We start from the raw sequence: 115343 nt of genomic DNA on the forward strand, positions 1-115343 counted from the left end.
CGGGTCGCGCACCTCGATCGTGTCGGCCTCGTCGGGCGAGTTCACGATCGTGACGTGGTCGGGCGCCTCGCCCGCGGTGCCCTCTACCTCCTCGTGGCCGACGTGGCCGATGAGGAGGATCTCGAAGTCGTCGCGTGCGAAGCGCACCGCCTCGCGGTGCACCTTCGTCACGAGCGGGCAGGTCGCGTCGATCGCTCGCAGGCCTCGATCGGATGCCGCGTTCACGACGGCGGGCGACACCCCGTGGGCGCTGAACACCACGTGCGCCCCTTCGGGGACTTCGTCGACCTCCTCGACGAAGATCGCGCCCTTCGCCTCGAGCTCGGTCACGACGTGGATGTTGTGCACGATCTGCTTGCGCACGTACACCGGCGCACCGAAGCGCTCCAGCGCCTTCTCGACGGCGATGACCGCCCGGTCGACACCCGCGCAGTATCCGCGCGGAGACGCCAGCAGCACCTTCTTCTGTCCGGGTACGGCGATATCCTGGAGCGGTTCGCGCCGCCTCGGGATGCGCGGGACGGGCATGCTCACAGGGGCATGGCTCACACGGGTCGATCCCACGGTGCTGGTGCTCACCCCACGATTCTACGGGCGGCCTCCTGAGCGGGGCCTCGGCGCGGAGCCCGTGCCGCCGCGGTCCCATCCGCGGGCACCCACGGCCGGGCACGAAAGGACCGCATGACCTCCTTCCAGCCCGCCGTCGTCCCCGGCGAGCCGCCGCCGGCCGACTCGGTGCGACCCCGGGACTCCACCGCGCAGGCGCCGACCTCGGTGGCCCGCCTCAACGACACGATCCGCGGATTCGTGCAGACCTGGGGCTCGGTGTGGGTCGAGGGCGAGATCACCGCGTGGAACCAGCGCGGCGGCAACGTGTTCGGTCGCCTCAAGGACCTCGTCACCGATGCGACGATCTCGTTCCGCGTCTGGTCGTCCACGCGGGACCGGCTGCCCGGCGACCTCAAGGTCGGCGACCACGTCATCACGTGCGTCAAGGCCGACTACTTCGTCAAGAACGGCGACTTCGGCTTCAGCGTCTCGGCGATGCGCCACGTCGGACTGGGCGACCAGCTCGAGCGGCTCGAGCGGCTCCGCGTGCAGCTGCGCGGCGAGGGGCTGTTCGACCCGTCGCGCAAGAAGGCGCTGCCCTTCCTGCCCCACCTCATCGGCCTCATCACCGGCGAGAACTCCGACGCCGAGAAGGACGTCCACCGCAACGCCGAGCTGCGCTGGCCGCAGGTGCGGTTCCGCACGAAGTACGCCGCGGTGCAGGGCGACCGATGCGTCCCCGAGACGATCGCCGCGCTGAAGGCGCTGGATGCCGCACCCGACGTCGACGTCATCATCATCGCGCGCGGCGGCGGCGATCCGCAGACCCTCCTCGGGTTCAGCGACGAGCGCCTCCTCCGCGCCGTGGCTGCCGCGTCCACCCCCGTCGTGAGCGCGATCGGCCACGAGAACGACCACCCCCTCCTCGACGACGTCGCGGACCTGAGGGCGTCGACCCCGACCGACGCCGCCAAACGGGTGGTTCCGGACGTCGCCGAGCAGCGCGCCCTCGTCGCCCAGCTGCGCGCACGGCTGACGACGCGCCTGACGCAGCGCATCGGCCACGACATCGCGCAGCTGGAGCAGCTGCGCTCCCGGCCCGCGCTGCGCTCGCCGGAGTCGCTGCTCACCTCGCGCGCGCACGAGGTGGAGCTGCTCGCCGCGCGCGGCCGGGAGCGGGTCGACCGGGCGGTGCAGGTCCACGAGCGGCGCACGGCCGAGCTGCGTGCGACGCTGCGCGCGCTCTCCCCCGCCTCCACCCTCGCTCGCGGGTACGCCATCGCACACCTCGCCGACGGTGTCATCGTGCGCGATGCCACGCAGGCTCCGGCATCCACTCCCGTCGTGGTCACCGTCGGACGAGGGTCGTTCGCAGCCCGCTCGGAGGGCGAGGTGGCCGAGGGCGCCTCCCCGGCGGGCGGCGAGCCGGGCGGGGCGTCCGCCGGCGACCCCCAGGGGTCCGGGGCCGTCCCCGCGCCGAACTAGACTGGGGGCCATGACCGAGTCGAGCGGCGCCCCCAGCGACGTCGCGACCCTCTCGTTCGAGCAGGCGCGCGACGAGCTCGTCCGCGTCGTCGCCGAACTCGAGCAGGGCGCACCGACCCTCGAGCACTCGCTCGCTCTGTGGGAGCGCGGCGAGGCCCTCGCGGCCCGCTGCGAGGAGTGGCTCCTCGGCGCCAAGCGCCGGCTGGAGGCCGCCCGTGCCACGGCCGACCCCGGCGTCCGCCGCACCGACGAGAACGGCGGCGCGTGATGGCACGCGAACCGCGGATCGTGGCGGAGCTCGGCCGTCCGGAGACCCCCGACGAGACGGCGGCGCGCAAGGCCGAGTCCTCCCGGGTCTACCGTTCGAGCCAGAACGTCCGCAACCTGGTCGCCGCGCTCCTGGTGACGCTGGGCGTCGTGGTGGTGATCATGTTCGCCGTCCCCCGGGGCACGCCGCCCGCGCGCGAGCCCATCGACGTCGCGGCGGTCGCCGAGCGCGTCTCGAGCTCCGAGAGTCGCGTGGTCATCGCGCCCGAGCTGGCGGACGGATGGACGGTCAACAAGGCCGGCATCGAGGGCAGCGGCTCGGTGCGCGCGTTCACCGTGGTCTACGCCCCCTCGGGCGTCGACGACCGCGGGTTCCTGCGCGTCGCCCAGGGCTTCGATGCCGATGAGTCGTGGCCGGCGCGCGTGCTCTCCGGCGCTGCCCCCCAGGACACCGTCACCATCGACGGAATCACGTGGGACCGCTACGAGCTCGACCCCGATCGCACCGGGAACATCTCGGTCGCGATCGCCACGGACGCAGGACCCGACACGGTGCTCATCTACGGCACCGCCCCCGACGACGCGCTCGAAGAGACGGCGCGCTCCGTGACCGATCAGATCACCGCACTGCGCGAGGAGGCCGAGTGACCGACCAGCTCACACCCGCGAAGGTCTGGCACGAGATGGAGAGGGGCAACGCGCGGTTCGTCGCCGGTGAGCCCCGGCATCCGCGCCAAGACGTCGACACCCGTCACACGCTCGCCGACGGCCAGCGTCCCCGGGCGGCGCTGTTCGGATGCTCCGACTCCCGGCTGGCCGCCGAGATCATCTTCGACAAGGGCCTGGGCGATCTCTTCGTGGTGCGCAACGCCGGACAGGTCATCTCCGACTCCGTCGTGGGCAGCCTCGAGTACGCGGTCGCCGTGCTCGAGGTGCCGCTGATCGTGGTGCTCGGACACGACGCGTGCGGCGCCGTGCGGGCCGCGATCGACAGCATCGACATGGATGCCGCCCCCCTGCCGCCTCACATCTGGCGGCTCATCTCGCCGATCGTCCCCGCGGTGCGGCGCGTGCAGCGCCAGACGGCCGTCGACGGCGTCGTTCCCGACACCATCGACGCCGAAGAGGTCGGACGCGAGCACCTGCGCGACACCGTCGCCGACCTGCTCCACTCCTCGGAGCTCATCAGCGAGGCCGTCGCAGAGGGCAGGCTCGCGATCGTCGGCGCCAACTACCGGCTCGCCGAGGGCACCGCGATCCCCGACGTCATGGTCGGCATCACGCAGCCGTCCTGAGCCCCCAGATCTCCCCACCCCCAGTACCGACACGTGAGGAACGACGACGTGACCGACACCGAGTACCGCATCGAGCACGACACCATGGGCGAGGTGCGCGTCCCCAAGAACGCGCTCTACGCTGCGCAGACGCAGCGCGCCGTCGAGAACTTCCCGATCTCGGGCGACCCGCTCGAGGCGGCGCAGATCGTCGCCCTCGCGCGCATCAAGAAGGCCGCCGCGCAGGCGAACAAGGAGCTGGGCACGCTGGACGGCGCGATCGCCGACGCGATCGCCGGCGCCGCCGACCGCATCATCGCCGGCGAGTTCGCCGATCAGTTCCCGATCGACGTCTACCAGACCGGCAGCGGCACGTCGTCGAACATGAACATGAACGAGGTCCTCGCGACCCTCGCGACGCAGTCGCTCGGGGCCACGGTGCACCCCAACGACCACGTCAACGCCTCGCAGTCGTCGAACGACGTCTTCCCCACGTCCGTGCACATCGCCGTGACGCAGGAGCTCATCGACGATCTCATCCCCGCGCTCGACCATCTCGCGGTCGCGCTGGAGGCGAAGGCCGAGGAGTGGAAGACCGTCGTGAAGTCGGGACGCACGCACCTCATGGATGCCACGCCCGTCACGCTGGGCCAGGAGTTCGGGGGCTACGCGCGCCAGATGCGTCTCGGCATCGAGCGTGTGCAGGCCGTCCTCCCCCGCGTCGCGGAGGTGCCGCTGGGCGGCACCGCGGTCGGCACCGGCATCAACACCCCGCTGGGCTTCCCGCAGCGGGTCATCGAACTGATCGTCGCCGACACCGAGCTTCCCATCACCGAGGCCAAGGACCACTTCGAGGCCCAGGCCAACCGTGACGGCCTGGTCGAGGCATCCGGCGCCCTGCGCACCATCGCCGTATCGCTCACCAAGATCAACAACGACCTGCGCTGGATGGGCTCCGGGCCGAACACGGGCCTCGGCGAGCTGCACATCCCCGACCTGCAGCCCGGCTCGTCGATCATGCCGGGCAAGGTCAACCCCGTCGTGCCCGAGGCGACGCTCATGGTCTGCGCGCGCGTCATCGGCAACGACGCCACCGTCGCCTGGGCGGGCGCGTCCGGTTCCTTCGAGCTCAACGTGGCGATCCCCGTCATGGGCACCGCGGTGCTCGAGTCGATCGAGCTGCTCGCCAACGCTTCGCGACTGCTCGCCGACCGGACGATCTCCGGACTCCGGGCTGATGTCGAGCGCGCCGCGGCCTATGCCGGCATGTCGCCCTCGATCGTCACGCCGCTGAACAAGCTCATCGGATACGAAGCCGCCGCGAAGATCGCCAAGCACTCCGTCGCCAAGGGGATCACCGTGCGCGAGGCGGTCATCGACCTCGGCTACGTGGAGCGCGGCGAGCTCACCATCGAGCAGCTCGACGAGAAGCTGGACCTGCTGTCGATGACGCACCCGGGCTGAGCCGGCCTCCCGTGCCGGATGACGTGCCAGGGCGGGATAATCAGGGCATGGCCCGCACGCCTCGCCCGATCCCCGCGCGCGTCAGGATCCTCGCAGCGATCCTCGCGGTCGCGTGCGTGGGCCTGGCGATCGTGGGCAGCGTGACGTTCCTGGTGCAACGGGAGCAGGCGATCTCCGGCGTGAACGAACGGCTGCGGACGCAGGTGGCCGCCCTGACCACGCTGGCCGAGGACTCCGGCGCCTCCGGGGCGTCCGGCGGCGCCTCGGCGGCCGCGGAACAGCTCGACCCCGACGACTACGAGACCGTCGACGACTACCTCTACGCCGTCGTGGCCCGGCTCGTGCCGGCGCGCAACGAGGCGTCGCTGGCACTCCTGGACGGCGCCCCGCGCTGGGTTCCGTCGACGTTCTCGGGCTTCCGCATCGCGGACGATCAGGAGTTCATCGATCGCGTCGTCGCCGAGACCAGCGGCGGCGAGACGAAGCGCGGCACGGCGGTCACCGACGAGCGCTCGATCCGGTACATCGCGATCCCCGTCTCGATGCCCGGAGACCCCCGGCAGGGCCTCTACGTGCGCGCGGTCGACCTCGGGGCGGAGCTGCAGCCGGTGACCACGGCCATGGCGACCTACGTGATCGCGGCGGTCGCGGTGCTCGGCGCGATCGGCATCGTGGGGTGGTTCGTGACGGGGCGCCTGCTGTCGCCGATCCGCCACCTGCGTGACACCGCCGACGCGATCTCGATCAGCGACCTGTCACTGCGGCTGGAGCCCCAGGGCAACGACGACATCGCCGACCTCTCCCGCACCGTCAACTCCATGCTCGACCGGCTCGAGGGCTCGGTGGACGGACAGCGTCAGCTTCTGGACGACGTGCGGCATGAGCTCAAGACGCCGATCACGATCGTCCGCGGGCACCTGGAGCTCATGGATCCCACGGACGCCGGCGACGTCGCGGCCGCGCGGGAGATCGGCATCGCCGAGCTCGATCGGCTGGCCCGCCTGGTGGAGGACATCGACGTGCTGGCGGCGGCCGAGGCCGAGTCCTACACGCTCGCCGAGGTCGACCTCGGTGCGTTGACGGCTCGCGTCGGTGAGCTGGTGGCGGTGATCCCCGGCCACACCTGGCGCGTCGAGGCGATCGCCGAGGGCATCACCGTCGGCGATCAGGACCGCCTGCTCCAGGCCTGGCTGCAGCTCGCCGACAACGCCGCGAAGTACACGCCCGCCGGCAGCCCCATCGAGATCGGCAGCGCGCACGACGCCACCGGCGCCAGCCTGTGGGTGCGCGATCACGGGCCCGGCATCCCCGCAGCCTCGCGGACGCGGATCTTCCAGCGGTTCAACCGCGCGCACGTCAAGCGCTCCGTGGGAGGATCGGGGCTCGGACTCGCGATCGTCGACGCGATCGCCAAGGGCCACGGCGGGCACTGCTCGGTGACCGACACCCGCGGGGGCGGCGCCACCTTCACGATCCACCTGCCTCCGACGGAGGTCGATCTTCCGGCGCCCGTGCGCGCGGGGGATGTCGTTCTGCAACGGGAGGCATCGGGATGACGAAGATCCTCATCATCGAGGACGAGCCGCGGATCGCCGCGTTCGTCAGTCGCGGCCTGGAATCCGCGGGGTACGAGACGCTCGTGGTCGAGGACGGCCCGGAGGGTCTTGAGGCGGCGCTCCGCGGCGACGGCGACCTCGTGCTGCTGGATGTCGGCCTGCCGACGATGGACGGGTTCGAGGTGCTGCGAGAGCTTCGCGCCCGCGGCTCGGCGGTCCCCGTGATCATGCTCACCGCGCGGTCGAGCACGCGCGACACGGTGGCCGGTCTGGATGCCGGCGCGAACGACTACGTGCCCAAGCCGTTCACGTTCGAAGAGCTCCTCGCCCGCGTCCGCTCGCGCCTGCGCGAGAGCGTCCCGCAGCCCGGCGTGTCGATCTCGCGCGGCGACGTCACGCTGGACATCCTGGCGCGACGCGCCACGGTGGCAGGGCGCGAGGTGGACCTCTCGGCCCGCGAGTTCGCCCTGGCCGAGCAGTTCCTGCGCAACCCGGGCCGAGTGCTCAGTCGCGAGCAGCTGCTCAGCCGGGTGTGGGGGCTGGACTTCGACCCGGGCTCGAACGTCGTCGACGTGTACGTGCGCTACCTGCGCGGAAAGCTCGGCTCGGACCACATCGTCACGGTCCGAGGCGCGGGCTACCGCTGGGAGTGAATCGCACACGCGGGCACGAAGAAGCCCCCGGTGCTGGGGGACACCGGGGGCTGTGAAAGGCCGGACTGGGGGATCCGGCCATCATCAGTCGCGCTTGTCTGGGGGATTGCGCGACTGGCCCTTCTTCGCGTCGGGATCGGCGTCACCGCCGTGCCCGACGTTCGAGCCCGCGTGTGCGGGACGCTGTGCGTGGGAGGGGTTCTCAGCCTCTCCGACGTCATGGGTTGCGCTCGACGGCTGCGGAGCCGGTGCCATGCGTCGCTCGGCCTCCGAACCGACGAGCTGCTGCTGGTCGCTGCCGGAGTCGCCCGGTGCGGGCGCGTCGGGGCCCTGACCCTTCTCTGCGGTCTGCTCGCGTTCCAGGCGCGCCACCAGCGCGTCGATGCGCCCGGCGGACCAGCCCTGGGCTGTCGCCCACGCGCGGACGGCGTCCCACGAGCCCGAGGTCTTCCCGGCCGCGACGACCGACTCGAGGTCGTCCGCGGGCGCCGGGACGGCGGCATCCGGAATCGAGACGGTCGCCGCAGGATCGGCATCCGCGCGGTCCGCGACCACCGGGGCCGGGGCCTCGACGATCTCGGCCCGCGGCGGGGCGGTCGCGTCCGGCGCCGCCGTGGGTGCGGTGTCAGGCGTGGGCCGGGGTGCCTGCGGCGTGGCCGTGGTCGGCGATGCGGCGGCGGGCACGAGGATGCGGCCGGCCGTGACGGTGGCACCCGGGGAATCCTGCAGCGCAGCGGTGTTGGTCAGCGCAACGGCGGTCACCACGGCGACGCTCGCTGCGACAGCGGTCAGACCGCCGATCACGAGCCCCGTGCGTCCGTCCACGTCGATGTCCTGCCTTCCGTGCGCGAGCGGCGTCGATGTCCGCCTTCCATCGTCGCAGACGGGCCGACGCGGGAGCGCTGAGCGGCATGAGACTCTTCTCATCCTCACCGCGGATGACGGCGCGGACCGTCGGCCGGCCACCGGGGGCGGGATGCGCATCCCGCCCCCGGTGTTCCGACGGCTCGATCTTGCGCCCGCTCAGGCGAGCTCGCCGGCCTCCAGCAGGTCCGTGACCAGCGCCGCGATCGCCGAGCGCTCCGAGCGGACGAGCGTCACGTGGCCGAAGAGCGCGTGCCCCTTGAGCGTCTCGATGACCGACGCGACGCCGTCGTGACGGCCCACGCGCAGATTGTCACGCTGCCCGACGTCGTGCGTGAGCACGACGCGCGAGTTCTGCCCGATGCGGCTCAGGACCGTCAGCAGCACGTTGCGCTCGAGCGACTGCGCCTCGTCCACGATCACGAACGCGTCGTGGAGGGAGCGCCCGCGGATGTGGGTCAGCGGCAGCACCTCCAGAAGCCCGCGCTCGATGACCTCGTCGAGCACATTGGCCGACACGACGGATCCGAGGGTGTCGAACACCGCCTGGCCCCAGGGGTTCATCTTCTCCTGCTGATCCCCCGGAAGGTAGCCGAGCTCCTGGCCGCCGACGGCGAACAGCGGCCGGAAGACGATGATCTTCCGCTGCTGCTGGCGCTCGAGCACCGCCTCGAGGGCGGCGCACAGCGCGATCGCGGACTTGCCGGTTCCTGCCCGTCCGCCCAGCGACACGATGCCGACCTCGGGGTCGAGCAGAAGGTCGATGGCGATGCGCTGCTCCGCCGAGCGACCGTGGAGCCCGAAGACCTCGCGGTCGCCGCGGACCAGCCGGTACTCGCCGTCACCGACGACCCGGCCCAGGGCGGACCCGCGCTCGGAGTGGATGATGAGTCCCGTGTTCACCGGCAGACCGCGCACCTCTTCGCTGGCGGCCACCTCGCTCTCGTACAGGTCGGAGATGTCATCGCCCGACACGTCGAGGTCGCAGATGCCCGTCCACCCGGAGTCGACCGCCTGCTCGGCGAGGTACTCCTCGGCGGTGATGCCGAGCGACGCCGCTTTGACGCGCATCGGGAGGTCCTTCGAGACGACGGTGACCTCCTGCCCGTCCTGGGCGAGGTTCATCGCGACGGCGAGGATGCGGCTGTCGTTGTCGCCGAGGCGCATTCCGGACGGCAGCACCGAGGCGTCGGTGTTGTTCAGCTCGACGCGGAGGGTGCCGCCGGTGCCCACCGGGACCGGGAAGTCGAGGCGTCCGTGCTCGACGCGCAGCTCGTCGAGATGGCGCAGGGCCTGCCGGGCGAAGTATCCGATCTCGGGGTCGTGCCGCTTCCCCTCGAGCTCCGTGACCACCACGACGGGGATCACGACGCTGTGTTCGGCGAACCGGAAGAACGCCCGAGGATCGCTCAGCAGCACGGAGGTGTCCAGAACGTAGGTGCGCAGATCCTGATCGGATCCGGCGACCTGCCCGAGGTCCTGACGGCGCTGCTCGTGTGGTGCTCGTGTGGTCACAACCCACTCCCGCCCCGGGTGGTTCACCCGGCAGTTACGAGTCGACCAGGGGTCACGAGTCGCGATCCGTGAGGCCGACTCGACCGGGCTCCTTGCCCGATGCGATCACGCTACGACTCCCCTGCGACACCGGCCCGCCCCGACACGCCCGAATCTCGTGACGTCTCGGTGAACGGATGCCGCAGCGTCCGCACCGGGCAGGCGGTCACCAGACGCGTGCCGACGAGAACGCGGCCAGTGCGTCGCCGAACAGCCGCAGTGTGTCGGCGCCGGTGCCGACGTGGGGCGACACGCGGATCCGCCCGCCGCGGGCCGTCACGGTGAGGCCGTGGTTGGCGAGGGATGCCGCCAGCGCCGCGGCGTCCCGCGGCTCCGGCTCCAGCGTCACGATGCCGGCCCGGCGCCCGGGATCGCGGGGGGTGACCACGGGGATCCCGTAGCGGTCGGCGAAGAACATGACGTCGGCGGCTCGATCCGCCAGCACCGACTCGATGCTGCGGACTCCGGCATCGGCGATCTCGCGCAGCGCCGTCGCGAGTCGGGCGGCGGCCAGCGTGTCGGGGCCGGAGACCGAGAAGGCCTGGGCTGAGGCCGACGGCGCGGGCACCGTGTCGAGCGGGAGGTCGCCGTCGACGCCGCGGAAGCCGGAGAGCACCGGCGCGATGCGCGCCAGCGCTCGCTCGCCGAACCAGGCGAACCCGGTGCCGCGGCCGGCGCGGAGCCACTTGTAGCCGTGGCCGCACACGACGTCGGCCGCGGCGTAGTCGGCCTCGATCATGCCGAAGCCCTGGACAGCGTCGACGATGAGGAGGCGATCGCCGATCACCTCGCGCAGCGCCGTCAGGTCGGTGCGGTAGCCGGTGCGGAAGTCGACCAGGCTCACCGCGACGGCGCGCGTCTCGTCGGTGACCGCCGACCGGACGGCATCGGGCGACATGAACCCTCCGACGGGATCGACCCACTGCAGCTGCAGCGAGCCCAGCGCGTCGGACGCCCGGGCCGCCGCCACCGTGAGGCTCGGGAACTCCGCCCGGCTGAGCAGGAGTCCCCCTGCCAGACCGTAGACGGCGTGCATGAGGCCGTACGTGGTGGACGGCTGCAGCACCACCTGGTCGGCCTGGGCGCCGAGGAGCTCTGCGACCAGCTCGCGGGCCTCCCGGACGTGGTCCGCGACGAGCTGGATGCTCGTGCGGCGGCCGGTGCCCAGCAGCTCGGTGTCGCCCTGCGCCTCGCTGCGCACCGCCGGCGACAGCGGGCCGAACGCCGCCCAGTCCAGGTAGCCGGGCTCGGCGTCGAACGACGCCAGGTAGGGGTCCAGATCCGTCACGCGGATCATTCTGGCAGAGCACCGGCGCACAGCCCCCCGCACCCGCCTGTGCGCGAAACGGCGCCGCGGACCCGCTTCGGGTCAGCCGCCGTAGCGGCGGTCCCGCGAGCCGAAGTCACGGATCGCGCGGAGGAAGTCGACCTCGCGCAGATCGGGCCCCAGTGCCTCGACGAAGTAGAACTCCGAATGGGCGGACTGCCACAGCAGGAAGTCGCTCAGGCGCTGCTCCCCCGAGGTGCGGATCACGAGGTCGGGGTCGGGCTGGCCGCCGGTGTACAGGTGCTCCCCGATCTGCTCGGGGGTGAGGCTCGCGGCCAGCTGCTCGAGCGAGCCGCCCTCCTGGTCGTGCTTGGCGATGATGCTGCGGACCGCGTCGACGATCTCGCCCCGCCCGCCGTAGCCGACCGCGAGGTTCACGTGCATGCCTGCCTTGCCGCGCGTGCGCGCCTCCACATCGGCCAGCACGCGCGCGAGGTCCTCGGGGAGCGCGTCGGCGCGACCGACGTGCTTCACCCGCCAGTCGCGTTCGTGCGAGAGCTCGTCGGCGAGTTCGGCGATGATCTCGATGAGGTCGGACAGCTCGCGCGAGTCGCGCTTGCGGAGATTGTCGTTGGAGAGCAGGTAGAGCGAGACGACGCGGATGCCGACGTCGTCGCACCAGCGCAGGAACTCCTTCATCTTCGCCGCACCGGCACGGTGGCCGTGCGCGGCGGAGTCGTAGCCGAGCTGCTTGGCCCACCGGCGGTTCCCGTCGATCATCATCGCGAGGTGATGCGGCACGGACGCGGGGTCCAGCCGCCGGCGCAGGCGGTTGATGTAGAGGCGGTAGAGAGGTCCTCTGCCTTCGTTCGTCGAACCGCGCGCCACACGCCTACGCTACCCCGCGGGCGGGCCCGGCCCTAGCGCGCGGCCGGGTGCCGGCATCCGCGTCCCGGCGTGTGCCGTCGACGGCATGCGTCGCCGTCTACCCTGGGAGGATGAGCCGTCGCCGCCGCCTCACCGAGGCCCCTGACGTCCCGTCGCTGCCGCTCATGGACGCCGCGTCCGTCGATGCCGCCGCACCCGAGATCCGGCCCACGTGGCGGGGCTGGGTCCACGCCGGCACGTTCCCCGTCGCGATCGTCGCCGGCATCGTGCTGATCACCGTCGCACAGGGCGCCCCCGCCAAGTGGGCCTCGGCGGTGTTCATGGCCACGTCGCTGCTGCTGTTCGGCAACTCGGCCCTCTATCACCGCTTCGACTGGAAGCCCCGGACGAAGGCGATCCTCAAGCGGATCGACCACGCCAACATCCTGCTGCTGATCGCGGGCACCTACACCCCGATCGCCACGCTCGCCCTGCCGCCCGAGAAGGGCGTTCTCCTGCTCACCCTGGTGTGGGCCGGAGCGCTCCTGGGCATCCTGTTCCGCGTCTTCTGGCTCCACGCCCCGCGATGGCTGTACGTCGCGCTCTACCTGGTGCTCGGGTGGGCGGCCGTCATGTACCTCGTGGACCTCTTCGAGGCCAATGCCGCCATGATGATCCTCGTGGCGGTGGGCGGCGTGCTGTACACCGTCGGCGCCGTCGTGTACGCCATGAAGCGGCCGAACCCGTGGCCCGGCCACTTCGGCTTCCACGAGATCTTCCACGTCTGCACGGTTCTGGCGTTCCTGTGCCACTGGACCGCGGCGCTGCTCATCGCCCTGGATCCGCTGTCGCCCTCGCTGGGCGTCCCGGCCTGACGGCGATGACGGATGCCGCGGCTCGCGGCATCCGATAGCTCCCCCCGTCGCGCGGGTCAGGCCTTCGGCGGGGCGCTGCCGTCGGGCTCGTCACCGGTGCGGTCGTCTCCGGCCGCGTCAGCGTCCTCGTCGTCCGTCCTCGTCGCGGCGGCGGCGCGCTGCGCCTGCTCCTCCGCGTCGAGCTCCTCCTGGATGTCGGCACGCACGCGCCCACGGCGGATGCGGCGCATCATGTCCCAGACCAGGAAGATGACCGCCACGGCGACCAGCGCCGTGATGACGAATCCCCAGACCCCGGGGGTGACGAGGTCGGGGTCGACGTCCGCCGTCGGGGTCGGCGCGGGGGTCGTCGCAGCGCTGACGAGGGCGGCGAGCGCGTGATGCATGGGTGTCCTCGCTTGCCCGCGAGGCGGGCGGTGTCGTCGGGGATGCGCGCGAGCGCATAGCCTGGAGTTCCCAGCCTAATCTTCGCAGGGCGACCCCCGAGACCTCAGGAGCGGCGTGACCACGCAGGACATGCTCGACGAGCGCTACGGCCGGCGGCGTTCTCCCGCCCGACGCTGGATCATCGGCGCCGGCGTCGCGCTCGCGGTGGCTGCCGTCGCGCTCTTCGGCTGGACGACGGTGCAGGGGACGCTCGCGGCCGTCGACGCCGACACAACGTCGTTCGAGATCGCCGACGGACACTCCGTCACCCTCGGGTTCCAGATCTCCGCTCCCGTGGGGGCGGCGGTGGCCTGCGCCCTCGAGGCGCAGGACGAGGAGCACGGCGTCGTGGGCTGGCGGGTCGTGGAGCTGCCGGCATCCGACCTCCCCGCCCGCGCGTTCCGCGAGGTGATCCCCACCACCGCACCCGCGACCACGGGTTTCGTGAACTCGTGCTGGGTTTTGTCCTGATCGGCAACGTGTCGTAGTCTGACGGGAGATCATCCATTCGCGCCCTGGCCCGTGAGCCGGGGCGTTCGGTTTATGTCCCGTCGCGCTTCGCGCCGACGGGCGCTACGAAGGAGTCAGCCGTGTCCGATGCACCCGTGACCTTCCTCACCCAGGACGCGTACGACCGCCTGGCGGCCGAGCTCGAGCACCTCTCGACGACCGGCCGCGAGGAGATCGCCAAGCGCATCGAGGCCGCGCGCGAAGAGGGCGACCTCAAGGAGAACGGCGGCTATCACGCCGCGAAGGACGAGCAGGGCAAGCAGGAGGCGCGCATCCGCACGCTGCAGCAGCTGCTGAAGACGGCCAAGGTCGGCGAGGCCCCCGAGAGCAGCGGCGTCGTCGAGCCCGGCACCGTCGTGACGGCCGTCATCGCCGGCGGCGAAGAGGTCTTCCTCCTCGGCAACCGCGAGATCGCCGTGGGCTCCGAGCTCGACGTCTACAGCGAGGCGTCTCCCCTCGGCACCGCGATCCTCGGGCGCAGGGAAGGCGAGAAGACCTCGTACACCGCGCCCAACGGTCGCGAGATCGCCGTCGAGATCGTCAAGGTCGAGACCTACAACGGGCAGTGACTCCGCGGGCCGGCCGGCGGACCCGGCCGGTCAGTCGTGCACGACGGTCGGCATGTAGCCGGCGTCCTCCAGCACAGAGATGACGTGCGCGCGGTGCTCCTCCCCGCGCGTCTCGACGCTCAGCTGCAGGATCACCTCGCTGATCTGCAGCCCCTGGCCGTGACGGGTGTGGAGCACCTCGATGACGTTCGCCCCGGCGATCGCCAGCAGCTCCGACACGCGCGCGAGCTGGCCGGGCCGGTCGGGCAGCGGGATCCGCAGGGTCATGTAGCGGCCGGATGCCGAGAGACCGTGCGCGACGACGCGCTGCAGCAGCAGCGGGTCGATGTTTCCGCCGGAGAGCACGGTCACCGTGGGGCCGTGCGCCACCACCTTCCCCGCGAGGATCGCGGCCACGCCGACGGCGCCCGCGGGCTCCACCACCTGCTTCGCCCGCTCCAGCAGCACCAGCAGGGCACGGGCGATGTCGTCCTCCGAGACGGTCACGATCTCGTCGACGTACTCGCGGATGATCTCGAACGGCAGGTCGCCGGGGCGCGCCACGGCGATGCCGTCGGCGATCGTCGGAGACGTCGGGACCTCGAGCGGATGCCCCGCCGCCAGCGACGCCGGGTAGGCGGCCGAGTTCTCCGCCTGCACGCCGATGACGCGCACGGCGCGGCCTTCGGCGGCGGCTCGCGCCTTGACGGCCGCGGCAACGCCGGCGATCAGCCCTCCCCCGCCGATGCCGAGCACGACGGTGTCGAGGTCGGGAAGCTCGTCCATCAGCTCGAGCCCGAGCGTGCCCTGCCCCGCGATCACGTCGGGGTGGTCGAACGGGTGGATGAACACGGCGCCGGTGCGCTGCGCGAACTCGGCGGCCAGGCGCAGCGGCGTCTCGACCGTCGCGCCCTCCAGCACCACATCGGCGCCGTACCCGCGGGTGGCCAGGAGCTTGGGCACCGGGACGCCGAGCGGCATGAAGATCGTCGCGTGGATGCCGAGCGCTTTCGCCGCCAGCGCCACGCCCTGCGCGTGGTTGCCCGCCGAGGCGGCGACGACGCCGCGCGCGCGCTCCTCGGCGGTCAGCCGCGACAGGCGGTAGGTCGCGCCGCGGATCTTGAACGACCCGGTGCGCTGCAGGTTCTCGAGCTTCAGGTGCACGGGCACGCCGAGGACATCGGAGAGGTGCTGCGACTCGTCGAGCGGCGTGTGGGCGATGACCCCCTCGAGGGTGGCCGCGGCATCCGCGAAGTCCTTCAGGGTGGGCGCCGGCGATCGCAGCGCCGCCGCGGCGGGCGGCAGCCCGTCGGCGCGCTCGGTGTGGTCGGCGGATGGCATGGCAGTGGTCACTTGCGGACTCTCCTCGGCCGGGGGACGGTGCTCCAGATGAGGTCTCCGGTGGGCTTGGCGCCGGTCTCCCACGCGCGTTCGCCGAGATACACGGCGACGACGTTGACGAAAGCTGCGAGCGGGACGGCGAACAACGCCCCCGGGATGCCGGCGATCATGGCACCGCCGGCGACGACCAGCACGACGGCGAGCGGGTGCACCTTCACGGCCGAGCCCATGAGCAGCGGCTGCAGGACGTGACCCTCGAGCTGCTGGACGCCGAGGACGACGACGAGCATCCACAGCGCGATCCACGGCCCGTTGTACACCAGTGCGAGGAAGACCGCGACGGCGCCCGTGACGACGGCACCCACGATGGGCACGAACGCGCCGAGGAAGACCAGCACGGCGACGGGGATCGCGAGCGGCACTCCGAGCAGCGCGGCGCCGAGGCCGATGCCCACGGCGTCGATGGTCGCGACCAGCAGCTGCGTGCGCGCGTAGTTGACCACCGTGATCCAGCCCGCCCGGCCTGCGCCGTCCGCGGCGGGACGGGCCTTCTTGGGGAAGAGCTTGAGCGTCCACCGCCAGATCCCGGCGCCATCCGCGAGCAGCGTCAGCAGGATGAACAGCGCGAGGATCCCACCCGTGGCCACGTGGCCGATGGTGGTGCCGAGGGCGAGGGCACCCGACCACAGCACCCCCGCCTGCTCCTGCGCCAGCGCCGACCCCTGGGTCAGCAGATCGTCGATCTGCTCGGCGCTGAGGTGCAGCGGCCCGTCGATGAGGTACTGCCGGAACTGGGCCATCGCCGCGACGGTGCTCTCCTGCACCGAGCCCCACTGCCGCACGACCTGCCATCCCACCAGCCACAGCAGCCCCGCCACGATGGCGAGGGTGCCCAGGACCGAGAGGACGATCGCGAGCCAACGCGGCACGCGGTGCCGCAGCATCCAGGTGAAGGCGGGCCACAGCAGCGCGGTGACGAGGATCGCCACCAGCAGCGGGATGACGAGGAGCTTCAGCTGGATGACCAGCCACACGGCGACGCCGATCGCCGCGGCAACGACGATCAGTCGCCACGAATATGCGGTCGCGATGCGCAGACCGCGCGGGACGGCGGCGGACGTGTCGGTGGTGACGATCCGGCTGCGATCGCGCACGGCGTCGAACAGAGAGCCGCGTGGCTTGTCGTCGGAGCCGCTCATCCGCCCAGTCTAGGCGCGTCGCATTCCGTGCCGGTGATGAAGCGGACCGGGCGATGTCGGCGGCTCTGGCTAGGCTGACGCGCGTGAAGTCGTCGCTGAGCGCCACCGAGGCGCGCCGGGTCTCGCTCGCCGCCCAGGGCTTCGACCGCGCGCGCCCCGCCGCGGCCGGCACCCGCCAGCTCAACCTCGCGCTCGCGAGGATGTCGACGCTGCAGATCGACTCGGTGAACGTCTTCGCCCGATCCCACTACATGCCGCTGTTCTCGCGGGTGGGCAGCTACGACACCGCCGCCCTCGACCGGCTCCTCTTCGCCCGGCGCTCCCCCTACGTGGAGTACTGGGCGCACGTCGCCGCTTTCGTGCCCGCCGCCGACTGGGGCCTGTTCCACTTCCGCATGCAGGATCTGCGGGCCAAGTACGGCTCGAAGCCCGGCGGGTGGTTCGACACGCATCGCGACCTGGTGGACTGGGTCCGCGCCGAGCTCGCCGATCGCGGCCCGCTGCGGCCGGCGCAGATCGAGCACGACGCCAAGAAGGGCGCGCGCGGGCCGTGGTGGGACTGGGACGTCGTCAAGCACGCGCTGGAGTACCTGTGGCTGTTCGGCGAGGTCGCGATCGCCGGTCGCCGGGGGTTCGAGCGCCGGTACGCCCTCGCGGAGGATGTGATCCCTCGGGAGGCGCTCGAGGCTCCCGTGCCGCGTGACGAGGCCGTCCGCGAGCTCGTCCGGCGCGCCGCGCGCGCCTGTGGGGTCTCCACGGCTGCCGATGTCGCCGATTACTGGCGCATCGCCGACCGCAAGGCGGTGACCGCCGCGCTGCACGAGCTCACCGACGCCGGTGAGCTGCATCCCGTGACGGTCGAGGGCTGGACGACGGCGGGACGGCCCTCGCGCGCCTGGCTCCACCGCGATGCGACGGTGCCGCGGCGCATCGATGCCGCGGCGATCCTGACGCCGTTCGACCCCGTGGTGTGGTTCCGCGACCGCGCGGAGCGCCTCTTCGACTTCGAGTACCGCATCGAGATCTACACACCCGCACCCCAGCGCCGCTACGGCTACTACTCTCTGCCCGTCCTGATCGGCGACGACATCGTCGGGCGCGTCGACCTCAAGGCCGATCGCCCGGCCTCCCGCCTCCTGGTGCAGTCCGCATGGTGGGAGCACGGACGCCCGGCAGAGGCGGCGGCGCGGCTGGCCGACGAGCTCCGGCTCGCCGCCGCCTGGCAGGAGCTCGAGACCATCTCGATCTCGCACTGGGGCGACGCGACCGACGATCTCGCCCGCGCCCTGCCCGAGGCGACCCGTCACGAGTCCGGCTCCCGAGAGGCTGTGGCGCTCGCCGCCGACGAGCCCGACGGCCTCGACGCCGCGGGTGGGGACGGCCTCGCGAGCTGACATCGGATGCGGACGCCCGGCGTCGCCGTCGGGTCGGCGTCCGGGCTCACGGCCGCGCAGGCCCGGACACCTCCAGTCCCAGCCAGCGTGCGAGCTCGCTGACCTGCGCGTCCACGGCGTCGCGCACGGCGTCGGTGAACGGCTCGTCCTCATGCACCGCCTGCACGCGGAAGACACCGGCCTTGCGATCGGCCTTCGCGTCGAGCTTCCCCACGAACCGGTCCCCGTGCAGGATCGGCACCGCGAAGTACCCCCAGCGCCGCTTCGCCGCGGGCTTGTACATCTCGAGGAAGTACTCGTAGCCGAAGATCTCGTCCAGCCGCCGCCGGTCGAACACCAGCCGGTCGAACGGCGACAGCAGAGCCGTCCGCGGCGAGAACCCCTCGAGTGCGTCGAGCGCTGCAGGGTCGACACGCCATGTGCCGGCGACGCCGTCGACGACCGCCTCCTCGCCGACCGCACCCACGTCGATCGGCTCGAAGGGCTGTGCGACGCCCTTCGCCCGGGCGATGCCGAGCGACCTCAGCCGGCGCTCGGCGCGCTCACGCGCCGCCTCGTGCTCGTCGAGCACCGGAACGTCGGGCGGATACACCCGGTCGGCGACGTCGAAGAGCCGGCCGCCGGAGTCGCGGGAGTGCACCGCCACGTCGCCGCAGAGCACCAGCATCTCGAGCAGCTGCATCGAGTTGCGGTTGTCCGTCCACCCCGACGAGCGCCACGACACCTGCGCCGTGTCGGGGATCTCGGCCGCCCGCAGCGGCCCCTCGCTGCGGAGCCGCGCGAGCACCTCACGCCGGAACCGGTCGTTCGCGGCGAGCCACTGTCGGGCCTGGGCCGACTCGGGCCGCCGCCGCATCTCGGGCAGCAGCAGGGCGAGGTCGGTCATGGCGCGGTAGAACCCGCCCCACTCGAAGATCGCCCGGTCCTCCTCGACGAGCCTGACGAGGTCCGCCGGCTGGTACGGCCACCCCAGCCTGCTCCACAGGATGAGGTCCGCGCTCGGCGCGACCGCCGCCATCGGCTCGATGTTCACGACCGTGAGCGCGTCGACGGTCTCGACGATGCCCGACGGCCGGTCCGCGCTCAGCAGCTGCGCCTGGACCGCGATGCGGCGCGCCTCGCCGCGGGTGAGCTGGAGTGTCACACGCCCGACGCTACCGGCGGGCGCGGACAGTGAGATCTGGATACGCGGGAGATCTCGATACGCTCGTTCCTCGCGACCCGCCTCGACTCAGAACTGCACGCGCGGGGGCTCGGAGATCGCGGCGCCGTCGATGACCTCGAAGAACTCCCGCTCGTGGAAGCCCAGGTTGCGGGCGAACATGTTGTTCGGGAAGACCTTGATCTTGGTGTTCAGCTCGCGCACGCCGCCGTTGTAGAAGCGGCGCGAGGCCTGGATCTTGTCTTCCGTGTCGACGATCGACTGCTGCAGCTGCAGGAAGTTCTGGCTAGCCTGCAGCTGCGGGTAGGCCTCGGCGACGGCGAACAGCGACTTCAGCGCCTGCTGCATGCGGCCCTCCGCGGCCCCCGCCTCGGCGGGCCCGGAGGCCGAGAGCGTGTCGGCGCGGGCCTGCGTCACCCGCTCGAACACCGCCTTCTCGTGGGTCGCATAACCCTTCACCGACTCGATCAGGTTGGGCAGCAGGTCGGCTCGCCGCTTGAGCTGCACCGTGATGTCGCTCCAGGCCTCGTCGACGCGCACGTTCAGCTGCACCAGCGAGTTGTACGTCGCCCACAGATAGATGCCGACGATGACGGCGAGCGCCACCACGATGAGGACTGGGATCAGCCATTCCATTGCCGGGGCTCCGTTCGGTAGTGCACTCATACTATCGACGCGGGTCCACCGCATAACGGGCCCGGCCTGGGACTCTCAGCCGTTACCCACCGAGAACCCGTTCGAGATATCGGTTGCGGAAGACCCGCTCCGGGTCGAGGCGGTCGCGCAGTGCCACGAAGGCGTCGAAGCGCGGGTATCGCGACCGCAGCGCGTCGGCATCCAGGGTGTGCATCTTGCCCCAGTGCGGCCGCCCGTCGAAGCGGAGCAAGATCTCCTCCACCGCCTCGAAGTAGTCGGCCGGGTCCTCACGCCAGTACCGGTGCACCGCGATGTACGCGGACGCGCGGTCGTGCGCGGTGGACAGCCAGCGGTCGTCGGGCGCCGCGAAGCGGACCTCCACCGGGAACCCGACCCGCCAGCCGCGTGCGTCGATGAGCTCGCGCACCGCCTCGAACGCGGGGCGGACGTTCGCGACCGGCAGCGCGTACTCCATCTCGCGGAAGCGCACCGTCCGACGCGTGGCGAAGACGCGGGCCGAGGCATCCGTGAACTCGCGATTCCCCCAGATCCGCGCGGACACCCGGTTGATCGGGGGCACCAGCGGCGGCACCGCGGCGCCCGCCGCGCACGCGACGCGATGGAGGCCGCCGCCGACGAGGACGTCGTCGACCCACTTGCCGACCCGCGGGAGCGGATGCCGCGGCGCGCTCTCGGGCAGGCGGATGTTGGTCTTGGTCATCGCCCGGTCGGTGTGGGGGAACCAGTAGAACTCGAAGTGATCGACGCCGGCGACGCGGTCCTCCAAGCCCGCGATCACCTCATCGAGGGGCTCGGGCTGATCCACCGCATGGAGCACGAAGGCGGGAACGCACTGCAGCGTGACCTCGACGAGGATGCCCAGCGCACCCAGCCCGAGCGCCACGGCCGGGACGAGCTCGGGGTTCTCGTCCTCGTCCACGCGCAGGAGATCCCCCGTCGCCGTCACGAGAGTCGCCCCGACCACCTGGGCGGCGATGCCCCCGAACCGCGCGCCGGTGCCGTGCGTGCCGGTCGAGACGGCGCCGGCGATCGACTGCCGGTCGATGTCGCCGAGGTTCTCCATCGCGAGGCCGTAGCGCGCGAGGAGGCCCGGAATGCGGTGCAGCCGGGTGCCGGCGAGGAGCGTCACCCGCGCGCGCTCGACGTCGACGGCGACGAGGCCGCTGAGGTCCGCGAGCTCCAGCAGCACCCCGGGGGCGACGGCGATGCCGCTGAAGCTGTGACCGGCGCCCACTGCCTTGACCGGCAGTCGCTGGGCCGCGGCGGCGGCGACGGCGCGCTGCACCGCCGCGACCGTGCGCGGATACTCCACGCGCTGGGGCCTCACCGCCTCGGTGCGCGCCCAGTTGCGCCATGTCCCGCCCGGACGCGTCACAGGAACACCTTCCCCTCACCGCGGTACGTCGGCAGGTCGGCGACGACGGCCCCGCCGTCGACGACGTGGTAGCGGTCGACGTGCTCGGCCGGCTCACCGCTCTTGGCGTGGCGGAACCACACGCGGTCCCCGACGCGCAGGTCTCGTGCCGCGTCGCCGCGCAGCGGCGTCTGCACCTCGCCGGCGCCCTCGCGCGGGGCCATGCGCAGCCCCTCCGGCCACACCGCTCGCGGCTGTCGTGACGCCAGCGCCGGGCCTGAGGCGATCCAGCCCCCGCCGAGCACCGTCGCGACGTCGGGCGCGGGCTTGCGCACCACGTCGAGGGCGAACGCGGCCGCCGGCGCCGGATGGAAGGCGCGGTATCCGTCGAACAGGTGGCCCGCGAGCAGCCCGCTGCCGGCGGTCACCTCGGTGACGGACTGATCGGATGCCGTGCGCTCCAGCGAGCCGGTGCCTCCGCCGTTGACGAACTCGAGCGGGGCGATGTCGCGCAGCCCTGCGACGATCGAGGCGCGGCGGTCGAGCAGCTCGGCCGCCGAGCGCCGCTGCATCCACCGGATCACGGCGTCGCCGGCGCCGGTGGCGTCGCCCTGCCCGGCGATCTGCGCCTCGTACATCATCAGCCCGACGAGCCGGAACCCCGGACGCGCCGCGATCGAACGCGCGAGCGCCGCCACCTCCGACGCCTCGTGCACGGGCGAGCGGAGGACGCCGATGTGACCCACCCCCGACGCTCGCCACGACGCATCGGCGTCTATCGCGACGCGCAGCTCGGGGCGCGCGCCGGGAGCGGCCACGGCGTCGACGAGGTCGAGCTGCGCGAGGTCGTCCACCATGAGCGTGACCCGGGCCGCCGCGCGCTCGTCGGCGGCGAGCGCCGCGATCGCCGCGCGGTCGGCGGTCGGGTACCCGAGCACGATGTCGTCATGCGTGTCTGCCAGCCACAGGGCCTCCGGCAGCGTGTACGCGAGGATGCCGCGGTACCCGGGGAGGGCGAGGACGGCGTCCAGCACCTCGCGCACGCGCACGGACTTGGTGGCGACACGGATCGGCACGCCGCCCGCGCGCACGACGAGGTCCAGCGCGTTGTACCGGAGTGCGCCGGCGTGGACGGCGGCGACCGGGCCGCTGACGTCGGCCACCGCGCCGGTCATCTCGCCCCAGTACGCGGCGGGACGACTCCACGGCTTCGCCGCCGGGGACGTGGACAGCAGGTCGAGACTCAACGGGCTCGGCTCCGGTGCGCGCGCATCGCCCCAGCCTACGACGAGCCGCGGTGAGCGCGCAGACCGGGTCGGTACCCCCGGTGGGATTCGAACCCACACTTGGGCGAGTTTAAGTCGCCTGCCTCTGCCGGTTGGGCTACGGGGGCGATCGCGGGAACGCGGATGCCGCAGGCTCATCCTCTCAGACGAGCCTGCGGCATCCGTTCCACATCAGTTCGCGGCGACCTTGCCGGCGTCGGCGGCAGCCTTGGCCGGAGTCTTGCGGGCCGGCGCCTTGCGAGCGGGCGCGGCGGCCGGCGTCTCGGCGGGGGCCGCCTCGACCGGCTGCGGCGGACGCGGACGCGCGGCGAACTCCTCGAAGACATAGCGGGGGTTCTGGACGGTCGACAGGTTCACCAGGTCGCGGCCCAGCCAGAAGTTGTTCCACCAGCCCCACAGCACGCGCCACTTGCGCTCCCACGAGGGCATCGCCAGGCCGTGGTAGCCGCGGTGGGCGAGCCACGCGATCGGGCCCTTCAGGGCGAGGTTGCCCGACTGGAAGACGCCCACCCACAGGCCCAGGCCTGCGACGGCGCCGAGGTTCTTGTGGTGGTACTCGCGCGGGAGCTCGCCTCGCAGCACCGCGACGAGGTTCTTCGCGAGGAGCTTCGCCTGACGCACCGCATGCTGGGCGTTGGGCACGCAGTAGCCGCCCACGCCGCCGCCGCTGAGGTCGGGAACGGCCGAGACGTCACCGGCCGCCCAGGCGCCCTCGACGATCTCCTCCTCGGTGCCCACGCGCAGGTCGGCGCGGGTGCGGATGCGTCCGCGCTCCTCGACCGGCAGGTCGCCGCCGCGCACCACCGTCGGGTTGGCCATGACGCCCGCCGTCCAGATGATGAGGTCGCTGGGGATCGTCTCGCCGGTGGAGAGCTCGATGTTGCCGCCCACGGCGCCGGTGACCTGCGTGTCGAGGTGCACCGAGGCGCCGCGCTGGGCGAGGTTCTTCAGCACCCACTCGCTGGTCTTGAGCGAGACCTCGGGCATGATGCGCCCCATGGCCTCGATGAGGTGGAAGTGGGTGTCGCTGAACGTCAGCTGCGGGTAGCTCTTGACCAGCGCGGAGGCGAGCGAGCGCAGCTCGGCGAACACCTCGATGCCCGCGAAGCCGCCGCCGACCACGACGACCGTCAGCAGCCGGTCGCGCTCGGGGCCGGGGGGCAGTGTCGAGGCCTTGTCGAAGTTCGACATCAGGCGGTCGCGGATGGCGACGGCCTCCTCGATGGTCTTCAGGCCGATCGCGTTGTCGGCGATGCCGGGGATCGGGAAGGTGCGCGAGACGGCGCCGGCGGTGACGACGATCTGGTCGTACTCGAACTCGTACGGCTCGCCCGCGATGGGGGTGATCGTGGCGACTTTGTTCGCGTGGTTGATGCCGGTGACCTTGGCGGCCACGACGGTCGTCTTCTTGAGGTGGCGACGCAGCGCCACGACGGAGTGACGCGCTTCGATGGAGCCGGCCGCGACCTCCGGGAGGAAGGGCTGGTAGGTCATGTAGGGCAGCGGGTCGACGATCGTCACGTCCGCTTCGCCCTTGCGCAGATGCTTCTCGAGCTTCCAGGCCGTGTAGAAGCCTGCGTATCCGCCACCGACGATGAGGATCTTGGGCACGGTGTTGGTCACGGTTTGGAGTACTCCTCCTGTGTCAGCGGCTCGGCGCGCGGGACGCCAATCGGATGCGTCGGACAGCAGCGGTGACGCCGAGCGCCACCAGTATAGCCGCCGCCGTGAGCATGGTGAGCGGAAGGGTGCCGTACAGCACGGTGTTCCGGTCGGGCAGGAGCGGCGACGACAGCCTGGTGGGCGCGTCCGGTTCGGGCAGGGCCGGCACGGGGGCGCTGGCCTGCGGCTCCTCCGTGACCGGCTCCGCCGGGGCCCGCCGGTACAGCCTCACCCAGTCCGCGAGGCTTCCCATCGGGTTGGCGGTGACGGCCGCCACGTCGGCGGCGACGGCGGCCGCGGCATCCACCAGTCCGAAGCCGTAGAGCAGGCGCGACTCATCGGTGTCGCCCACGGGCTCGGCCGTCTTGACGATGCGGTTGATGACGTTCGCCGCGTCGAGGTCGGGATGGGCGGCCCTGACGAGCGCCGCGATGCCGGCGACGATCGGCGCGGCGCCGCTCGTGCCGTTCCACGAGACCAGTGTCGAGTCCGCCGACACGCCGATGAGCTCTTCGCTGGGCGCGGACACCCCGATCGTGATGCCCTGCGTCGAGGCATCGACGCTCGCCCTGCCGGAGCGGTCGACGCCGCCGACGGTCAGCACGCCCGGGATCGTCGCGGGCGCTCCCACCTTGGTCGTGCCGCTTCCGCGGTTGCCGGCGGCGACGACGATGACGACGTCGTTCTCGAAGGCGTAGAGGAAGGCGTCGTCCCAGCTCTCGGGCCAGTCCGGGACGTTCGTGGTCAGCGACATGTTGATGACGTCGGCGCCGTTGTCGACCGACCACCGGATCGCGTCGGCGATCTGGTCCGAGAACGGCCGGGTTGCCGACGAGCCGAAGGCGACCGACACCGAGAGCAGCTGCGCCTCGGGCGCCACGCCGACCATGCCGGTGTCCGGTCCCGTTCCGCGGCCGGCTGCGAGCGAGGCGACCCAGCTGCCGTGGTCGGCGTCGACGGCGCCCACGGGCGTGCGCCCGTCAGGCGAGCCGGCGCCGGAGACATCCGTGCCGCCGGCCACCGCACCGGTGAACTCGATCGGTCCGCGGCCGATGCCGGTGTCGATCACGGCGATCTTCACGCCGGCGCCGCGGGTCGTCTCCCACGCCTTCTCGATGCCGTAGTCGTCGAGCCAGTACTCGGCGGCCCGGACCGGATCCTCGTCGGCCGGCGCGGCGATCGCGGCCGCGGGGGCGGCCGTGACGAGCGTGAGCGTCATCGCGGTGGAGGCGATGGCACCGACGAGGCGACGCATCATCCGCCGGATCCCGGCTGGGTGCACACGCAACGCTGCGGAGACCAGGACGACATCGCGAGGGCCCGGTCCCCGATCGGATTGACCCCGGGACCGGCGGCGAGCGCGTGGCCGGCGAGAGCGTGCAGGCACTTCACGCGCGTCGGCATGCCGCCCGCGGAGATGCCCTCGATCTCCTCGACGGCGCCGTACGCCGCGCGGTCGCCGAGATACGCCTCGTGCGCCAGGCGATACGTCTCGGCCACCTCGTCGTCGCCGGCGAGCACATCCGAGAGCTCCCGCATCACGTGGTCGGCCTCGAGCATCGACATCGCCGCCGTCGCCGCCGGGTGGGTGAGGTAGTAGAACGTCGGGAAGGGCGTCCCGTCCGGCAGTCGCGGCGACGTCGCGACGACGGTCGGGTTGCCGCACACGCAGCGCGCCGCGATCCCCACCACACCGCGGGCGGGTCGTCCGAGCTGCTCGCGGAGCACGGCGAGATCGGCGTCGCTGACTGGGGGGAACGGCGGGGTCGTCACGATTCCAGGCTAGCGGCGCCGCCTGGCAGGGCGCTGGACCGCGCCCGCCCGCGGGCGGATGCCGCAGCCGGCCGCGCTCACGGCGACGGCGTCGTCGCGGGCTCCGGGTCGGGGACGCCCACCGTCAGGGGCGCCACGGTCTGGGCGAGCCCGGCTTCGGCGACCGATCGCACGAGCTGCGACATCCAGTCCGAGCGTGCGGCCTCGAGCTCCTCGCTCACCGGCTCCTGCTCCTGCGGCTCGAGCTCGGGCGGCAGGTCGTCGTCGACGAGGTAGACCACTTCCCCCGGCTTGACGTAGTACAGCCGCTCGCGAGCCTGCGTGGTGATGTAGGCGGGATCCTGCCACCGCTCGCGCTGGGACTCCAGTTCCTCCACCTCGTCGCGGCTGACCTGGACCGCCTCCTCGAGCGCGGCGATCCGCTGGCGCTGATCGACGTACGTGCCGATCGTGGGCACCAGCACGAAGGCGGCGAGCACCACGAGGCCCATCATGATCACCATGAAGCCCGAGAGCCGGATGCCGCCCAGCCACGCGCGCACGTCGACCGGGGCCCGGCCGCCCACCGGACGACGGCGCGCGGCCGGCGCCTGCCGGGTACGGGAAGGGGGAGCCGTCGTCTTTCCCACGGCTCCCCCTCTCGTCAGAACGCTGTCAGCGCATCAGCCCTGGAAACGGGGGAACGCTCCGCGGCCCGCGAACACCGCGGCCTCGCCGAGCTCCTCTTCGATGCGCAGAAGCTGATTGTATTTCGCGACGCGCTCGCTGCGGGCGGGCGCGCCGGTCTTGATCTGACCCGCGTTCACCGCGACCGCGAGATCGGCGATCGTGGTGTCCTCGGTCTCGCCCGAGCGGTGCGACAGCATCGAGCGGTAGCCGTTCTGCGTGGCCAGCGAGATCGCATCGAGGGTCTCGGACAGCGTGCCGATCTGGTTCACCTTGACCAGCAGCGCATTGGCGACACCGAGGTCGATGCCGCGCTGCAGGCGCTCGGGGTTGGTGACGAACAGGTCGTCGCCGACGAGCTGCACCTTCGTGCCGATCTTGTCGGAGAGGGCCTTCCACGCGTCCCAGTCGTCCTCGGCGAGGGCGTCCTCGATCGTGACGATCGGGTAGTTCGCGACGAGGTCGGCGAAGTAGTCGGTCAGCTGCTCGGCCGACCACGGCTTGCCCTCGACGGTGTAGACGCCGTCCTTGAAGAACTCGGTGGCGGCGACGTCCAGGCCCACGGCGATGTCGCGGCCGGGGGTGAAGCCGGCCTTCTCGATCGCCTGGATGAGGAAGTCCAGGCCTTCGCGGTTGCTGGGGAGATCGGGGGCGAAGCCGCCCTCGTCGCCGAGGCCCGTCGCGAAGCCGGCGGCCTTCAGCTCGCCCTTGAGGACGTGGTAGACCTCGGTGCCCCAGCGCAGCGACTCGGCGTACGTGTCGGCGCCGATCGGGGCGAGGAAGAACTCCTGGAAGTCGATGCCGTTGTCGGCGTGCTCGCCGCCGTTGATGACGTTGAACAGCGGCACGGGCAGCACATGGGCGTTGGGTCCGCCGAGGTAGCGGAACAGCGGCAGGTCGGCCGAGTCCGCGGCCGCCTTGGCGACCGCCAGCGACACGCCGAGGATGGCGTTGGCGCCGGTGCGGGACTTGTTCTCGGTGCCGTCGGTGGCGATGAGGATCTCGTCGATGACGCGCTGCTCGCTCGCCTCGACCCCCTCGATGGCCGGGCCGAGCTCGTCGATGACGGCCGCGACCGCCTTCAGCACGCCCTTGCCGCTGTAGCGGCTCTTGTCGCCGTCGCGCAGCTCGTACGCCTCGAAGGCGCCGGTCGACGCACCCGAGGGAACGGCCGCGCGCTGGACGATGCCGTCGTCCAGCAGCACCTCCACCTCGACGGTCGGGTTTCCGCGCGAGTCGAGGATCTCGCGCGCGCCTACAGCCTCGATCTGTGCCACAGGGGTTTCTCCTTGCTTAGGGTGATTCGCCGGAGCGTCGTCGGTCCGCCCTTCAGCGTAGCGACCGGCACGGTCCGGTGGTGACGGATGCCGCGGCCACAGGCTCGCGTCACACCACGAGTGCGATCGCGATGCCGTCGTATCCCTTCGCGTCGAGCGTCTGGATGGCCGTGGCGTCGAAGCGCGGGTCGCGGCTGAGCATCTCGAGGCCCCGCTGGACGCCGATGACCTGCGGATTCTCGGTCGCCGGATTGGCCACCTCCCCGCCGCGCACCGTGTTGTCGACCAGGACGACGGTGCCCGGCCGGCCGAGACGCGCCGCCCAGTCGAGGTAGATCGTGTTGGATTCCTTGTCGGCGTCGATGAAGACGAGGTCGAACGCCCCCTCGCCCTCGAGCGTCGGCAGCACGTCGGCGCCCCGCCCGAGCCGGATGTCGACCCTCTCCCCCACGCCCGCACGGTCGAGGTTGACGCGCGCGATCTCGGCGTTGCGGGGTTCGGCCTCGATCGTCACGACGAGCCCGTCCGGAGGGAGGGCGCGTGCCAGCCAGATCGTCGAGTACGCGCCCAGCGTGCCGATCTCGAGCACACGCCGGGCGCCCGACATGCGCGCGATGAGATGGAGCAGCTTGCCGTTGACCGGCGCGACCTCGATCGCCGGCAGTCCGGCCTCGTTCTGGTCGGCCACCGCGCGTTCGAGCCCGGGGTCGTGCCCGACGAGCAGCTCCGTCAGGTACGCGTCGACGCGGGACCACTTCTCGGGGGTGGGCCAGGTGTCGGGTGCGGGTGCCGCCATGCCTTCAGCCAATCCGGCCGCGGGCCGGGCGTCAAGGCCTGGCGGCCGCCCGGCTCACCAGGGCCTCGAGAAGCGCGGCGCCCGTCGCCGCGTCGTCCACGGTGACCACGAAGCGCGTGCCGCTGCGGCGGAGCACTTCGATCGCCTCGCCGGCGCGCAGCACCACGCCGAAGCGCCCCCCGGTCGACAGGCGCAGGCCCCAGCCGCCGAACTCGCCCATCGGGTTCACGTCGACGCGCGCGGCCGACTCGATGTCGCCCAGCGGCACGTGGTATCGCGGGATGCCGAGCACCGACTCGACGTGCATCCCGCTGTCGTCGACGCGGACGTGGAAGGCGAGGGTGGTCGCGGCGATCGCCAGGAGCAGCACCGCGACTCCGACCAGGAACCACACCAGCAGCGGTTCCGCGCCGGTCACGCCCGCCACCGCGGCCGACAGGGCGATGACGAGCACTCCCGCGAAGATCGCGATCGCCGCGCCCCGGGCGATGCTGGTCGTCCGCATCCAGAGCGCCTGCTCGTGCGCCGACAGGGCGAGCGGGATCGCCGGCGGGGTCACGGCACCCGTCGACTCGCCACGAGGCTGGACGAACCACGCCGCGACGCCGGCGACGGACGCCGCGACGAGCGACGTGACGAGGGCGGGCCACACCGCGGGCGCGTCGGCGGCACTGTCGAGGCCCGCCTGCATCGCGAGCGTCCACGTCAGCGCCACGCTCACCATCGCCGACACCGCGGCGGCCGTGGCGCCCATCAGGCGGTAGGTGGGCCCGTGGTCGCCCCGACGGAGACCGGGGAGGGACGTGAGGGCGATGAGCACCGGCACGCCGAGGCCGAAGACGACGGTAGCGATCGGCTGCGTCCACGCGGGTGCGAACCGGTCCGCCTCGCCCGAGGCGTTCCAATGGACGGCGATCGTGGCGGGCGCCTGGGGCAGCAGCAGCAGCAGCTGCACGGCGACGCCGAGCGCGACGAGCGCGACGGGGAGCCACACGGCGACCAGCATGAATCGTCGCAGGGCGGGGCGGGACGGGGCTGTGCCATCAACGGTCACGGGCGATCTCCTTCACAAGGGCGGCGAGGGCGTCGGGTGAGAGTCCCGCCGCGCGCGCCCGCGCGACGAGGTCGTGGATGTCGTGACGGAGGTCCTCGAGCGTGCTCGCCTGGGAGGTCAGGACGGCGCCCCGACCGCGGCGGAGCTCGACGAGGCCTTCGTCGCGCAGGTCCTGATAGGCGTGCAGCACGGTGTGCACGTTGACCCCGAGGGCGGCGGCGATGTCGCGTGCCGCCGGAAGCCGGTCGCCGGGTCGCACGCGCCCGGCGGCGGCATCCGCCCGCACCGACGCGGCGATCTGCGCGAACAGCGGGGCGTCACTCTCGGGATCGATACGGAGCAGCATGCTGTTAATTCTAGTACCACTAGAACAAGTCGCGATGACATTCGTGGGGTCGGTCCTAGCGCGCGCCGACCGACTCGAGCTCCGCGAGGAGAGCCGGCAGCAGCGCCTCGGCGGTGCGCCGGTACCCCAGTGCGCTCGGATGGAATCTGTCGAGACTGAACATCTCGTCGGGGTGGGTGACGAAGAACGGACCCACCGCGCGCCTCAGCGACACCGGTCGCGCACCGCACCGGGAGGCGGCGTCGGCCTGGGCGTCGGCGAGCTGGCGCGACAGGCGCGAGCCGAGCGCGCGCAGCGGCTGCGGCACCGGTCGCAGCGCCCCCAAGTCGGGGCAGGTCCCGACCACCACCACCGCACCCCGAGCGCGCAGGCGCAGGATCGCGTGTTCCAGGTGCGCGATCGAGGTGGGCACGGGCACGCGGTGGGTGATGTCGTTGCCGCCGACGACGATGACCGCCGCGTCGGGCGCGTAGTCGGCGGGGAGCCCGTCGACCTGCTGGGCGAGCACCGACGACTCCGCGCCGACGATCGCGGCGGTCCGCAGCCGCACCGGACGGCCGAGCTTGCGCGCGGCTCCCTTCGCGAGTCGGGCGCCCAAGGTGTCCTTTCGGCGCTCGGCGCCCAGTCCCGCGGCGATCGAGTCGCCGAGCACGACGAGGTCGACCGGCTCGCCGTCGAAGCGCCGCGCCCAGATGCGGTCGGCGTCGAGCGCCTCCTCCCCGAGCGGCTTGCCGATGCGACGGCGGGCGACTGCCGCCTGCCGTGACAGCACCGCGCGGCCTCCGAGCAGCACGAGCCCCGCCCCGATGGCGGCGCCGGCGAACGCGGCGGCGACGGCGCCCGGACCGGCCTGGTGGGTGCGCGGCATGGCGTCATGGCACAGCACCCGCATGAACGGATGCCGTCGCCCCGGTGACGCGGAGATGCCACGCGGACGCGCTAGGGTTCGGCCGTGGCATCCCCCTCCCTGCAGCGTCGGCTCGGCCTCGGCGACGCCGTGTTCATCGGTCTCGGCTCCATGGTCGGCGCGGGGGTCTTCGCCGTCTGGGGCCCCGCGGCGGATGCCGCGGGCACGGGACTGCTCATCGGGCTCGCGATCGCGGCGCTCGTGGCCTTCGGCAATGCGACGTCGTCGGCGCAGCTCGCCGCGGCGCACCCGACGTCGGGAGGGACCTACGCCTACGGGCGCGCCGAGCTCGGGCCGTGGTGGGGATTCGTCGCCGGCTGGGGCTTCATCATCGGCAAGACCGCCAGCTGCGCGGCGATGGCGCTCACGTTCGCCGCCTATGCCGCGCCGAGCGGCTGGGAGCGACCCGTGGCCATCGGCGCGGTCGTCGTCCTCACCGCCGTGAACTGGTTCGGGGTGACGCGCACCGCGTCCGCCGCCCGCGTGATCGTCGTGATCTCGCTGGGGGCGCTCGCCGCCGCCGTCACCGCCGCCTTCTCCGCGGGCGCCGCTCTCGGGTGGCTCTCGGCCGAGACCCTCTGGACGGGCGGCGCGTACGGCATCCTGCAGTCGGCCGGCCTGCTGTTCTTCGCGTTCGCCGGCTACGCGCGCATCGCGACGATGGGCGAGGAGGTCCGCGACCCGCGCCGGGTCATCCCGCGGGCCATCGTGATCGCCTTCGCCATCGCGTTCGCCGTGTACGCCGTGGTCGCGGTGGCGGTGCTCGGCTCCCTCGGTCCGGCCGCCGTCGCGGCGTCGACCGAGCCGGTGGCCGATGCCGCGGCGCGCTCCGGCTGGGCCTGGATCGACACCGCGGTGCGCGTCGGCGCGGCGGCCGCCTCGCTCGGGGCGCTGCTCGCCCTCATCGCCGGCGTCAGCCGGACGACGTTCGCGATGGCCCGGGAGCGGGACCTGCCGCGGTTCTTCGACGGCGTGCACCCCCGCTGGCATGTTCCCCACCATGCCGAGCTCGTCGTGGCCGCGGTCGTGGTGGTGCTGGTCGCGATGGTCGACCTGCGCGGCGCGATCGGGTTCTCGTCGTTCGGCGTGCTGCTGTACTACTTCGTGGCGAACGTCGCGGCCTTGCGTCAGCGCGGCGACGCACGGCGGTATCCGGCAGCCCTGCAGATCCTGGGCGGCGTCGGATGCCTCGTCCTCGCGGTGACGCTCCCCTGGCCGTCCGTGGCGGCGGGAGCGGTCGTCGTCGCCGTCGGCGTCGCCTACCGCGCGCTGCGTCTGCGCTTCGGGCGGGCCTGACCGGCCGGCGTCAGCCCAGCGGCTTCACCTCGAGCGCAGCCGTCGCGGCGCCGGCGCCGACGGTGGCGAACGCCGTGTAGCCGTCCGCCGCCGCGCGCTCCAGCAGCGCCTTGAGGTTCTTCGTGCGCTGCTCGAGGCGCACACGCGATCCCTGGCGCACGAGGGCCGCTTTGTGCGCCAGGAGCTCCCCCTCGGGCACGTCGCGGTCATGGACGAGGACGACAGCTGGGGCCGCGGCATCCGTCTGCTCCGCGATGAGGTCCACGATGCGCTCGAAGCCGATCGAGAACCCGACCGCCGGGGCGTCCTGCCCGAGGAAGCGGCCGATCATGCCGTCGTAGCGGCCACCGCCGCCGAGCGAGTACTCCACGGACGGGTGGGCGAGCTCGAAGATCGTTCCGGTGTAGTAGCCCATGCCGCGCACGAGGAAGGGGTCGAACACGACCGGGATGTCCGCGAGACCCTCGTCGCCTGCCGTCGCGCCCGGCGTCGCCGCGCGGGCCGCGGCCACCGCGTGCCCGATGCCGACGAGATCCGCGACGACGTCGTCGGGCGCGCCCTCGGGCAGCGCCTTGCGGATCTGGCGTTCACCGTACGGGTTGTACTCGAGCGTCATCGGGCGGCGCAGGAACGCCTCGAAGGCGTCGACCGCGGCCGGGGACGCCCCGCGGTCGCGCAACTCGGCCACGATCCCCTCCGGGCCCAGCTTGTCGAGCTTGTCGACGGTGATCAGCACGCCCGGACGCTCCTCGACGCCGAATCCGAAGCTGTCCAGCATCCAGTCCAGCACCCGGCGGTCGTTGATGCGCACGCTCCCGCCGTCCAGGCCCATCGCGTCGAGCGTGTCGAGGGTGGCCACGATGAGCTCGGCCTCGGCGCGGGGCGACGGGTCGCCGATGATGTCGATGTCGCACTGCACGAACTGGCGGTAGCGGCCCTTCTGCGGACGCTCCGCCCGCCAGACCGGTGCGATCTGGATGGAGCGGAAGACGGCGGGGAGCCGCCCGCGGTTGGTCGCGTAGAACCGTGCGAGCGGGACCGTGAGGTCATAGCGCAGGCCGAGATCGGTCAGGCTCGCCGGGTCGTCGGCGGCCGCGCGGATCGCCTCGGCGTCGAGCCCCCGCTTGAGCACGTTGTACGCGAGCTTCTCGTTGTCGCCGCCGATCCCGGCGTGGAGCCGGGAGTACTCCTCCATCACGGGCGTCTCGATCTCGTCGAAGCCGTGCACGCGATAGCGCTCACGGATGACGGCGAGCACACGCTCGCGCCGGGCCTTCTCAGCGGGGAGGAAGTCGCGCATGCCGCGCGGCGGATTGACGGATGCCACGCCCCTATCCTTCCAGGTCGCCCGGGGTGCCCTCGGCGGCGCGGATGTCGTGCTCGAGCCCGCGCAGACGCTCGCGCAGCGCGCGCTCGGCGTCCCACCCGTTGGCGCGCGCCGTCGCCACGAGGGCCAGCAGCGCGTCGCCGAGCTCGGCCTCGGAATCCGGCTCGGACGACCCGGTCGCTGCGGAGACCCCGACCTGCGACCCCTTGGACAGCAGCTTCTGGGCGAGCGCGAGGCTCGGCATCCGCTCGCTCACGCCCTCCAGCACCGAGCGCCGGTGGTGCTTCTCCGCTGCCTTGGCGGCGTTCCAGTGCACGAGCACCTCTTCGGGCGTGGTCGCCACGGCGTCGCCGAAGACGTGCGGGTGGCGTCGCACCATCTTCTCGGTCAGCCCGCGGGCGACGTCGTCGATGTCGAACGGCGCCTCGGGGTCGCGCGAGGCGATCTCGGCGTGGAACAGCACCTGCCACAGCAGGTCGCCCAGCTCTTCGCGCAGCTCGTCGCGGGTGCCGTCCTCCACGGCGTCGATGAGCTCCGCGCTCTCCTCGACGAGGTACGGGACCAGTGCGCGGTGGTCGATCTGCTGCGTCCACACGCAGCGGTCCCGCACCGCGCGCATGACGTCGGCCGCCGCGCGCAGCGGGTCGGACGCGGGACCGGATCCGGCGGTCATGCGATCTGGCCCTCCGTCGCGGCCGGCGGGGGCATCTCATCGCTCGGCGACGCGGACTCCGAGCGGCGGTAGTGCCGCGCCCTCTGGGCAACGAGGACCGCCGCGAGCAGGATCGAGATCATCGATCCGCCCAGCACGCCCAGGGTCGCCTCGTCGCGCAGGAGCGGATCGCCGGAGAAGGCGAGCTCGGACAGCAGCAGCGAGACGGTGAAGCCGATCCCGCCCAGGGCTCCTGCCGCGAGCAGGTCGGCGAAGGACAGATGCGGCGTCGCGCCGCGGTTGCCCACGCGCAGCGAGATCCAGCCCGCGAGGGAGATGCCGATGACCTTGCCGACCGGGAGCGCGACGAGGATGCCCCAGAACGCCGGCGACAGCTGCGACGGAGAGACGGACGGGATGACGACGAGCGCCGCCGAGAACGCGAACAGGGGAAGCACGATGCCGTTCACCCACGGCTCCAGCTCGTGCCGGGTGCGCAGGGCGGGACGCTGCGCCATCGCGAGACCGAGTGCGACGCCGGCGATGGTGGCGTGGACACCCGACAGGTAGACCAGCACCCACGTGGCGATCGCCAGCACGCCGAGCACGATCGCGATCGGCACCTGCGCGCGGGTGTCGAGCCGGCGGCTCAAGAAGCCGAACACGATCACGACCACCGCGGCGAGCGCGAGCAGCCCGACGTTGACGTCCTCGGTGAACAGCACCGCGATGAAGACGATGCCGACGATGTCGTCGAGGATCGCCAGAGCGAGGAGGAAGATGCGGATCCCGGAGGGAAGGCCCCTGCCGAAGACGGCCAGCACGCCGAGGGCGAAGGCGATGTCGGTCGCGGTGGGGATCGGCCACCCGTCGACCGCGTCGGAGCGTGCCGCGAACAGCAGGAACACGCCGATCGGCACGATGACGCCGCCCGCGGCCGCGATCGCCGGCTGCAGCGCCTTGCGCGCCGAATTCAGCTCGCCGTTGGTGAGCTCGTACTGCAGCTCGACGGCCACGATGAAGAAGAAGACGGCCAGGAGACCGTCCTGCACCCAGTGCCCCACCGACATCTCGAACACGCCCGGAATGCCGACGTAGGCATCCTTGACGGACGCGATCGCGGGTCCGAGCGGCGAGTTGGCGAGCACGACCGCGAGGATCGCCGCCGCGAGGAGGACGATCGCCGGAAAGCGGGCAGAGCGGAGCAGGGACACACGGGTCCTTTCGTCGATCATCGGGTTCCGGCGCCGAAGCACCGCGCCGACCAGACTTCCCGGCACACCAGGGGCCCAGTCTATCCGGACGGCGCCCGGCGGCCTTCGTCACACAGCGTCCCGCGTGACGTCGCCGAAACGACGCGCCGTTAGCCTGGAGGGATGCGCGAACTCACCCACACCGAAGCGATCGACCTCGTCGGACGATTCGAGGCGGAGCAGGCGATTCCCGAGAAGATGCGCGGCGACGTGCGCATGCTCGGCACGCTGCTGGGGCAGGTCCTGCGCGAGAGCGGCTCACCCGGGCTGTACGAGGACGTGGAGCGACTGCGCACCGCGACCATCCAGGCCTACACCGATGAGACGCCGGAGGCCTTCGCCCGCGCCGCCGAGATCGCCGAGTCCTTCACGATCGCCCGCGCCGACGAGGTCGCCCGGGCGTTCACGGCGTACTTCCACCTCGTGAACCTGGCCGAGGAGCACCAGCGCGTGCGTGTCCTCCGCGAGCGCGACGGGCGCCCCGACCGCGAGCAGGCCACCGACTCCGTCGCCGCGGCCTTCGTGCGCCTGGCCGCCGAGGTCGGCGACGACACCGCGCTGCAGCGCCTCCAGGCCATGCGCTTCCACCCGGTCTTCACGGCTCACCCCACCGAGGCGCGCCGTCGGGCGGTGTCGTCGAGCATCCGGCGGCTCGCCGCCCTGCTCGAGGAGCACGACGCGTCCCTGCGCAACGGCGCGGACGAGCGGCGGGCGGAGCGGCGCATGCTGGAGGAGATCGACACGCTCTGGCGCACCGCTCCGCTGCGCCCCGAGAAGCCCTCGCCGACCGACGAGGTGCGCGCGGTGATGGCCGTCTTCGACGAGACGCTCTACACCGCCGTGCCCCACGTGTACCGCCGCGTCGACGACGCGCTGCAGGGTCCCGCCGCCGGAGGCCGCGCCCCCGTCGTGCGCTCCTTCGTGCGCGTCGGCTCGTGGGTCGGCGGCGACCGCGACGGCAACCCGTTCGTGACGGCATCCGTCACCCGCAAGGCATCCGCGATCGCCAGCGAGCACGTGCTGCTCGGTCTGGAGCGCACAGCGAGCCGCATCGGGCGGACGCTGACGCTGGATGCCTCCACCACGCCGCCGAGCGACGCGCTGGTCGCCCTGTGGCAGCGCATGAAGGCCGCCGACGAGGACGCGGCGAAGGAGATCGCCAAGCGATCGCCCGACGAGCCGCACCGCCGCATCCTCCTGCTCATCGCCCGGAAGATCGAGGCGACGCGTCAGCGCGACGCCGACCTCGCCTACCGGGATCCGGAGCACCTCCTCGCCGATCTGCGGGTGGTCCAGGACTCGCTCGTGCAGGCGGGCGCGCCCCGTCAGGCGTACGGGCACCTGCAGCAGCTGCTGTGGCAGGTCGAGACGTACGGGTTCCACCTGACCGAGCTCGAGGTGCGTCAGCACTCGGCCGTGCACGCCAAGGTGCTGGCGGAACTCGAAGCGGGCGGCCCGCTCAGCGAGCAGGCCGAGGAGGTGCTCGACGTGATCCGGAGCGTCGGGTTCCTGCAGGAGCGCTACGGCCCGCGAGCGGCCGGACGGTACATCGTGTCGTTCACGCAGTCGGCGGACGACCTCGCGGCGGTTCACAAGCTCGCCCGCTTCGCCGTCGGACCCGACGGCACGCCGCCGGTGCTCGACGTGATCCCGCTGTTCGAGACCTTCGCCGACCTGCAGGCGGCGCCCGCGATCCTCGCCGAGATCGTGCAGCACCCCGAGTTCGCCGCGCGTCTGGATGCCACCGGCCGGCGCCTGGAGGTCATGCTCGGCTACTCGGACTCGTCGAAGGACGTCGGACCGGTCGCCGCGAACCTCGCGCTGTACGAGGCGCAGGCGAAGATCGCCGCGTGGGCGGACGAGAACGGCATCGAGCTGACCCTGTTCCACGGCCGAGGCGGAGCCCTCGGACGCGGCGGCGGGCCTGCGAACTCCGCGATCCTCGCGCAGCCGCCCCACTCGGTGGACGGCCGATTCAAGCTCACCGAGCAGGGCGAGGTCATCTTCGCCCGCTACGGCGATCCCGCCATCGCGATGCGCCACATCGACCAGGTGGCCGCGGCCATCCTGCTGGCATCCGCGCCGTCCAACGAGCAGCGCAACAGGGCGGCGGCGGACGAGTTCGCCGCCGTCGCGGCGACGATGGACGAGGCATCCCGCGAGCGCTTCTTCTCGCTCGTGAAGGCACCCGGCTTCGCGCCCTGGTTCGCCCGCGTCACCCCGATGGAGGAGATCGGCCACCTCGCGCTCGGCTCGCGTCCCGCGCGGCGCGGGCTCTCCGTCGAGTCCCTCGAGGACCTGCGCGCGATCCCGTGGGTGTTCGCGTGGACCCAGGCCCGCATCAACCTCGCCGGCTGGTTCGGGCTGGGCACGGCCCTCGAGCGCGTCGGCGACGAGGAGCTGCTGCAGCGGGCCTACCGGGAGTGGCCGCTCTTCCGCACCCTGATCGACAACGTCGCCATGAGCCTGGCCAAGACCGACGACCGCATCGCCCGCCACTACCTCGAGCTCGGCGACCGCGACGACCTCGCCGCCCTCGTGCGCGACGAGATGAGGCTCACGCGGGACTGGGTGATCAGGGTCACCGGCGGCACCGAGCTGCTCGGCAACAAGCCCGTCCTCCAGCGCGCGGTCAAGATGCGCAGCCCCTACGTGGACGCGCTGTCGCTGCTGCAGCTGCGCGCCCTGCGGGCGCTGCGCGCCGCACCCGAGGGGGCACCCGTCGATCCCGAGCTCCAGCGCCTCCTGCTGCTGTCTGTCTCGGGCGTGGCCGCAGGCCTCCAGAACACCGGCTGAGCACGCGCTCGCGCGTCAGGGCTGCCCGTCCTCGGCGGCCGGCGCCTCGCCCGCCGTGCCCTTCGGTGCGTAGCGGCCGAGCCGGACGTCGACCGCCGCGGCGGCGGTGCGGGCGCTGGGACCGTATCCGACGACGACGGCGATGAAGCGGTCCGCCGCGAGCCCCTTGAGCGCGAGGGCCGTGCGCGCCACGACGGTCGCCGTGCGCCGGGTGCGTCGCAGGAGTGCGATCTCGCCGAACCCCTCCCCCTCCCCCAGCGTCGCCACCACGCGATCGTCGCCGATCACGTCCGCCTCACCGGACGCGATGACGTAATAGCGGTCGCCGACGTCCCCGGCCACGAACACCGCCCGCCCGGCGGGCACGTCGACCGGCTCGAGCCCCCGCGCCAGCTGCTCGATCGCCGGAAGCGGCAGGGGCTGGAGCATCGGCACCCGCTGCAGCAGGGCGACGTCGGCATCCAGCGCGCCGACCGCGCCGTCCAGCCGGCGCAGGCGCCACCACGAGAGCATCGCCAGCACCGGGCAGATGAGGCCGATGCCGATGAGGGCGGGCTCCAGGCCGAGCCAGGCGATGAGTGCCGAGGCCAGGATCGATCCCACGCCGATCGAGATGACGACCAGGCTCTCGAGCACGCCGAAGATGCGGGCCATGACCTCGTCGGGGGCGAGTCGGCCGATGAGCGTGAACCCCGCCAGATCGATCAGCGCGTTCCCGACGCCGACGAACGAGAGCAGCAGCAGCGCGGCCGCCTGCCCGGGGAACACGCCGACCAGCGCGATCGGCAGACCCCACAGCGCGACCCCCACCGCGAACCACGCGCCGAGTCGTCCGGTGCCGACCAGCAGCGAGGCGCACAGCGACCCCACGACTGCGCCCACGCCCACAGCGGCCATCAATGCGCCGGCGCCCGACTCGCCCATGCCCAGCAGCTCGATCGCGACGACGACCGAGAACACCGTGAGCGCGCCGCGCGTCAGCGCCTGAGCGGCCGCGAGGCCGAGGATGAGCAGGAGGTCGCGGCTGCGCACGACGGCGCGAAGGCCGTCGATCGCCTCCCGCATCAGGTCGGGTCGCGGCGCCGGTGGCCGCGGGGGCGCGTCGTAGCGGACACGAAGCAGCAGGACTGCCGCCCAGAAGGAGGCCGCCGCCGCGACCGCGAACACGATCGACACGTCGGCGACCGCCAGCAGGACCGCCGCGATCAGCGGTCCGATGAGCGTCGCGACGGAGTCGAGCAGACCCCGAACCACGTTCGCGCTCGCGAGTTCGTGCCCGGTGCGCGACAGCGTCGGCAGCAGCGCGGAGTGGGCCGGGCGGAAGAGGGTCGCCGCGATCGTGGACAGCACGGCCAGCGCGTAGACGACGAGGACCGGGCCGGCGAGGACGACCACCGCCGCGGCGACAGCGGTCGCCGCCCCGCGCAGGAGCGAGACCGTCACGAGCACCCGCTCCCGCCGTCCGCGGTCGGCGAAGGGCGACAGGATCGGCGCCAGGAGGGCCGACGGAAGCATGCGCAGGAGGCCGACCAATCCCAGCGCAAGCGCGCCGCCGTCGTTGTAGGCCACGATTCCCAGCGCGACGGTGAAGGCCCACTCCGCCGTCCAGGCGCCGAGGAAGCTCAGCTGGGCGCGGCGCAGATTGGGGTTGCGCCAGTTGCTCGAGAAGGCCCCCGCAGCCTGTTCGAGCTTCGATCGGGTCCCCAGAAGGCCCATGGACCGACCCTAGATGCTCCCGCGAGCGCCCACCAGGGTCCCGAGGTCGCTTCGCGCAACGCCGGCGGGGCCAGCCCGGCCGGAGAAGGCGACGGGCTCGCGTCAGTCCAGCCGGCGGTCGTCGGCGTGGCGGGCGAGGCTGCGTCCGTAGCGCTCGGTGAGCTGCACCATGAGGTCGGGCGTCTCGCGGTCGAGGCCGAAGACGTAGCCCGGGAAGTCGAGCTCCCGCTGCGCGGCCCAGATCTCCTCGTGCCGGTCCGGCGAGAGGATCTGCACCGGATGTCCGACCGCGACCCATCCGATCGGCACGGTGGAGTCGGGCGGCAGCGTCGTCCGCAGGTGCACCACGGCGTTGATGCGCACCTCGCTGCGCGCTCCCACATACGCGCCGTTGAACACCCGCGTGCCGGTGGCGAGGAAGACCTCCTCCTCCACCACCGCTCCAGAGATGCTCGCCATCGGCCCGACGAGGACGTGGTCGGCGATGTGCACGGGGTTGGTGGCGGTCGCCCGGATGAGCGCGTTCTCCATCACGATGACGTTCGACCCGAGCGTGATCGCGCCGCCCTCCGCGGTGACGACCGCGCCGTGCAGGATCTGGCAGTCGGGTCCGATCACGACGTCGCCGCTGATCACCGCCGTCGGGGCAACCACCGCGTCGGGGTGGATCCGGGGCGTGACCCCGAGGTGCTCGAATCGCATCATGCCTCCTCGCCTCCGCTGCCGTGCGTCATCGGCGCCGGCGCGGCTCGGTTCACAGCGTAGTGCGATGCCGCGGCCCCGCGCCCGGCGCCGGGCGCCGGGGACCGCCGTCACACGGGCCGAGTGCCGTTCGGCCGTGGGTAGGGTGAAAAGGTGCCGCATCCCGGCCCATCGCTCCACCCCCCGAAAGCCTGCACCATGACTTCTGCGCCGCCCGTCGCCTCGCCCCCCGCCGCGATCGCCGCCTCCGACTCCATCCGCCTCGTCCTTGACACCGTCGAGGCGCGCAACCCGCACGAACCGGAGTTCCTGCAGGCGGTGCACGAGGTGCTCGAGTCCATCGCGCCGGTGCTGGAAGCCCACCCGGAGTTCGTCGACGGCGGCATCCTCGAGCGGCTCGTCGAACCCGAGCGCCAGATCCTCTTCCGCGTGCCGTGGGTCGATGACACCGGACGCCTGCAGGTCAATCGCGGCTACCGGGTGCAGTTCTCGTCGGTCCTCGGCCCTTACAAGGGCGGCCTGCGGTTCCACCCGTCGGTGAACCTCTCGATCATCAAGTTCCTCGGCTTCGAGCAGATCTTCAAGAACGCCCTCACCGGCCAGGGCATCGGCGGCGCCAAGGGCGGCAGCGACTTCGATCCCCACGGCAGGTCGGACGCCGAGATCATGCGCTTCTGCCAGTCCTTCATGAACGAGCTCTACCGCCACCTCGGCGAGCACACCGACGTGCCGGCCGGCGACATCGGCGTCGGCGCCCGTGAGATCGGATACCTGTTCGGCCAGTACCGCAAGGTGACCAACCGCCACGAGTCGGGCATGTTCACCGGCAAGGGCGTGCAGTGGGGCGGCGCCGAGGTGCGCACCGAGGCCACCGGCTACGGCGCGGTCTTCTTCGTCGACGAGATGCTCGGCGTCCACGGCGAGACCCTCGAGGGCAAGCGGGTCGGCGTCTCGGGCTCGGGCAACGTGGCGATCTACGCCATCGACAAGGCACGCCAGCTCGGCGCGACGCCGGTGACGGCATCCGACTCCTCCGGCTATGTCGTCGACGACGCCGGGATCGACGTCGACCTCCTCCGGCAGATCAAGGAGATCGAGCGCGCGCGCATCTCGGAGTACGCGGCGCGCCGCTCCGGCGCGCGCTATGTCGAGGGCGCGCGTCCCTGGGAGGTGCCGGTCGACGTGGCGATCCCGAGCGCGACGCAGAACGAGCTGGAGGCCGAGGACGCGCGCGCGCTGGTCGCGAACGGGGTGCGCGCGGTCGCCGAGGGCGCCAACATGCCCTCGACGCCCGAGGCGATCGAGCTGTTCCAGTCGGCGGGTGTGCTCTTCGGCCCCGGCAAGGCCGCGAACGCCGGCGGCGTCGCGACGTCCGCCCTGGAGATGAGCCAGAACGCGGCCCGACAGCGCTGGAGCTTCGACGACAGCGAGGCGAAGCTGCGTGCCATCATGGCCGACGTGCACGACTCCGCGTTCGCCGCCGCCGAGAAGTTCGGTCACCCGGGCGACTACGTCGTCGGCGCCAACTGCGCCGGCTTCGAGCGCGTCGCGCACGCGATGCTGGCTCAGGGCGTCATCTGAGCCGACCGCGGCTTCGCGAGCCTCCGGGCCGATGTGTCAGGATCGGCGTCGTGAGCATCCACGTGAGCGCCGACAACTTCACCCGCGCCGAGACGGACCGCATGTTCCGCGACCTCCAGCACAAGGCGGGCGGCGTGAACCGGTTCGTGCACAATCGGACGCCTGCGGCGATCGACGACCAGACCGTCATCCGGCTCAACCGCGACACCCTGTACAGCTTCGCCGTGGTGGATGCGACCGCCGGCGCGACGCTGACGCTCCCGGAGCACGGAGACCGCTACCTGTCCGCGATGGTGCTCGACCAGGATCACCACGTCGTGGCGGTCTACCACGATGCCGGTGCGTACCAGCTGAGCGCAGCCCGACCGGGCAGCCGCCACGTCGTGGTGGCCGTGCGGACGCTCGTCGATCCCGGCGACGCCGACGACCTGGCTGCCGTGCACGAGATCCAGGACGCCATGGGTCTGACAGCAGCCTCCGCTGCCGCCTTCGACTATCCGGACTACGACACCGGCTCGCTCGACGAGACCCGCGACGCCCTCCTGGCACTCGCCCGCAACCTGACGTCGTTCGACCGCACCTTCGGCACGCGGGACGAGGTCGACCCGATCCGTCACCTCATCGGCACCGCCGCGGGCTGGGGCGGGCTGCCCACCAGCGAGGCGGTCTACGTCAGCGAGGATCCCCGCCTCCCCGTCGGCCGGTACGAGCTCACCGTCGGCGAGGTGCCGGTCGACGGATTCTGGTCCATCTCGGTCTACAACGCTGCCGGCTACTTCGAACCGAACGACCGCGACGCGTACACCGTGAACAGCATCACCGGCGTGCGCAATCCGGACGGGTCGACCACCGTGCGCTTCGGCGACTTCCCGCCCGGGACGGCCAACGCGATCCCCGTCACCGAGGGCTGGAACTACCTGGTGCGCCTCTACCGGCCGCACCCCGAGGTGCTCGACGGCTCGTGGACCTTCCCGCGCCTGGAGGCGTCCGGCTCCTGAGTCCGGCGCACCGCCGCCCGATCAGGCCGTCGCCGCCTCGGCCGCCGCCGGCTCCGCCTTCTTCTCGGGCCAAAGCTGCTCGATGAGCTGCGCCACCCACGCGACGAGCTCGTCGTCGCCGAGCTGCTCGCCGCCTGCGGTCGGCAGGGGCACGACCAGCGCCTCGCCGCCGGCGACGACCTTCGCCTTCGGGTGCAGGCGCTGCAGCCGCACCCGCATCGAATCGGGCAGGTTCGCCGGCGCGATGCGCAGGTTCGGGCCCATCGCGACGACATCGGCGAGGCCGGCCTGACCGGCGCGGCGCCGCAGCCGCGCCACCGCGAGCAGCCCCTCGACCTCCGCCGGCGGCTCCCCGTAGCGGTCGGTCAGCTCCTCGATCACCAGGTCGATCGCGTCGGGCGCCGCGGTGACGGATGCGGCCGCCGACAGCTTCTGGTAGGCCTCGAGACGCAGTCGCTCGCTGTCGATGTACGAATCGGGTATGCGCGCCTGCACCGGCAGCTCGAGCCGGAGCTCCGTCGGGCCCTCGGTGTCCTCGCCCCGGAAGGTCGCCACGGCCTCGCCGATCATGCGGAGGTACAGGTCGAACCCGACGCCGGCGATGTGCCCGGCCTGCTCGGCGCCGAGGAGGTTGCCCGCGCCGCGGATCTCGAGGTCCTTGAGCGCCACCTGCATGCCCGAGCCCAGGTCGTTGTTCACGGCGATCGTCTCGAGGCGGTCGGCCGCCGTCTCGCTCAGCGGCTTCTGGTCGTCGTACAGGAAGTACGCGTACGCCCGCTCGCGCGCACGGCCGACGCGGCCGCGCAGCTGGTGGAGCTGGCTCAGCCCGTACTTGTCGGCGCGGTCGATGATGATCGTGTTGGCGTTGGCGATGTCGAGGCCGGTCTCGATGATGGTCGTGGAGACCAGCACGTCGGCCTTGCGCTCCCAGAAGTCGTCGACGACCTGCTCGAGCTGGTGCTCCCCCATCTGCCCGTGCGCGACGACGATCCGCGCCTCCGGCACGAGCTCGGCCAGCTGCGATGCGACGCGCTGGATCGACTGCACGCGGTTGTGGACGTAGAAGATCTGCCCCTCCCGCAGCAGCTCGCGGCGGATCGCCGCGGCGATCTGCTTGTCGTTGCGTGGGCCGACGTAGGACAGGATCGGGTGCCGGTCCTCCGGCGGCGTCTGCAGCGTCGACATCTCGCGGATGCCGGTCACAGCCATCTCGAGGGTGCGCGGAATCGGCGTCGCGCTCATCGCGAGGATGTCGACGTTGGTCTTGAGCTTCTTCAGCTGGTCCTTGTGCTCGACGCCGAAGCGCTGCTCCTCGTCGATGATCATGAGGCCGAGGTCCTTGAACAGCACCTTCTCGGTGAGGATGCGGTGCGTTCCGATGACCATGTCGACGGTGCCGTCCGCGAGGCCTGCGACCACGTCGCGCGCCTGCTTGTCGGTCTGGAACCGCGACAGCGCCCGCACCTTGACCGGGAACCCGGCGAACCGCTCGGTGAAGGTCTCGAGGTGCTGCTTGACCAGGAGTGTCGTGGGCACCAGCATCGCCACCTGCTTGCCGTCCTGGATGGCCTTGAAGGCCGCGCGCACGGCGACCTCGGTCTTGCCGAATCCGACGTCGCCGGACAGCAGCCGGTCCATCGGGATCGGCTTCTCCATGTCGGCCTTGATCTCGTCGATCGTCTGCAGCTGATCGGGGGTCTCGGCGAAGGGGAAGGCCTCCTCCAGCTCCCGCTGCCACGGGGTGTCGGGGCCGAACGCGTGCCCCTTGGACGCCATGCGCGCCGAGTACAGCTTGACGAGCTCGACGGCGATGTCGCGCACCGCGCGACGGGCCTTGCTCTTGGCCTGCGCCCAGTCGCTGCCGCCCATCTTCGACAGCGACGGCGCTTCGCCGCCGACGTAGCGCGAGAGCAGGTCGAGCTGGTCGGTGGGCACGAACAGCTTGTCGCCCGGGTAGCCGCGCTTGGACGGCGCGTACTCCAGCACGAGGTACTCGCGCACGCTCTTCACGGCGTTGCGCCCGCCGCTGGAGACCTCGCGCTGGGTGAGCTCGACGAACCTGCCGATGCCGTGCGTGGCGTGAACGACGTAGTCGCCGGCCTTGAGCTGCAGCGGGTCGACGACGGTCTTGCGTCGCGACGCGAGCTTCTTCACGACACGGCTGTCGCCGCCGATGGTCCTGCCGTAGAACTCCGACTCGGTGAGCACCGCGAGCTTGGCGTCGGGGAACTGGAAGCCGCGCTCGAGGACGCTCACAACGACGTGGGCGATGCCGGGTTCGGGGGCGTGGTGCACCTCGTCGACCTTGCGCGCGGCGATGCCGCGCTCGGCGAGGACATCGCGCGCCCGCTCCACGAGGCCGGCGCCCGACGCGGCGACCACGACGCGCCACCCTTCGGCCAGGAGCGCGCCGACATGCTCGGTGGCGCCGTCGACGTTGCCATGGAATGAGGGCACGGGGGCGCCGGGGACCCGGATCGCCGCAGCGGCCTCGAGCGCGACGTCGACGTCGTCGTCGATCGCGGCGTCGAGGAGGCCTTCGGCCACGGCATCGGCCTGCCCGGAGTCGAACGAGCTCATCCGCCACCAGACGCTCCCCCGCTCGCGCGCCGCCTCGCGGAGCTCGGGAAGGGTGAGGAAGTCGCCGGCACCGAGGTCGACCGGAGTCCGAGCGCCCGCTGTGGCCGCGCTCCAGGCCGCGTCCAGGAACTCGCGGTTGGTCTCGCCCAGCGTGATCGCGCGCGTGACGGCGCGCTCGGGATCGACCAGCGCGACGGCGGATCCTTCGGGGAGGTAGTCCGCAAGGGTCACGAGGTCGTCGACCACGGCCGGAAGCAGCGACTCCATCCCCTCGACCGGGATGCCCTCGGCCATCTTCTCGAGCATCGCGGCGAGTCCGGGGAACTCGTCCTTGAGCTGTCGCGCGCGTCCGCGCACGGCCTCGGTGAGAAGGAGCTCCCGGCTCGGCAGCAGCGTGACCTCGCGCACATCCCCGGCGAGGGAGCGCTGGTCGGCCACCGAGAAGGCGCGGATCTGGTCCACCTCGTCGCCGAAGAACTCGACGCGGTACGGGTGGGCGGCCGTCGGCGGGAACACGTCGAGGATGCCGCCGCGTACGGCGAACTCGCCGCGTCGCGACACCATGTCGACCCGGTGGTAGGCGAGCTCCACCAGTCGCGCCGACACCTCGCCGAGGTCGTGCCCGCGGCCGCCGACGACGATCTCGATCGGCTCGACGTCGTCCAGTCCCGCCGCCAGCGGCTGGATCGCGCCGCGCACCGATGCGGTCACCACGAGCGGCGTCGAGGCGTCCCATCGTGCGATCCGGCGGAGGATGTCGAGGCGGGCGCCCACCGTCTCTGCGCTCGGGCTCAGCCGCTCGTGCGGCAGCGTCTCCCACGCCGGGAAGTGGAGCACCTCGGCTCCGGGCAGCAGCGCTCCCAGCGCAGGCCCGAGGGATTCGGCACGGCGCCCCGTCGGGGCGATCACGAGCACGGCAGGCGGACGCCCGGCGGCGCGCCGGCGTTCCACCAGCGCCGCCAGGAGGGGGGCGTCGAGGCCCTCGACGAGCGAGAAGTCGGCGTCGACGGATGCCGCGGCCACAGCGTCCCGGAACGGTTCAGCCTGTTCGAGGGCGCGCACGATCCCGGGAACTGTCACCGCACGAGTCTACGACGCGCCGCCGACACCGGGCGCCGCGAGCCAGGGGCGGGGCGGCCGCGAACGTCGTCGGCGCTCCTAGGATGAGTCGCGTGAGCGATCCCTCGCAGCCCTCGGCCACGCCGGCCCCGCCCCCGCCCGCACCCCCGCAGACGTGGGCGCCGCCCGGAGCGGCACCGTTCGGTCCTCCGCCCGCCTCCGCGTACGCGCCCCCGCCGGGCTATGCGCCGCCCGCCGGGTTCGGCGGCACTCCCGGCGCCGCGCCGGCCATATCGCCCTCCGCGGCACCCGAACCCGCGCGGCGCCGCGGCACGCTCGGACTCGTCGCCCTCGGCCTGGCTCTCATCGCGACGGTCGGCGCGAGCCTGCTCGCGGCGGTCGCCGCGTTCAACATCGGGCTCGGAGCGGGTCGCGAGATCAGCGCGCGCACCGCCACCGGCGATTTCGACTGGTCGATCCTCTCGCCCGTGCGGGATTGGGTGCTCATGGGCGAGATCGCCTTCTGGGCCGGCACCGCGCTCGGCCTGTGGGCGCTCATCCAGGGCGTGGTGGCCATCGTGACCTCCCGCGGACGGGGAGCCGGCATCGCGGCGGTGATCATCGCCGCTCTCGGCCCCATCGCCTACGGCGCGGTGGCGCAGGGCTTCCTGACGGCCGGCCTCGCCGCGGGCTGAGCCCGGAGTCACTCGCGGGGCGCGTGGTGCTTCTGCTGCGCGGCGAGGAGTCCCTCGTCGACCAGCTGCTCCACGGCGTCGGCGGCGTCGCCCAGGAGGATCGGGAGGTTCTTGCGCTCGGTGGCGCCGAACGGGTCGAGCACCCAGTCCGCCGGGTCCTGCCGGCCGTGCGGGCGGCCGATCCCGACGCGCACGCGCGGGAACGCCGGGGTGTCCAGCGCTTTGGCGACGTCGCGGACGCCGTTGTGACCGCCGTGGCCGCCGCCGACCTTCAGCTTGATGGTGTCGAACGGGATGTCCAGCTCGTCGTGGATCACCACGACGTGCGCGGGGTCGATCCCGTAGAACTTCGCCAGCCCCGCGACGGGACCGCCCGACACGTTCATGAACGTGTTCGGCTTGGCCAGCACCAGCTTCGCGCCGCCCGGCCGCAGCCACGTCTCGACCACGCGGGCGTTCGCCTTGTGCGTCTTGAAGGACTCGCCGCGCCGTCCCGCCAGCTCGTCGACCACGAGCTGGCCGACGTTGTGGCGGGTCAGCTCGTATCGGGGCCCCGGGTTGCCCAGGCCTACGATCAGCCACGCCTCTGCCATGACTTCCATCCTGCCCGACCGGGCGTCCGGCCCGGATCGAGCTCGTCGTGGAACGGGACGAGGGGGTGCGGCATCCGCACCCCCTCGCCTGAAAAGCGCTCCGAGGCTTACTCGGACTCGTTCTCCTCGGCCGGGGTCTCGGAAGCCTCCGACTGCTCGGCGGCGACCTCGGCGTCGGCCTCGGCGATCTCGTCCTCGGCGGCCAGCGTGGCAGCGGGGACCGAGATGGCGACGACGAGCATCTCCGGGTCGGCGGCGAGGGTCGCGCCACGGGGCAGCGTGAGCTCGCCGGCGGTGATGTGCGTGCCCTCCTCGAGGCCCTCGACGTCGACCTCGATGTGCTCGGGGATGTGGGTCGCCTCGACCTCGAGCGCCACGGTCTGCGCGTCCAGGTTGACGATCGTGCCGGCGAAGGGCTCGCCGTTGACGATGACCGGGACGTCGACCTGGATCTTCTCGCCCTTCTTCACGACGAGGAGGTCGATGTGCTCGATGATCTGGTGCACCGGGTCCTTCTGGACGTCCTTCACCAGCGTCAGCTGCGCCTTGCCGTCGAGATCGAGCTCGAGCACCGCGTTGGCGCGGCGGATGAGCAGCGACACCTGGTGGCCCGGAAGGGCCACGTGGACGGGATCGGTGCCGTGGCCGTAGATGACGGCGGGGATCTTGCCGGCGGCGCGCAGGCGGCGGGCGAAGCCCTTGCCGAAGTTCTCGCGCAGCTCGGCCTGGACCTTGGTGTCGACCTCAGTGGACATGGGTTCTCCTTGCGGGCCTGGGGCCCGTTGTCGCTCGGCCCGCGAGGTGGCGGACCGTGGGTATCGGGGGTGTCTTCGACTCGAACGCGCGCGCGTGAGGAAAGCCGGGGGCCCGCATCACCGCGTCGATCACGGATGCCGCAGCCCGCCGGTGGCCGACAGGCGCGAGGCATCCCTCGCCGAAGTTCGACACGAGTCTACCAGCGCCCCCACTACGATGAGGAACGCACCGACTTCCCGCTCACACGGAGGACCCCATGGAATACGGCTTCTGGTCTCACGCCCTGCTCTGGCTGATCGGCGCGATGGCCGCGGTCGGCGCCCTCGGGACGGCGCTGGCCTTCTGGGGCCTCGGGCGTCAGGCGTACCGCAACAAGGACTGAACGGGGCTATCGGAGCGCCGGATACCGCCGGATCGCGTGAACCGCGGCGTCGACGACGTCCGCCAGCGGCGGGTCCCCCGCCACCACCACGCCCGGCTCCTCAGGCTCCAGGTGCTCCAGCGTCTGCAGCTGGGAGGCCAGCAGCGACGACGGCATGAAGTGCTCGCGCGTCGCCATGCGCCGGGCCAGCTCGCGGGTGGACGTCCGCAGCTCGACGAAGACCGTCGCCGGTGCGCCGGAGAGGATGCGCTCCCGATAGCGTCGTGCCAGCGCCGAGCACGCGACCACGACTCCACCGGGCGCGTCGTGGAGCTCGGCGGCCACCACGTCCAGCCACGGCATCCGATCCGCGTCGTCCAGCGGCACCCCGGCGGCCATCTTCGCCACGTTCGCCTCCGGGTGCAGGTCATCGGCGTCGACGAACGGGAGAGCGAGGCGTGCGGCCACGGCGCTCCCCACCGCGGACTTCCCCGAGCCGCTCGGACCCATGACGACGATCCGGGGGCCTTGCGCAGCGGGACTGCCGGCGGTCGCGCCGGAGTGAGACGGGATCACCCCGCCACGGTAGCCGACGGCCGCCCGCGCGTCACAACCCGGCTGCGTGCCGTGTGAGCTTCCGGCCGCTGCGGCGTAACACGGAGCCGTCAGACTCTAGGCTGAAAGCGACGACTCAACCCCAGGAGCACGCGTGTCTTCCAACGATCCTTCGCTGACCGGCGAGCAGGCCCAGACCACCATTTCGACGGATCAGGACCAGGCGCCTGATGAGGCGACGACGGCGCACGAGGCCGCGCCCGCGCCCGAGGACGTCGAGCGCCCCACCCCGGAGCCGGAGGGCCCGGAGCTCGCCGTCGCCGCGACGGCGAACATCGGCGTGGTGGGCCTGGCGGTGATGGGCTCGAACCTCGCCCGCAACCTCGCCTCCCGCGAAGGCAACACCGTGGCCGTGTACAACCGCAGCCGGTCCAAGACCGACGAGCTGACCGAGACGCACCCGGAGGCGGGCTTCGTTCCCGCGTTCTCATACGAGGAGTTCGCCGCGTCGCTGCAGAAGCCGCGCGCGGCGATCATCATGGTGAAGGCCGGCCGCCCCACCGACGCGGTCATCGACTCGCTGGTCGAGGTGTTCGAGCCCGGCGACATCATCGTCGACGGCGGCAATGCCCTCTTCACCGACACCATCCGCCGCGAGAAGGCCGTCCGCGAGACCGGCATCAACTTCGTCGGCGCCGGGATCTCCGGCGGCGAGGAGGGCGCGCTCAACGGCCCGTCGATCATGCCCGGCGGCTCGGACGAGTCGTGGGTGACCCTCGGACCGATCCTCAAGTCCATCGCGGCGGTCGCGGAGGGCGAGCCGTGCGTCACGCACGTGGGTCACGACGGCGCCGGCCACTTCGTGAAGATGGTGCACAACGGCATCGAGTACGCCGACATGCAGCTCATCGCCGAGGCCTACGACCTGATCCGCCGCGGCACCGGAAAGACGCCGGCAGAGATCGCCGAGGTGTTCGCCGAGTGGAACCGCGGCGAGCTGGAGTCGTACCTGATCGAGATCACCGCCGAGGTCCTGCGCCAGGTGGACGCCGCGACCGGAGAGCCCCTGGTCGACGTCATCCTCGACCAGGCCGGCGCCAAGGGCACCGGCGCGTGGACCGTGCAGACCGCGCTGTCGCTCGGCGTCCCGGTCTCGGGCATCGCCGAGGCCACCTTCGCACGGTCGCTGTCCAGCCACCCCGAGCAGCGCGCGGTCTCCCGCGGCCTGCCCGGCCCCGCCGAGGGCCTCCAGGTCGACGACCCCGACGCGTTCATCGAGGACGTCCGCCTCGCGCTGTACGCGTCGAAGATCGTCGCCTACAGCCAGGGCTTCGACGAGATCCGCGCCGGTGCCGCCGAGTACGGCTGGACCATCGACCTCGGCGCCGTGTCGAAGATCTGGCGCGCGGGCTGCATCATCCGGGCCCAGTTCCTCAACCGCATCGCCGAGGCCTACGACCAGACCCCCGACCTGGCGGTGCTGCTGACCGCCCCGTACTTCGCCGACGCGCTCGGCCGCGCCCAGGGCGCATGGCGCCGCATCGTCTCGGCGTCTGCGAACTCCGGCATCCCGGCTCCCGCGTTCTCGTCGTCGCTGGCCTACTACGACGGGCTGCGCGCCGAGCGCCTGCCCGCCGCGCTGATCCAGGGCCAGCGCGACTTCTTCGGCGCCCACACCTACAAGCGCATCGACAAGGAAGGCACCTTCCACACGCTGTGGTCGGGCGACCGCACCGAGATCGAGGCGGAAGACACGCACTGACGCACCGCCTGAGCGGACAGAGGGCGGATCCCCGGCCGGGGATCCTCCCTCGGCGTCTCAGGCGGCCTGTCCGTCCGAACCCGGCCGGCCGTCGCCCTCGGGCTGCACGTTGTGGTTGCGGCAGAAGACATTGCCCGGGTCCCACGTGCGCTTGACCGCCGCCAGTCGCGCCATCGTCGCCGGCGGGTAGATTCGCGCGGCGTAGGAGGGGTCGGTCGACACCGTGAAGTTGCCGTACACGCCCGAGCCGCTCGCCTCGATGGCGTCCCACGCGGCCAGCGCCCGCGCCCGGGCGTCGTCGTCGACCATGCCCGGGATGTCGAACGCCCCTGCCATGGCGAACCACGTCGCGTTGCGCGCCGGGAACGCGGAGTCGTCCTGGGCGACGTCCCCGTACGCCCCGCCGAGCGACCGCAGCAGCACGACCGATGCCGGGTTCGCCTCTCGGAACGAGACGATCCGATCGATCGCGTCGTCGTCGAGGTCCGCCACGAGCGTGTTCCCCCCGAGGAACCCCGGCATGGGCTGGTCGGGGTCGAACTCGGGCGCCTCGAGCAGCACATCGGGGTAGCTCTGCACGCCGAACTCGCGCTCGGACACCCCGGGGGCTTCGGCGAGCGGCGCGAGCGCGCGGCGCGCCGCCTCCTCGTCGGTGCCGATCCACACCGCGGTCACCGTGGCGCCGGCAGGAGCGTTCGGGTCCATCGGCGGGACGTCCATGTAGGTGACGGTCAGCTCGCGCGGAGCGTCTGCGAGGATGTCGCGCAGCACCCGCAGCGCGGGCCGTGCGTCGGCATCGATGCCGTAGACGGCGTGCACCACGCCGTTCAGCCGGTGCGCCTCGAAGTCGAAGCGCGTGACGACGCCGAAGTTGCCGCCGCCGCCGCGGAGCGCCCACAGGAGCTCGGGATGCGAGGCATCCGTCACCTCCACCACCTCGCCACGGGCGGTCACGAGCTGCGCGCCCACCAGCTGGTCGCACGCGAGCCCCCACGCGCGCACCATCCAGCCGATGCCGCCCCCGAGGGTGAGGCCGCCGACGCCGACGGACGCGGTGTCGCCGGAGCTGAGTCCGAGGTCGTGCTCGGCGAGCGCGTGCGCGACGGCACCCCACCGCGCACCGCCCCCGACACGCACCCGCGTGCCCTCGACGGAGATGGCGTCCAGCGCCGAGATGTCGAGGGTGAGACCGCCCGGGACCTCGCCCCACGCGCTGTGGCCGCCGCCGCGGATCATGACCTCGAGGCGCTCCGCCGAGGCGTAGCGGATGGCCCCTCTCACGTCGTCGACGGTGGAGGCCCGGATGACGGCGGCGGGCGAGCCCATGCCGGAGTGGAAGCGACGTGCGGACTCCCACTCGGGGTCGCCCGGACGGATGACGGTGCCGACGGAGGCGGCGCTGAGATCGTCGTTGCTCATGCGCGCCAGACTAGGGGGCGGGACCGACATCGCGCACGGGGTCCGTCCGCGGCGGGCGTCGGCGTCGAGGCGCGTCGCCCCTGGTCGGGCGTAGGCTCGCGAGGGTGACGAGCATCCTCTACATCGGCGGTACCGGAACCATCAGCGCGGCGTGCGTCCGCCGCTCCGTCGCCCTCGGGCACGACGTCGCGGTCCTCAACCGCGGCAGCGCCCGGCGGCCCATCCCGCCCGAGGCGGAGCTGATCGAGGCCGACATCCGCGATGCCGCAGCGGTGCGCGCCGCACTGGGCAGTCGGCGCTTCGACGTGGTCGCGGAGTTCCTGGCCTTCACGCCCGACCACATCGCTTCCGATCTCGAGCTCTTCGAGGGGCGCACCGGGCAGTACATGTTCATCAGCTCGGCCTCGGCGTACGAGAAGCCCCCGCGGCGGGTGCCGGTCACCGAGTCGACGCCGCTGCGCAATCCCTATTGGCAGTACTCGCGCGACAAGATCGCGTGCGAGGACGTCCTGGTCGCCGCCCACCGGGAGCGGGGGCTTCCTGTCACCATCGTCCGCCCCTCGCACACGTACGACGAGCGTCTGCTCCCCACCCTCGGCGGCTGGACCGACATCGCCCGCATGCGCGCGGGGCGTCCCGTCATCGTGCACGGCGACGGCACGAGCCTGTGGACGATCACGCACAGCGACGACTTCGCAGTCGCGTTCACGGGGCTCGTCGCGAACCCCGCGGCGATCGGAGAGGCGTTCACCATCACCGGAACGCACGCACCGACCTGGAACCAGATCTACGGCTGGCTGGCCGAGGCCGCGGGCGTGGCCGACGCCGACATCGTCCACGTCGCCTCCGACACGATCGCGGCGTTCGCCCCCGACCTCGGTCCCGGCCTGATCGGAGACAAGGCGCACTCGATGCTGTTCGACGTCTCGAAGGTGACTGAGCTCGTGCCGGAGTTCCGCACGACGATCACGTTCGACGAGGGGGCGCGGCGGATCCTGGCGTACTACGACGCCGACCCCGGCGCCCGCCGGGTCGACGAGGACCGCGACGCGCTGTTCGATCGCATCGCGGCCCACGCGCGTTCGGCCGGCTGACGCCGGATCCGATCCCCGCGCCGCGGACTGGATTTCACAGCCCGCGCATAGCCGACTCCATAGGAAGCGCATAGGAAGCCATCCACAATGGACGCATGACCAACCCGGCACCGGCCCTCCTCCGTCCCGACGGCTCCAGCCTGCGCGTCCTCGTGGTGGACGACGAGCAGATGCTCACCGATCTGCTGTCGATGGCGCTGCGCATGGAGGGGTGGGAGGTGCGCACCGCGGGCTCCGGCTTCGAGGCGCTGCAGTCGGCACGCGAGTTCGAGCCCGACGCCATGGTGCTGGACATCATGATGCCCGACCTCGACGGCATGGCCGTGCTGCAGCGGCTGCGCCAGGCCGGCGACGACGTCCCCGTGCTCTTCCTGACCGCCAAGGATGCCGTCACCGACCGGGTGGCAGGCCTCACCGCCGGCGGCGACGACTACGTCACCAAGCCGTTCAGCCTCGAGGAGGTGGTCGCGCGGCTTCGCGGCCTCATGCGCCGCGCCGGCACCGCGCACGCGGCGGGCGCCGAGCCGATCCTGCGCGTCGGGGACCTGACGCTCAACGAGGACAGTCACGAGGTCGAGCGCGCCGGCGAGCAGATCGAGCTCACCGCGACGGAGTTCGAGCTGCTGCGCTACCTCATGCGCAACCAGCGACGCGTCGTGTCGAAGGCGCAGATCCTGGACCGCGTGTGGAACTACGACTTCGGCGGCCGCTCCAGCGTCGTCGAGCTCTACATCTCCTACCTCCGCAAGAAGATCGACGCCGGCCGCGAACCCCTCATCCACACCGTGCGTGGTGTCGGCTACATGATCAAGGCGCCCCAGTGACGGACCGGAGCCGTACGACGACGGAGCCGGATGCCGCGACCGGCGCCGGCATCGAGCCCCCGCGCGACGAAGAGGCGCCCGGGACGGGTGCTCCTGCCTCGGACGAGCTTCCCCGGCGCGCCGCGTGGACGCTGCAGCGGAAGCTCATCGTCACCGTCGTCGGCATCACGTCGTTCATCATGGTGCTGGTCGGCGTGGCGACCAGCGCGATCCTGGGGACGGTGCTCGAGGAGGGACTGAGCGGCGAGCTGCGCTCGACCGCCGACCGCATGTCGGCGCTCACCCGGCAGCCCGTGGGTGCGGGGCTCACCGCTCAGGAGATCCTGGAGCAGCAGCCCCAGCAGGCCGGATTCCTGCTGGCCATCGAGACTCCCCCCTCATCGCCCACCGCGGCGGTGACCGAGCCGGACGGCACCGTGACCGCGCTCGACGACGAGCAGATCGAGCAGCTCGCGGCGGGACTGCGCGCAGAGGGCCCGCTGGTGGTGACCATCGACGGCGTCGGCACGTTCCGCGTCGAAGGGCGCAGCGTCGACGGTCAGTCGATCGTCGTCGTGGGGCTGTCCCGCGACGAGGTGGCCGCCACGATCGCGCGCATGCTCACCACCATCGGCCTGCTGACCGCCGGCGGCCTCATCCTCCTCGCGGTCGCGACGGCATGGACGATCCGCGCCGGCCTCGCGCCGCTGCGCGCGGTCGCCGCCACGGCCGAGCGGGTCTCCCGGCAGCAGCTGGACCAGGGCGAGGTGTCCATCAGCGAACGGGTCCCCGCGCGCCAGGCCGACCCCCGCACCGAGGTCGGCCGGGTCGGCGAGGCGCTGAACACGCTCCTGGACCACGTCGACGAGTCGCTCACCGCCCGCCAGCGCAACGAACAGCGCATGCGCGCGTTCGTCGCCGATGCCAGTCACGAGCTGCGCACGCCGCTCGCCTCGATCCGCGGCTACTCCGAGCTGTCGCTGAAGGCGCTCGGTCTGGCACCGCGGCCGGAGCCCGGGCCCGCCGCCGCGACCCTCGAGACGACCGAGGCGTCGCTGGAGCGCATCCAGGCGCAGTCGCTGCGGATGACGTCCCTCGTGGAGGATCTCCTCCTCCTCGCCCGGCTCGACGAGGGCCAGGAGCTGGTGTACGGCACGGTCGATCTCACGCGGCTCGCCATCGACGCGGTGGGCGATGCCCGCCCGACCGGTCCCGACCACGAGTGGGTGCTCGAGGTCGGCGACGAGCCCGTGCTCGTCGCGGGCGACGCGAGCCGCCTCCAGCAGGTCGTCACCAACCTGCTCGCGAACGCGCGCACGCACACACCTGCCGGCACCACGGTGACGGTGACGGTGGCGCGGGACGGCGGCACGGCCGTGCTCCGCGTCCATGACGACGGCCCCGGCGTCGACCCGCGCATCGCCGACGAGCTGTTCGAGCGCTTCGCCCGCGGCGACCGCTCACGCGCGCGTCAGACCGGGGGCACGGGCCTCGGCCTCTCGATCGCGCGCGCCATCGTCGACGCGCACGGGGGCTCCATCTCGGTGGACAGCCGGCCCGGCGACACCACCTTCGAGGTGCGCCTGCCCGCCCGTCCCCTCGATCCGGCCCCAGGGATCGGCGTCGGCACGGCTCAGTAGCCGCTGAAGGCGTCGGTGGTGATCGAACGGGCGCGCTCGAGGGCGGGAGCGAGATCGGCGATCAGACCGGCCGGCCCCGAGATGTAGGCGTGGCGGGAGGCGATGTCGGGTACCACCCGCATCAGGCCCTCGGCGTCCAGGCGCACGCCCTGCGCCCACTGCCAGTGACTCGGCAGGTCGACCGGACGGTCGCGCGTGAAGACCACGACGCGAGCGGCGGATGCCTCGATCTCGCCGCGGAACGCCAGCTCCGAGGCATCCGACGCGACATAGACCAGCACGATGTCGCGCTCGAGGCCCGCCGCGGTCAGATGCCGCAGCTGCGACACGAAGGGCGTCACGCCGATGCCGGCGGCGACCATGAGGATCGGCGCGGCATCGCGCTTGGGGAGCAGGAAGTCGCCCCACACCCCGGTGATCGCGAGGTCGTCGCCCGGCCGCACCTGCGCGAGGGCCTTCTTGTAGGAGCTCAGCGGCTTCGTGCCCGTGCCGTCCTTGAACGCGACCTTGAGCAGCGGCAGGTCCTCGGGCGCGGACGCGATGCTGAACTCGCGCCGCGTGCCGCGCGCGTCGGGGTGACGGTGCGGCACCTCCAGCTCCAGGTACTGCCCGGGCAGGAAGGCCAACCGGTCGTGCACCCGGAATGTGAGCTCTTCGACGGTCGGTGTGGGCTCGGCCCGCGAGACCAGGGTCAGCCGCACCGCCGTGCGCAGCGCGAACGCGAACGCGACCAGGTTGCCGATGAGCAGCGCCCGCTCCTGTCCGAGGGTGATGTCGCCGATCGGAATCGGCCAGCCCGCGAGCACTCCGACGACCGCGGCGACGGTGAACTGCTGCCAGCGCCGGGGCGGCAGGGTGAGCGGCTCGGACAGCATGAAGGCGCCGAGGAACAGGAAGGGCGAGGACCACAGCACAGGCCACAGCACGTCGAGGATCTCCACCTCGACCCCGGCGGCCTGATACTGCGCGGCCGTGCGGATGACGGCGACCGCGGCGGCGACGACGAGGAACACCGCCACGACCCGGAGCTTCTCGGTGCGCACCAGAACCGCCAGGCCCAGCACGATGACCGGCGCGGCGAGGGCGGGCGTGCCCACCCACCACGCCGACGAGCCGAGCGCCGGCCACGCGAGGCTCAGCAGCGTGAGCACGGTGGCACCCACGGCGGCGGGGTTGAAGATGTGGCGCCCGCGCCAGGCGAGCAGGTACTTCGAGAGGGACGCGACCGCGGCGGCGATCGCGATCCCCGCCAGCCCGGCGAGCTCCAGCGTCGGGCGCAGCACGAAGAGCAGGATGTGCGCCGTGATGAGCGATGACTCCAGGCGCCACGGCAGGGTCAGCACCCGCTGGGCGGCGGCATCCACCCCCACGCAGACGGCGGCGAGCACGAGCAGCGTCGCGATGAGCTCGACCGGGTCGGGTCCGACGAGGTCGAAGAGCGAGAGCACCAGGGCGACGACCGCGAGCGCCGCGAGCGCGAGGTAGACCAGGCGGTACATCGACACGCGGCCGAGCACCGCGAAGACGCGGTTCCAGAAGGCGGTGAGCGTTCCCACGTCACACCGCCACGATCGGCTCGTGAATCACCGTTCCACGTTATCCGTTCGCAGGAACAGCTCGGCGCTGCAGCCGGGCGACCACTCCGCACGCCCGTCGGTCGTCATGCGCACCCATTCGACACCCCGCTCGTGCGCGAGGCGCGGGCCACCGTCGAAGAACAGCGCGGTCGCGACCGCGTCGGCCGTCATCGCGTCCCGCGCGACGGCCCACGTCGCGGCGATCGTGCGCACCGGCTGCCCCGTCCGCGCGTCGAGCACGTGATGCAGCGTCGTGCCGGTGGCCGACGGCCAGGCGCGCCGGGTGACCGCCGACGCGCACAGCGCGGCATCCGTCACCTCCCACACGCCGATCGCGCGACGCGGATCGAACGGATGCTCCAGCCCGATGCGCTGCGGCGTCCCCCGCACCGCCAGATCGCCGCCCGCGTCGACCGTGACGTCCCCCGCCGTCTCGTCGCATACGACGTCGAGCACGATGTCGACCAGGCGTCCCTTGCCGAGGGCGCCGACGTCGATCGTCGCGGCGCTGGAGAGCATGAGCCGCTCGTCGTCCCACGCGAGCAGCCTGCGCCAGTCGGGGGGCGCCGCCACCGCCCCGCGATCGACCAGCGAGTACCGCGCGTCGTAGCCGAGCGCTTCGAGGGATCGCCCGACGAGCGGGTTCACGGCGCCGTCCGTCGCCTCCCACACCGCCGCCAGCGCGTCGAGCATCGGCCCGGCGTCGTCGGGGAGCGGGACTTCCCCGCCGGCCCGCGCGAGCCGGGTCACCACGGAGTCCTTCCGGAACCGCGACCAGCTGCGGTCGAATGCCTCGATGCGGCCCCGTACGCGGTCGCGGGCAGGCTCGGGCAGCGGCTCGACGGTGACGACCTCCCAGACGGTGCCGATGGCGTCGAATCGCCAGGAGGACGCCGACTCGCCCATGGCTCAGGCGGCCGCCTCGGACTTGATCGCCTCGATCGCCTCGTTGAAGCCTCCGCTGGTCAGCGACGAGCCCGCGACGCGGCTGACCTGGATGTCGTCGATGTCCTGCCCGACCACGACGTCCGCGATGCCGCCGATGAACCGCCCCTGGTACTCCTCGGACTCGCTCTTCTGCGGGTCGCCGGCCACCTCCACATCGGTGATGACGTCGCCCTCCAGGGTGACGGTGACGGTGATGGTCTCGACGGACTCGGGGGTCGCGTAGGCGCCGTCGGCGGTGTACGTGCCGTCGGCATACGAGCCCGAGGCACTGCCGGAGCCCGTCGACCCGGAGCCGGTCGCTTCCTGATCGGCTCCGGTGGCCGGCTCCTCCGCATCGGAGGCCGTCGCCGCGCAGCCGGCGAGGAGCGCGATCCCGGCGGCGGCGCTCAGTGCGGCGCCGGCTCGGACGGTGCGGGATGCGGGGGCGGTGCGGATCATTGCGGTCCTCCAGCTCGTGTCGTCGACGCGTCGGGCGTCGCGGCGATCCTCGCAACCGGTCCTATGAGGAAGCTTTGAGCGCGGGTGCCGGTGCGGACGCGGGCGGCCGGGCGCGCAGCAGCGCCTTGAGCACCTCGACGGCGACGAAGATCACGACCGAGAGCACGATGGGGAGGATCCACGCCGACGGGTCGAGCGGACGCGAGTCGAACAGCACGTTCATGAACGGCACATACGTGTAGATCAGCTGGAGGACGACGAGAGCAAGCGCCGACCACCACACCGCGCGGTTGCCGCGCAGCACGTCGAGGGTGAAGCTGGAGCGGGTCAGGAGCCGGCAGTTGAAGAGGTAGGCGAGCTGCCCCAGCGCGAGCATGAGCACCGCCTCGGTGCGTGCCACCTCGATGTCGACGCCGGTCGCCACGACGCCGTAGAACACGCCCATCGCCGCCCCGCCGATGAGGAACGACACGGCGAGCACGAAGCCGAGCTCGCGGCGGTCGATGATCGGCCCGCCGGTGGCGCGCGGGGGGCGTCGCATGATCCCGCGCTCGGCGGGCTCGTAGGCCAGCGCGAGCGAGAGGGTGACGGCGGTGACCATGTTGACCCACAGCACCTGCACCGACGTGAGGGGAAGGGCGAGCCCGAAGACGACCGCGACCAGGATGACGAGCGACTGCGCGCCGTTGGTGGGCAGCAGGAACACGATGGACTTGCGCAGGTTGTCGTAGATGCGCCTGCCCTCGGCGACGGCGCTGCGGATCGTGGCGAAGTTGTCGTCGGCGAGCACGAACTCCGCGGCCTCCTTGGTCGCCTCCGTGCCCTTGATCCCCATCGCGATGCCCACGTCCGCCCGCGTCAGGGCGGGGGCGTCGTTCACGCCGTCGCCGGTCATGGCGACCACCTCGCCGTGGGACTGCAGCGCGCGCACGATGCGGATCTTGTGCTCGGGGCTCGTGCGGGCGTAGACGTCGACGTCGCGCACCACCTCCCGCAGCTGCTCCTGGCTGAGCGCCTCGAGTTCGGTGCCGGTGAGAACCTCGGCGTCGGCGCCGGCGAGGCCCATCTCGCGGGCGATCGCCAGGGCGGTGCCGGCGTGGTCGCCGGTGATCATCTTCACGCCGATGCCGGCGGTGTGGCAGTCGGCGATCGCGTCGATCGCCTCCGGGCGCGGCGGATCGACGATCCCCCAGAGCCCGATGAACTCGAGGTCGACGAGGTCGTCCAGCGCGAACTCCTCGGTCGTCGCGCGCACGGGCTTGCGGGCGGCGGCGAGCACGCGCAGCCCGCGGGAGCTCAGCGCGGCGACCTGCTCCTCCCAGTGCGTGCGGTCCAGGGGCTGGGAGCCGTCCTCGCTCCGCTGCGTGAGCGAGCGCTCCAGCAGGCGGTCGGGCGCGCCCTTCACGAGGATCGCGCGCGACACCTCCCCCGCCGCCCCACCCGAGCGCGGGCCCTCGTTGAGCGTCGCCATCAGCTTGTTGGCCGAGTCGAACGGGATGACGGCGACGCGCCTTCCCCCCGCGCCCCCGACACCGCCCTTCATCGCGACGACCTTCAGTGCGCCCTCGGTGGGCTCGCCCACGAGGCTCCATCCGCCGTCGTCGTCGCGCACGATGTGGGCGTCGTTGCAGAGCGTGCCGATCGCCAGGATCGCGGAGAGGTCTCCGGGCAGCCCGTCCCCGGGCAGCCCGGCTCCGCCCGCCGGGGCGATGCGCCCCTCCGGCCGGTAGCCCAGACCGGTCACCTCGTAGTGCGCGAGGGGCGTGACGATGTGCCGGACCGTCATCTCGTTCCTGGTGAGCGTGCCGGTCTTGTCGGAGCAGACGGTGGTCACCGAGCCCAGCGCCTCGACAGCGGGGAGCTTGCGGGTGATGGCGTTGTGGCGGGCCATCTGCTGCACGCCGATCGCCAGCGTGATGGTCACGAGCGCTGGGAGGCCCTCGGGGATCGCCGCGACCGCGAAGCCGATGGCCGCCGAGATGAGCTCGGGGTACGGCATCCCGTGCAGGAAGCGCCCGATCATCATCATCACGGCCGCCATGCCCAGGATCACGAGCGTGAGGATCCGGCCGAACCCGTCGAGCTGGCGTGTGAGCGGCGTGGCGAGCGTCTCGGCCTCTTCGGCGAGGCTCTGGATCCGGCCGAGCTCGGTGGTCGCCCCGGTCGCGGTGACGACGCCCCGGCCCTGGCCGGCGCTCACGATGGTGCCCGAGAACGCCATCGACCGGCGGTCGCCGACGCCGGCATCGGGGTCGACCGGGTCGTCGACCTTCGACGACGGGACCGACTCACCGGTGAGCGCCGCCTCGTCGATCCGCAGCTGGAAGGCCTCGAGCAGCCGGAGGTCGGCGGGGACCTTGTCGCCCGGCATCAGCCGCACCACGTCGCCGGGGACGAGATCGGCCGCCGCCACCGTGACCCACCCGCCGTCGCGGCGGGCGCTGGCCTCGGCCGACAGCATCCCGCGAATCCCCGCGAGCGCCCGCTCGGCGCGCCCCTCCTGGATGTAGCCGATGACGGCGTTGATGATCGCGACGACCATGATGACCCAGAAGTCCAGCCAGTCCCCCATCAGCGCCTTGATGACGGCGGCGCCGAGGAGGATGTAGATCAGGGTGTCGTTGAAGTGCGAGAGGAACCGCAGCACGGCGGGGCGGCGCGCGGGCTCGGGAAGGCGGTTCGGTCCGGCGATCTCGAGGCGTCGGCCGGCGTCGTCGGAGGTCAGCCCCGACGCGTCGGCCTCGAGGTGCGCGAGCACCGCGTCCACGGGGAGCGCCCAGGGTCGCGCGACCGTCAGGCGGGCTTCGGTCAGCGGCTGCGACATCCTCACTCCGTCCTTGCGGTGCCGCCGCCCCGGCCGGGCCCGGGGGTCCGGGCCGCCTCGTCCGGCGTCGGCGTCAGGCGGCCCCGTCGAACATGCTGGTCACGGAGCCGTCCTCGAACACTTCGTGGATCGCCCGTGCGAGCAGCGGCGCGATAGGCAGAATCGTAAGGCTCGGGAAGCGCTTCTCGTCGGGGATCGGCACCGTGTCGGTGACGACGACCTGGTCGATGGCGGGGCTCTGCAGGCGCTGCGCCGCGGGGTCGCTGAAGATCGCGTGGGTCGCGGCGACGATGACCTTGACCGCGCCGTTGGCCTTGAGGGCCTCTGCGGCCTTCACGATGGTGCCGCCGGTGTCGATCATGTCGTCGACGAGGAGGCACACGCGGCCGTCGACGGCGCCGACGATCTCGTTGACGGTGACCTGGTTGGCGACGTTCGGGTCGCGGCGCTTGTGGATGATGGCCAGCGGCGCGCCGAGGCTGTCGGACCACGTGTCGGCGACGCGGACGCGGCCGGTGTCGGGCGAGACCACCGTGAGCCGGTCACGGTCCTCCGCGCTCAGGGTGTTCTCGAAGTACTCCAGCAGCACCGGCTTGGCGAAGAGGTGGTCGACGGGGCCGTCGAAGAAGCCCTGGATCTGCGCCGCGTGCAGGTCGACGCTCATGATGCGATCGGCGCCGGCGGTCTTGAACAGGTCGGCGACCAGGCGGGCGCTGATCGGCTCGCGACCTCTGCCCTTCTTGTCCTGACGCGAGTACGGGAAGTACGGGGCGACGACGGTGATGCGCTTCGCCGACGCGCGCTTGGCGGCGTCGAGCATGATGAGGGTCTCCATCATCCACTCGTTGACCGGGGGCCCGAAGCTCTGGATGAGGAAGAGGTCGCAGCCGCGGATCGACACCTCGAAGCGCGTCAGGATCTCCCCCGACGCGAACGTGCGGTACTCGGTGGGGACGAGCTCGGTGCTCAGCTGCTCGGCGACCTCGCCGGCCAGCTCGGGGTGCGAGCTGCCGCGTGCGACGACGAGGCGCTTCTTGGTCTTCGCGACGAGACCGGGGGCGATGTCGTTCGCCCGGTCGAGTTCAACGGTCTTCTTCTTGCGCGCCATCGTCCGCCTTCTGTGCGCCACGGGCCTTGGCGGCGACGTCCGCCGCACCTGTTCCCGGTCTGTTCTTCTCGACCCACCCCTCGACGTTCCGCTGAGGGGCGACGCTCAGTGCGAGGGCGCCGGCGGGGACATCCTTTCGGATGACCGCCCCGGCTCCGGTCTTCGCGCCGTCTCCGATCCTAACGGGCGCCACGAAGACGTTGTGCGAGCCGGCGTGCACCTCGTCGCCGATCTCGGTGCGGTGCTTGGTGAGGTCGTCGTAGTTGGCCGTGATGGCGCCCGCGCCCAGGTTGACGCCCCTGCCGATCGTCGTGTCGCCGATGTACGACAGGTGGGGCACCTTGCTGCGCTCGCCGATGGTCGAGTTCTTCGTCTCGACGAACGTGCCGATCTTGCCCTTGTCGCCGAGGTACGTGCCCGGACGGAGGTAGGCGAACGGGCCGACCGTCGCCCCGGCGCCGATGACCGCCAGCGTGGCGTCGGTGCGGGTCACGACCGCGTTCTCGCCGACCTCGCAGTCCACGAGGCTGGTGTCGGGGCCGACGGTGGCGCCGGCGGCGATCACCGTCGCGCGCAGGATGTGCGTGTTGGGCAGCACCGTCACGTCGGGCGCGAGCTTCGCCTCGACGTCGATCCAGGTCGTGGCCGGGTCGAGGATCGTCGCGCCCTCCAGCTGCCACCGCCGCACGGTGCGCGCGTTGAGCACGCGGGCGGCCTCGGCCAGCTGCACCCGGTCGTTCACGCCCAGGGCGGCGGCGGCATCCGGCGCGGGCTGGGCCGCCACGGCGAACCCGTCGCCGCGCAGCAGCGCCACGACGTCGGTGAGGTACTTCTCGCCCTGTGCGTTGGCGGTGCCGACGAGCGCGAGCTCGGTGCGCAGCGCCGTCGCCTGGAAGACGTAGACGCCCGCGTTGATCTCGGTGACGGATGCCTCCTCCGCGGTGGCGTCCTTCTGCTCGACGATCCGCGACACGGTGCCGTCGGCGTCGCGGATGACGCGCCCGTAGCCGGTGGCGTCGCCCACCGTGGCGCTCAGGACCGTCGCGGCGACGGCGCGATCGCGGTGCGTGCGCACGAGCGCGGCGAGCGTGTCGGTCTCGAGCAGCGGCACGTCGCCGCTGAGGACAAGCACGTCCCCGGCGAAGTCGGCCAGCGCGTCCAGGGCCACCTCGACCGCGCGGCCGGTGCCGGGGATCTCGTCCTGGTCGACCACCACGACGTCGGGCGCGGCGCCGGCGACGGCCTCCGCCACGAGATCGCGCTCGTGGCGGACGACCACGACCACGCGCTGCGGATGGAGGGAGAGCGCGGTGTCGAGCACGTGCCCGACCAGCGGACGGCCGCCGATGCGGTGCAGCACCTTCGGCAGCGAGGACTTCATGCGCGTGCCCTGCCCGGCGGCGAGCACGATGACGGCCAGGGGGGTGTCACGGGGGGTGTCGGTCATGCTCCGCCGCCAGGACTCGAACCTGGACCTCACAGCTCCAAAGGCTGTCGTGCTGCCACTACACCACGGCGGACCGCCGCTCGCGCGGCCTCGTCAAGTCTGCCAGACCGCCCACCGGTCACTGAGCCTGTCGATGGCGGTACCTGCCGCGGCGCCCCGCGATAATGAAGGCATGACGGCGCAGAGCGACGAGGTGGACCGCATCGTCGAAGCGTGGATCACCCAGCGACCCGACCTCGACTTCTCGCCGCTGGGCGTGCTGTCGCGCGTCGACCGGCTGTCACGTCATCTCGACCGCGCACGCCGCGACGCCTTCCGGCGCAGCGAGCTCGAGCCGTGGGAATGGGACGTTCTGTCGGCCCTGCGCCGCGCCGGCGAGCCGTTCCAGCTCAGCCCGAAGCAGCTGCTGCAGCAGACCCTCGTCTCCAGCGGCACCATGACCAATCGCATCGACCGGCTGGTCGGCCGCCGCCTCGTGCGGCGCGAGGCCGACCCCGACGACGGCCGCAGCGTGCTGGTGACGCTGACCGACGAGGGCAGGATCCGGGTGGATGCCGCGATCACACGGCTCGTCGACGCCGAGGCGCTCCTGCTGGAGAGCCTCTCCCGCCCCGACAGGGACCGCCTGGCCGCGCTGCTGCGAAAGCTGAGCCTCGGGTTCGACAGCGCGGACTGAGCGGACGGCGCTCAGCCGATCTGCTCCGTGAGCTCGAACCAGCGCTCCTCGACGCCGTCCCGCTCCTTCTCGAGCTCGCCGATGCGCGTCATCTCCGCGCCGAGGCCGACGTAGTCCGACTGGTCGTGGTCGGCGAGCGCCGTGCGTGCCGCATCGATCTGCGACTCGAGCTTCTCCAGCCGCCGCTCCAGCGCGGCGACCTCCTTCTGCGCCGCCCGCAGCCCCTGCCCCGACAGCGAGGGGGACGCCGCGGGCGCGGCATCCGTCGCCTTCTCGGTCGCCGGCGACGCCCCGCGCTCCCGCTCGCGCAGCCGCAGGTACTCCTCGACGCCGCCGGGAAGGTGACGCAGGCGACCGCCGAGGATCGCGTACTGCTGGTCGGTGACGCGCTCGAGGAAGTAGCGGTCGTGCGAGACGACCAGGAGCGTCCCCGGCCACGAGTCGAGGAGGTCCTCGATAGCGGCCAGCATGTCGGTGTCGAGGTCGTTCGTGGGCTCGTCGAGGATGAGGACGTTGGGCTGCTCGAGGAGGATGAGCAGCAGCTGCAGCCGCCGCTTCTGCCCGCCGGAGAGGTCCTTCACCGGCGTCGAGAGCTGCGCGTTCAGGAAGCCCATGCGCTCGAGGAGCTGTCCGGGCGTCAGCTCCTGCGCCTTGGATCCACTGCCGAACGTGTAGGTGGTGCGCAGGCCCGCGATGACGACCCGCACGGGATCGTCGAGGTGCTCCTCGAGCTCGTCGAGACGCTGGGTCAGCGTCGCGACCTTGACGGTCTTCCCCCGCTTGACGCGGCCCGTCGTCGGCTGGACGTCGCCGGACACCAGGCCGAGGAGCGTCGACTTGCCGGCGCCGTTGACGCCGAGGATGCCGGTGCGCTCGCCCGGTGCGATGCGCCACTCGACGGGCCGCAGCACCTCACGCCCGGCGTAGGAGACGCCCGCGTCGAGAAGGTCGACGACGTCCTTCCCCAGCCGCGAGACGGCGAGGGAGCGCAGCTCGGTGGCGTCGCGGATCTCGGGGACGTCGGCGATGAGCACGTTCGCGGCGTCGATGCGGAACTTCGGCTTCGACGTGCGCGCGGGCGCACCGCGGCGCAGCCACGCCAGCTCCTTGCGTGCGAGGTTCTGGCGCCGCTGCTCGATGACGGCAGCCTGGCGGTCCCGCTCGACCCGCTGCAGGATGTATGCCGCGTAGCCGCCCTCGAACGGCTCGACGATGCGGTCGTGCACCTCCCAGGTCGTCGTGCACACCTCGTCGAGGAACCACCGGTCGTGCGTCACGACGAGCAGTCCGCCCTGGTTGGCGGGCCAGCGCCGCTTGACGTGGTCGGCGAGCCACGCGATCGCCTCGACGTCGAGGTGGTTCGTCGGCTCGTCGAGGAAGAGCACGTCGTGGTCGCCCACGAGGAGGGCGGCGAGTGAGACGCGCCTCCGCTGGCCGCCGGAGAGCCCGGCGACGGGCCCGTCCCAGGCGAGGTCGCCGAGGAGTCCGGCGATGACGTCGCGCGCGCGTGCGTCGCCGGCCCACTCATGATCCGGCCGGTCGCCGACGACCGCCTGACGCACCGTGAGCGCCTCGTCGAGGACGTCGGCCTGGTCGAGAACCCCGACCCGCACGCCCCCGCGCACGGTGACGCGTCCGCCGTCGGGCTCGAGGCGGCCGGCGAGCATCGCCAGCAGGCTCGACTTGCCGTCGCCGTTGCGTCCGACGACGCCGATGCGGTCGCCCTCGTCGATGCCCAGCGACACGCGATCGAAGACGACCTTGGTCGGGAACTCCAGGTGCAGGGCCTCGGCCCCCAGAAGATGTGCCATCCCTTACAGGCTAGGCGAGGGAGAGGAACAGCTTCTCCAGCTCGTCGGGCTGCGGGCCGTCGGCGTCGGGGTCCGACAGACACCCCTTCAGCGCTGTCGAGATGACGAGGAAGCCCGCCCGGTCGATGGCTTTGGAGACGGCCGAGAGCTGCTGGACGACGTCGCGGCAGTGCGCGTCGCCCTCCACCGCCGCGATGACGGCGGCGAGCTGGCCGTGCGCCCGTCGCAGCCGGTTGGCGATCTTGCGCTGAGCCTCGGGGTCGTAGGCCGAGATGGCCCCAGTGGCGTCCGTCATGGCGGGTCCTTCCGATCGGATTTGACATCGATAATACCCCGTGGGGTATAGTTGGAGATACCCCCCAGGGTATTCATCCAATCAACGGAAGCGAGTGGGATCCATGTGCCGAGCAACGACATGCCGCATCTGCGGGAAGACGACGTGGGCCGGATGCGGACAGCATGTGCAGTCCGTGAAGCGGACCGTGCCGGCGTCGCAGTGGTGCGACGGCAACCACACCGCAGCACAGCGCGACGCCGCCACCGCGACGAGCGGCGGATTCTTCGCACGCCTCTTCAGCCGATAGGACCGGACCCCATGACCACGACAGCACTCACCGCCGCCGACTTCGAGACCACCGTGACCGGCGAGGGCATCGTCCTCGTCGACTTCTGGGCCGCGTGGTGCGGCCCCTGCCGGGCGTTCGCGCCGGTGTTCGAGCAGGCCGCCGCCCGGCACCCCGACATCGTGTTCGCGAAGGTCGACACCGAGGCCGAGCAGCAGCTCGCCGCGGCGATGCGGATCACCTCCATCCCCACCCTGATGGTCTTCCGCGACGGCATCCTCGTCTTCTCGCAGCCGGGCGCCCTCGCCGCGCCTCAGCTCGAGCAGCTCGTCGCGGGCGCCCGCGCCCTCGACATGGACGACGTCCGGCGACAGATCGCCGCACACGAAGCCCGCGGCGCGGACGCCGCCTGAGCCAGACGACGGAGACGCGACATGCTGCTCGAGCACATCTACGACGAGGACCTCGCGCAGGCGAGCTACGTGATCGGATGCCAGGCCCAGGGCGTGGCGATCGTCGTCGACCCGCGCCGCGACGTCGAGGTCTATCTCGAGATCGCCCGCAAGAACGGGATGAAGATCACCGCGGTGACCGAGACCCACATCCACGCGGACTACCTGTCCGGCACGCGCGAGCTCGCCGCCAGGACCGGCGCGACGATGCACGTCTCCGACGAGGGCGGGCCCGACTGGACGTACGGCAGCGGGTTCGCCGGCGCGGTGAGGATGAAGGACGGTCACGAGATCCGGATCGGCAACATCACCGTCACGGCGGTGCACACCCCGGGCCACACCCCCGAGCACCTGTCATTCCTCGTCACCGACGGCGCCTATGCCGACGCCCCCGGTTTCATGCTCACCGGCGACTTCGTGTTCGTCGGCGACATCGGGCGTCCCGATCTGCTGGACGAAGCGGCGGGCGGCGTCGACACGCGCTTTTCCGGAGCCCGGGACCTCTTCGCGAGTCTGCGCGACAAGTTCCTCACACTGCCCGACTACGTGCAGGTGCTCCCCGCGCACGGCTCGGGAAGCGCGTGCGGCAAGGCGCTCGGCGCGGTGCCGACGTCGACCGTGGGCTACGAGCGCGCCTTCGCGTGGTGGAGCCGCTATCTCCGCGACGACGACGAGCAGGGCTTCGTCGACGAGCTGCTCAGCGGCCAGCCCGACGCCCACGCGTACTTCGCACGGATGAAGGCGCAGAACAAGAGCGGCCCCGCCGTCCTCGGGCCCCGGCCCCCGCTGGTCGAATACGCACCCGACCGCCTGCGGGCGGCGCTGTCCGCCGATGAGGTGATCTTCGTCGACACCCGCCACCACCGCCAGGTGCACAAGGGGACGGTCGCCCGTTCGCTCAACATCCCGGGTGCGGCGAAGGCCGCCACCTACGGCGCGTGGGTGTACGACCCCGAGCGCGAGAGCCGTCCGCTGGTCGTCCTGGCGGAGGACCGCGAACGCGCCGACGAGCTGCGCGATCATCTGGTCCGCGTCGGGATCGAGGCGGTCGCCGGCTTCGCGACGTCTCTCGCGGGCCTCGACCTCGTCACGCCCGCCACGGTGGCGCCGGACGCCCTCGGCGAATTCCCGCACTCGCTCCTGCTGGACGTGCGCAACAGGACGGAGTACGCGGCGGGGCACCTGCCCGGCGCGCAGCAGCTCAGCGGCGGGCGCGCCCTGTGGGAGCGGGCCCGGCTCGCGGGGTCAGGCACGATCGTCACGTACTGCCAGAGCGGCGTGCGCAACAGCGTCACGGCCAGCGCCCTGCGCCGCGGCGGGTTCGACGTCGTCGAGCTCGACGGGTCGTACCTCGGCTGGCTGGCCGTCCCGGGCAATGTGCCGGTGACCGACGAGACCGCGTCCGACACCACGCTCGCGGCATAGCGCGCCCTGCGCGCAGCCCGCCACCACCCGGAGATCCGCCATGGACCCCAGTCGCCTCGTCGCAGGGCTGCTGCTCGCAGTGGTCGTCGGCGTCGTGCTCGGCCTCCTCGGCGGCGGCGGCTCGACCGGTACCGCCGTCGCCGGATCCTTCGTCGGCAGCGCCCTCGCCGGACGACTCCCCGAGCGCGCGCTGCGGACGGGCTTCGGCGTCTTCGTCCTCGCCATGGGTGCATTCGTGCTCTCCCAGGAGCTTCCCCGGCTGCTGGCGCTCGCGCCCGGCTGACGGCAGGACCCACCCCTTCCCCCTCCCCCATTCCCCCGCATCACAAGGAGAACACCATGTCCCGCATCCCCGCGATCATCCTGGGCGCCGCGGCGCTCGCGCTGACCCTCACCGGCTGCGCCGGCGCCGCCGCGTCGCCCGTCGACGTCAGCGATGAGGCGATCATCATCGACGTGCGCACGGCGCAGGAGTACGCGGCAGGCCACCTCGACGGAGCGGAGAATCTCGACGTCACCTCGGGAGAGCTGTCCGCGGCCCTCGCGACGCTCGAGCAGGATGCGGAGTACCTCGTCTACTGCCGGTCGGGCAACCGCTCCGCCCAGGCCGTCCGGCTCATGCAGGACGCCGGGTTCACCGATGTGACCGACCTCGGCTCACTCGACCAGGCCGCGCAGTCGACGCAGCTCCCCGTCGTGGGCTGACCGGCGATCAGTACCAGAAGCTGAGGCGCGGCGTCGTGTGCCAGGACAGCAGGCGCGTCGCCGCGGCGATCGGCCCGGTGCCGTCGGGGCCCTCGTGCGAGGCATCCGTCACACGCACCCGGCCGGCCGCGGCGAGCGTCGCGAGCGAGACCCCGCCGAGGTAGGTCGCCGACAGCTCGGCGATGCCCAGCTCGACCACCGGCGCGTCCGGCTCCTCGTCGTCCGCGAGGCGCCGGACGCGGCCCGCGCCGGCCTCGTCCACCTCGAGCAGACAGCGCCCGCCGGCGAGGTCCAGCGGATCGGAGACGTCGAGCACGACACGCCCCGCGGCACCGTACCGGCGCGCCTCCAGCGCGGCGACCACATCGATGATCCGCACGTACTGGTGGTCGCGCACCGTCACCTTCGCAGCGCGCTGGTCGGCGATCATCCACAGCAGCGGCTCGTCCGCCGAAAGCTCCGCCGCGTGCACCTCGGCCACCAGGTCGAGCTCGAGCAGGAACCGCCACAGCGCGGCGTAGGCGGCATCCGTCTCGGCCAGCAGGTAGCGGACCTCTACGGTCGCCTTCGTGAAGTCGTCGTGGTTCTCGCGCACCGTGTACACCGCGGCGCCGCGGACCTCGCCGTCGGCATCGGCGTACTGCACCGCGCGCCTGTCGCCGGCCTTCTCGGCGGTGGGGTTCGTACCGGCGAAGCCGTCCCAGTGACCTCCGGGCACGTCGATCTCGCCCGCGGTCCGCCGGCGGACGCGCTCGTGCAGCATCGGCAGCAGCTCGCGCACCCGCTCGCGGCTGATGAAATCGATGCGCCCGTCGGGCCGAGGACCCACCCACCCCGCGCGCCTGGTCTCGATGCGCCACGAGGCCCCCGCCGCCGCCGGCCCGAAGCCATAGCGTCCGTACAGGGTCGACTCGCTCACGGTGAGCATCGCCATGGGCACGCCGGCGTCCCGGGCTGCGCGCAGCTCGCCCTCGAGCATCGCGCGCGCCACGCCGCGCCGGCGGTGCGTCGGCGCCACCGTGACGGCGGAGATCGCGCACGACGGGACGACGCCGCCACCGGGCACCGTGAGCTCGCCGATCCACGACGCGATGGTCGCCACCGGGGTCTCGGGCGCCGGTCCCGCGCCGTCGAAGACGCCGGTGAGCCTGCGGTATCCGCTGCGCTCGCGCGCAGCGGCGATCTGCTCGTCGCTGCGCTCGCCGTCCTGGAAGCCGCGCGCGACCGACTGCAGCCAGGGCGCGTACCCGTCGCCGTCGACGGCGACGCGGCGATAGTCCAGACCGGTGCGGGCGAGGCTCTCGCGGGACCGGGCGTCGACGTCGCCGGCGCGGAAGGCCGCGCGGTCGGACTCGCCGGCAGGGGCGTTGGCGTCGGGCTCGTTCATGGATCCTCCGTGTCTGCCGCGGGGCGCGGCCTGAGTCGATGCGGCGTGCTACGGCAGCACGCGGGCTCCGGCGACGGGACCGTGCACGTGCAGCGCCTCGTAACCCGCAGCCGACAGCGTGATCTGGACCTCGAGCGCCGCCTCCGGGTCGACGGCGAGGAAGGCGAGCGTCGGCCCCGATCCCGAGACCATCCCGCTCAGAGCGCCGGACTGCTCGCCGAGCTCCAGCACCTCGCGCAGCTCGGGGCGCAGCGAGAGCGCGGCGATCTGCAGGTCGTTGCGGGTGTGCTCGGCCAGCGCGACGGGGTCGCCCGCGCGCAGGGCCTGCAGCACGCCCGGTTCGACGGCGGGCACCCGGGCGCCGGCGGCGATGTCGGGGCGATCCCGCAGCTCGTCGAGGTGCGCGTACACCTCGGGCGTCGACAGCCCGGCGTCCGAGGGGACCACCACCCAGTCGAATCGTCCCTTCGCCAGGGCGGGGCTCAGCTGGTCGCCCCTGCCGGTGCCGATCGCCGTGCCGCCCAGCAGCGCGAAGGGCACATCGGCCCCCAGGCGCGACGCGAGCTTGAGCAGCTCGGCCGTGCCGAGCTCGGCGCCCCACAGCGCATCGCACGCGACGAGGGCGGCCGCGGCATCCGCGGATCCTCCGCCCATGCCGCCGGCGACCGGCACGTGCTTGACGATGTCGAGATGCGCGCCGCCCGTGTGGCCGATCCGCTGCGCGACGAGCCTCGCGGCACGCACCGCGAGGTTGCGGTCGTCGGCGGGCACGCCCGAGACGTCGACCGTCCCCGTGACGGCGACCGTGAAATCGTCGCTGGGCGTCGCCCACACGTCTTCGTACAGCGAAACCGCCTGATATGCCGACGCCACATCGTGGTAGCCGTCGGACTGCACGCCGCCGACCTCGAAGAAGAGGTTCAGCTTTCCCGGCGCCCGAACCCTGACGCCGTCGGCGGCGAGGGCCTGGCTCACCGGTTCGCCGATTCCGCCCAGAGGTCCACGTCGATCCCGTCCGACAGGGCGTCGATGCGCTCCTCCTCCTCCACCGTGAAGGCGGGACCGTCGAGCGCCTTGAGGTTCTCGTCGAGCTGCGCGGGACGCGACGCACCGATGAGCGCCGAGGCGACCACCGGATCGCGGAGCACCCACTGGATCGCCATCTGCGCCAGGGACTGCCCTCGCTCCTTCGCGATGACGTCGAGCGAGCGCAGCGTCGACAGGCCCTTGTCGCTGAGCGGGCCGCCGGGAAGCGAGGCCCGCTGCTGGGCGCGGTCGGCGGTGCCGCCGGCGAGGTACTTGTCGGTGAGCAGGCCCTGCGCCAGCGGCGTGAAGGCGATCGCCCCCATGCCCTCCTTCTTCAGCACGCCCGTCAGGCCGTCCTCGACCCAGCGGTTGAGGATCGAGTACGCGGGCTGGTGGATCACCAGCGGAGTGCCGAGCGACCGGGCGACGGATGCCGCCACCGCCGTGCGCTCGGCGCTGTACGACGAGATGCCGACGTAGAGCGCCTTGCCCTGCCGCACGAGGGTGTCGAGGGCTCCGACGGTCTCCTCGATCGGCACGTCCGGGTCGACGCGGTGGGAGTAGAAGATGTCGACGTAGTCGATGCTCATCCGCTTCAGGGACTGCTCGGCGCTGGCGATGATGTACTTCCGCGACCCGCCGTTGCCGTACGGGCCGTGCCACATGTCGTAGCCCGCCTTCGACGAGATGATGAGCTCGTCCCGGTACGGGGCGAAGTCCTCCCGCATCATCCGGCCGAAGTTCGTCTCGGCCGTGCCGTAGGGCGGGCCGTAGTTGTTCGCGAGGTCGAAATGGGTGATGCCCCGGTCGAACGCGTGACGCAGCAGCGCGCGCTGGTCGTCGAACGGGATGTTGTCGCCGAAGTTCCACCACAGCCCCAGCGAGACCGGCGGCAGCGTGAGTCCCGACGTCCCGACACGGCGGTAGGATGACCCCGCGTAGCGGTCGGCGTCGGCGGTGTAGGGGCGGTGGAGGTCTCCTCCACGGGACAGGTAGCGCGCGTCTTCGGTCACCGGTCCAGGCTAGCGACGTCGGCGGCGACGTGCAGGGGTTCGGGCGCGCACACCCTCGGACAGCGTGTCAAGGGCCTGGCCCGAAACGTCCGCGTAACGGAACCTCTTTATGGTGGCGTCACCAGGCGTGAGCCCCGCCGCGCGCCACCACCCCGCCTCGCCTCGCCCCAGAAGGAGGACTGCATGACCGTGCTGTCTGCGCTGCCCCGTGCCACCGACCCGTCGACCGCGCTCATCGAGCGTCCTGACGTGGTCGTCGATCGCGGAGTCCTCCATCTCGTGCACGACGACCTCGCCCCGCACCAGGCGCGCGAGGCCGATCTGCTCCTGGTCGCCTCCGTGCTCGAGGAGGCGGGCATCGATGTGCTCCTCATCCGTCATGACCGCAGGCTTCCCGCGCTCGTGGTCGATGTCAGCCGACGCGAGGCCGCGCAGGCGGCCCTCGCGGCCGTGTGCGACCGGGAGCCGCTGTACCTGAAGGCGAAGGGCCGGGCCCCGGTGCTCGCGTGCGACGCGCCCGCTCTCTCGGACGCCCCCTCCGTCGTGCGGGTGTACCGCCCGCGGCTGACGAGCTCGGGCGGGCATCGCTACGGCGCGGCGTGGGGCGTGCACCTCGAGTTCTGGCGCTTCGGCGCCGACACCGTCGACGCGCCGCGCGACAACGCGCTGACGCGCTGCGTCACGGCTACGGACGACATCACGTACGAGACCGTCGAGCGGCACGGGCGCCCGTGGCGATCCGTCGCGGGGATGTTCGATCCGCAGCCGCTGGAGGTGGTCGACGACATCGACATCGTCTTCTCGTGGGTCGACGGCTCGACCAGCGAGTTCCAGCGGCAGCGCGCCGCCCAGATGGCCGAGTACGTGGTCGGCGACGGCGACGACGGCCCCGCCCGCTACCGGCACGTCGACGAGCTGCGGTACGCCCTGCGCAGCGTCCACATGTACGCACCGTGGGTCCGTCGCATCTTCATCGCCACCGACTCCCCCGCCCCGTCGTGGCTGCTCGACCACCCCAAGGTGACGATCGTGCGCAGCGAGGAGTTCTTCGCAGACCCGTCGGTGCTGCCGACGCACAACTCGCACGCGATCGAGGCGCAGCTGCATCGCATCCCCGGCCTCGCCGAGCACTTCCTCTACTCCAACGACGACATGTTCTTCGGCCGCCCCGTCGAGCCCGAGCTGTTCTTCACGCCCGGCGGCGTCACGAAGTTCGTCGAGTGCGAGGTGCGTATCGGGGCCGGTGCCCCGGCGCCGCACCGCAGCGGCCACGACAACGGTCTGCGGGTGAACCGCGCGCTCCTGCGCGAACGGTTCGGCCGCACGATCGTCCGCGACCTGGAGCACTGCGCCGCACCGCTGCGCAAGAGCGTCATGGCCGAGCTCGAGGCGGCCTTCCCCGAGGACTTCGCGCGGACCGCGGCATCCCGCTTCCGCTCCGCCACCGACATCTCGGTGACCAACAGCCTCTACCACTACTACGCGCTGCTCACGGGCCGGGCGATCTCGACGCGCGCCCCGCGGGTGCGCTACGTGCAGACGACGGTCGCGTCCGGATTGCGCCGGATGCAGCGGCTCACCGAGCGCGCCGACGCCGACATGTTCTGCCTCAACGACGGCGGCGAGGTCGAGGTGCCGGAGGAGATCCGCGTACGGGCGATCCGCGACGCGCTGGAGCGCCTTTTCCCGGTGCGCGCCCCGTGGGAGCGCGACGAGCTCAGCGCAGCACGGGAATCGGCTCGGTCGGCGCATCCCTCCGCTCGGCGATGACGGGCGCCACGCCGGCGGACGCGAGCCGGCGGGCGGCCTCCGCCGCGTCGATGTGCTCGAGCGTGCGCGGCGCGTCGACCGGCACGACCGAGTGCACCACCGTGTCGTCGTAGACGTGCACGATGTTGAACGCCTGCGCGCCGTCCTGAGGCCGCGTGCCGCCGACCGGCACGGTGAGGTCCTGCGCGTAGCAGGTCGATGACGCGACCGAGACCGGGATGCCGGCGAACGTCGCGAAGGTGGAGTAGTGCAGGTGGCCGGCGATGATCCCGCGCACGTCGGTGGCGCGCAGCACGTCGGCGAGCCGGCGCTGATCCCGCAGCTCGACGCTGGCCGCCAGGGGCAGGACGCTCGGCACCGGCGGGTGGTGCATCGCGAGGATCGAGCCCAGCGGCGCAGGCGTGGCCAGCACGTCGCGGAGCCACTCCAGCTGCGCCTCGCTCACCTCACCGTGGTGGTGGCCGGGCACGGTCGTGTCGAGCGTGACGACCCGGAGGCCGTCGAGCTCGTCGACCCGGTCCACCGGGAGGGCGGCGGATGCCTCGTCGAGGAGGCCCGCACGGAAGGCGCCGCGGTCGTCGTGGTTGCCCATCACCCACAGCACGCGCGCGCCGAGGCGCGCGGCGAAGGGCTCGACGAGCGCCCTCAGCGCGGCGTAGGCGCCCGGCTCGCCGAGGTCGGCGAGATCGCCGGTGACGACGATCGCGTCGGGCAGGATTCCGCTCGCCTCGATGGCGTCGATGGTCTGCGCCAGGCGCTCGGCGCCGTCGACGGCGTCGAAGAGGCGCGGGGTGGCGGCATCCCGGAGGTGGGTGTCGCTCAGGTGCAGCAGGATGCGTTCGGGGGCCGGGTACTCGGCGGTGCGCATGTCGGGTTCACTCCGGTCCGCCGGATGGCGATCTGCCAGTGTAACCGGACGGCGGACGCTCGGAATGTTACCGGCTTGTTTCGAAAGGTCTCCGACGACGCGGTGAAGATCCGCTGAATATCACCTTTCCAGCGGCTCCGCCGCGCGGGCGATCCGCACGTAGTCGTCGACGGAGAGGTCCTCGCCGCGCGCCGTCGGCGCCACGCCCGCGGACTCGAGGACGGCGGATGCCGCGGTGGATGATCCGCCGAGCACCTGCGACAGCGCCTGGCGCAGCATCTTGCGCCGCTGCTGGAACGCCGCGTCGACGATGCCGAAGGTGCGGCGCCGCAGCGCCTCGTCGCCGCGCGGCTCGGGATCGCGGCGGAAGCCCACCAGCACGGAGTCGACGTTGGGCACCGGCCAGAACACCTGCCGCGACACCGTGCCGGCCAGTCGCCACGGTCCGTACCACGCCGCCTTGACGCTCGGCGCGCCGTACACCTTCGAACCCGGCGCCGCGGCCAGGCGCTCGCCGACCTCGGCCTGCACCATCACCACGCCCCGTTCGAGGCCCGGGAACGTCTCGAGGAAATGCAGGAGCACCGGCACGCTGACGTTGTAGGGCAGGTTCGCCACCAGCACCGCCGGGTCGCCGGGCAGCGCCGTGACGCGCAGCGCGTCGGCGTCCACCACGGTGAGCGCGCCGTGATCGACGCCGTGGGCTGCCGCCGTGGCCGGCAGCCGCTCGGCCAGACGGTGGTCGATCTCGACGGCGGTGACCGATGCCCCGGCCTCGAGGATGGCGAGGGTCAGCGACCCGAGACCGGGCCCCACCTCCACCACGCGGTCGCCCGCCGAGACCTGGGCGACGGCCACGATCTTGCGCACGGTGTTCGCGTCGACCACGAAGTTCTGCCCGAGCTTCTTCGTCGGCGTGACGTCGAGTTCTGCGGCCAGCGAGCGGATCTCGGCCGCACCGAGCAGTGTCACGGGCATGCACTCACTGTAGCCGCGCGATGCAGGTCGCCCGGACCCGCGCAACGCCTTGACAGCGTCGCCAGCGCCACGCCAGGGTGTGCCCCAGTGCAGGCGGGAACCGCGTGCCGGGCGAACGAGGAGGATCCATCCCATGACTTCGGCGCACACGTCCGGTCACGACGTCTCGGTCCCGCTCGCGAGGGTGGTGCTCGTCGCCTCGACCGCCGCGCTCGGCGGGTTCCTGTTCGGCTTCGACACCGCCGTGATCAACGGCGCGGTGAGCGCGATCGGCGAGCAGTTCCAGACCGGACCCTTCCTCCTGGGCTTCTCGGTCGCCTCGGCCCTCATCGGCTGTGCGATCGGAGCGTGGTTCGCCGGACGCATCGCGGACCGGTACGGCCGCATCCGCGTGATGATCATCGCCGCGATCCTGTTCGTCGCGAGCGCCCTCGGCTGCGGCCTCGCCTTCAGCGTGTGGGACCTGTCGTTCTGGCGGGTGGTGGGCGGTCTGGGCGTGGGCGCGGCATCCGTCATCGCCCCCGCCTACATCGCCGAGGTCTCACCCCCGGCGTACCGCGGACGCCTGGGCTCGCTGCAGCAGATGGCGATCGTCACGGGCATCTTCGTGGCGCTCCTCACCGACGCCGCCATCGTCGCCGCCGCGGGCACCGCCACCGCTCCGTGGCTGCTCGGCCTCGAGGCGTGGCGGTGGATGTTCCTGTCGGAGCTCGTCCCCGCGGTGATCTACGGCGCCCTCGCGCTCACGATCCCCGAGTCGCCGCGATACCTCATCGCGCGCGGTGAGATGAAGCGGGCCAAGGACGTGCTGTCGCGGTACGTGGGCGGCGACGTGGAGAAGACCTCGACCGACATCCTGAAGACCGTCGAGGGCAAGGAGGACCGGCCGCGATTCCGCATCCTCCGCGGCAACGCCCTCGGCCTGCTGCCGATCGTCTGGATCGGCATCGGCCTGTCGGTGCTCCAGCAGTTCACGGGCATCAACGTGATCTTCTACTACTCCACGACGCTCTGGCAGGCGGTCGGCTTCACCGAGCAGGACTCGCTCACGATCACCGTCATCACCTCGGTCACGAACATCGTCACCACGATCGTCGCGATCATGCTCATCGACCGCGTCGGCCGCAGGCCGCTGCTGCTCATCGGCGCGATGGGTCAGTTCGTGTGCCTCGGCGTGCTGACGGTGATCTTCGCCTCGGCCCCGATCGTCGACGGCGAGCCCGTCCTGGAGGGAGCGGCCGGCACGATCGCGCTGCTGGCGGCGAACCTCTACGTCGTCTTCTTCGGAGCGTCGTGGGGGCCGGTCGTCTGGGTGCTGCTGGGCGAGATGTTCAGCAACCGCATCCGCGCGGTGGCGCTGTCGGTCGCCGCGGCCGCCCAGTGGGCTGCGAACTTCGTCATCTCCACGACGTTCCCCGCACTCGCCGCGGTCGGGCTCGGACTCGCGTACGGCGTGTACACGTTCTTCGCGTTCGTGGCGATCTTCTTCGTGATCCGGTACGTCCGCGAGACGAAGGGGCAGACTCTGGAGTCCATGGTCGACTCGCCCGCGCGCCGGAGGGCCTCGTAGGGGCCGGCTCGCGAGGCGCGCCCCTGGCCGCCCCGACCGAGGCGTCGGGGCGATCCCGGCGATCGTAGGATGGCGGGATGCCCTCCCTCGGCGACCTGATCGCGCCCCGCCGTCTGGGACGGGACTTCCGCTGGCTGCTGGCGTCGTCGTGGACCAGCAACCTGGGCGACGGCATCGCCCTGGCGGCGGCTCCGCTGCTCATCGCATCGCTCACCTCGTCGCCCATCCTCGTGGCCGCCGGCGCCATGATGCAGTTCCTGCCCTGGCTGCTGTTCGGCCTCCTCGCCGGCGCTGTCGCCGATCATCACGACCGACGGCGCCTGGTGATGCTGGCGAACGGCATCAGAGCCGTGGTCGTGCTGGTGCTCGTCGTCTTCCTCGTGACCGGCCAGGCGACGGTGTGGCTCGTGCTCGCGACCGCCTTCCTCTACGGCACGGCCGAGGTGTTCGCCGACTCGGCCGGGAGCACACTCCTGCCGATGCTCGTCAGGCCCGCCGACCTGGGCATCGGTAACGCCCGCATGCAGGCGGGCTATCTCGTCGCCAACCAGCTCGCCGGCCCGCCGCTGGGCGCGTTCCTGTTCGCGCTGGGATCCTTCTGGCCGTTCCTGCTCCAGGTGCTCTGCGTGTCGCTGGCCGTGCTGCTGATCTCGCGCATCGCGCGCACGCCGGTGCCCGAGCATCCCGCCTCCGCCCCGGGCAAGGGGCACGCCATCCGCGAGGGGCTGCGCTGGCTGCGCCACAACGCGCCGGTGCGGACGCTCGTCATCATCATCCTCGTCTTCAACGTGACGTGGGCGGCGCCGTGGGGGGTGCTCGTGCTGTACGCCACGGAGCACCTCGGCATGGGCCCGGTCGGCTACGGCGCCCTGACGACGGCGTCGGCGCTCGGCGGATTCATCGCGATCTTCGGCTTCGGTCGGCTCGAGAAGCACGTGTCCTTCGCGACGCTCATGCGCGTGTGCCTCTCGCTCGAGGTGCTGATGCATCTGTCGTTCGCGCTCACCACGTCGCCGATCGTCGCGTTCGTCATCATGTTCGGCTTCGGCCTCTACGCGTTCGTCTGGGGCACGATCTCGACCACCGTCCGCCAGCGCCTGGTCCCCATGGAGCTGCAGGGCCGCATCGCCTCCGTCAACATGGTCGGCGTCTTCGGCGGCCTCGTGATCGGCCAGTTCATCGGCGGCATCCTGGCGCAGCTGTTCGGGCTGACCGCACCGTGGTGGTTCGCGTTCGCGGGGTCCGCCGTCACCCTGCTGCTGGTGTGGCGGTCGATCTCGCACATCGCCGCCGCCAAGCCCGTGCTCGACGCCGAGACCGCCGATCGGATCCCGCCCGAGGATGAGCCCGGCACCGGCGGGATGCCGCTGCCCGACTGAAGGGCTTTTCGTCGTCATGTTCGAATGTCAGAGGTGGCTGACAGGATGAACCATGGACTTCTTCTCCGAACTCGAGACGCGGCTCGTTCTGCTGCGTGAGATGTTCGGCGGCGAGTTCGATGCGTGCGATCTACCCGTTGTCGTGGAGGGGCTCGGTGACGATGCCGTCGTGGCAGCCTTGGTCGCGGCGACGGAGCTCGTTCGCGCGGGCGAGAAGGTGCGAATCGCCGCGGCGGGCGTCGCTGCGGCGAGATCCGCGCGAAAAGCGGGTCACGACGGGCTCGCACAGAGTCGGGGCCATCGCTGCCCCGCGGCGCTCATACAGGAGATCACCGGCGCCACCCGGGCCGAGGCCGTGAAGCACGTCCGTTTGGGGGAGTCACTCCGGATCGGCGCCGGTCTCGATCCCTTCGTTGACGTTGAAGGAGCGATGACGGATGCCGCGGCCCCGGCCGGACCGGCACCGGGATGCGCGGAACCTGAGCCGTGGCACGCGCCGCTCGGCCGCGCGCTTCTGGCAGGCTCTATCGGGTCCGCGCAGCACGACGCGATTCTTCGCGGGCTGGGGGAACCACCCGAATCCACCGACGGCGCCGAGGCGCTGCGTCGAGGGAGGGAAGCGTGGTCTCTCGCCGCCGAGCAGCTGATCGCCGAGGCGCAGGAGCGCACCGTGGAAGAGCTCGGACGAACCGCCCGCACGGTTCGCGACCAGCTCGATCCCGAGGGAGCGCAACGGCGTTTCGACGAGCGGTTCCTTCGGCGGTCGTTCCGCCTGTGGCGCGACGCCGAGGGTGTGCGGCGCGGTTCGATCGTGTTCGACGACTTCGGCGGCGCCTGGACGCAGGCGGTGCTCGATGCCGCCCTGCGGCCACGACGCGGCGGGCCCAGGTTCGTCGATCCGGATGAGAGGGCGAGTGCCGAGGCGCTCGCCGCCGACCCTCGCGCCAACGACCAGCTTGCCTACGACCTGCTGCTCGATGTGTTCCGCGCCGGCGCGCTCGCCGACGCGAAGGCCGTGTTCGGGACGCGACAGGCCGGTGTGCGAGTCGTGATCAGCGCCGCCGGACTCGAGGTGGGTGCCGCCGGAGCACCAGCCGTCGGCCTCACCGAAGACGACCAGACGACGCTGCCGGCATGGCTTATCGCACAGCAGACGTGCGAGTCCGGCACCGTCACCTGCACTGTCGACGGCGCGGGGAATCCGCTCGACCTCGGACGCGATGCCCGCCTGTTCACGCCGAAACAGCGCATCGCGCTCGCGGCGCGCGACGGCGGGTGCCGGTGGCGCGGGTGCGACCGTCCCGCCTCCTACTGCGAAGCGCATCACATCGACTCCTACGCGACGGGGGGCCGCACCGACGTCGATCGCGGCATCCTGCTGTGCCGCTTCCATCACATGGAGCTTCATCACGGCGGCTGGCGCATCACCCGCCATAGGCGCGCCGACTTCGTGCTCCACCCGCCGCCGGGCAGGGGCGACCCCGTACTGCTACCGCCTCGCCTCGGACTCCGCTGTCTTTGGGCCGAGCTCGAACCTCCGCCCCCACGCTTCCGGCCGGCGGCGTGAGCGGGCCGTGTCGGCGGATCGGGCACCCGCGAGGATCCGGTCAACCCGGGTGAACGGTACGGGGCCGCGCCGGTGATCGACCGCGCACGCCGGGCGCGTACGTGGCCCGCTACTCCGGGGAACGGCCGACCAGTTCGCGGAGCCTTTCGCCCAGCTGCTCAAGCCTCAGCACCCACGGACCTGCCATGTCACCGACATCACAACGCCGCAGCGCCTCAGAGAACGGAACCCAGGCGCTCTCGCACACCTCTTCCGGATCGAGCTGCAGCACAGGATCGCCCGACACACGCGCGAAGTACAGGTCGAAGAGCGCCTCCCGCTCGACCACGCGACCGACGAACTCCAGTTCATCGACGCCGACGCGGACGCCGGCCTCCTCCTCGAGCTCCCGCACCGCACCCTCGGCGCTCGACTCACCCGCGAGCGCACTTCCGGCGGGGAATTCCCAGCACAGGGGCCAGTCCTTCGCCGCCGCCCTCCGCGTCATCAGGACGAGACCGTCACCGCGCAGGACGCACACCGACGCCACGATGTGGAAGAGAGCCTTGGGAAAGTCGGGATCACCGCGACGGAAAGTCGCACCAGTCGGCACGCCCGAGGCATCCGTCAGGTCCCACAGCTCGCCGTCCATGGATCAGTCCTCGAACGCCCCGTACACCTCGAGCGTGTTGGCGGCCACCTGTGCGCACAGCTCGTCCACGTCCACGCCGAGCTCGGTCGCCATGAAGCGCATCGTCACGGGGATCAGGTACGGCGCGTTCGGCCGCCCGCGGTGCGGGACGGGGGTCAGGAACGGGGCATCCGTCTCGACCAGGATCCGCTCCCGCGGGATCACGGCGAGGGCGTCGCGGAGGTTCTGCGCGTTCTTGAACGTGATGTTCCCCGCGAACGAGAGGTAGTAGCCGCGCTCCCCCGCGATGCGCGCCATGTCGGCGTCGCCCGAGAAGCAGTGGAAGACCGTGCGCTCGGGCGCTCCGACGCGGTCCAGGGTCTCGAGCACGGCGTCGTGGGCGTCGCGATCGTGGATCTGCATCGCGATCCCGTGCTTCTTGGCCAGCGCGATATGCGCCTCGAAGCTCTCGGACTGCGCGGGCACGCCGTCCGCGTCGGTGCGGAAGAAGTCCAGGCCCGTCTCGCCGATCGCCCGCACCCGCGGCTGCGCGGCGAGCTCGTCGATCACCGCGATCGCCTCATCGAGGCGCCCCGCCCGCGCATACGCGGGCGCCTCGTTCGGGTGGATCGCCACCGCCGCCAGAACACGCGGGTGGGATGCCGCGGCCCACGCCGACCAGCGGCTCGAGTCGATGTCACCGCCGGCCTGCACGACGCCGATGACGCCGACCTCGCCGGCGCGCGAAAGCTGCTCGTCGAGCGACAGCCCCACGCCGTCCTCGATCTCGAGGTGGGCGTGGTTGTCGTACACCGGCACCGCGAGCGGCTCGGGCGCCGCCGGATAGGTGACGTCGCGGGAGCCCTTCTCGCGCGTGCGGACGTAGGTGCTGGGGTCGCTCATCACGCCGTCTGCTCGACGCGCGGGAACAGCGGCGCGAGTCCGTTCACCGAGGTGCCGGGCTTGAGCAGGCCCCAGACGCCGGCCTCGCGGATCGGCTGGTCCTGCAGGCGCCCGAGCGAGTCGGCGGCGCCCAGCGCGATCCACAGCTTCTCGGTCGCGACCGGCATCACCGGCGACAGCAGCACGGCGAGCGCGCGCAGACCCTCGGCCGCCGTGTACAGGACGGTGCCCAGGCGCTCGCGCCGGCTCTCGTCCTTCGCGAGCGCCCACGGCTCGTTCTCGGTGATGTAGTGGTTCAGCGCGTCGACGATCGTCCATACCGACGAGATCGCCTCGTCGATGCGGAACCGCTCGATGGCGGCGTCGGCGGCGGCCGCGGCATCCGCCACCGTCCGCTGGATGTGCAGGTCGGCGTCGGTGTACGTGCTCGGCGGCGGCACGACGCCTTCGAAGTACCGCTCGACCATCGCGGTCGTGCGCGAGGCGAGGTTGCCGAAGCCGTTCGCGAGCTCGGCCTGGTACCGCGCCGACAGGTCCTCCCACGAGAACGAGCCGTCCTGCCCGAACGCGATCGCCGAGAGGAAGTAGAAGCGGTAGGCGTCCGAGCCGAAGACGTCGGTGATCTCGGTCGGCGCGATGCCGGTCAGCTTGGACTTCGACATCTTCTCGCCGCCGACGAGCAGCCAGCCGTGCGCGAACACGCCCTTGGGCACGTCGACGCCCGCGGCCATCAGCATCGCCGGCCAGATGACCGCGTGGAAGCGGAGGATGTCCTTGCCCACCACGTGGTACGCCGGCCAGCGCCGCGCGAACTGCTCGGAGTCCGAGCCGTAGCCGACGGCGGTGGCGTAGTTGAGCAGCGCGTCGACCCACACGTAGATGACGTGGGACTCGTCCCACGGCAGCGGGATGCCCCAGTCGAAGGCGGAACGCGAGATGGACAGATCCTTCAGCCCCGACCGCACGAACGAGACCACCTCGTTGCGCGCGCTCTCGGGCTGCACGAAGTCGGACTGGTACAGCTCGAGCAGGCGCTCCTGGAACTCGCTCAGCTTGAAGAAGTAGTTCTTCTCCTGCAGCAGCTCCAGCGGCTTCGAGTGGATCGCGCAGACCTTCAGGCCCTCGAACGGGCCCGTGCCGTCGACGATCTCGGACTCCGGCTTGAACTCCTCGCAGCCCACGCAGTACAGCGCCTCGTACTCGCCCGCATAGATGTAGCCGCGGTCGTAGATGGCCTGCACGAACGCCTTGACGCGCTCCTCGTGCCGCTCCTGCGTGGTGCGGATGAAGTCGTCGTTGGCGACGTCGAGCGTCTGCAGCAGCGGGAACCACGACTCGCTCACGAGCTTGTCGACCCACTGCTGCGGCGTCACGCCGTTCGCGCTGGCCGCGCGCAGCATCTTCTGCCCGTGCTCATCGGTGCCCGTGAGCATCCAGGTGTCGTCGCCGGCCTGGCGGTGCCAGCGCGCGAGGGTGTCGACCGCCACGGTGGTGTAGCCGTGGCCGATGTGGGGCACGTCGCTCGGGTAGTAGATCGGCGTCGTGATGTAGAAGGACTGGCGGCCGGAAGTCACCAGGAGAGTCTAGTTCGAGCGGATGCCGCGCCCGCCGTCGTGACAAGGCGGCGTCGTGGGCCGCCCGCAGCGGGGGCACTCGTAACACGCACGCGCCGCGCGCCCTCCGCGCATCCGCGGGTCAGGCGCTCTCGCGCACGATGAGCGTCGTCGGCAGGGTGATCGGCCCAGGCGCCCCGCCGGCGATGACGTCGAGGAGCAGCGAGACCATCTCGTCGCTCAGGCGCTCCCACGGCTGGCGCATGGTGGTCAGCGGCGGCATGTGCGTGGCGGCGAGCCCCGAGTCGTCGAAGCCGGCGACCGCGATGTCGTCGGGCACGCGCAGTCCCGCCGCGCGCAGGACCGTCACGGCGCCTGCCGCCATGCGGTCGCTGGCCGCGAACACGGCGTCGATGTCGCGCGTGCGCTCGAGGAGCCGGGACATGGCGGCGGCTCCGGAGTCCTGGCTGTAGTCACCCTCTTCGACCAGGGTGGGATCGAAGTCCTCACCCATCTCCTGTTCGAACCCCACGAGCCGGAAGCGTCCGCCGGGGGTGTCGTGGGGGCCGGCGATCATCGCGATGCGGCGATGCCCGCGCCCTCGCAGGTAGCGGGTCATCTCGCGAGCCGAGCCGATCTCGTCGACGGAGACGGTGGGCACCTGCGCCTCGTGGCCCAGCGGGATGCCGCAGCACACGGTGGGCACGCCGGCCTCGAGCAGCTCCTCGACGAGCGGGTCGGCCTCGTGCGACGAGATGAGCAGCACGCCGTCGACGTGACCGGCGCTGACGAAGTGGGCGACGTTTGCCCGCTCGGCGGGCGTGCCGGCGACGAGGAGGACGAGGGTCATCGACCGCTGCGCCAGCGCCTCGGCCGCGCCGCGCAGCAGGAGCGCGAACGTCGGGTCGTCGAACAGCAGGTGCTGCGGCTCGGTGAGCAGGAACGCCAGCGAGCCGGCGCGTCCGGTCGCGAGGCTGCGCGCGGCGTGATTGGCGGTGTAGCCCGTGCGGCGGATGGCCTCCTCAACCGCGGCGCGCGCGTCGGGCGAGACCCAATGGCCTCCGTTGATGACGCGTGACACCGTGCCCCGCGACACGCCCGCCGCCGCGGCCACATCCCGGATCGTCGGCTTGCGCCGCACGGTCGTCGACTCCCCCACGACGAGCGACTCTACTCCCGTCGGGAGGCGTCGCCGGTGCCGACACGAAGAGAACCTGGGACCGGTCACAGTTCGATAACGGTTGCGGGCGCACCCCTGCCGCACGATGTCGGCGCGGGTAAGACTGTGACCGGTCCCAGTCGGCGCAGCCGCGTGACCGCCGATCCCACCCCCGACCCGATGGAGCGTCCATGACCTCGCCCGACCGCTGGCCCGAGATCCGGGGCATCGCCTACGGCGGCGATTACACCCCCGAGCAGTGGCCGAGAGAGGTGTGGCGCGAGGACGCCGCCCTCATGCGCGAGGCCGGGGTCAACCTCGTCAGCGTCGGCATCTTCGCGTGGGCCCTCATCGAGACGAGCGAGGGCGTCTTCGACTTCGCGTGGCTCGACGAGCTGCTGGACCTGCTGCACGAGAACGGCATCGCGGTCGATCTGGGAACGCCCACCGCGTCGCCGCCGGCGTGGTTCTTCGCCGAGCACCCCGACGCGCGGGTCGTCTCCCGCGACGGCGTCACGATGGGTTTCGGCGCGCGCGGCATGGCCTCGCACGCCTCACCCGCGTACCGGGCGGCGATCGTCCGCATCGCGTCGGCCCTGGCAGAGCGCTACGGCTCGCACCCCGCGGTCGTGATGTGGCACGTCCACAACGAGTACGGCGTCCCGGTCGGCGAGGACTACTCCCCCCAGTCGGTGCGCGCGTTCCGCGAGTGGCTGCGTGAGAGGTACGGCTCGCTCGATGCGCTCAACGCGGCGTGGGGCACGGCCTTCTGGGGCCAGCGCTACGGCGAGTGGGAGCACGTCGGCGCCCCCGCCGCGGCACCGTCGGTGGTCAACCCGGCGCAGCGCCTGGACTTCGCGCGGTTCACCGACCACCAGCTGCGCGCGTGCTTCATCGCCGAGCGCGACGCCATCCGGGCGCACGCCTCGCAGCCGGTCACCACCAACTTCATGGCCAACCAGAGCTGGACCACCGACATGTGGGCGTGGGCGCGCGAGGTCGACATCGTCTCGGACGACCACTACCTGTGGGCGGCCGATCCCGAGGGCGAGATCGGCCTCGCGATCGCCGCCGACCTCTCCCGCTCGGTCGGCGGCGGAAAGCCGTGGATCCTCATGGAGCACTCGACATCTGCGGTCAACTGGCAGCCCCGCAACGTCGCCAAGCGCCCCGGAGAGATGGCGCGCAACTCGCTCAGCCACCTCGCGCGCGGGGCCGACGCGATCCTCTTCTTCCAGTGGCGCGCCTCCCGCTCGGGGGCCGAGAAGTTCCACTCGGCGATGATCCCGCACGCCGGCACGTCGTCGCGGGTGTGGCGGGAGGTCGTTGGACTCGGCGACGCGCTCGGACGCCTCGACGAGGTCCGCGGCTCCCGCGTGGACGCCGACGTCGCGATCCTGTGGGACTTCGAGTCGTTCTGGGCGCAGGACCTCGAATGGCGCCCGTCGGTCGACGTCTCCCACGCCGAGCGGGTCCGCGCCTTCTACGAGCGGCTGTGGCGCGACGGCATCACGGTCGACTTCGCACTGCCCGGCCACGACCTGTCGCGCTACAAGCTCGTGGTCGCCCCGGCGCAGTACCTGCTCGGCGCCGCCGACGCCGCGAACCTCACGCGGTACGTCGAGGCGGGCGGGACCCTCGTCGTCTCGTTCTTCTCGGCGATCGTCGACGAGAACGACGCGGTCCATCCCGGCGGCTTCGCGGCACCGCTGCGTGACGCTCTCGGGCTGGTCGTCGAGGAGTTCCTGCCGCTGCGCGAGGACGCGCGGCACGCCGTGCAGTGGTCGGGGGCGGCATCGGCCACGACCCTCTCCGCGGATGCGTGGCAGGAGGATCTCGTCGTCGCCTCCGCCGAGGTCAAGGGGACCTACGTCGACGGCCCCGGCGCCGGCAAGCCCGCCATCACCCGCAACGCGCACGGAGCGGGACACGGCTGGTACATCAGCACGCGGCTGGATGCCGCCGGCCTGCGCGCGGTGATGACCGACGTCTACGCCGACGCGGGGGTCGCCCCCGCGGCGCACCCGGAAGGACTGGAGGTCGTCGTCCGGCGCGGCCACGTCGCCGACTTCGCGGTCGCCATCAACCATCGCGACGAGCCCGCCGCGTTCGCCGCCACGGGCGTCGAGCTGCTCAGCGAGGCCGCCGTCGACGGCGAGCTCGTCGTGCCGGCCGGAGGGGTCGCGGTCGTCCGCACCGACCGTGCCGGCACGGCCGAATCGTCCTGACCCTGCAAGATCCATCCACCACCGAAAGGGAAACCATGCGAAAGCAGATCGCACTCGGAGCGCTGGCGCTCACGGCAGCGGTCGTCCTCGCCGGCTGCGCCGGCGGCGGCTCGTCCGACGACGGCGATGAGGCCGAAGGCAGCGGCGCCGAGCTCGTCATCTGGACCGACGAGGAGCGCGAGCAGGCCATCTCCGACGCCGCAGCGGCGTTCGAAGAGGAGACCGGCGCGACGGTCACGCTCGTGCAGAAGAACTTCGAGGACCTGCGCAACGACTTCATCGCCCAGGTGCCGACGGGCGAGGGCCCCGACATCACGGTCGGCGCACACGACTGGCTGGGGGCGCTCGTCGCCGCCGGCGTGGTCGACACCATCGACCTCGGCGACAAGGCGTCGGAGTTCGAGCCCGTCGCCCTCGAGGCGATGACCTACGACGGCCAGCTCTACGCCCTCCCCTATTCGCTCGAGACCATCGCGCTCGTGCAGAACGCCGACCTCGTGGGCGAGGAGGCGCCGGCGACGTGGGATGACATGATCCAGCGCGGGCTGGCCTCCGGCGCCGAGCGCCCCTTCGTCATCAACACCAACGGCGAGACCGGCGACGGCTACACCATGTACGGGTTCCAGACCTCCTTCGGCGCCCCGGTGTTCGTCCAGGACGACTCCGGCTCGTACACGACCGAGGTCGGGATGGGCGGTCCCGCGGGCGAGGCGTTCGCGACCTGGCTGGGCGCCAACGGCTCGGCCGGCACCGGCTACATCTCGACGACCGTGGACTACGACATCAACAACGAGCTGTTCAACACGGGCAAGGCTCCGTACACGATCCAGGGCCCCTGGGCGATCAGCGCCTACACCGACGTCGAGAACATCACGGTGAACCCGATCCCGTCGGCGGGCGGCCAGACGGCCGCGCCGTTCGTGGGCGTGCAGGGCTTCTACCTGAGCTCGCAGTCCGAGAACGCGCTGCTCGCGCAGGAGTTCCTGGTGAACCACCTCGGCACCGAGGAGGCCCAGCGCGCGCTCTACGAGGCCGACCCGCGCATCCCGGCCTGGTCGACCCTCGCCGCCGAGGTCGCCTCCGACCCGATCATCGCCGGATTCCTCGCCTCGGCGCAGAACGGCGTGCCGATGCCGAGCATCCCCGAGATGGGCTCGGTGTGGGACCTCTGGAACGCCGCGCAGTCGCAGATCATCAACGGCGCCGACCCCGTCTCGACGTGGAACACCATGGTCGCCGACGTCCAGGCGGCGGTCGCGGGCTGAGCCCGGCCGCCTGACGACCAGGCCGCGGGCGATCGCGGCCGACAGACTCCGGGAGGCGGGTGAGTGCCTCTCCCCGCCTCCCGGACCCCAACCCCGCTCCGCGCACAGGCCGCCGGAGCACATCCCGCGACAGGAGCCGACGGTGGACGCACCCCCTCAGACGACGACGGCCGACGCGCCGCGACCGAGCGAGCCGCACGGCCGTCGCTGGCGCGGCCCCGGCTGGGGCTTCCTGGCGAAGCTCGCCCTGATGGCGCTCGTCAACGCGTTCGGGGTCATGACCCTGCTGAGCGCCTTCCGCGCCGAGTCCTGGCTCGTCTTCTCGGCCACGCTCGTGCTGCTGCTGGCGGCCGACATCGTGTACTTCACCAAGCGCGCGCTGCCGCTGAAGTACCTGCTGCCGGGGCTGGTGTTCCTGCTGGTCTTCCAGATCTTCATCTTCGCCTACACCGCCTACATCGCCTTCACCAACTACGGCACCGGTCACGCCGGCACGCAGGAGCAGGCCGTCGAGGCGGCCCTGATCCAGGGCGAGCGTCGCGTCGAGGACTCCCCCACCTACCCGCTGTCGGTCGTCGAGCGTGTCGGCGAGCTCGGTTTCGCGATCGTCGACGAGGATGGCGACGTGCTCGTCGGCTCGGCGACGCAGCCGCTGGAAGAGGCGCGGGACGCCGAGATCGGCAGCGCCGGAACCCCGTCCGAGGTGCCCGGCTGGGAGGTCGTCCCGCGGGCGACCGTCATCACCGATACCGCCCTGCAGGAGCAGATCGCGAGCCTTCGCGTGCCCGTGTCCGAGGATCCGAACGACGGCTCGGTCCGCACGCGCGACGGCTCGTCGGGCGCCGTCTACGAGTCGACGCTGGTGTGGGATGCCGACGCCCAGACGATCACCGACACCACGACCGGCACGGTCTACAGCGCCACCGCCAACGGCTCGTTCGTCGCCGGGGACGGCTCGGCGCTCCCCGCCGGCTGGTACGTGAACGTCGGATTCGAGAACTTCCTGCGGCTGTTCACCGATCCCGCGCTCGCCCAGACGCTCGCGATGGTCACGGTGTGGACCTTCGTCTTCGCGACGCTCTCGGTCGTGCTGCCGTTCGCGCTGGGCCTGCTGCTCGCGCTCATCTACAACGACGCGCGCCTGAAGGGCCGGCGGTTCCTGCGGACGCTGTACATCCTCCCCTACGCCTTCCCCGCGTTCATGTCGGCGCTGCTGTTCCGCGGCATGTTCAACGCGGAGTTCGGCGTCATCAACGACCTGTTCTTCTTCGGCGCCGACATCAACTGGCTGGGCGATCCGTGGCTGGCCCGTGCCGCGGTGGTGTGGGTGAACCTGTGGCTCACCTACCCGTACTACTTCCTGGTGTGCAGCGGCGCGCTGCAGGCGCTCCCGCAGGACACGCTGGAGGCGGCATCGATCGACGGCGCCGGCCGCTCGCGCCAGCTGCGGTCGATCATCCTGCCTCTCGTCCTCGTGGCGACCGCCCCGCTGCTGATCTCGTCGTTCGCGTTCAGCTTCAACAACTTCACCGTGATCTACATGTTCAACAACGGCGGTCCGGCGATCCCCGGCGCGCCCTATGCGCTGGGCGCCACCGACATCCTGATCTCCGCCATCTACGACATCTCGGGGGTGTCCGGCGGCGCCGCCGACTACGGCCTCGCGAGCGCCCTGTCGATCCTCGTGTTCGCCGTCGTCGGGGGCATCTCGGCGATCGCCTTCCGCCAGACCCGCAAGCTCGAGGAGTTCCAGTGATGTCCACGACAACCGCTGCGTCCGCCGCCTCGACGACCGCGCGCGGCATGGGTGACCGCCGCACCGCGCGCCGTCGCCGCTGGCTGCTCGAGGTCGGCTGGAAGTACTTGCTGGCCGTCGTCGTGATCTTCTACGCGGTGTTCCCGCTCGTGTACGTGCTGTCGGCATCCCTCAACCCGAACGGCACGCTCGCCGCCAGCAACGCCCTGTTCAGCGTGATCGACCTGTCGAACTACGCGGCCCTGGGCGAGACGCGGTTCTGGACGTGGGCGGGCAACACGCTGCTCATCGGCGGCATCGCCGCCGTGGGCGCCGTGCTCATGGGAGCCGCCGCCGCGTACGCATTCTCGCGCTTCCGCTTCGCCGGCCGGCGCCCCGGCCTCACCGGCCTGCTCATCATCCAGATGTTCCCGCAGGCACTGGCCTTCGTGGCCATCTTCCTGATGCTGCTCGCACTGGGCGAGGTCGTGCCCGCGCTGGGGCTCAACTCCAAGATCGCCCTCATCTGCGTGTACCTCGGCGGCGCGCTCGGCGTGAACACATTCCTGATGTACGGCTTCTTCAACACCGTGCCGATCGAGATCGACGAGTCCGCGAAGATCGACGGCGCGACGCACGCGCAGATCTTCTGGCGGCTCATCATGCCGCTCGTGACGCCGATTCTCGCCGTGGTCGCGCTGCTGGCGTTCATCGCCGCGTTCGGCGACTACATCATCGCCAAGATCGTGCTCGTCTCCGAGGAGAACTGGACCCTCGCGGTGGGCATGTACCAGTGGGTGTCCAACCAGCTCGCCTCCAACTGGGGGCTGTTCGCGGCCGGCGCCGTCATCGCGGCGGTCCCCGTGCTCGTCCTCTTCCTGTCGCTGCAGCGCTACATCGTCGGCGGCCTCACCGCGGGGTCCGTCAAGGGCTGACCCCTCCACCTGACACTGATCACCGTCGATCGGAGAATCGCATGTCCCACCCCTCCCGCCCCCGCCGCATCCGGACCGTGCTCAGCGCGGTCGCGGCATCCGTCGCCGTCGTCTGCGCGGGTGCGCTCGCCGTGCCCACCGCCTCGGCGGCAACGGTCGATGACGGGCCGGTCGACGCCGGCGTCTTCGTCGACAGGGTCGACGGCCTCGCCGAGGACTTCGCGATGGGGGTCGACGTGTCGACCGTGCTGTCGCTCGAGGAGAGCGGCGTGGTGTTCCGCGACGCCGCCGGTGACCCGGCCGACCTGTTCGCGGTGCTCGCCGACAACGGCGTGAACTCGGTGCGCATCCGCGTCTGGAACGACCCGTACGACGCGTCGGGCCGCGGCTACGGCGGCGGCACGGTGGACGTGGACCGGGCCGTCCGGATCGGGCAGCGCGCGACCGCCGCCGGCCTGGACGTGCTCGTCGACTTCCACTACTCCGACTTCTGGGCCGACCCCGCCCGCCAGCTGGCGCCGAAGGCGTGGCAGGGGCTCAGCGACGCCGACACGGTCACCGCGCTGCACGACTTCACCGCCGATGCGCTGCAGCGCTTCGAGGACGCGGGCGTGGATGTGCGGATGGTGCAGGTCGGCAACGAGACCAACAACGCCATCGCGGGGCACACGCGTCCGGGGCGCGAGATCGACGCGCAGTTCGCGGCGCTCGTCTCGGCGGGCAGCGCCGCCGTGCGCGAGGTGCTTCCCGACGCCCTCGTCGCCGTGCACTTCACGAACCCCGAGACGCCTGGCCGCTACGCGACCTATGCCGCGGGGCTCGACGCCTTCGACGTCGACTACGACGTCTTCGCGAGCTCCTACTACCCGTACTGGCACGGCGCGATCGACAACCTCACGGCCGTGCTGACGGAGGTCGCCACGACCTACGGCAAGCAGGTCATCGTCGCCGAGACGAGCTGGGCGCACACGCTCGAGGACGGCGACGGCTACCCGAACGTCATCGGGGCGGGCGGCATCACCGGCCAGTACCCGGTGAGCGTGCAGGGGCAGGCGTGGGAGCTGCGCGACGTGATCGCCGCGGTCGCCGCGGTCGGCGATGCCGGCATCGGCGTCTACTACTGGGAGCCCGCGTGGCTTCCGGTCGGGCCGCCGTCCGAGGTCGAGGCGAACCGACAGCTCTGGGAGCAGTTCGGCTCGGGCTGGGCGACGAGCGCGGCCGGCGACTACGATCCCGTCCACGTCGGCGAGTACTACGGCGGTTCGGCGTGGGACAACCAGGCCCTCTTCGCGTGGGACGGCACGCCGCTCGAGTCGCTGCGCACCTTCTCCTACGTGCGGACCGGCGCCGTCGCGCCGCGCGAGATCGTGTCGGTCGAGGAGGTGTCGCTCCTCGTCGTCGACGGCGCCCCGATCGCGCTGCCCGACACCGTCGAGGTCGCCTACAACGACCGCACCACCGAGCAGCACGCGGTGCACTGGAGCGACGCCGTCGCGTGGATCCGCGGACCCGGCACGTACTCGATCCCCGGGAGGACGGACTCCGGGCTCGACGTGACCGCGGACGTCACGGTCGAGGCGCCGAACCTCGTCGTGAACCCCGGCTTCGAGAGCGCCGACATGAGCGCGTGGACGCTCACCGGACCGGCGGCCAGGCAGGAGACGGCCGACGGCTTCGCGGGCGACTACGCCGTCACCTTCTGGAACGGGTCGGCGTACGAGACGTCGGCGTCGCAGACCGTCACCGGCGTGCCCGCCGGAACGTACGTGCTGCAGGCGACGACGCAGGGCACCAACAGCCCCGCCACCGACACCCGGACGCTCGAGGCGACGACCTCGGCGGGCACCTGGACCGCGCCGCTGGAGTTCACCGTGTGGAACGACTTCCACACGGCGACGGTGCCCGGCATCGTGGTGGGAGAGGACGGCGTCGTCTCGATCTCGGCCGAGTTCTCGCTGTCGGCCGGAGCGTGGGGCGTTCTGGACGAGGTGCGACTCGTCGACGCGGCATCGGTGGGCGGCGGGTCGCAGCCCGACACGACGACGCTCGAGCAGGCCCTCGCCGATGCGGCATCCGTCGACCGCGACCGCTACTCGGTCGACTCGCTCGCCGTCCTCGACGACGCGATCGCCGTCGGCGAGGTCGTCCTCGCCGGATCGAAGGCGACCGCTGCGGATGTGAAGGCCGCCACGAAGCAGGTCGACAAGGCGATCCACCGCCTGAAGAAGGTCAAGCGGTAGGGACCGCCCACCGGCGGCGCTCAGTCCCGCGAGGACAGAGACGCCTGATAGAGCTCGCGGCTGGAGTGTCCCGTCACCTGGGACACTTCGGCCGCGGCGTCCTTGCGCCGCACGCCGCCGGCGACGAGGGCGACCACTTGGGCGACCGCATCCGGGAAGGCGACGGCGCGCGCGGCGGCCCCCGCCACCACGATGACCACCTCGCCGCGCACGCCGCCGTCGGCCCACTCGACGAGCTGGGAGAGGGTCCCCCGCGCGACTTCCTCGTGCAGCTTCGTCAGCTCGCGGCACACGGCCGCCCGCCGATCCGCTCCGAACTCGGCGGCCATGTCGGCCAGGGTCGCGGCCACGCGCGACGGCGCCTCGAAGAACACCATCGTGCGAGGTTCGCCGGCGAGGGCACGGAAGGCCGCGAGTCGCTCGCCCTGCTTGCGCCCGACGAATCCCTCGAATGTGAATCTGTCTGTCGGCAGGCCCGACACGGCGAGCGCGGTCAGGACGGCGCTCGGGCCGGGGATCGCCGTGACCTGCACGCCCGCCGCGGCGGCCGCGGCGACGAGCCCGTAGCCGGGATCGCTCACCGTCGGCATGCCGGCGTCGCTCAGGACGAGCACGTCCCCGTCGCGGGCGAGGGCGACGAGCTCGGGCGCCCGCTCCTTCTCGTTGTGGTCGTGCAGGGCGATCAGGCGCGGGCGGTTGCCGACGCCGAGCGCGGCGAGCAGGCGCTGCGTGGTGCGGGTGTCCTCAGCGGCGACGACCGTGGCGCTCTCCAGCGCCTCGACCAGCCGGCGGGAGGCGTCCCCGAGGTTTCCGATCGGGGTCGCCGCGAGGATGATCACGCCCTCAGCCTAGACTTGACCGGGTGACGGATGCCCCGCGGCTCGAGACCGACGAGACCGCCGCGCCGCTCCTCCCCCCGGCCCGGCCGAGCCTCTACGACCGGTTCACCCGCCGCCTCGGCGAGGACCCACGGGCGGCCCGCCTCTACGCCTGGCTGGGCCCCGCGATCGTCCTCCTCATCGCCGCCGTCCTGCGCCTGTGGAATCTCGCCGCCGCGCACGACCTGATGAACCAGTTCGACGAGACGTACTACGTCAAGGACGCCTGGACCCTGCTGAACCTGGGCTACGAGGGCTCGTGGCCGGCCGACGCCAACGACCGATTCCTGTCGGGCGATGTCGACGCCTTCACCGACGAGCCGTCGTTCGTCGTGCACCCGCCGCTGGGAAAGTGGATCATCGCGCTCGGCATGATGGCGCTCGGCCCCGGGTCCGGCTGGGGGTGGCGGATCACCGTCGCGCTGCTGGGCACGGCAGCCGTCCTGGTGCTGATGCTGATCGCGAAGCGGCTCACGCGCTCGACCACGTTCGCCGTCGTCGCGGGCCTGCTCATGGCGGTGGACGGACTTGCGATCTCGATGAGCCGCGTCGCGCTCCTGGACACGCCGCTGACGTTCTTCGTGCTGCTGGGGTTCCTGTTCGTCCTGATCGACCGCGAGCGGACGATGGGCCGCATCGCGGAGACCGTCGCGGCGCGGTACGACGGCGACGAGCCGCCGTCGTGGGGCCCGCTGCTGTGGAACCGGCCCTGGATCGTCGCGGCGGGCGCGGCCATCGGCGCCGCCAGCGCCGTCAAGTGGTCGGGGGCGTGGGTCCTCGCGGGGCTCGGGATCTACCTCGTCGTGACCGACGCGCTCGCGCGGCGCCGTGCCGGCGTGCTGCTGTGGCCGACGGATGCCGTGCGCCAGGGTCTGGTCACGTTCCTCCTGTTCGTCCCGGTCGCGGTGGTCGTCTACGTGGCGTCCTGGACCGGCTGGCTGGTGACCGACAGCGGCTACGACCGCAAGTCCGGCGGCACGGCGCTGGAGAGCCTGTGGCGGTACCACGTCGCGATGTACGAGTCGACGTCGGGGATCGTCGCGCACCACGCCTACGCGAGTCCCGCGTGGCAGTGGCCGCTCCTGCTGCGTCCCACCGGGATCTACTACCGCCAGGACGCGTTCGGCGTCGACGGCTGCCAGGCGGCGAACGGCTGCTCCGAGGTGATCTCGTCGATGCCGAACCCGCTGGTCTGGTACGCCGGCGTCGCCGCTGTCCTCTACCTCGCCTACCGGTTCGTCGTGGCCCGCGACTGGCGCCACGCGATCGTCCTGACCGGCGTCGCGGTGACCTACGTGCCGTGGCTCTTCCTCCCCGACCGCACGGTGTTCCAGTTCTACACCGTGGCGATCCTGCCGTTCCTGCTCCTCGCGGTGACCTTCGCCCTGAGGGACATCGCCGGCGCGCACTCGGCGGACTCCTACCGGCGACTCACCGGTCAGCGTTTCGTGCTCGTCTTCCTCGGCGTCGCGCTGGCGCTGGCCGCGTTCTGGTACCCGATCATCTCGGCGATGAACGTGCCCTACGACTTCTGGCACCTGCACATGTGGCTGCCGAGCTGGGTCTGACGCGGCCCCTCAGGCGTCGAGCTGCGCGGGGTCGGTGACCGGCAGCCGGCACGCGAAGTCGCGGCAGTCGTACGCCGTCGGACGACCGTCGCGCATCGCCTTGTCGGCGAAGAGCCCGAAGCCGGCATCCGCCCACGCCGCCGCCTGCTCGGGCGAGACGACCACCACGGCGTCGGCACGGATGCCGCGTGCCCGGCCCGCCATCGGTGCATCGGGGTCTGCGCTCACGACGACCACCTGCCGCGGCGCGGCGGCCAGGGTCGTGGCCACCCGCAGGAGGCCGCCGTACGCGAGCGGCTGCGAGAGCGCGGCTCGGATGTGGGTGCCGACGAGCCGCCCGGCGAGGACGCGGTAGTCGTCGCCGGCCCCCAGGATCCACAGGGCGGCGGCCGCCTCGGCGAGGGATGCCGCGCCCGACGGCTCGTCGGCGTCGGAGGCGGTGTCGGGCGCGCCGATCCCCTGCCGCGACAGCAGCGGGTCCCCGCCGCCGGGCACGACGGCGGCGCCGCCGTCGTCTTCGGCGGCGGCGGCACAGGCGTCGACGAGCGCCCGCGCGGTCACGGCGTAGGCGACCTCGCCGGTCGCCGCGGCGAGCGCGAGGAGCCCGGACGCCAGCTGGCCGTGGTCGGCGAGGGTCGCGCGGGCGCGGGAGGGCACCTCGTCCAGCGAGGCCCTCACGAGCCGCCCCTCGGCATCGATGTTCACCTCGAGCACGGCGTCGGCGGCCCACCGCGCCGCCTCGATCCACGACGGCTCGCCCAGCCGGGCGCCGGCGCGGGCCAGTGCGCCGATCGCGAGGCCGTTCCACCCGGTCACCACCTTGCCGTCGACGGCGGGCGCCTCGAGCAGCTCGCGCGCGGTCGCGTCGCGGAGGTAGTAGCCGCCCTCGCTGCGCACGCCGGCGATCCACGACTCCGAGTCCTGCGCGGCGCCGAAGCCGCCGCCGGGCTGCTGCAGGACCTCGGTGAGGAAGCCGGCGACGCCGCGCGCGACGTCCTGGCGGGCGGGTGCCGCGTCCATCGCGACGTCGAGCAGCTGTGCGTTGTCGGTCAGCATGCGCTCGTAGTGCGGCACCGTCCAGTCCGGACGGGTGGCGTAGCGGAAGAACCCGCCCTCGACCCGGTCGCGCAGCTCGGAGGACGCCATCGCCTCCAGCGCCCGGTCGGCGACGGCGGACGCCTCGGGCGCCCTGTCGCGCACGAGGATGGACTGCAGGAACCGCAGCGCCGTCGCGACCGGGAACTTCGGGGCGGGCGCGGCGGGATCGCCGAACCCGCCATGCCGAGGGTCCTCCCGCGCCGCCAGTGCCACCGCGGCCGCCGCCAGCTCGTCCGCCGTCGGCAGCTCGACGTCACCGGCGGGCGCCGCGGCGCGGACGTCGGCGAGCGCGTCGGCGACGGCGTCTGCGGTCGCATCGATCTGATCGCGGCGCTCGGTCCAGGCCTCGCGCACCGCGGCGAGCACCTGGCGGAACGACGGCATGCCCGCGCGGGGCTCGGGCGGGAAGTAGGTGCCGGCGTAGAAGGGGCGCCCCTCGGGCGTGGCGAAGACCGTGAGCGGCCAGCCGAGGCTCTGGGCGAACGCGGCAGCGGCGGCCATGTACGCCGCGTCCACCTCCGGGTGCTCCTCGCGGTCGACCTTGATCGACACGAACCCGGCGTCGAGCTCGGCGGCGGTGCGGTCGTCCTCGAACGACTCGCGAGCCATGACGTGGCACCAGTGACAGGTCGAGTATCCGATCGACACCATGACCGGGACGTCGCGTCGGCGCGCCTCGGCGAACGCCTCCTCGCCCCACGGGAACCACGCGACGGGGTTGCCGGCGTGGGCACGCAGGTAGGGGCTGGTGGCCTCCGCGAGACGCGGGTTCACGGCATCCGCTCCCTCGGCGCTCGTGGTCAGTTCACCTCGTCGGGATGCGCGCTGACGCGGCCCGAGCCGTCGCCCGGGTCCATGGCGTCGATCGCGGCGACCTCATCGGCGGTGAGCTCGAAGTCGAAGACGTCGAGGTTCTCCTCGAGGCGCTCCCGGCGCACCGACTTCGGGAAGACGATGAAGCCCTTCTGCAGGTGCCAGCGCAGCACCGCCTGCGCGGGCGTCTTCGCGTGCGCGGCGGCCGCGGCGGCGACGGGCTCCGCGTCGAACAGGTCGTACTTGCCCTGGCCGAGCGGACCCCACGACTCGATCCGCACGTCGTGCGCCGCGGCCCAGTCGGTGATCTCGCGCTGCTGGTACGCGGGGTGCAGCTCGATCTGGTTCACGGCGGGCACGACCCCCGTGGCGGCGACGATCCGCTCGAGGTGCGGGACCAGGTGGTTGGAGACGCCGATGCTGCGGGTGAGGCCGGCGTCGCGGAGCTCGACCATCTTCTCCCAGGCGTGCACGTAGTCGTCCTTGGCGGGCGTCGGCCAGTGCACGAGGTAGAGGTCGACCTTCTCGAGGCCGAGCTTGCCGAGGCTCTCGCGGATGGCGGCGTGCGGCTCGTCGTCGTGGTGCCGGTCATTCCACAGCTTGGTGGTGATGAAGAGCTCGTCGCGGCCGATCCCGCTCGCCGCGATCGCCTTCCCGACGCCTTCCTCGTTGCCGTAGATGGCGGCCGTGTCGATGTGGCGGTAGCCGACCTCGAGCGCCTCGGCGACGGCCCGCTCGGTGTCGGCGGGCGGGACCTTGAAGACGCCGTAGCCGAGCTGAGGGATCGAGTTGCCGTCGTTGAGGGTCACGCTGGGGACTGTCATGCGTTCAGCCTAGGCGCGTCCGCGCGGGCGCGGCCGGGGAGGCTCCACGCATCGCCGTCAGCGGCTGCGACGGGATACGATCGAAGGCTATGTCTGCGCCCGAGCCCGTCATCTCGTATCCCCCCGAGCTGCCCGTCAGTGCGGCGCGGGAGGAGATCGCGCACGCCATCCGGGATCACCAGGTCGTGATCGTCGCCGGCGCGACGGGCTCGGGCAAGACGACGCAGCTGCCGAAGATCGCGCTGGAGCTCGGTCGCACGCGCATCGCGCACACCCAGCCGCGCCGCATCGCCGCGCGCACGATCGCCGAGCGCATCGCCGAGGAGCTGCGGGTCCCGCTCGGCACGACCGTCGGCTACAAGGTGCGCTTCACCGACAAGGTGTCGGAGGACACCCGGATCGCGCTCCTCACCGACGGCATCCTCCTCAACGAGATCCACCGTGACCGGCTGCTGCGACGGTACGACATGATCATCGTCGACGAGGCGCACGAGCGCTCGCTCAACGTCGACTTCCTCCTGGGGTACCTCCACCGCATCCTGCCCAGGCGGCCCGACCTCAAGGTCGTCATCACCAGCGCCACGATCGACCCCGAGAGCTTCGCGAAGCACTTCGCCCGCGCCGACGGCACGCCCGCGCCGATCATCGAGGTGTCCGGTCGCACGTACCCCGTCGAGGTGCGCTACCGTCCGCCGGCGCAGTCCGGCGACGAGGACTCCGACGACGTGGACGGCATCACCTCGGCCCTGCGCGAGCTCGACCGCGAGCCCGCCGGCGACGTGCTGGTGTTCCTGCCCGGCGAAGCCGAGATCCGCGACGCCGCCGACGCGGTGCGCGGCATGTACGCGAAGGATGCCGCTCCCACCGAGGTGCTCCCGCTCTACGGGCGCCTGTCCTCAGCGGAGCAGCATCGCGTGTTCGAGCCGTCGCGGCTGGCGGGGGTCCGCCGGCGGGTGATCCTCGCCACGAACGTCGCCGAGACCAGCCTCACCGTGCCCGGCATCCGGTACGTCGTCGACACCGGCACGGCGCGCATCTCGCGCTACAGCAACCGCAGCAAGGTGCAGCGCCTGCCGATCGAGCCGGTGTCGCAGGCGTCCGCGCAACAGCGCTCGGGTCGCGCCGGGCGCACCAGCCCCGGCGTGGCGATCCGCCTGTACGGCGAGGACGACTTCCAGACGCGGCCGGAGTTCACCGAGCCCGAGATCCTGCGGACCAGCCTGGCATCGGTCATCCTGCAGATGCTCTCGCTCGGCTTCGGCGACATCTCGTCGTTCCCGTTCCTCACACCCCCCGACTCCCGCGGTGTGAAGGCCGCGCTCGACCTGCTGATCGAGCTCGGCGCGGTCCGCCCCTCCGGCTCCGGCGCCGGACGCGACCACCCCGCTCTCACCGACATGGGCCGCGAGATCTCGCGTCTGCCCATCGACCCGCGCTTCGCACGCATGCTCGTCGAGGCGCGCCGCAGCGGCGTGCTGCGCGACGTGCTGGCGATCGTCGCGGGCCTGTCGATCCAGGACGTCCGCGAGCGGCCGGAGGAGCGGCGCGAGGAGGCCGACCGGCTCCACGCCCGGTTCACCGACCCGTCGAGCGACTTCCTGAGCCTGCTGAACCTCTGGAACCACCTGCAGGAGAAGCAGGCCGAGCTCGGCTCCAGCGCCTTCCGGCGCCTGTGCCGTGCCGAGCACCTGAACTACGTGCGCGTGCGCGAATGGGCCGACGTCCATCGTCAGCTGAGCGCGCTCGTGAACGCGCCACGCGCGTCGACCCGCGCGGGTGCGGGCGGTGCGGTCGCCGACCCCGACGAGATCCACAAGGCGATCCTGTCGGGTCTGCTGTCGCAGCTCGGCATCCTCGACGAGCGCACCGCCGGCGCCTCCGCCCGTGGACGGGGCGGGTCGGAGCGCTCCGACCGCGCCGAGCAGCGGCGCGGCGCCGAGTACGTCGGCTCGCGCGGCACGCGCTTCGCGATCTTCCCCGGCTCCGGGCTGAAGAAGAAGCGGCCGAGCGCCGTGATGGCCGCCGAGGTCGTCGAGACCAGCCGCCTCTTCGCGCGCACCGTCGCCGCGATCGATCCCGCGTGGGCCGAGCCGCTCGCGGGCGATCTGGCGAAGCGCTCGCTCAGCGAGCCGCACTGGTCGAAGGCGTCGGGAGCGGCATCCGCCTACGAGAAGGTCACGCTTTTCGGCCTCGAGATCATTCCGAAGCGCCGGGTGCAGCTGGCCCGGTTCGACCGCCCCTTCGCGCGCGAGCTGTTCGTGCGGCACGCGCTCGTCGAGGGCGAGTGGGACTCGTCGCACCTCGACAAGCGGCTGACCGCCTTCGAACGACGCAATCTCGAGCTGCGGCGCCGCCTCGAGAAGATCGAGGAGCGCGAGCGCCGCCGCGACATCCTGGTCGGCGACGAGGAGGTGTTCCGGTTCTACGACGCACGGATCCCGCGCGACGTGTTCGACGCCCGGTCGTTCGAGGCGTGGTGGAAGGAGGCGTCGGCCCGCACGCCGCGGCTTCTGGACATGACCGAGGCCGACCTCGTCGACGAGGGCTCGCGTGGCGACGAACGCGACTTCCCTGCGCGCTGGACGCAGGGCGACCAGGTGATCTCGCTGGCCTACCGCTTCGAGCCCGGCGCACCCGACGACGGCGTCACGGCCGTGGTGCCGCTCGCGCTGCTCGCACAGCTGCGACCGGACGGGTTCGACTGGCAGGTGCCCGGCATGCGGGACGAGCTCATCACCGCGCTGCTGCGGTCGCTTCCCAAGGCCATCCGCCGGCACGTCGTGCCCGCCGCCGACTGGGCGGCGACGTTCGCCGCGGATCTGGCGGGGCAGGGCCCCGAGGCGCACGACGGCTTGCCGCCGCTGCCGCTGCGCCAGGCGCTCGCCGCCCGCATCCAGCGGGTCGCGAACCAGCCCGTCACCGCGGAGGACTTCGAGCTCGACCGCGTCCCGGCGCATCTGCAGGTCTCGTTCCGCGCGGTCGACGAGCGCGGACGCACCGTGGGCTCGGACCGCGACCTCCGGTCGCTGCAGGAGCGCCTGTCGGACCGGGTCCGCGCGTCCGTCTCGAAGTCGCTCACCGCCCGGGCCGCGTCGACCAGACCGGGCCCCGCGGCGTCGATGGCCGCTGCAGCCCCCGGCGCGGCCGGCCCGGGCGCGGCAAACGGCGCGGCCGGTGCGCAGGCCTCGCCGGGCTTCGCCGAGCGCGCGGGCCTGACCGAGTGGAGCTTCGGAGACCTCCCCGACGTGGTCGACACCAGAGTGGCCGGCGGCGTCGTGCGCGGGTACCCCGCCATCGTCGACGAGGGACCGACGGTCGCGCTCCGGATCGAGGCGACCCCGGAAGCGGCAGCACGGGCGACGCGGCACGGCGTGCGCCGGCTGGTGCTGCTGTCGGTCGCCTCGCCGGCGGCGTACGTGCTCGAGCACCTCACCTCCGCGGAGAAGCTCGCGCTCGCGGCATCTCCGTACCCGTCCGCCAAGGCGCTCATCGAGGACTGCCGGGTGGCCGTGGCCGACGCGGTGATCGCCCGGACGGCGCACGACGGCACGGTGCGCACCCGGGCACGGTTCGAGGAGGTGCGCGACGCGCTGTCGGCCGTCGTCGTCGACGAGCTGTTCCAGACGGTGTCCCTCGCCGCGCGCATCCTCACCGCGGCCCGCGAGGTGGAGCGGACGATGCGCGACGCGAACTCGCTGACGCTGCTGGGGGCGCTGGGCGACGTGAAGGGTCAGCTCGCCGGGCTCGTGTTCCCGGGCTTCGCCGCCCGGACGGGGACCGACCGGCTCGCCCACGTCCCCCGCTACCTGCGCGGCGCGCGGGACCGGGTGCGCGCGCTGTCCGACAACCCCGGCCGCGACCGCCAGCGCATGACCGAGTTCGAGCGCGCGGCCGCGCTGTTCGCCGACGCGGGGGGCACGATCCCGCCGGCAGAGGACGCGCCGCCCTCCCTCGTGAACGCGCGCTGGCTGCTCGAGGAGTACCGCGTCAGCCTCTTCGCGCAGACGCTGGGAACGGCGGAGCCGGTGTCGCTGCAGCGGATCCAGAAGGCGCTGCGCGGCTGAGCGACCGAGTCGCCCGCACATTTGACAGGCTGGGAGTCCCGACGACGCCGACGACCGCCGCGAGACAGGAGCTCTGCACGACATGACCACCGCGATCGCTTACACCGAGTTCGGCGCCCCCGACGTCCTGCGCGTGATCGAGGCACCCGACCCGGTGCCCGGGCCGGGAGAAGTCGCCGTCGAGGTGACGGCGGCGGGGGTCAACCCGATCGACGTCAAGCTCCGCAGCGGCGTCCGCACGTCCGCGCCCATCACCACGCCGCGCCGGGTCGGCAGTGACGGCGCCGGCGTGGTCACCGCGGTGGGCGAGGGCGTCGACGGCTTCCGCGCCGGCGACCCCGTGGTGTTCGCCGGCGCCTCGGGCGCGTACGCGAGAGACGTCGTCGTCGGGGCCGGGCACCTCTTCCGGCGACCGCCGCAGGTGAGCGCCGCCGAGGGCGCGGCGCTGGGCATCCCCGTCGGCACGGCGTACCAGACGCTGCGCTCGCTCGGCGTCGGCTCCGGCGACACGCTGCTCGTGCACGGCGGCTCGGGCGCCGTCGGCCAGGCGCTGATCCAGTACGCGGTGCTCTGGGGCGCGACGGTGATCGCCACGTCGTCCGAGCGCCGGTTCGAGCGCGTGCGCGCGCTGGGCGGCATCCCCATCGCCTACGGGGACGGGCTCGCCGACCGTGTCGGGGAGGCTGCTCCCCGGGGTGTGACGGTCGCGATCGACGCCGCAGGCACCGACGAGGCCCTGCAGACCTCGATCAGGCTGGTCCCGGATCGCGACCGCGTCGCGACACTCGTCCGCGGACGGGATGCGCCCGGCCTCGGCATCCGCGCCTTCTCCGGCGGTTCGCCCGTGCCGCTCACCGCGCAGCAGCAGGCGTGGCGGATCGAGGCCGTGCCGGTGACGCTCGCGCTGCTCGCCGCAGGCGCGTTCTCCGTCGAGCTCGGCCCCTCCTTCGCCCTCGCGGCGGCCGCCGAGGCCCACCGCGCTGTCGAGGCCGGCGTCGACGGCAAGGTCGTCCTCGTCCCCTGACCGCAGGCGCCCGGCGCCCGGCGCCGCAACAGTTCGACATACGACGCGCGCCGGGCAGCGGTGCGGCCCGACAATGCTCTGTATGCCCGAATCGGTCTGCGCGTCCGACACGCCCCACGCCGCCCCGCGCTCCTTCGCGACGGCCCAGGTGCAGGCCGGCTTCGTTCCGGGCGTGGCGGAGAACACCGCCGTGCCCTCGATCCACCAGTCCAACGCGTTCGAGTTCCGCTCGCTCAGCGAGGCCCGCGACCTCTTCGCGCTGCGCAAGGACGGCAACATCTACAGCCGGGCGGCCAACCCGACGGTCCTCGTCTTCGAGCGACGCGTCGCCGAGCTCGAGGGCGGGATCGCCGCGGCGGGCGTGTCCTCCGGCCAGGCGGCCGTCGCGGTCGCGCTGCTGGCGCTGGCCAAGCAGGGTGAGCACATCGTCGCCGCACGCCAGCTCTACGGCGGCACGGTCGACCTTCTGAACGACACGTTCGCCGACTGGGGCATCGAGGTGACCTTCGTCGACCAGGACGACCTCGGAGCCTGGCAGGCCGCCATCCGCCCGACCACGCGCGCCCTGTTCGCGGAATCGATCTCGAACCCCATCGCGCAGGTCCTGGATCTGGGCGCCGTCGCGGCGGTCGCACGCCGCGCCGGCGTGCCCCTCGTGATCGACAACACGGTCGCGACGCCCTACCTCCAGCGGGCGAAGGACTTCGGCGCCGACATCGTCGTGCACTCCGCGACCAAGTTCCTCGGCGGCCACGGCACATCGCTGGGCGGTGTGGTGGTCGATCTCGGCACCTTCGATTTCACGGCGGAGCCCGATCGCTGGCCGCAGCTGACGCAGACCTACGCCCGCGTTCCGGACGGCAGCCTCGTCGAGCGGTTCGGCGCCACCGGCTCCCCCTACATCGCGCTCGTGAAGACCAAGTACGTCCACGACCTCGGGCCCTCGCTCTCGGCGTTCAACGCCTTCCAGCTGCTGCAGGGCATCGAGACGCTCGACCTGCGCGTCCAGCGGCACACCTCGAGCGCGCTGACCGTCGCGCGGTTCCTCGAGACGCATCCGGCGGTGGCGCGCGTGTATCACCCCGGCCTGGAGTCCAGCCCGTGGCACCGCAGCGCGCAGACCTACCTGCCGCGGGGCGCGAGCTCGGTGTTCGCGTTCGACCTCCCCTCGTCGGGGGACGACGAGGCGGACTTCCGCCTCGTCGAGGAGGTCATCGCCCGCCTCCAGGTCGTCAAGCTGGTCGCCAACATCGGCGATGCCCGCAGTCTCGTCGCGCACCCGGCGTCGATGACCCACAGCCACATGACGCCCACCCAGCTGGCGGAGGCGCACATCGGCAGCACCACGGTGCGCCTGTCGATCGGCCTGGAGGATCCGCGCGACATCGTGGAGGACCTCGCCCGCGCGCTCGACCCGCTCGTCGTCGCACCGGGGCAGCCCGCGCTCGCCGAGAGCCGCACGCAGTAGGGGGGCGGACGGGGCGATAGCCTCGGTTCATGACTTCCCCCTCGTCCCTGCGCTGGGGCATCCTCGGCCCGGGCGGCATCGCCCGCGCTTTCACGAGCGACCTCCGCACCGCCGGCCTGGACGTCGCCGCCGTCGGGTCGCGCCGGCAGCAGACCGCCGACGCCTTCGCCGCCGACTTCGGCATCCCCCGCGCCCACGGCTCGTACGAGGACCTGGTCGCCGATCCCGACGTCGACATCGTGTACGTCGCGACGCCGCATCCGATGCACGCGGCGAACGCGCTGCTGGCCATCGAGGCCGGCAAGCATGTGCTGGTGGAGAAGCCGTTCACGCTGAACGCCGCCGAAGCCGCGGAGGTCCGCGACGCCGCCGCAGCCAGAGGCGTGCTCGCGATGGAGGCGATGTGGACCCGCTACCTCCCGCACATGGTCCGCATCCGCGAGCTCATCGCATCCGGCGCCCTCGGCGAGGTGCGCGCCGTCATCGCCGATCACACGCAGCTCCTGCCGGACGACCCGGCACACCGCATCAACGCCCTCGAGCTCGGGGGCGGCGCGCTGCTGGACCTCGGCATCTACCCGATCTCGTTCGCGTGGGACGTCCTGGGCGCCCCGCTGTCGATCGCGGCCTCGGCACGCCTCGGCGACGCCGGCTCCGACACCGAGGTCGCCACCGTCATGGCGCACGAGTCGGGCGCGATCTCGACGTCGCTGTCGGCATCGCGTGCGGCGGGTCCCAACACGGCCACGGTGATCGGCACGCAGGCCCGCATCGAGATCGACCGGGTGTGGTACTCCGCGACGTCGTTCCGCGTGGTCGGACCCGACGGAGCGGTCCGCGAGGAGTACCGCTCCGACATCGACGGACGCGGGATGCAGTACCAGGCGCTCGCCGCCGAGCGCGTGATCGGCGAGGGACGCACCGACTCCGACATCCTGCCGATCGACGAGACGGTCGCGATCATGGAGACCCTCGACGAGATCCGCGAGCTCGTCGGCGTGCGCTACCCCGGGGAGGAGTGAAGTGGCCGAACTGCAGAACGCCCGCGTGGCGGTCTACCTGGACTTCGACAACATCGTCATGTCCTGGTACGACCGCGTGCACGGCAAGAACTCGTACTCGCGCGATCGGCAGAAGATCTCGGCGGGCGGCTCGGACCCCGAGATCGCCGAGCGCCTGACCGCCGCCACCATCGACGTCGGAGCCATCATCGACTACGCCACGTCGTTCGGGACCCTCGTGCTCACCCGCGCCTATGCCGACTGGTCCGCGCCGGTCAACGCGGAGTACCGCTCGCAGCTCGTCGCGCGGGCGGTCGACCTGGTGCAGCTCTTCCCCGCCGCGGCCTACGCCAAGAACGGCGCGGACATCCGCCTCGCCGTGGACGCCGTCGAAGACATGTTCCGGCTGCCGGATCTCACCCACGTCGTCATCGTCGCGGGCGACTCCGACTACGTGCCGCTCGCCCAGCGCTGCAAGCGCCTCGGCCGGTTCGTCGTGGGCGTGGGCGTCGCCGGCTCGACGGCGAAGTCGCTGGCGGCGGCGTGCGACCAGTTCGACTCGTACGACGCCCTGCCAGGTGTGGCAGGACCCCCGGAGGACAAGAAGGATGCCGCGCCGCAGCGTCGTCGCAGCAGGAAGGCCGCGGCGGACCCGGCCGGATCGCTGCTGGAGCGCGCGCTGCGCCTGGAGAGCGACAAGGACGACGTCGAGTGGCAGCACGCGTCCGCGGTCAAGAGCCTCATCAAGCGACTCGACCCGTCCTTCAGCGAGAAGGCTCTCGGCCACCGGAGCTTCTCGGAGTTCGTGAAGGCGCATACGGACGTCGCGGAAGTCGACGAATCCGGCAACATCGTGCTCATCCGCCTCGCCGAAGGGCGCCGCTGACCGGCAGGTCCACCGGCGATTCCCGCCCGACCTGCGAAATCGGGGGTCCGCTACAGTGAAGCTGTGGCACGCCGTAACGCCCCGCCGGGCTCGCAGACCTCGCTGCGCGAGGCAAACCGCGCGCGCGTCGTCGAGTCGCTCAAGCGCCACGGCCGTCTGACGCAGATCGAGCTCGCCGGCAGCACCGGCCTGTCTCCGGCCACGGTCTCCAACATCGTCAAGGAGCTGACCGCGTCGGGCCTGCTCCACACGTCCTTCACCACCAGCAGCGGCCGCCGCGCCACGCTGGTGTCCCTCGCCCGCCGCCTCGGCCTCGTCGCCGGCGTGCACTACAGCTCCCGCCACCTTCACATCGCGATCGCCGACACCGCGCGCACCATCGTGACGCAGTCGTCGCTTCCGCTCCCCCTCGACCATCGCCATGACTCCGAGCTCGACCGGCTGGCGCTCCTGCTGGGCGACATGATGGAGTCGCTCGGAAGCACGCTCACCGACCTCCTGGCGGTGGGACTGGCGCTGCCTGCGCCGATCGACCCGCGTACGGGCATGGTCTCGACCCCGGGTCTGCTGCGCGGCTGGGAGGGCGTGGACGTCGCCGAGAGCCTGTCCGCGCGTATCGGGCGGCCGGTCTACGTCGACAGCGAGGCCAACCTGGGCGGACTCGCCGAGGCGCGCGAGGGGAACGGCCGCGCGGCCGCATCCAGCGTCTTCATCCGCGTCGGCCACACGATCAGCGCCGGTCTCATCGTCGACGGCGACCTCTTCCGGGGCGTCAACGGCAAGGCAGGGCAGATCGGGCACGTGACGCTCGACGAGAACGGGCCGATCTGCCGCTGCAGCAACCGCGGGTGCCTCGAGACGTACGCCGGCGGGCCGGCGCTGCTGTCGCTCTTCCCGCCGAGCGAGGGCATGCACCGCCTCGGCGACCTGCTGCAGGCGGCCGAGACCGGCGACGGCGCCGCCCGGCGCGTCATCGCCGACGCCGGACGCCACATCGGCATCGCCGCGGCGAGCCTGTGCAACCTCGTCGACCCCGGGCTCATCGTGATCGGCGGCGAGCTGGGCCAGGCCGGCGAGATCCTCATGGCGCCGATGCGCCATGCCCTCGAGCGCACGGCGCTCGCGTCCGCCGACGGCCTCCCCGAGATCGTCGGGGCTTCGTTCGGCGAGTGGGCGGAGTCGCGCGGGGCGATCGCGATCGCCCTCGATCACGTCACGGTCGACGCACAGCTGCCGAGCGCGCCGTCGCTGCCCATCACCGCGTGAGCAGACCCATGCGCGGCATGCACGCCCACGGGTCGCGGCAGGGCCGCACCCGGCGCAGCGCAGCGGTCGCGGCATCCGCTCTCCTCCTCCTCGCCGCGCTGCTGGCGGCGTGCACGACGTCGCCCGCGCCGGGGCGCGCCCCCTCCGACGACACCGTCGCCCTGCTGCTGCCCGATGCGAAGACCGCGCGGTACGAGACGTTCGACCGCCCGCTGTTCGAGGCGCGGATCGCCGAGCTCGGCGACTACCGCGTCCTGTACGCCAACGCCGACCAGGACGCCGCGAAGCAGCAGCAGCAGGCCGAGTCCGCCCTCACCGCGGGGGCCGGCGTGCTCGTGCTCGACCCGGTCGACGCGAACGCCGCCGTCAGCATCGTGACCTCGGCGAACGCCAAGGGGGTGCCGGTGATCTCGTACGACCGCCTCGTGGCCGGCGGCGACCTGGCGTACTACATCTCGTTCGACAACGAGAAGGTCGGCGTCCTGCAGGCGGAGGCGTTCGTCGAGGGCGTGCGGGCCAGCGGCGAGGACGGCGGCATCCTCATGGTCAACGGCTCGCCCACCGACAGCAACGCCGCGCTGTTCAAGCGGGGGGCGCACAGCATCATCGACGAGAGCGGGCTGCGCGTCCTCGCCGAGTACGACACCCCCGGCTGGAGCCCGGAGAAGGCCCAGGAGTGGGTGTCGGGCCAGATCGCGCAGCACGGCGACGCGATCACCGGGGTCTACGCCGCCAACGACGCCACGGCCGGGGGCGCGATCGCGGCGCTGCGCGTCGCCGACGTCGATCCCCTCCCGATCGTGACGGGACAGGATGCCGAGCTCTCGGCGATCCAGCGGATCCTCACCGGCGACCAGCACATGACCGTCTACAAGGCGATCGCGCCGCAGGCGGAGCTCGCCGCCGAGGTCGCCGTGAAGCTGCTGAACGGCGAGGAGGTGACGGCGCCGATGGAGATCGACGGGACGCCGGCGACGCTGCTCGACCCCGTCGCCGTCACCGTCGACGACATCATGGGCACCGTCGTCGCCGACGGCTTCTGGTCCGTCGGCGACATCTGCACCCCCGCCTACGCCGATGCGTGCGAAGCCGCAGGGATCGGGTAGGGTCCTGTCTCTGGCGGCGAACGGCCGGGACGCGATGATGGGGACGGGGCGAGGATGTCGGTGACGCACCCGCGGACGGGAAGGCCGCGCGAGCGCGTGCTCACCATGCGCGGCATCGGCAAGCACTTCGGCGCCGTCAAGGCGCTCACCGACGTGGACTTCTGGGTCAACGAGGGCGAGGTGGTCGCCCTCGTCGGCGACAACGGCGCGGGCAAGTCCACGCTCGTCAAGGTGCTCGCCGGGGTCCATCCGCCGGATGCGGGGACCCTCGAGTTCGACGGCGAGCCGGTCGACATCCACTCCCCCGCGGACGCGCAGGAGCTCGGCATCGAGACGATCTTCCAGGACCTCGCGCTGTGCGACAACCTCGACGTCGTGGCGAACCTGTGGCTCGGGCGCGAGCTGCGCGACGGCGCCACCCTCGACGAGGTGGGCATGGAGCAGCGCACCTGGACGCTGCTGCGCGAGCTGTCGGCCAAGATCCCCTCGGTCCGGGTGCCGGTGGCGTCGCTGTCCGGCGGGCAGCGGCAGACCGTCGCGATCGCGCGGTCTCTCATCGGCGAGCCGCGCGTGGTCATCCTCGACGAGCCCACCGCGGCGCTCGGGGTGGCGCAGACGGCGGAGGTCCTCAATCTCATCGAGCGGCTGCGCGAACGCGGCCACGGCGTCATCCTCATCAGCCACAACATGGCCGACGTCATGGCGGTCGCCGACCGCGTCGTCGTGCTGCGGCTCGGACGCAACAACGGCGTCTACAACGTCGCCGACGTCACGAGCGAGATCCTCATCGCGGCCATCACCGGCGCCGCCGACCACTCCGCGCTCCGGCGCACGCCGGATCGCGGCGCGGCGCCGCCGCCTCCCGTGGACGAGCCGCAGGTCGAGACCGAGACGGCCGGGGGCACGGTGATCCGGATGCCCCGGCGCGGGTCGCGGCGGCCGCCGCGGCCCCGCGGGGAGGGGACGCGATGAGCGCGCGCGGCGACGAGCGTCTGGCCGAGCCGCTCCCCGAGGAGCGCGTGCTCAGCGGCAGCCGGCTCCGCCACGCGTGGGAGGGGTTCGTCGCCCGGATCCGCGAGGGCGAGCTGGGCACGCTGCCGGTCGTCCTGGGGATCGCGGTGATCTGGACGGTGTTCCAGCTTCTGAACCCGGTGTTCCTCTCCAGCGAGAACCTCGTGAACCTCACGATGCAGTGCGCCGCGATCGGCACGATCGCCCTCGGCGTGGTGCTGGTGCTGCTGGTGGGCGAGATCGACCTCTCCGTGGGATCGGTGTCGGGCCTGGCGGCGGCCGTGCTCGCGGTCACGTTCGTGCAGCTGCAGTGGAACCCCATCATCGCCGTCCTCGCGGGCATGGCCATCGGCTGTCTCGTCGGCCTGCTCTACGGCTACCTGTTCACCAGGTTCGGCCTGCCCAGCTTCGTCATCACGCTCGCCGGCCTGCTCGGCTTCCTCGGCCTGCAGCTGTGGGTGCTCGGCGAGACAGGCTCCATCGCCATCCCGTTCGACTCGTGGCTGGTGCAGTTCGCCCAGCAGCTGTTCCTTCCGCCCTGGGCGTCGTACGTCCTCGCCGTGGTGGCGGCGGGCGCGTTCGCGTGGTCGCTCGTGCGGCGGGCGCACCGCCGTGCCGCCGCCAACCTCGTCAGCCAGAGCTACGCCGAGATCGCGACCCGGAGCATCGCGCTCCTGGCCTTCCTCCTCGCCGCGACCTGGTACCTGAACCTGTACCGCGGCGTGGGCGTGATGTTCCTGTTCTTCCTCGGGCTCGTCGTCGTGATGAACTTCCTGCTGACGCGCACCCGGTGGGGACGCGCGGTGTACGCCGTCGGCGGTTCCGTCGAGGCCGCCCGTCGCGCCGGCATCCGCGTGAACCGGATCTATCTGTCGGTGTTCGCGATGTGCTCGACGCTCGCCGCCGTCGGCGGCATCCTCGCCGCGGCGCGACTGGCCTCGGCCAACCAGAGCTCGGGCACCGGCGACGTCAATCTGAACGCGATCGCGGCCGCGGTCATCGGCGGAACAAGTCTCTTCGGCGGGCGAGGGTCCGCGTTCTCGGCCCTCATCGGCATCGTCGTCATCCAGTCGATCTCGTCGGGCCTGACGCTGCTCAACCTCGACTCTTCGGTGCAGTTCATGGTCACCGGCGTCGTGCTCGTGCTCGCCGTGATCGTCGACTCGCTGTCGCGTCGCACGCGCGCGGCGACGGGTCGGGCGTGACGGGCGAAGGCCGCTCGCTGTCTTCACTTGACGAACACGCTACCGCGGCGTACCGTGCACACTACGTGGCGTACTGCGCAATCTGCTTCTGATCTGCGCATCAGACAAGCATTCTGCACGGAAAGCGCTCTCGCGGCACAGGAACACGAGTGGGGCGATGACCCGGCGTCCCGGCGTTGTCAAAGCGTTATGTTCAAGACTTGACGCCAAGATTCGATCATCGCCATGATCGCTTTCAGCGCGATGCGCACGGGAAGGGACCCGGGCCTCGCTCGCTTCAATGACGAAAGGCGAATGATGAAGAAGTCTTCACTCCTCGCCGTGGCGGCCCTCACGGGCGCGGCCGCGGTGGTGCTGGCGGGATGCGCCGGCGGCAACGGCGACACCGGGGACGGGGGCGACGGCGGCGACGGCGGCGGCGACGCCGCGGGCCGCGCGTGCGTGATCCTCCCCGACGCGGCATCCTCGCCGCGCTGGGAGAACTTCGACCGCAAGTACCTCCAGGAGGGCCTGGAGGGCGCCGGCTTCGACGTCGACATCCAGAACGCCCAGGGCGACGTCAACAAGTACTCGACGATCGCGGACCAGCAGCTCACCCAGGGCTGCGGCGTCATGCTCCTGGTCGACTACCAGGGCGCTGCAGAGGCCGTGGCGGCGAAGGCGAAGGGCGAGGGCATCCCCGTCATCGCCTACGACCGTCCGTTCGAGGGCGCCGACTACTACGTGTCGTTCGACAACGTCGAGGTCGGCCGCCTCGAGGGCCAGACGGTCCTGGACGGACTGGAGGCCGCCGGCAAGGACCCGGCCACGGCTGTCGTGGTGTACATGGGCGGCGACCCGACCGACGGCAACGCGGCCATGTTCAAGGAGGGCGCGGTCGAGGTCATGGAAGGCGCGGGCATCACGCCGGCGGCGGAGCCCCCGGGGGTGTGGGACCAGGCCAAGTCGCAGACCAACTTCGAGCAGGCGCTGACCTCGCTCAACGGCCAGGTCGACGGCGTCTGGGTCGCCAACGACACCAACGCGGCCGGCGTCATCAAGGTGCTGCAGGACAACAACCTCGAGGGCGTCGCCGTCTCGGGACAGGACGCGAACGTCGCGGGCCTGCAGAACATCCTCCTCGGCTGGCAGACCGCCACGGTCTACAAGCCGGTGAAGGACGAGGCGGATGCCGCGGTCGAGACCGCGGTGGCGCTCCTGAACGGCGAGGACGTGACGACCGAGGCCGAGCTCGACGACGGCACGCCGTACATCCAGGTCACCCCGATCCTGGTGGGACCGGAGCAGGTCAAGGACGTCATCGCGGCGGGCGACGCCGAGTACGACGACGTCTGCACGCCGGAAGTGATGGCGGCCTGCGAGGAGTACGGAGTCACCGCAGAGTAGTCCGCGGGCCTGCGGGCTGAACCGCAGGGGCGTCGCGCCGCAGGGGGCGGCGCCCCAACAACCCCGGAACCCCTAAACACCAGGAAAACAGCAAGTAAAAAACACAAACCCCCACAGAGCCGATCATCAAGCTGGTCGGCGTCAAGAAGTCCTTCGGCCCCGTCAGCGTCCTCAAGGGCGTCGACCTCGAAGTCCGCCCCGGGAAGGTCACCGCACTCGTCGGTGACAACGGCGCCGGGAAGTCCACCCTCATCAAGGGCCTCGCCGGCGTGCAGCCGTACGACGAGGGCGAAGTCCTCATCGACGGCCAGCACCGCGACCTCCACGCGCCCCGGGATGCATCCGGCCTCGGCATCGAGGTCGTCTACCAGGACCTGGCGCTCTGCGACAACCTCGACATCGTGCAGAACATGTTCCTCGGTCGCGAGGAGCTGTCGTTCGGCACGTTCGACGAGGGCCGCATGGAGAAGGAGGCGTCCGACACCCTCCGCTCGCTGTCCGTGCGCACCGTGAAGTCGGTGCGGCAGAAGGTCTCGAGCCTGTCCGGCGGGCAGCGGCAGACCGTCGCGATCGCCCGCGCGGTCCTCAAGAAGGCCCGCGTCGTCATCCTCGACGAGCCGACGGCGGCCCTGGGCGTCGCGCAGACCGAGCAGGTGCTGAACCTGGTCACACGCCTCTCCGAGCAGGGCGTCGCGGTGGTCCTCATCAGCCACAACCTCGCCGACGTCTTCCAGGTCGCCGACGACATCGCGGTGCTGTACCTCGGCCAGATGGTGGCGCAGATCCCGACGAGCCAGACCACGCGCGACGACGTGGTCGGCTACATCACCGGCACCAAGACACCCCAGGGCGTCACGATCCTCGACACCTCGACCGTCCGCACCGAAGGAGGCGTGGAATGACCGCGAATGCGA

100 protein-coding genes and 2 tRNA genes (2 of these 102 running past the window's edge) are annotated in these 115343 nt (G+C 72.0%); 49 read left to right on the top strand and 53 right to left on the bottom strand.

Translation table 11 applies throughout. The features are described from left to right. A protein-coding gene (locus tag ACFRAL_RS07700) for a 4-hydroxy-3-methylbut-2-enyl diphosphate reductase (RefSeq protein ID WP_336396763.1) crosses the window boundary here: on the bottom strand, positions 1–528 show its 5' portion. 513 nt of this gene lie to the left of the window's left edge; the window shows 528 of its 1041 coding nt (coding positions 1–528); it begins with the start codon at positions 526–528; its stop codon lies beyond the left edge, outside the window. A 153-nt stretch (positions 529–681) separates the two neighbouring features. Here ACFRAL_RS07700 and xseA point away from each other — a divergent pair, with 153 nt between their 5' ends. From xseA to ACFRAL_RS07735, 7 genes are read left to right on the top strand one after another with little or no spacing between them, the layout of a single operon-like run. Further along, the gene (gene xseA / locus ACFRAL_RS07705; protein ID WP_336396427.1) at positions 682–2034 is read left to right on the top strand and encodes an exodeoxyribonuclease VII large subunit; all 1353 of its coding nucleotides are present in this window, start codon (positions 682–684) and stop codon (positions 2032–2034) included. Positions 2035–2044: 10 nt separating this feature from the next. After that, positions 2045–2302 (top strand): exodeoxyribonuclease VII small subunit, encoded by a 258-nt coding sequence (locus ACFRAL_RS07710; RefSeq protein WP_336396428.1) that lies wholly within the window; start codon positions 2045–2047, stop codon positions 2300–2302. Next, positions 2302–2949: a DUF4245 family protein gene (locus ACFRAL_RS07715; RefSeq protein ID WP_378881420.1), complete on the top strand. Its 648-nt coding sequence runs from the start codon at positions 2302–2304 to the stop codon at positions 2947–2949. Before ACFRAL_RS07710 ends, ACFRAL_RS07715 begins: the two co-directional genes overlap by 1 nt. Positions 2950–2984: 35 nt before the next feature. Further along, the gene (locus tag ACFRAL_RS07720) at positions 2985–3596 is read left to right on the top strand and encodes a carbonic anhydrase (RefSeq protein WP_378882122.1); all 612 of its coding nucleotides are present in this window, start codon (positions 2985–2987) and stop codon (positions 3594–3596) included. Positions 3597–3644: 48 nt separating this feature from the next. Continuing rightward, positions 3645–5039, top strand: a complete 1395-nt coding sequence (locus ACFRAL_RS07725) for a class II fumarate hydratase (RefSeq protein ID WP_336396431.1) — start codon at positions 3645–3647, stop codon at positions 5037–5039. Between the two features lie 47 nt (positions 5040–5086). Then, a complete protein-coding gene (locus ACFRAL_RS07730; RefSeq protein WP_336396432.1) occupies positions 5087–6595 on the top strand; it encodes a HAMP domain-containing sensor histidine kinase in 1509 nt (502 codons plus the stop codon). Continuing rightward, a complete protein-coding gene (locus tag ACFRAL_RS07735) occupies positions 6592–7248 on the top strand; it encodes a response regulator transcription factor (protein ID WP_336396433.1) in 657 nt (218 codons plus the stop codon). The genes ACFRAL_RS07730 and ACFRAL_RS07735 overlap by 4 nt, the downstream gene beginning before the upstream one ends. Before the next feature lie 84 nt (positions 7249–7332). Here the strand turns inward: ACFRAL_RS07735 and ACFRAL_RS07740 are convergent, their stop codons facing one another. The 4 genes from ACFRAL_RS07740 to ACFRAL_RS07755 all read right to left on the bottom strand — a co-directional run bounded on the left by ACFRAL_RS07740 (position 7333) and on the right by ACFRAL_RS07755 (position 11821). Continuing rightward, a complete protein-coding gene (locus ACFRAL_RS07740; protein WP_378881425.1) occupies positions 7333–8073 on the bottom strand; it encodes a hypothetical protein in 741 nt (246 codons plus the stop codon). A gap of 198 nt (positions 8074–8271) precedes the next feature. Then, positions 8272–9627, bottom strand: coding sequence for a PhoH family protein (locus tag ACFRAL_RS07745; RefSeq protein WP_336396435.1), 1356 nt, complete (start codon positions 9625–9627; stop codon positions 8272–8274). A gap of 205 nt (positions 9628–9832) precedes the next feature. Further along, positions 9833–10954, bottom strand: coding sequence for an aminotransferase class V-fold PLP-dependent enzyme (locus tag ACFRAL_RS07750; protein WP_378881428.1), 1122 nt, complete (start codon positions 10952–10954; stop codon positions 9833–9835). Between the two features lie 81 nt (positions 10955–11035). Continuing rightward, positions 11036–11821 carry an isoprenyl transferase gene (locus ACFRAL_RS07755; protein WP_378881431.1) on the bottom strand — a complete coding sequence of 262 codons (786 nt, stop codon included), beginning with the start codon at positions 11819–11821 and terminating at the stop codon, positions 11036–11038. A gap of 110 nt (positions 11822–11931) precedes the next feature. Here ACFRAL_RS07755 and ACFRAL_RS07760 point away from each other — a divergent pair, with 110 nt between their 5' ends. Next, positions 11932–12675: a hemolysin III family protein gene (locus ACFRAL_RS07760; RefSeq protein WP_336396438.1), complete on the top strand. Its 744-nt coding sequence runs from the start codon at positions 11932–11934 to the stop codon at positions 12673–12675. 56 nt (positions 12676–12731) lie between these two features. Here ACFRAL_RS07760 and ACFRAL_RS07765 read toward each other — a convergent pair whose 3' ends face one another. Then, positions 12732–13061, bottom strand: a complete 330-nt coding sequence (locus ACFRAL_RS07765) for a hypothetical protein (RefSeq protein WP_378881434.1) — start codon at positions 13059–13061, stop codon at positions 12732–12734. A gap of 115 nt (positions 13062–13176) precedes the next feature. Here ACFRAL_RS07765 and ACFRAL_RS07770 point away from each other — a divergent pair, with 115 nt between their 5' ends. Continuing rightward, entirely contained in the window at positions 13177–13572 is a 396-nt protein-coding gene (locus ACFRAL_RS07770) for a DUF4307 domain-containing protein (RefSeq protein ID WP_378881437.1), read from the top strand. Positions 13573–13691: 119 nt separating this feature from the next. Beyond that, complete coding sequence (gene greA / locus ACFRAL_RS07775) at positions 13692–14180, top strand: transcription elongation factor GreA (protein ID WP_336396441.1); 489 nt, start codon at positions 13692–13694, stop codon at positions 14178–14180. A gap of 30 nt (positions 14181–14210) precedes the next feature. On the opposite strand, the gene ilvA is transcribed toward greA, so the two are convergent. Together ilvA and ACFRAL_RS07785 are read right to left on the bottom strand one after the other, a co-directional pair. Further along, a complete protein-coding gene (ilvA, locus tag ACFRAL_RS07780; RefSeq protein ID WP_378882125.1) occupies positions 14211–15500 on the bottom strand; it encodes a threonine ammonia-lyase in 1290 nt (429 codons plus the stop codon). Positions 15501–15508: 8 nt separating this feature from the next. Further along, complete coding sequence (locus ACFRAL_RS07785) at positions 15509–16699, bottom strand: AI-2E family transporter (RefSeq protein ID WP_336396443.1); 1191 nt, start codon at positions 16697–16699, stop codon at positions 15509–15511. Positions 16700–16782: 83 nt separating this feature from the next. On the opposite strand from ACFRAL_RS07785, the gene ACFRAL_RS07790 reads away from it, so the two are divergent. Then, complete coding sequence (locus ACFRAL_RS07790) at positions 16783–18093, top strand: winged helix-turn-helix domain-containing protein (RefSeq protein ID WP_378881440.1); 1311 nt, start codon at positions 16783–16785, stop codon at positions 18091–18093. A gap of 46 nt (positions 18094–18139) precedes the next feature. On the opposite strand, the gene ACFRAL_RS07795 is transcribed toward ACFRAL_RS07790, so the two are convergent. From ACFRAL_RS07795 to ACFRAL_RS07860, 14 genes are all read right to left on the bottom strand, one after another. Continuing rightward, positions 18140–19237, bottom strand: coding sequence for a DNA glycosylase AlkZ-like family protein (locus tag ACFRAL_RS07795; RefSeq protein ID WP_378881443.1), 1098 nt, complete (start codon positions 19235–19237; stop codon positions 18140–18142). An 87-nt stretch (positions 19238–19324) separates the two neighbouring features. After that, entirely contained in the window at positions 19325–19891 is a 567-nt protein-coding gene (locus tag ACFRAL_RS07800; RefSeq protein WP_336396446.1) for a LemA family protein, read from the bottom strand. Positions 19892–19973: 82 nt separating this feature from the next. Then, entirely contained in the window at positions 19974–21287 is a 1314-nt protein-coding gene (locus ACFRAL_RS07805) for a D-arabinono-1,4-lactone oxidase (RefSeq protein WP_378881446.1), read from the bottom strand. Then, the gene (locus ACFRAL_RS07810) at positions 21284–22513 is read right to left on the bottom strand and encodes an alanine racemase (protein WP_378881449.1); all 1230 of its coding nucleotides are present in this window, start codon (positions 22511–22513) and stop codon (positions 21284–21286) included. Before ACFRAL_RS07810 ends, ACFRAL_RS07805 begins: the two co-directional genes overlap by 4 nt. A gap of 72 nt (positions 22514–22585) precedes the next feature. After that, a tRNA-Leu gene (locus tag ACFRAL_RS07815) sits at positions 22586–22659 on the bottom strand. A 64-nt stretch (positions 22660–22723) separates the two neighbouring features. Beyond that, complete coding sequence (locus ACFRAL_RS07820) at positions 22724–24163, bottom strand: NAD(P)/FAD-dependent oxidoreductase (protein WP_378882127.1); 1440 nt, start codon at positions 24161–24163, stop codon at positions 22724–22726. A 34-nt stretch (positions 24164–24197) separates the two neighbouring features. Then, positions 24198–25469, bottom strand: coding sequence for a S8 family serine peptidase (locus ACFRAL_RS07825; RefSeq protein WP_378882130.1), 1272 nt, complete (start codon positions 25467–25469; stop codon positions 24198–24200). Then, entirely contained in the window at positions 25469–25987 is a 519-nt protein-coding gene (locus ACFRAL_RS07830; RefSeq protein WP_378881452.1) for a DUF501 domain-containing protein, read from the bottom strand. Before ACFRAL_RS07830 ends, ACFRAL_RS07825 begins: the two co-directional genes overlap by 1 nt. 77 nt (positions 25988–26064) lie before the next feature. Further along, entirely contained in the window at positions 26065–26616 is a 552-nt protein-coding gene (locus ACFRAL_RS07835; protein ID WP_378881455.1) for a septum formation initiator family protein, read from the bottom strand. A gap of 33 nt (positions 26617–26649) precedes the next feature. Then, positions 26650–27930 carry a phosphopyruvate hydratase gene (gene eno, locus ACFRAL_RS07840; protein ID WP_336396452.1) on the bottom strand — a complete coding sequence of 427 codons (1281 nt, stop codon included), beginning with the start codon at positions 27928–27930 and terminating at the stop codon, positions 26650–26652. A 109-nt stretch (positions 27931–28039) separates the two neighbouring features. Next, positions 28040–28726: an O-methyltransferase gene (locus ACFRAL_RS07845; RefSeq protein ID WP_336396453.1), complete on the bottom strand. Its 687-nt coding sequence runs from the start codon at positions 28724–28726 to the stop codon at positions 28040–28042. Positions 28727–28757: 31 nt separating this feature from the next. Then, the gene (locus ACFRAL_RS07850; protein ID WP_378881458.1) at positions 28758–29780 is read right to left on the bottom strand and encodes a DUF1648 domain-containing protein; all 1023 of its coding nucleotides are present in this window, start codon (positions 29778–29780) and stop codon (positions 28758–28760) included. Beyond that, positions 29770–30126 (bottom strand): GntR family transcriptional regulator, encoded by a 357-nt coding sequence (locus ACFRAL_RS07855; protein WP_336396455.1) that lies wholly within the window; start codon positions 30124–30126, stop codon positions 29770–29772. Before ACFRAL_RS07855 ends, ACFRAL_RS07850 begins: the two co-directional genes overlap by 11 nt. A 55-nt stretch (positions 30127–30181) precedes the next feature. Then, positions 30182–30994: an SGNH/GDSL hydrolase family protein gene (locus ACFRAL_RS07860; RefSeq protein ID WP_378881462.1), complete on the bottom strand. Its 813-nt coding sequence runs from the start codon at positions 30992–30994 to the stop codon at positions 30182–30184. Between the two features lie 84 nt (positions 30995–31078). Between ACFRAL_RS07860 and ACFRAL_RS07865 the strand changes: the two genes are divergently transcribed. Next, a complete protein-coding gene (locus tag ACFRAL_RS07865; protein ID WP_378881465.1) occupies positions 31079–32329 on the top strand; it encodes an APC family permease in 1251 nt (416 codons plus the stop codon). A 10-nt stretch (positions 32330–32339) separates the two neighbouring features. On the opposite strand, the gene hisS is transcribed toward ACFRAL_RS07865, so the two are convergent. The 3 genes from hisS to nhaA are packed head-to-tail and all read right to left on the bottom strand — an operon-like array spanning position 32340 to position 35522. Continuing rightward, positions 32340–33629: a histidine--tRNA ligase gene (gene hisS, locus ACFRAL_RS07870; protein WP_378882133.1), complete on the bottom strand. Its 1290-nt coding sequence runs from the start codon at positions 33627–33629 to the stop codon at positions 32340–32342. Positions 33630–33660: 31 nt separating this feature from the next. Then, positions 33661–34329, bottom strand: coding sequence for a MazG family protein (locus ACFRAL_RS07875; RefSeq protein WP_378881468.1), 669 nt, complete (start codon positions 34327–34329; stop codon positions 33661–33663). Beyond that, entirely contained in the window at positions 34326–35522 is a 1197-nt protein-coding gene (nhaA, locus tag ACFRAL_RS07880; RefSeq protein WP_378881470.1) for a Na+/H+ antiporter NhaA, read from the bottom strand. The genes ACFRAL_RS07875 and nhaA overlap by 4 nt, the downstream gene beginning before the upstream one ends. A gap of 162 nt (positions 35523–35684) precedes the next feature. On the opposite strand from nhaA, the gene ACFRAL_RS07885 reads away from it, so the two are divergent. After that, positions 35685–38357: a phosphoenolpyruvate carboxylase gene (locus ACFRAL_RS07885; RefSeq protein WP_378881473.1), complete on the top strand. Its 2673-nt coding sequence runs from the start codon at positions 35685–35687 to the stop codon at positions 38355–38357. A gap of 15 nt (positions 38358–38372) precedes the next feature. On the opposite strand, the gene ACFRAL_RS07890 is transcribed toward ACFRAL_RS07885, so the two are convergent. Together ACFRAL_RS07890 and ACFRAL_RS07895 are read right to left on the bottom strand one after the other, a co-directional pair. After that, positions 38373–40073, bottom strand: a complete 1701-nt coding sequence (locus tag ACFRAL_RS07890) for an MFS transporter (protein WP_336396461.1) — start codon at positions 40071–40073, stop codon at positions 38373–38375. A 102-nt stretch (positions 40074–40175) separates the two neighbouring features. Continuing rightward, entirely contained in the window at positions 40176–40775 is a 600-nt protein-coding gene (locus ACFRAL_RS07895; protein ID WP_336396766.1) for a gamma carbonic anhydrase family protein, read from the bottom strand. 198 nt (positions 40776–40973) lie between these two features. Between ACFRAL_RS07895 and gdhA the strand changes: the two genes are divergently transcribed. Together gdhA and ACFRAL_RS07905 are read left to right on the top strand one after the other, a co-directional pair. Beyond that, the gene (gdhA, locus tag ACFRAL_RS07900; protein ID WP_336396462.1) at positions 40974–42356 is read left to right on the top strand and encodes an NADP-specific glutamate dehydrogenase; all 1383 of its coding nucleotides are present in this window, start codon (positions 40974–40976) and stop codon (positions 42354–42356) included. A 50-nt stretch (positions 42357–42406) separates the two neighbouring features. Continuing rightward, on the top strand, positions 42407–43354 hold the full coding sequence (locus ACFRAL_RS07905; protein ID WP_378881477.1) for a DUF1214 domain-containing protein: 948 nt from the start codon (positions 42407–42409) through the stop codon (positions 43352–43354). A 21-nt stretch (positions 43355–43375) separates the two neighbouring features. Here the strand turns inward: ACFRAL_RS07905 and mfd are convergent, their stop codons facing one another. Continuing rightward, entirely contained in the window at positions 43376–47014 is a 3639-nt protein-coding gene (gene mfd / locus ACFRAL_RS07910; RefSeq protein WP_378881480.1) for a transcription-repair coupling factor, read from the bottom strand. 92 nt (positions 47015–47106) lie between these two features. On the opposite strand from mfd, the gene ACFRAL_RS07915 reads away from it, so the two are divergent. Further along, a complete protein-coding gene (locus ACFRAL_RS07915) occupies positions 47107–47688 on the top strand; it encodes a hypothetical protein (RefSeq protein ID WP_378881483.1) in 582 nt (193 codons plus the stop codon). Positions 47689–47696: 8 nt separating this feature from the next. Here ACFRAL_RS07915 and pth read toward each other — a convergent pair whose 3' ends face one another. Both pth and ACFRAL_RS07925 read right to left on the bottom strand, forming a co-directional pair. Beyond that, complete coding sequence (pth, locus tag ACFRAL_RS07920; RefSeq protein WP_336396466.1) at positions 47697–48281, bottom strand: aminoacyl-tRNA hydrolase; 585 nt, start codon at positions 48279–48281, stop codon at positions 47697–47699. Between the two features lie 107 nt (positions 48282–48388). After that, positions 48389–49036, bottom strand: a complete 648-nt coding sequence (locus ACFRAL_RS07925; protein ID WP_336396467.1) for a 50S ribosomal protein L25/general stress protein Ctc — start codon at positions 49034–49036, stop codon at positions 48389–48391. 257 nt (positions 49037–49293) lie between these two features. Here ACFRAL_RS07925 and ACFRAL_RS07930 point away from each other — a divergent pair, with 257 nt between their 5' ends. Further along, positions 49294–49419 carry a hypothetical protein gene (locus tag ACFRAL_RS07930; RefSeq protein WP_336396468.1) on the top strand — a complete coding sequence of 42 codons (126 nt, stop codon included), beginning with the start codon at positions 49294–49296 and terminating at the stop codon, positions 49417–49419. A 6-nt stretch (positions 49420–49425) separates the two neighbouring features. Here the strand turns inward: ACFRAL_RS07930 and ACFRAL_RS07935 are convergent, their stop codons facing one another. After that, a complete protein-coding gene (locus ACFRAL_RS07935; protein ID WP_378882136.1) occupies positions 49426–49908 on the bottom strand; it encodes a gluconokinase in 483 nt (160 codons plus the stop codon). Positions 49909–50107: 199 nt separating this feature from the next. On the opposite strand from ACFRAL_RS07935, the gene gndA reads away from it, so the two are divergent. Further along, positions 50108–51715: an NADP-dependent phosphogluconate dehydrogenase gene (gene gndA, locus ACFRAL_RS07940; RefSeq protein WP_378881488.1), complete on the top strand. Its 1608-nt coding sequence runs from the start codon at positions 50108–50110 to the stop codon at positions 51713–51715. A gap of 57 nt (positions 51716–51772) precedes the next feature. On the opposite strand, the gene ACFRAL_RS07945 is transcribed toward gndA, so the two are convergent. Beyond that, entirely contained in the window at positions 51773–53134 is a 1362-nt protein-coding gene (locus tag ACFRAL_RS07945; protein WP_378881491.1) for an FAD-binding oxidoreductase, read from the bottom strand. Between the two features lie 104 nt (positions 53135–53238). Between ACFRAL_RS07945 and ACFRAL_RS07950 the strand changes: the two genes are divergently transcribed. The 3 genes from ACFRAL_RS07950 to ACFRAL_RS07960 all read left to right on the top strand — a co-directional run bounded on the left by ACFRAL_RS07950 (position 53239) and on the right by ACFRAL_RS07960 (position 56671). Further along, positions 53239–54228 (top strand): SDR family oxidoreductase, encoded by a 990-nt coding sequence (locus tag ACFRAL_RS07950; protein WP_378881493.1) that lies wholly within the window; start codon positions 53239–53241, stop codon positions 54226–54228. A gap of 95 nt (positions 54229–54323) precedes the next feature. Beyond that, positions 54324–55052 carry a response regulator transcription factor gene (locus tag ACFRAL_RS07955; RefSeq protein WP_336396472.1) on the top strand — a complete coding sequence of 243 codons (729 nt, stop codon included), beginning with the start codon at positions 54324–54326 and terminating at the stop codon, positions 55050–55052. Continuing rightward, positions 55049–56671, top strand: a complete 1623-nt coding sequence (locus ACFRAL_RS07960; protein WP_378881496.1) for a sensor histidine kinase — start codon at positions 55049–55051, stop codon at positions 56669–56671. Before ACFRAL_RS07955 ends, ACFRAL_RS07960 begins: the two co-directional genes overlap by 4 nt. Here ACFRAL_RS07960 and ACFRAL_RS07965 read toward each other — a convergent pair. From ACFRAL_RS07965 to ACFRAL_RS07995, 7 genes are all read right to left on the bottom strand, one after another. Beyond that, a complete protein-coding gene (locus ACFRAL_RS07965; protein ID WP_378881499.1) occupies positions 56665–58227 on the bottom strand; it encodes an FAD-dependent oxidoreductase in 1563 nt (520 codons plus the stop codon). The genes ACFRAL_RS07960 and ACFRAL_RS07965 overlap by 7 nt on opposite strands. Before the next feature lie 27 nt (positions 58228–58254). Further along, positions 58255–59154, bottom strand: a complete 900-nt coding sequence (locus tag ACFRAL_RS07970; RefSeq protein WP_378881501.1) for an FAD:protein FMN transferase — start codon at positions 59152–59154, stop codon at positions 58255–58257. A gap of 3 nt (positions 59155–59157) precedes the next feature. Then, the gene (locus ACFRAL_RS07975) at positions 59158–59634 is read right to left on the bottom strand and encodes an FMN-binding protein (protein WP_378881504.1); all 477 of its coding nucleotides are present in this window, start codon (positions 59632–59634) and stop codon (positions 59158–59160) included. Between the two features lie 61 nt (positions 59635–59695). Continuing rightward, entirely contained in the window at positions 59696–62458 is a 2763-nt protein-coding gene (locus ACFRAL_RS07980; protein WP_378881507.1) for a cation-translocating P-type ATPase, read from the bottom strand. A 73-nt stretch (positions 62459–62531) separates the two neighbouring features. Continuing rightward, positions 62532–63566, bottom strand: coding sequence for a ribose-phosphate diphosphokinase (locus tag ACFRAL_RS07985; RefSeq protein ID WP_336396478.1), 1035 nt, complete (start codon positions 63564–63566; stop codon positions 62532–62534). Next, positions 63541–65013 (bottom strand): bifunctional UDP-N-acetylglucosamine diphosphorylase/glucosamine-1-phosphate N-acetyltransferase GlmU, encoded by a 1473-nt coding sequence (glmU, locus tag ACFRAL_RS07990; RefSeq protein WP_378881511.1) that lies wholly within the window; start codon positions 65011–65013, stop codon positions 63541–63543. The genes ACFRAL_RS07985 and glmU overlap by 26 nt, the downstream gene beginning before the upstream one ends. A gap of 1 nt (position 65014) precedes the next feature. Then, positions 65015–65086: transfer RNA gene (locus ACFRAL_RS07995), tRNA-Gln, on the bottom strand. 99 nt (positions 65087–65185) lie between these two features. On the opposite strand from ACFRAL_RS07995, the gene ACFRAL_RS08000 reads away from it, so the two are divergent. Further along, the gene (locus tag ACFRAL_RS08000) at positions 65186–65689 is read left to right on the top strand and encodes a MarR family winged helix-turn-helix transcriptional regulator (protein ID WP_378881514.1); all 504 of its coding nucleotides are present in this window, start codon (positions 65186–65188) and stop codon (positions 65687–65689) included. Positions 65690–65700: 11 nt separating this feature from the next. On the opposite strand, the gene ACFRAL_RS08005 is transcribed toward ACFRAL_RS08000, so the two are convergent. After that, positions 65701–67500: an ABC-F family ATP-binding cassette domain-containing protein gene (locus ACFRAL_RS08005; protein ID WP_378881517.1), complete on the bottom strand. Its 1800-nt coding sequence runs from the start codon at positions 67498–67500 to the stop codon at positions 65701–65703. 10 nt (positions 67501–67510) lie between these two features. After that, complete coding sequence (locus tag ACFRAL_RS08010) at positions 67511–67795, bottom strand: metal-sensitive transcriptional regulator (RefSeq protein WP_378881520.1); 285 nt, start codon at positions 67793–67795, stop codon at positions 67511–67513. A 103-nt stretch (positions 67796–67898) separates the two neighbouring features. Between ACFRAL_RS08010 and ACFRAL_RS08015 the strand changes: the two genes are divergently transcribed. The 5 genes from ACFRAL_RS08015 to ACFRAL_RS08035 are packed head-to-tail and all read left to right on the top strand — an operon-like array spanning position 67899 to position 70645. Beyond that, positions 67899–68084, top strand: a complete 186-nt coding sequence (locus ACFRAL_RS08015) for a hypothetical protein (RefSeq protein WP_336396483.1) — start codon at positions 67899–67901, stop codon at positions 68082–68084. Between the two features lie 11 nt (positions 68085–68095). Continuing rightward, complete coding sequence (trxA, locus tag ACFRAL_RS08020) at positions 68096–68476, top strand: thioredoxin (protein ID WP_336396484.1); 381 nt, start codon at positions 68096–68098, stop codon at positions 68474–68476. Positions 68477–68497: 21 nt separating this feature from the next. Further along, entirely contained in the window at positions 68498–69940 is a 1443-nt protein-coding gene (locus ACFRAL_RS08025) for an MBL fold metallo-hydrolase (protein WP_378881522.1), read from the top strand. A gap of 40 nt (positions 69941–69980) precedes the next feature. Next, positions 69981–70223 (top strand): hypothetical protein, encoded by a 243-nt coding sequence (locus ACFRAL_RS08030; RefSeq protein ID WP_378881524.1) that lies wholly within the window; start codon positions 69981–69983, stop codon positions 70221–70223. 56 nt (positions 70224–70279) lie between these two features. Then, positions 70280–70645, top strand: a complete 366-nt coding sequence (locus ACFRAL_RS08035; RefSeq protein ID WP_336396487.1) for a rhodanese-like domain-containing protein — start codon at positions 70280–70282, stop codon at positions 70643–70645. Positions 70646–70652: 7 nt separating this feature from the next. Here ACFRAL_RS08035 and ACFRAL_RS08040 read toward each other — a convergent pair whose 3' ends face one another. The 3 genes from ACFRAL_RS08040 to ACFRAL_RS08050 are packed head-to-tail and all read right to left on the bottom strand — an operon-like array spanning position 70653 to position 74071. Beyond that, entirely contained in the window at positions 70653–72032 is a 1380-nt protein-coding gene (locus tag ACFRAL_RS08040) for a GNAT family N-acetyltransferase (protein ID WP_378881527.1), read from the bottom strand. 48 nt (positions 72033–72080) lie between these two features. Then, positions 72081–73007 carry a 4-(cytidine 5'-diphospho)-2-C-methyl-D-erythritol kinase gene (locus ACFRAL_RS08045; RefSeq protein WP_336396489.1) on the bottom strand — a complete coding sequence of 309 codons (927 nt, stop codon included), beginning with the start codon at positions 73005–73007 and terminating at the stop codon, positions 72081–72083. Beyond that, on the bottom strand, positions 73004–74071 hold the full coding sequence (locus tag ACFRAL_RS08050; RefSeq protein WP_378881530.1) for an aldo/keto reductase: 1068 nt from the start codon (positions 74069–74071) through the stop codon (positions 73004–73006). The genes ACFRAL_RS08045 and ACFRAL_RS08050 overlap by 4 nt, the downstream gene beginning before the upstream one ends. A gap of 183 nt (positions 74072–74254) precedes the next feature. On the opposite strand from ACFRAL_RS08050, the gene ACFRAL_RS08055 reads away from it, so the two are divergent. Next, the gene (locus ACFRAL_RS08055; protein ID WP_378881533.1) at positions 74255–75841 is read left to right on the top strand and encodes a stealth conserved region 3 domain-containing protein; all 1587 of its coding nucleotides are present in this window, start codon (positions 74255–74257) and stop codon (positions 75839–75841) included. On the opposite strand, the gene ACFRAL_RS08060 is transcribed toward ACFRAL_RS08055, so the two are convergent. Continuing rightward, on the bottom strand, positions 75789–76709 hold the full coding sequence (locus ACFRAL_RS08060; RefSeq protein WP_378881536.1) for a phosphodiesterase: 921 nt from the start codon (positions 76707–76709) through the stop codon (positions 75789–75791). The two genes, ACFRAL_RS08055 and ACFRAL_RS08060, sit on opposite strands and share 53 nt — an antisense overlap. Positions 76710–76829: 120 nt before the next feature. Further along, the gene (gene rsmA, locus ACFRAL_RS08065; protein WP_378881538.1) at positions 76830–77687 is read right to left on the bottom strand and encodes a 16S rRNA (adenine(1518)-N(6)/adenine(1519)-N(6))-dimethyltransferase RsmA; all 858 of its coding nucleotides are present in this window, start codon (positions 77685–77687) and stop codon (positions 76830–76832) included. A 133-nt stretch (positions 77688–77820) separates the two neighbouring features. Here rsmA and ACFRAL_RS08070 point away from each other — a divergent pair, with 133 nt between their 5' ends. The 3 genes from ACFRAL_RS08070 (at position 77821) to ACFRAL_RS08080 (ending at position 82203) form a co-directional block, all read left to right on the top strand. Continuing rightward, positions 77821–79257 (top strand): sugar porter family MFS transporter, encoded by a 1437-nt coding sequence (locus ACFRAL_RS08070; RefSeq protein ID WP_336396494.1) that lies wholly within the window; start codon positions 77821–77823, stop codon positions 79255–79257. 77 nt (positions 79258–79334) lie between these two features. Beyond that, a complete protein-coding gene (locus tag ACFRAL_RS08075; RefSeq protein ID WP_378881541.1) occupies positions 79335–80636 on the top strand; it encodes an MFS transporter in 1302 nt (433 codons plus the stop codon). Positions 80637–80688: 52 nt separating this feature from the next. Then, a complete protein-coding gene (locus ACFRAL_RS08080; RefSeq protein WP_378881543.1) occupies positions 80689–82203 on the top strand; it encodes a DUF222 domain-containing protein in 1515 nt (504 codons plus the stop codon). Between the two features lie 109 nt (positions 82204–82312). Here ACFRAL_RS08080 and ACFRAL_RS08085 read toward each other — a convergent pair whose 3' ends face one another. The 4 genes from ACFRAL_RS08085 to ACFRAL_RS08100 all read right to left on the bottom strand — a co-directional run bounded on the left by ACFRAL_RS08085 (position 82313) and on the right by ACFRAL_RS08100 (position 86428). Further along, positions 82313–82834 carry an NUDIX domain-containing protein gene (locus tag ACFRAL_RS08085; protein ID WP_378881546.1) on the bottom strand — a complete coding sequence of 174 codons (522 nt, stop codon included), beginning with the start codon at positions 82832–82834 and terminating at the stop codon, positions 82313–82315. Between the two features lie 3 nt (positions 82835–82837). Further along, positions 82838–83716 carry a TatD family hydrolase gene (locus tag ACFRAL_RS08090; protein WP_336396499.1) on the bottom strand — a complete coding sequence of 293 codons (879 nt, stop codon included), beginning with the start codon at positions 83714–83716 and terminating at the stop codon, positions 82838–82840. Continuing rightward, positions 83716–85290 (bottom strand): methionine--tRNA ligase, encoded by a 1575-nt coding sequence (gene metG, locus ACFRAL_RS08095; RefSeq protein ID WP_378881549.1) that lies wholly within the window; start codon positions 85288–85290, stop codon positions 83716–83718. The genes ACFRAL_RS08090 and metG overlap by 1 nt, the downstream gene beginning before the upstream one ends. Before the next feature lie 121 nt (positions 85291–85411). Beyond that, positions 85412–86428, bottom strand: coding sequence for a LacI family DNA-binding transcriptional regulator (locus tag ACFRAL_RS08100; RefSeq protein ID WP_378881551.1), 1017 nt, complete (start codon positions 86426–86428; stop codon positions 85412–85414). Positions 86429–86619: 191 nt separating this feature from the next. Between ACFRAL_RS08100 and ACFRAL_RS08105 the strand changes: the two genes are divergently transcribed. The 5 genes from ACFRAL_RS08105 (at position 86620) to ACFRAL_RS08125 (ending at position 94831) form a co-directional block, all read left to right on the top strand. Next, positions 86620–88656, top strand: a complete 2037-nt coding sequence (locus ACFRAL_RS08105) for a beta-galactosidase (RefSeq protein ID WP_378881554.1) — start codon at positions 86620–86622, stop codon at positions 88654–88656. A 35-nt stretch (positions 88657–88691) separates the two neighbouring features. Then, entirely contained in the window at positions 88692–89921 is a 1230-nt protein-coding gene (locus tag ACFRAL_RS08110) for a maltose ABC transporter substrate-binding protein (protein ID WP_194395841.1), read from the top strand. 142 nt (positions 89922–90063) lie between these two features. Then, positions 90064–91677: an ABC transporter permease subunit gene (locus ACFRAL_RS08115; RefSeq protein ID WP_378881557.1), complete on the top strand. Its 1614-nt coding sequence runs from the start codon at positions 90064–90066 to the stop codon at positions 91675–91677. Next, entirely contained in the window at positions 91677–92591 is a 915-nt protein-coding gene (locus tag ACFRAL_RS08120) for a sugar ABC transporter permease (RefSeq protein ID WP_378881560.1), read from the top strand. The genes ACFRAL_RS08115 and ACFRAL_RS08120 overlap by 1 nt, the downstream gene beginning before the upstream one ends. Before the next feature lie 41 nt (positions 92592–92632). Continuing rightward, positions 92633–94831 (top strand): glycosyl hydrolase 53 family protein, encoded by a 2199-nt coding sequence (locus tag ACFRAL_RS08125; protein WP_378881562.1) that lies wholly within the window; start codon positions 92633–92635, stop codon positions 94829–94831. A 20-nt stretch (positions 94832–94851) separates the two neighbouring features. Here the strand turns inward: ACFRAL_RS08125 and rsmI are convergent, their stop codons facing one another. Further along, positions 94852–95670: a 16S rRNA (cytidine(1402)-2'-O)-methyltransferase gene (gene rsmI / locus ACFRAL_RS08130; protein WP_378881565.1), complete on the bottom strand. Its 819-nt coding sequence runs from the start codon at positions 95668–95670 to the stop codon at positions 94852–94854. A gap of 23 nt (positions 95671–95693) precedes the next feature. Between rsmI and ACFRAL_RS08135 the strand changes: the two genes are divergently transcribed. Next, positions 95694–97277 (top strand): dolichyl-phosphate-mannose--protein mannosyltransferase, encoded by a 1584-nt coding sequence (locus ACFRAL_RS08135; protein ID WP_378881568.1) that lies wholly within the window; start codon positions 95694–95696, stop codon positions 97275–97277. A gap of 9 nt (positions 97278–97286) precedes the next feature. Here the strand turns inward: ACFRAL_RS08135 and ACFRAL_RS08140 are convergent, their stop codons facing one another. Both ACFRAL_RS08140 and ACFRAL_RS08145 read right to left on the bottom strand, forming a co-directional pair. After that, positions 97287–99149: a thioredoxin domain-containing protein gene (locus ACFRAL_RS08140; RefSeq protein WP_378881571.1), complete on the bottom strand. Its 1863-nt coding sequence runs from the start codon at positions 99147–99149 to the stop codon at positions 97287–97289. A 26-nt stretch (positions 99150–99175) separates the two neighbouring features. Continuing rightward, positions 99176–100012 (bottom strand): aldo/keto reductase, encoded by an 837-nt coding sequence (locus tag ACFRAL_RS08145; RefSeq protein WP_336396508.1) that lies wholly within the window; start codon positions 100010–100012, stop codon positions 99176–99178. 89 nt (positions 100013–100101) lie between these two features. On the opposite strand from ACFRAL_RS08145, the gene hrpA reads away from it, so the two are divergent. From hrpA to ACFRAL_RS08205, 12 genes are all read left to right on the top strand, one after another. Further along, positions 100102–104076, top strand: coding sequence for an ATP-dependent RNA helicase HrpA (gene hrpA, locus ACFRAL_RS08150; protein WP_378881575.1), 3975 nt, complete (start codon positions 100102–100104; stop codon positions 104074–104076). A gap of 82 nt (positions 104077–104158) precedes the next feature. Continuing rightward, a complete protein-coding gene (locus tag ACFRAL_RS08155) occupies positions 104159–105100 on the top strand; it encodes a zinc-binding alcohol dehydrogenase family protein (protein WP_378881578.1) in 942 nt (313 codons plus the stop codon). Positions 105101–105182: 82 nt separating this feature from the next. Next, complete coding sequence (locus tag ACFRAL_RS08160; RefSeq protein ID WP_378881581.1) at positions 105183–106568, top strand: O-acetylhomoserine aminocarboxypropyltransferase/cysteine synthase family protein; 1386 nt, start codon at positions 105183–105185, stop codon at positions 106566–106568. A gap of 29 nt (positions 106569–106597) precedes the next feature. Next, positions 106598–107590 carry a Gfo/Idh/MocA family oxidoreductase gene (locus ACFRAL_RS08165; protein WP_336396512.1) on the top strand — a complete coding sequence of 331 codons (993 nt, stop codon included), beginning with the start codon at positions 106598–106600 and terminating at the stop codon, positions 107588–107590. A gap of 1 nt (position 107591) precedes the next feature. Further along, positions 107592–108455, top strand: a complete 864-nt coding sequence (locus tag ACFRAL_RS08170) for an NYN domain-containing protein (RefSeq protein ID WP_336396513.1) — start codon at positions 107592–107594, stop codon at positions 108453–108455. A gap of 63 nt (positions 108456–108518) precedes the next feature. Further along, positions 108519–109721, top strand: a complete 1203-nt coding sequence (locus ACFRAL_RS08175; RefSeq protein ID WP_336396514.1) for an ROK family transcriptional regulator — start codon at positions 108519–108521, stop codon at positions 109719–109721. Beyond that, positions 109718–110827: a substrate-binding domain-containing protein gene (locus ACFRAL_RS08180; RefSeq protein WP_378881584.1), complete on the top strand. Its 1110-nt coding sequence runs from the start codon at positions 109718–109720 to the stop codon at positions 110825–110827. The genes ACFRAL_RS08175 and ACFRAL_RS08180 overlap by 4 nt, the downstream gene beginning before the upstream one ends. Positions 110828–110881: 54 nt before the next feature. Then, positions 110882–111799, top strand: coding sequence for an ATP-binding cassette domain-containing protein (locus ACFRAL_RS08185; protein ID WP_378881585.1), 918 nt, complete (start codon positions 110882–110884; stop codon positions 111797–111799). Continuing rightward, positions 111796–113043, top strand: coding sequence for a sugar ABC transporter permease (locus ACFRAL_RS08190; RefSeq protein ID WP_378881588.1), 1248 nt, complete (start codon positions 111796–111798; stop codon positions 113041–113043). The genes ACFRAL_RS08185 and ACFRAL_RS08190 overlap by 4 nt, the downstream gene beginning before the upstream one ends. A 297-nt stretch (positions 113044–113340) precedes the next feature. Continuing rightward, positions 113341–114429: a sugar ABC transporter substrate-binding protein gene (locus ACFRAL_RS08195; RefSeq protein ID WP_378881591.1), complete on the top strand. Its 1089-nt coding sequence runs from the start codon at positions 113341–113343 to the stop codon at positions 114427–114429. A gap of 131 nt (positions 114430–114560) precedes the next feature. Beyond that, positions 114561–115331 carry an ATP-binding cassette domain-containing protein gene (locus tag ACFRAL_RS08200; protein ID WP_378882139.1) on the top strand — a complete coding sequence of 257 codons (771 nt, stop codon included), beginning with the start codon at positions 114561–114563 and terminating at the stop codon, positions 115329–115331. After that, on the top strand, positions 115328–115343 hold the start of the coding sequence (locus ACFRAL_RS08205; RefSeq protein WP_336396520.1) for an ABC transporter permease. 1253 nt of this gene lie beyond the right edge of the window; the window shows 16 of its 1269 coding nt (coding positions 1–16); its start codon is at positions 115328–115330; its stop codon lies off the right edge, out of view. The genes ACFRAL_RS08200 and ACFRAL_RS08205 overlap by 4 nt, the downstream gene beginning before the upstream one ends.

It is taken from the genome of Microbacterium sp. NPDC056736 (assembly GCF_042790415.1).
Classification (GTDB): domain Bacteria; phylum Actinomycetota; class Actinomycetes; order Actinomycetales; family Microbacteriaceae; genus Microbacterium.

What these genes read in the sequence shown, in the direction of transcription:
- xseA (WP_336396427.1), top strand. Translation starts at nt 682, where the DNA reads ATGACCTCCTTCCAGCCCGCCGTCGTCCCCGGCGAGCCGCCGCCGGCC.
- ACFRAL_RS07710 (WP_336396428.1), top strand. Translation starts at nt 2,045, where the DNA reads ATGACCGAGTCGAGCGGCGCCCCCAGCGACGTCGCGACCCTCTCGTTC.
- ACFRAL_RS07715 (WP_378881420.1), top strand. Translation starts at nt 2,302, where the DNA reads ATGGCACGCGAACCGCGGATCGTGGCGGAGCTCGGCCGTCCGGAGACC.
- ACFRAL_RS07720 (WP_378882122.1), top strand. Translation starts at nt 2,985, where the DNA reads ATGGAGAGGGGCAACGCGCGGTTCGTCGCCGGTGAGCCCCGGCATCCG.
- ACFRAL_RS07730 (WP_336396432.1), top strand. Translation starts at nt 5,087, where the DNA reads ATGGCCCGCACGCCTCGCCCGATCCCCGCGCGCGTCAGGATCCTCGCA.
- ACFRAL_RS07735 (WP_336396433.1), top strand. Translation starts at nt 6,592, where the DNA reads ATGACGAAGATCCTCATCATCGAGGACGAGCCGCGGATCGCCGCGTTC.
- ACFRAL_RS07760 (WP_336396438.1), top strand. Translation starts at nt 11,932, where the DNA reads ATGAGCCGTCGCCGCCGCCTCACCGAGGCCCCTGACGTCCCGTCGCTG.
- ACFRAL_RS07765 (WP_378881434.1), bottom strand. Translation starts at nt 13,061, where the DNA reads ATGCATCACGCGCTCGCCGCCCTCGTCAGCGCTGCGACGACCCCCGCG.
- ilvA (WP_378882125.1), bottom strand. Translation starts at nt 15,500, where the DNA reads ATGCCATCCGCCGACCACACCGAGCGCGCCGACGGGCTGCCGCCCGCC.
- ACFRAL_RS07785 (WP_336396443.1), bottom strand. Translation starts at nt 16,699, where the DNA reads ATGAGCGGCTCCGACGACAAGCCACGCGGCTCTCTGTTCGACGCCGTG.
- ACFRAL_RS07800 (WP_336396446.1), bottom strand. Translation starts at nt 19,891, where the DNA reads ATGGAATGGCTGATCCCAGTCCTCATCGTGGTGGCGCTCGCCGTCATC.
- ACFRAL_RS07825 (WP_378882130.1), bottom strand. Translation starts at nt 25,469, where the DNA reads ATGCGTCGCCTCGTCGGTGCCATCGCCTCCACCGCGATGACGCTCACG.
- ACFRAL_RS07845 (WP_336396453.1), bottom strand. Translation starts at nt 28,726, where the DNA reads ATGGCGGCACCCGCACCCGACACCTGGCCCACCCCCGAGAAGTGGTCC.
- ACFRAL_RS07855 (WP_336396455.1), bottom strand. Translation starts at nt 30,126, where the DNA reads ATGCTGCTCCGTATCGATCCCGAGAGTGACGCCCCGCTGTTCGCGCAG.
- ACFRAL_RS07860 (WP_378881462.1), bottom strand. Translation starts at nt 30,994, where the DNA reads ATGCCGCGCACCCACCAGGCCGGTCCGGGCGCCGTCGCCGCCGCGTTC.
- hisS (WP_378882133.1), bottom strand. Translation starts at nt 33,629, where the DNA reads ATGCGCGACTTCCTCCCCGCTGAGAAGGCCCGGCGCGAGCGTGTGCTC.
- ACFRAL_RS07875 (WP_378881468.1), bottom strand. Translation starts at nt 34,329, where the DNA reads ATGACCGCCGGATCCGGTCCCGCGTCCGACCCGCTGCGCGCGGCGGCC.
- ACFRAL_RS07885 (WP_378881473.1), top strand. Translation starts at nt 35,685, where the DNA reads ATGCGCGAACTCACCCACACCGAAGCGATCGACCTCGTCGGACGATTC.
- ACFRAL_RS07890 (WP_336396461.1), bottom strand. Translation starts at nt 40,073, where the DNA reads ATGGGCCTTCTGGGGACCCGATCGAAGCTCGAACAGGCTGCGGGGGCC.
- ACFRAL_RS07895 (WP_336396766.1), bottom strand. Translation starts at nt 40,775, where the DNA reads ATGCGATTCGAGCACCTCGGGGTCACGCCCCGGATCCACCCCGACGCG.
- gdhA (WP_336396462.1), top strand. Translation starts at nt 40,974, where the DNA reads ATGACTTCTGCGCCGCCCGTCGCCTCGCCCCCCGCCGCGATCGCCGCC.
- pth (WP_336396466.1), bottom strand. Translation starts at nt 48,281, where the DNA reads ATGGCAGAGGCGTGGCTGATCGTAGGCCTGGGCAACCCGGGGCCCCGA.
- ACFRAL_RS07925 (WP_336396467.1), bottom strand. Translation starts at nt 49,036, where the DNA reads ATGTCCACTGAGGTCGACACCAAGGTCCAGGCCGAGCTGCGCGAGAAC.
- ACFRAL_RS07930 (WP_336396468.1), top strand. Translation starts at nt 49,294, where the DNA reads ATGGAATACGGCTTCTGGTCTCACGCCCTGCTCTGGCTGATCGGCGCG.
- ACFRAL_RS07935 (WP_378882136.1), bottom strand. Translation starts at nt 49,908, where the DNA reads ATGGGTCCGAGCGGCTCGGGGAAGTCCGCGGTGGGGAGCGCCGTGGCC.
- ACFRAL_RS07945 (WP_378881491.1), bottom strand. Translation starts at nt 53,134, where the DNA reads ATGAGCAACGACGATCTCAGCGCCGCCTCCGTCGGCACCGTCATCCGT.
- ACFRAL_RS07955 (WP_336396472.1), top strand. Translation starts at nt 54,324, where the DNA reads ATGACCAACCCGGCACCGGCCCTCCTCCGTCCCGACGGCTCCAGCCTG.
- ACFRAL_RS07970 (WP_378881501.1), bottom strand. Translation starts at nt 59,154, where the DNA reads ATGGGCGAGTCGGCGTCCTCCTGGCGATTCGACGCCATCGGCACCGTC.
- ACFRAL_RS07975 (WP_378881504.1), bottom strand. Translation starts at nt 59,634, where the DNA reads ATGATCCGCACCGCCCCCGCATCCCGCACCGTCCGAGCCGGCGCCGCA.
- ACFRAL_RS07980 (WP_378881507.1), bottom strand. Translation starts at nt 62,458, where the DNA reads ATGTCGCAGCCGCTGACCGAAGCCCGCCTGACGGTCGCGCGACCCTGG.
- ACFRAL_RS07985 (WP_336396478.1), bottom strand. Translation starts at nt 63,566, where the DNA reads ATGGCGCGCAAGAAGAAGACCGTTGAACTCGACCGGGCGAACGACATC.
- glmU (WP_378881511.1), bottom strand. Translation starts at nt 65,013, where the DNA reads ATGACCGACACCCCCCGTGACACCCCCCTGGCCGTCATCGTGCTCGCC.
- ACFRAL_RS08000 (WP_378881514.1), top strand. Translation starts at nt 65,186, where the DNA reads ATGACGGCGCAGAGCGACGAGGTGGACCGCATCGTCGAAGCGTGGATC.
- ACFRAL_RS08005 (WP_378881517.1), bottom strand. Translation starts at nt 67,500, where the DNA reads ATGGCACATCTTCTGGGGGCCGAGGCCCTGCACCTGGAGTTCCCGACC.
- ACFRAL_RS08010 (WP_378881520.1), bottom strand. Translation starts at nt 67,795, where the DNA reads ATGACGGACGCCACTGGGGCCATCTCGGCCTACGACCCCGAGGCTCAG.
- ACFRAL_RS08015 (WP_336396483.1), top strand. Translation starts at nt 67,899, where the DNA reads ATGTGCCGAGCAACGACATGCCGCATCTGCGGGAAGACGACGTGGGCC.
- trxA (WP_336396484.1), top strand. Translation starts at nt 68,096, where the DNA reads ATGACCACGACAGCACTCACCGCCGCCGACTTCGAGACCACCGTGACC.
- ACFRAL_RS08025 (WP_378881522.1), top strand. Translation starts at nt 68,498, where the DNA reads ATGCTGCTCGAGCACATCTACGACGAGGACCTCGCGCAGGCGAGCTAC.
- ACFRAL_RS08030 (WP_378881524.1), top strand. Translation starts at nt 69,981, where the DNA reads ATGGACCCCAGTCGCCTCGTCGCAGGGCTGCTGCTCGCAGTGGTCGTC.
- ACFRAL_RS08035 (WP_336396487.1), top strand. Translation starts at nt 70,280, where the DNA reads ATGTCCCGCATCCCCGCGATCATCCTGGGCGCCGCGGCGCTCGCGCTG.
- ACFRAL_RS08040 (WP_378881527.1), bottom strand. Translation starts at nt 72,032, where the DNA reads ATGAACGAGCCCGACGCCAACGCCCCTGCCGGCGAGTCCGACCGCGCG.
- ACFRAL_RS08055 (WP_378881533.1), top strand. Translation starts at nt 74,255, where the DNA reads ATGACCGTGCTGTCTGCGCTGCCCCGTGCCACCGACCCGTCGACCGCG.
- ACFRAL_RS08060 (WP_378881536.1), bottom strand. Translation starts at nt 76,709, where the DNA reads ATGCGCACCGCCGAGTACCCGGCCCCCGAACGCATCCTGCTGCACCTG.
- rsmA (WP_378881538.1), bottom strand. Translation starts at nt 77,687, where the DNA reads ATGCCCGTGACACTGCTCGGTGCGGCCGAGATCCGCTCGCTGGCCGCA.
- ACFRAL_RS08070 (WP_336396494.1), top strand. Translation starts at nt 77,821, where the DNA reads ATGACTTCGGCGCACACGTCCGGTCACGACGTCTCGGTCCCGCTCGCG.
- ACFRAL_RS08075 (WP_378881541.1), top strand. Translation starts at nt 79,335, where the DNA reads ATGCCCTCCCTCGGCGACCTGATCGCGCCCCGCCGTCTGGGACGGGAC.
- ACFRAL_RS08080 (WP_378881543.1), top strand. Translation starts at nt 80,689, where the DNA reads ATGGACTTCTTCTCCGAACTCGAGACGCGGCTCGTTCTGCTGCGTGAG.
- ACFRAL_RS08085 (WP_378881546.1), bottom strand. Translation starts at nt 82,834, where the DNA reads ATGGACGGCGAGCTGTGGGACCTGACGGATGCCTCGGGCGTGCCGACT.
- ACFRAL_RS08090 (WP_336396499.1), bottom strand. Translation starts at nt 83,716, where the DNA reads ATGAGCGACCCCAGCACCTACGTCCGCACGCGCGAGAAGGGCTCCCGC.
- ACFRAL_RS08105 (WP_378881554.1), top strand. Translation starts at nt 86,620, where the DNA reads ATGACCTCGCCCGACCGCTGGCCCGAGATCCGGGGCATCGCCTACGGC.
- ACFRAL_RS08110 (WP_194395841.1), top strand. Translation starts at nt 88,692, where the DNA reads ATGCGAAAGCAGATCGCACTCGGAGCGCTGGCGCTCACGGCAGCGGTC.
- ACFRAL_RS08120 (WP_378881560.1), top strand. Translation starts at nt 91,677, where the DNA reads ATGTCCACGACAACCGCTGCGTCCGCCGCCTCGACGACCGCGCGCGGC.
- ACFRAL_RS08125 (WP_378881562.1), top strand. Translation starts at nt 92,633, where the DNA reads ATGTCCCACCCCTCCCGCCCCCGCCGCATCCGGACCGTGCTCAGCGCG.
- ACFRAL_RS08145 (WP_336396508.1), bottom strand. Translation starts at nt 100,012, where the DNA reads ATGACAGTCCCCAGCGTGACCCTCAACGACGGCAACTCGATCCCTCAG.
- hrpA (WP_378881575.1), top strand. Translation starts at nt 100,102, where the DNA reads ATGTCTGCGCCCGAGCCCGTCATCTCGTATCCCCCCGAGCTGCCCGTC.
- ACFRAL_RS08155 (WP_378881578.1), top strand. Translation starts at nt 104,159, where the DNA reads ATGACCACCGCGATCGCTTACACCGAGTTCGGCGCCCCCGACGTCCTG.
- ACFRAL_RS08160 (WP_378881581.1), top strand. Translation starts at nt 105,183, where the DNA reads ATGCCCGAATCGGTCTGCGCGTCCGACACGCCCCACGCCGCCCCGCGC.
- ACFRAL_RS08165 (WP_336396512.1), top strand. Translation starts at nt 106,598, where the DNA reads ATGACTTCCCCCTCGTCCCTGCGCTGGGGCATCCTCGGCCCGGGCGGC.
- ACFRAL_RS08185 (WP_378881585.1), top strand. Translation starts at nt 110,882, where the DNA reads ATGTCGGTGACGCACCCGCGGACGGGAAGGCCGCGCGAGCGCGTGCTC.
- ACFRAL_RS08190 (WP_378881588.1), top strand. Translation starts at nt 111,796, where the DNA reads ATGAGCGCGCGCGGCGACGAGCGTCTGGCCGAGCCGCTCCCCGAGGAG.
- ACFRAL_RS08195 (WP_378881591.1), top strand. Translation starts at nt 113,341, where the DNA reads ATGAAGAAGTCTTCACTCCTCGCCGTGGCGGCCCTCACGGGCGCGGCC.